This window comes from Phaeovibrio sulfidiphilus (genome assembly GCF_014861485.1).
Lineage (GTDB): Bacteria > Pseudomonadota > Alphaproteobacteria > Rhodospirillales > Rhodospirillaceae > Phaeovibrio > Phaeovibrio sulfidiphilus.
In genome coordinates this window covers 114,486-229,828 of sequence record NZ_JACZHT010000003.1, presented here as the reverse complement: position 1 = coordinate 229,828, position 115,343 = coordinate 114,486, and the positions used below count along the sequence as shown (strand labels likewise).

The following is a 115,343-nucleotide window of genomic DNA, read 5'->3' as shown; positions in this document are numbered from 1 at the left end:
GACTGAATTCTAAGCATAAAATTGACCGCCGTCTTGGCGTTAACCTCTGGGGCCGCCCCAAGAGCCCCATCAACACCCGTGAGTACGGACCGGGCCAGCACGGCCAGCGCCGCAAGAAGCCGTCCGACTACGGCACCCAGCTGATGGCCAAGCAGAAGCTCAAGGGCTACTACGGCAACATCAGCGAGAAGGCGTTCCGCAAGTACTACGAGGAGGCCGTCCGCCGCAAGGGTGACACCTCCGAGAACCTCATCTCCATTCTGGAAACCCGTCTGGACGCGGTGGTCTACCGCATGAAGTTCGTCCCGACGGTGTTTGCCGCCCGTCAGGTTGTCAGCCACGGCCACATCCTGGTGAACGGTCGCCGTGTCACGGTTGCCTCCTACCGTCTCCGCGAGGGTGACGTGGTCGAGGTCCGCGAGCGGTCCCGCCAGATCCCCCTGATCGCCGAGGCGATCAACTCGAACGAGCGCGATCTGCCGACCTACTACGAAATGGACTCCAGCGGCTTCAAGGGAACCGTGGTGCGCATTCCGAAGTTCGACGACGTGCCGTACCCCGTGCACATGGAACCGAACCTGGTCGTCGAGTTCTACTCGCGCTAAGGCGGGTTCTACTCGCGCTAAGTCGAGTTTCATTCGCGCCACGTTTGGCGCGGCCGGTCCTGTGACCCGATTCCGCCCTGCCTCGCACCCGCTGTGCGACCCGGCAGGGCTTGGAACCGGAGGTCCGGACCGGACAGCGGATGGACAGACAGACCCCCGCCGGGTATTCCGGGCGGGGGTTTTTCGTGTTCGGGCCAAAGGGGGTGTGGCGTTGCAGGTCGGCAGGTCCGGGGTCTCGCACCCCGGGGCACGGGTCCGGTTCACGCGCGGCCCGGGATTCGCGGTCCCTGCCGGGGGGGCGGCTGCGGGCCGGTGGCTTCGCGGTCCCTGCCGGGGAACAGCTGCGGGCCGGGCTTCGCGGTGGCGCAGGCGGGCGCCCCCGCCCCGTGTGGCCCCGCCCCGTGTGCCCCCGCCGGGCGGGCGTCTCAGGCGGCGGTCTTGTCGGGGTAGAGGCAGACCTCCCGGATCAGGCAGCGCGGGCAGTCCGGCTTGCGCGCCTTGCAGACATAGCGCCCGTGAAGGATCAGCCAGTGGTGGGCGTTGTGGAGCCGGTCCGCCGGTGTGACCTTCAGCAGGGCCTCCTCCACCGCCAGCGGGGTCTTGCCGGGAGCAAGGCCGGTCCGGTTGGCGACCCGGAAGACGTGGGTGTCAACGGCGATGGTCGGCTGCCCGAAGGCGATGGACAGCACGACGTTGGCGGTCTTGCGCCCCACGCCGGGCAGGGACTCGAGGGCCTCCCGGTCGGCGGGAACCTCGTTGCCGTATTCGCGAACCAGGATCTCGGACAGGGCAATGACGTTGCGGGCCTTGGTGTTGTGAAACCCCAGCGGGGCGATGGCGGCGCGCAGCCTGTCCTCCCCCAGATCCAGCATGTCCCGGGCCGAGCGCACCGTCTGGAACACCGGAGCGGTGGCCTTGTTCACCGCCTTGTCCGTACACTGGGCGGACAGGACCACCGCCACCAGAAGCGTGAAGGGGTTGGTCCAGTCCAGCTCTCCCTTCGGCTCGGGGTTGGCCTGCGCCAGGGTGTCGTAAAGGGTCCGGATCTGCGTCCCGGTCAGTCGTGAGGGTGACATGGGATTCTCCACTTACGGGTTATGGCAAAACACTTTACCATACGTGCTCCCCATTTCTCCTTTCTTCCCGCTTGATGGATGACCGACAGGCCGACATGACCGCTGGAACCCCGCTTCTTCTGCCCCTGGATCCGCCCGATGACTCGACCCCGCTGATGGCCCAGTACCTGGCCATCAAGGCCGAGCATCCGGACTCGCTTCTGTTCTTCCGGATGGGCGACTTCTACGAACTGTTCTTCGACGACGCCATCCGCGCCTCCGAGACGCTGGAGATCACCCTGACCAAGCGGGGCAAGCTGCGGGGCGAGGATATCCCCATGTGCGGTGTTCCCGTGCACACCTGGGAGAACTACGCCGCCCGGGCCATCCGGGCCGGCCACAAGGTGGCAATCTGCGAGCAGCTGGAGGATCCGGCGGAGGCGCGGCGCAAGCGCGGCTACAAGGCCGTGGTGGAGCGGGGCATCGTGCGGGTGATGACCCCCGGCACCCTGACCGAGGACTCGTTGCTGGAATCCCGCAGCGCCAACTACCTGTGTGCGCTCAGCCGGGTGCGCGACGGCTTCGGGCTGGCCTGGGTGGATGTGTCCACCGGGGAGCTGGCCTGCGAGGCCCTGGAGGAGGGCGGTATCCTTCCGGCGGTGGCGCGCCTGGCCCCCGGCGAGATCCTGCTGCCCGAGGCCCTGTTCCAGGACAGCGGCTTTCGGGAGCTGTCCCGGGACGGGGCGGCTCTCACGCCCCTTGCTGCCGCGTGCTTCGACAGCGAGAACGCCCGCAAGCGTCTGGAGGACTACTTCCAGGTCGCGTCCCTGGACGGGTTCGGGGCGTTCAGCCGGGCCGAGGTGTCCGCCCTCGGGGCCGTGCTCGACTACGTGCGCCTGACCCAGGCGGGCCGCATGCCCCGGCTTCTTGCGCCCCGGAGACTGGAGCCGGGCAGCATTCTGGAAATCGACCCGGCGACCCGGCGCAACCTGGAGCTGGCGGAAACCCTGTCGGGCTCGCGCAAGGGCAGCCTGCTTGCCTGCATTGACCGGACCATCACAGGGGCCGGCGCCCGGCTTCTGGCGTTGTGGCTGTCCGCGCCCCTGACGGACCCCGAGGGCATCAACCGGCGCCTGGATGCGGTCAGCCTTCTTTTTGACGCGCCCGACGTGCGCGCGGACCTGCGCGCGGAGCTGGCGGGCTGCCCCGATGTGATGCGGGCCCTGACCCGGATCTCCCTGTCGCGGGGCTCGCCCCGGGATCTGGCGACCATTGGCGACGTTCTGGCCCGCATTCCCCGGATCCGGGCCCTGATCGGCCGGACCCGCCTGCCCGGTGAGGCCGCTGCCGCGCTGGACGATATCGACCGGGATCTGGGCACCCATACCGAGCTCGTGTACGAGTTGTCCCGGGCTCTGGCCGACGAGCTGCCGCCGCTCGCGCGGGACGGGGGCTTCATCCGGGCGGGCTACAGTCCCGAGCTGGACGAGCTGCGCAGCCTGCGCGACGAGAGCAACCGCCAGATTGCCCTTCTCCAGGCCAAGTACATTGACGAAACCCGGATCCAGACCCTGAAAATCCGGCACAACAACGTGCTGGGCTACTTTGTGGAGGTTCCGGCGGCTCGGGCGGATGCTCTGATGACCTCGAACGTCCTGAAGCGCCCGGAAGGCGGCGAGGACGCGCTTCTCGACGGGGCCGGGGGCGAGGCGGGGGAGAAAACCCTGTTCACCCACCGCCAGACCCTGGCCAACCAGGTCCGGTTTGTGACGGTGGAGCTGTCGGGGCTGGAGGACCGGATCCGGGGGGCCGCGGACAAGGCTCTGGCCCTCGAGCTGTCCTTGTTTGCAACCCTGTGCGAGCAGGTTCTTGAGCGGGCCGACGCCCTGAGCCGGGCGGCGGAGGCCCTGGCTCGTCTGGATGTGTTCCAGGGCCTGGCCGAAATCGCGGGGACATGCGGCTGGACCCGTCCGGTTCTGGATACCTCCCTCGATTTCCATATTGAGGGAGGCCGCCATCCGGTGGTGGAGGACGCCCTGCGCGCCAGTGGCGAGAGCGCCTTTGTGGCCAACGACTGCGATCTGGGCCCCGGAAACCGGCTCTGGCTGCTGACCGGTCCCAACATGGCGGGAAAGTCCACCTTCCTGCGCCAGAATGCCCTGATTGTGCTTTTGGCCCAGACCGGCTCCTTTGTTCCGGCCGCGCAGGCCCGTTTCGGGATCGTGGACCGCCTGTTCTCCCGGGTGGGCGCCGCCGACGACCTGGCCCGCGGGCGCTCCACGTTCATGGTGGAGATGGTGGAAACCGCCGCCATCCTGAACCAGGCCACGGAGCGCTCCCTGGTGATCCTGGACGAAATCGGGCGGGGAACCTCCACCTTCGACGGGCTCTCCATCGCCTGGGCGACCGTGGAGTCCCTTCATGACGTGACCCGGTGCCGCTCCCTGTTTGCCACCCACTACCACGAGCTGACCGCCCTGAGCGCCCGGCTGGACCGTCTTTCCTGCCATACCCTGCGGGTCAAGGAGTGGAAGGGGCAGGTGGTCTTCCTGCACGAGGTGGGGGAGGGGACGGCCGACCGGTCCTACGGCATTCATGTGGCCCGTCTTGCGGGCGTGCCGGCCAGCGTCCTGGCCCGGGCGGAGGAGGTTCTGGCGCACCTGGAGCAGGGCGAGGGCAGCAGCGCCAGCGACCGTCTGGCCGAGGCCCTGCCCCTGTTCGATGCCAACGCGCCGTGCCCGCCCCAGGGGGGGGCGGCGGGCGGCACCGGGCGCGGGGCCACCGGTCCCGGCCCGGTGGAGAGGGCCCTGGCCGACCTGAACCCGGACAACATGAGCCCGCGGGAGGCTCTGGAGGCACTCTATCACCTGAAGGCGCTGGAGGCGGGGGAGGCCTGAGACGCTGGAGGCGGGGGAGGCCTGAGACGCTGGAGACGGTGCAGACGCCGGAAACCTCGGTTTTCGAGCCGTGAGAGCCCCCCAAAGGCCCCGGGGGCCGGGCGCTTGCGCAGACGTCCGCCGCCCGGGCGGGATCGTATCCCGGTTGTCCGGTGCGAGGGTCTGTCTGTCGGGCCGTCGGGCCGTCTGGCTGTCGGCCTGTCGGTCCATTGTTCGGGGCGGTCGTCAGGTTTTCTTCCGGGGGCGAGTTCCCAGACTCGCGCGGCCTGGCGGTGGCCCCGATTTTCCCCCGGTTTCTGCCGGTCCCCATGTCGGACCATCGCGGTGCGCGTGTTCTGTGACCGGGAGAGGTCGGAAAAGGCGAGAGACGCGAATGACACCGAAGTTATGTTGGAACCGCCATCAGGGCTCCTGCTTGCAAAAACAAGCGCTCCTCTGGTAATTTTATGTTGCGAAATCCATCAGGCACGAAACATTAATTCTTTTTAAAAAAAACGAATTGTGGGTGTTTTTCGGGGGCGCGAAAGGGGCTATATTAACTGTACACGTTGCGTCCGATTTTAGGTCGTCGCCTCTGGTGCTGCGTTCCGTGTTTGCAGAACCTGGTGCCCCGCTGACGTGCTCTTTGAAGGGCGGGGCCTGAGGTTCGTAGTGAGGGTATCATGAAAATTTCCATGTTTCGCGCCAGACCGGCGCTTGTTGCAGCGCTTGGAGCTCTTGCGCTGATTCTGACGTCGCTTGCCTCGCCCTCGTCTGCGTGGGCGGCGTACGTCAAGGACGTTGATCTGGGGAACATTTCCGTCAAGACGGATACCTGGAATCCGGAAGAGAACATCGTGCGGATCTCCGCGCACTTCAACTTTGATGGAGCCGGGGGCGTTAGAGGTAGTGTTCTGAACTCGTCTGGCCAGTCGAGGTGGAGCGACAGGACCCAGACCGGCAGCCAGTTCACCATGAACTATCGCTTTTCGCTCTATGACCAGGCCTCCATCGCGTTGTTTGGCGGAAACGTTATCAAGGGCGTAACGCACGAATACAACGTCACGCTTACGGGGCCTGAAGGGGATGTGGTCTATTCGGGTCTGAGCACCAAAATTCCCCTGCTGTCCGGACTGAAGGGCGGTGAATACGTTCTTACGTTCGACGGGAAGGTTCCCAGCCCCAAGGATATGATCTTCGAGTTCTCGATGAGCACCTTTGGCGGTACTCCGGGCGACGTTCCGCTCCCGGGCGCGCTTGTTCTGCTGGGCACGGCTGTGGCCGGAGCCGGGGTCGTGGCTCGCCGTCGGGCGGCCAGGGCCAAGCAGGCGGCCTGACGCGGTGACGTTAACCCTGTCGGCGTCCCTTTGTTAAGGTGGCGACCGGTCAGCGGGGTCTCTCGGGAGACACGGTCTGACACGACAGGATGAGGACAAAAAGAGCCCTGCGCTTTCCCAAGCGCGGGGCTTTTTTATGCTCGGGCCAACCGGTTCTCCCCACTTTTCCTGGGCCTCCCGGACGTCGGGCACGGCAGCGGCAGGTTTGTGCCGGACGCGGTAAACGCGCCTTTTGCGGGGCCGCGGAGCGTGGGGTTGGAGGGGCGGGTCTCGGGCGCCGATATCCGGATTTGAACGCAAGCCTGCGCCCACGCTCTGGCCCGTGGCCCGGCGGTTGGGCCACGGGGGCGGTCGCGTCATGTGCGGTCGGACCGCCCGGAGGTGTATGGATCCGGGGCCGGAGCCCCGGAACAGGGGAGGCTACCAACGCCAGTACAGGCGGGCGCGGCCTCCGTGGGAGAGGGTCTCGGAACCGTAAGCACCGTCGTACATCACCCCCAGCGACCAGTCGTCCGTGAGTGTGACCTCGGCCCCGACGCCCACCACCGCCACATGCCGGTCCGCCCGCACGCCCCAGACGGTGTAGGGATCGGATCCGGAGGCAAACGCAAGCCGGCTGGTGGGGTCAAGATCCCCGAAATTGTATTCCCAGCCTGCGTCAAACTTCAGGGCCACGTTTTCGTGGACCCGGGCGTCCAGACGGATGCCCGCGGTGGTGCTGCCCGCGCCCGAGGTCCAGGAGCGGCTGCTCAGGGCGGCGGCCCCGCGGCTTTCCCGGAAGCCCTCGCTGTGGGTCCGGTTCCAGGAGGCGCCGGCGAAGGGCTCCAGCATCAGGGCCTCGCTGACCCGCACGCGCCAGGCCACCTCGCCCAGCACCTGGACCGAGTCCGCGCCGTAGTCCGCCTTCAGCCGGTCGCCCAGGACGCGCCGGCGGCTGTCCACGTCGTGGCGGGTGTAGACCCCCGCCAGGGTGGTGCGCAGGGTGCCGGGCCCGGTGCTCCAGGTCTTGCCCCCGTAGACACCGCCCGAGACGCTGCTGATATCGGCCTTGAAGGCCCCGCGGTTGGCGACGGTAACCTCTTGCGACGCGTAGCGGACCAGGCCCCCGGCGAACCAGCCGTCGTCGAAGCCGAAGGAGGCTCCCACGGTGGCGTCGATGCCGCTGGAGGTGATTTTCGCCGCGTTGCCGTCGCTGTCGCGCTGGTCGCGGCCCCCGGACATCCGTGTCCAGACCCGGTTGTTCCGGGGCGAGGCTCCGGCGGGGGACAGGGTGACCGGGTCCGTTGCGGCCACCTGGATGCGCCCCTCGTTCAGCACGCCGTCCGAGTCCGGGGTGAGCTGGGACAGGGTGCTCAGGAGCGTCCGCGACAGGCGGGGCGCGCCCTGGCTCAGGACACCGGCCACGTTGGCGTGGGCGTCGCCGGAGAGCTCGTCCAGAAGCCCGAAGGCGCGGTCCCGCGGTGCGTTGATGAGGGCGTCCTGCACGGCGCCGGGGCCCATGCTGGCGATGGCGCGCCCGGTCGAGATCTGGTTGCGCGTGGCGCCGTCCCAGGGCGAGGGCGGAGTGGGTTTGGGATCCGGCTTGGGATCGGGTTTGGGATCCGGTTTGGGATCCGGCTTGGGGTCCGGATCGGGTGTCGGCCTGGGATCCGGATCGGGGGGCGGTGCCGGTTTAGGAGGCGCGTCCGGGCCGTTGAATTTTGCGAGGAGCGCAATGGCCTGAGCGTCCTCGCTGTCGGCGACCGGTTTTTCGTCCCCGTTCAGGCGGACCTGCTGGATAGAGACGAAAGGAAAGTCAAAATTGGCCTGGATATTTTTGAATTCCCCGTCGATTTTCCTGGTACGATCCTCTACCCGAAGGATCACATACGTCTTGTCCGTTGAGAGCGCTCCACCACCGTTGTAGACAGTGACTGTCGAGTCCGTGCCCAGAAACACATCCCCGGTTTTCACCCACAGGGTATCACTGCGCTCCGGTGTTACGCGGATGTAGAGGTAGAGTTGGTTGTTGCTCGTTTCCAGAGCCCGGAGGCGCATGTCGCCCACGCATGTCTTTGCGCCCGGCGCCAATGTAAGACCGTGTGTCCCCTTTACAGTCCCATCGTAGGAGAAGTCTCCGGCCAGTATTCCTCTCTCTACGATGAAGTCTCCGGTCGCGCTGTGCTTGCCCGACAAAAACAGCACACCCTGCCCGGTTTTCTGGAACGTTCCGTTTCCGGACAGGCTCTCGTCTTTGCCTCCGTAGGAAAGACTGCCCGCAAGCTGACCGCTACCGGTCGAAGTGTCATCGTCCACATAGAACTCAAAGGTTCCCGTGTTCCGGATGCTGCCCCGCAGGGATTCTCCGGCGAACACCATTGTGCTGCCGGTCTCCACGTCGTAGCCGTTCTCGAAATCCAGGCTGACGTTGAAGGTAGCCTTTGTCTTGTCTCCCCTGACGGCAAGCGCTCGGGTCAGTCCCTCTTCCGGCGTGGACAGTGTTGTTTCCTTTGGGCGGGCCGAAACAATGGTGGAGAAGTGATTGGACTGGTCGCGTGTAAAGGTCACGCTCTGGCCCCCGCTGACGGTCATGCCCGCGACAACAACTCCGCCTTTGTTCACGACCACCTTGCCCTCCGTGGCGAAGACAACGGCGTCGCCGGGCAGGAATGTTTGGCCGGTTTGTGCGTTCACGGTCCAGTTTGCGTCGATCGTGCCCCACTTCGCGCCGTCCGATCCGCTCCATGTGGCGACCGTGTTTTTCTGGTTGCTGACGGTGATTTTGCTTCCGTCCCCGGCGACCTTTTGGAGCGTGTCCCCCAGACGGGTTCCGCCCTTCACCGCTTCCCCGCGATACTGGAGGACCACATTTCTGTCTGAAACAGTGATCGCGTCATTCGCCTCCTCGAAACGGAAGAGCGCGTGGGTGGTGTCCGCTGTGACCGGGTCAAAATGAAGCAGGTTGACAGTGAAGGTGTTGGTGCCGGTGGGCAGATCAAACGTAGCGGCTTTCATCACCAGCATTGGGGTGTCGGGATTGGGGGCGTGCTGCGACAGGTCAAGGGCCAGGGTGGCTCCCGGTTTGATCACGATTACGCCTCCATCCTGTCCCCCGTTGTTTCCGACGGTGATGGTCTGGAGGCTGCCATTGATCTGCACGGTGGCTTTGTCGAAGATCGCGAATATGGATCCCGCGCCCGCAAGGGAAAGGTTGGCCGAAGTTCCGGGGGCGTTCCCATCGGCGTCGAGGCCGGGCGACACCAGAGCCAGAACGCCCGTTTGGGCCGTGAAATTGGTTCCGCTGTTCGGGTCGTTGTCCGCTGTAAACGCGCTGTTTCCGTTCAGAAGCCATGAGGGGCTTGGTGTCCTGTCGCTCCCGTCCATGGCCACAAGGACGGGTACCCCGTTTTCAGATCGTCCAGCCATCGGATCCTGGCTCATGTCAACAAGGCCATACCCGGCGATGCTGAGGTACGCCCGGCGGTCCTGCCCTCCCTCTTTTCTGCTGTCCAGGTAGACGCTGTTGGGAGCACCCCCGGCCGTGTTTCCCGAAAACGAGGTGATCTCACCCGGGCCGGGGTGCAGACAGACCGTGCCGCCCAGGCTGTAGATGGCGCCACCTTTGCCGGTTGCGGTGTTTCCAAGGAATGACACGCCCCGCTTCAGCTTTATCGTGGCATTTTTGGTGTATATGGCCCCGCCATCGCCGCCTGTAGCGTTGTTTCCATCAAATCGGACTGTATCAAGCGTGCCTTCATATGTTCCTGATAAGGGCTCGATAGTAATGTAGGCACTGCCGCCGTCCTTCGATATGTAGATTGCGCCGCCGGATTTCGCTTCATTGCGGGAGAACAGTATGGGAAAAGCCCCCATAAATGAAATTGTCCCTGTTCTCGTGTGGTGGATGGCGCCGCCCGCGGTGGTTGCCCGGTTTTGTGTGAAAATAGAGGAGGACTGAAACTTGAGGGTTCCGCCGTCATTGGCGATGGCGCCCCCGAAGCCTTTCGCTCCCGTCGCCTGGTTTCCGTCAAATGTTGCGCCGAACTGGAAGTCGAACTCGCCGACGGTGCTGTTATAGATCGCGCCGCCATAGGCCTCTCCGTTTTCGGCCGTGGCCTCGTTTCCCGAGCACGTGATATGTCGGACAACAAGCTGCGGCTCGGCGGAAAAATTGGCGATCGCACCGCCCCGGGCGACTGTTCCGATCGCGTTGCCTGTTGCGATGGCTCTGTTGCCATTGAAGACCACATCCCGGTTGAAGATCACTGCCCCGCTGTCAATCACCAGGGCTCCACCTGCCGCCTGTCCAGTCCCTTGTGCGGTGTTGTTTCGGAAAGAGACGGGGCCGGAAAAGGTGGTCGTCCCCGCCGTGTTGAAGACGGCGCCGCCCGACGCTTTCTCCCCCGTCACGGAGTTGTCGACAAACTCGTAGAGACCGGGCCCATCGAACGTGGCGCTTTCCGCGTTGTAGAGCGCTCCGCCGGAGACAGACGAGCGATTCCCCGAAACGCTCAGCGTTTTGTTTTCCGCGACCTTGAAGGTTGCCGTCTCCCCGGTGGCGACATGAAGTCTCTGGTCCGCCGTGCCCGGTGTGGCGGCGAGGGTGAGGCTTTCATTGAACGTGAGCGTCGCGCCCGCCCCTCCAAACGAGAGGCCTTTGAGTGTCGGTGTGGCTATCCCGGCGTTTGCGGCGGCCGCCTTGAGGGCCTCCCACGTCACCGTCTGACCGGCGGGGAGTGTGCAGGCGGCTTCCGAGCAGGTCGGCACCTGAGCCCGGGCGGCCCCTGTCACCACGAGAGCCAGGGCGAGCGCGGTACAGGAAAGGGGCGCCGTCGAGCGCCGCAGAAACAGGGAAAGCCGGGACGGGCGTCCCTGCACGCGAACAGGGAGGGCTCTCGGGAGTACAGTCATAAGTCGTATCTCCGTCGCAAAAATGCGTCCTGACGTTTCAGGGACCGGTTCACAGGGCGGATCCGGGACGCCGTGCCGGACCACCGGGAAAGACCGGGCAATCCTGGCGAGGAGAGGTCTTCCCTGTAAGGATTGGGCCTGAAACTCAGGCAGATCTGTGTACAATTATAAATGAAAATCACAGAGATTTCAAAATATTCAGTCCACGTTTTGAGGAGGCAAATATCCGAGATTTTCTTTGGGTCTTAAAAACACAAGGCGTCAGTTAATTGCTGGCTGTTCATTTGCAATTTTTGTTAAACATCGGGACCGTGTGAAATCTGGGGTATCCGGATGCCGTGGTTTGCGTGTCTTCGCTTCCGGGTGCTGCCGGGTTTCGGCGGCTTGCCCGGGAGGCGCTTGCGCCGAAGCCTTCGACGCCCGGGCGTGGCCGTGCGCTGCCCGGGCAGGTCGCTGTCGGAGCCCGGGAGGCACCTGTAACCATGAGGCCGAGGGCGAGTGCGGTTGCAGGTTGTGCCCCGGACCTGATGACGCGTCCTGGACCGTGAGAAGGGGGTGCGCTTTTTCGGTCTTCCCTTCGTGCAGGGTGCGCTCTCAATGGGCCCATTCCCCGAGTCGGAAGAACTGTGAGGTCCGGTAACATGACGGCGGTACCCCTCCTCTTGCGTCGGGGCTGGATTGCCGGGCGCCGTCGCTCCCGGCAATTTAATTGCATTTCCGGAACATCTATTGACATGTTCGTTATGTCATAAAAAATTAATCCACACTGTATTTTGCTCCGGAAAAGGCGCATCATTAACACATCAGTGGTGGTGTGTTTCCCTGCCAGTGGAATCGACGCCAAGTGAGATGTGTTAGGCCCTGCGCGCGAGACTGGCTGCCTTTTCCCGGCGCTGACATATCGGGGCTGAAGTGAGGGTATTATGAAAGTTCTGTCTTCTCACACAAGATCCATGCGAGCGGCAGCTCTGGGGGTTCTCGGCCTGTTTGCTGCCATGCTTGCGACCCCGGATTCGGCTGAGGCTGCCTATGTCAGGGACGTCGATCTGGGCAACATTTCCGTCAAGACGGATACATGGGATCCGTCCGTTGACAAGGCGTCCTCCGTTCTCAAGTTCCGCTACGGTGAGAATAAACGTGTTGAGGGATCGACCTGGACGGCCGCCGGCGAGACCGTGTGGACTGACCCCATTGCCCGGGGGGAGAATTTCACGATCAACTATCGTTTCTCCCTCTATGATCAGGCCAGCATAAAGTTCTACGGGGGGATCGTTGACGACGGACGCATGTGGTCCCGGGACATCACCCTTACGGGGCCTGACGGGACAGTTCTGTACTCCGGTCCGAGCTTGAAGCTTGATACGCTTTCCAATCTCGCAGGGGGAAACTATGTCCTCAGTCTCAGTGGAAGCCACTCGGCTTACACGACGGACTATTACTACTACTACCTCTCCCTTAACGCGTTCGGGGGAAATGCGCCCGAGCCCGGCGATGTGCCTCTGCCCGGTGCACTTCTTCTCTTTGGCTCAGCCCTTGCCGGAGCCGGGGTTGTGGCTCGCCGGAGGGCGGCTAAAGCCAAAATGGCGGCCTGATTCCCAGGAAGTGAGGGGGTTCCGGTCTGTTTTCAATGGAGACAGGCCGGACCCTGTTTTCGGGGTGGGCGTGTTGCGGAGGCTCCGCAGAGAGGCGTTGGGGCGGTCGTTTCGGTCGGTTCCCGGGGCCCTGAGGCCACAAGGAATGGGGGCCCTGCACGGATCAGAGTGCAGGGCCTTTTTTCATGGGGGACGCCGGATGTCGGGCGTTGCGTCCCGCGCGCCGGTGCTTCTGCAGATGGTGTCTGTCCCCTGACCGGACGCCCGGGCTCCCACCTTTATGCGCATCCCTAGCCGAACGAGGCGCGGGAGTTCACCTGCTGGCGGAGCATGTACTTCTGGATCTTGCCCGTTGCCGTGCGGGGCAGGGTCTCGAAGTAGATCTGCTTGGGCATCTTGTAGCCGGCCAGGTGCTGGCGGCAGTGCTCCAGGATTTCCTCCTCGGTCACCTCCATGCCGGGACGCAGCTCGATGAAGGCACACGGGGTCTCGCCCCATTTCTCGTCGGGCGCGGCAACCACAGCGGCAATGCTGACCGCCGGGTGAGTGTAGATGGCGTTCTCCACTTCGATGGACGAGATGTTCTCGCCGCCCGAGATGATGACGTCCTTGGAGCGGTCCCGGATGTGGATATAGCCGTCGGGCATGGTGACGGCCAGGTCGCCGGACCGGAACCAGCCTCCCTCGAAGGCGTCATCTGTGGCGGTGGGGTTCTTCAGGTACCCCTTCATGACCAGGTTGCCCCGGAACATGATCTCCCCCATGGTTTTTCCGTCCCAGGGAACGGGGTCCAGGGTCAGGGGGTCGCGCACGGAGATGGCGTCCAGCGCCTGTCCCCGGACGCCCTGGCGGGTGGCGAACTCGAGGCGCTCCTCGAAGTCGGCGGTGGCAAGGCGGGGGTGGCGCGCGCAGATGCCCACGGGGCCGTAGGTCTCGGTCAGGCCGTAGATCTGGGTGAGCTCGAAGCCGATCCGCTCCATGGCCACCAGCACGGACCGGGGCGGGGGAGCGCCCCCGAACAGGGCGCGGACCGTATGGCTGACGCCCTCGCGCATCTCGTCGGGAACCTCGGCGATGGTCTTGTGCACGATGGGGGCGGCGCAGTAGTGGGTGACCCGGTGGCGGCGGATCAGATCCCAGATGGTGGCCGCGTCCACCCGGCGCAGGCAGATGTTCACGCCCGCATGGGCGGCAATCGCCCAGGGGAAGGTCCAGCCGTTGCAGTGGAACATGGGCACGGTCCACAGGTACACGGGGTGGTGGGGCATGGCCCAGTTCACCAGCTGGGCCATGGCGCCCAGGTAGGCGCCCCGGTGATGGTAGACGACGCCCTTGGGGTTGCCCGTGGTTCCCGAGGTGTAGTTGAGCGCGATGGCATCCCACTCGTCATCGGGGGCCTCCAGGGGCTCCCGGGGATCGCCGGTGGCCAGAAGCTCCTCGTAGGTCATGCGCCCGATCCGTTTGCCCTCGCCGGTGTACTCGGGATCGTCCACATCGATCACCACCAGGTTCGGGTTGTGGAGGATCCTCACGGCCTGCTCTGCGGCGCTTGAGAACTCCCGGTCGGTGATGAGCACCCGGGCCTCGCCGTGCCCCAGGATGAAGGCGATGGTTTCCGGATCCAGACGGGTGTTGATGGTGTTGAGCACGGCCCCGCACCCCGGAACCCCGAAATGGCATTCGATCATCTCGGGCGTGTTGGACAGGAGCACCGAGACGGTCTGGTGCTTGCCCACCCCCAGTTTCCGCAGGGCGGAGGCAAGGCGCCGGGACCGCTCGTAGGTCTGCTCCCAGGTGAAGCTCCGCGAGCCATGGATAACGGCCGGGAGGTCGGGGAAGACCTCCGCCGTGCGCTCGATCATGCTCAGAGGCGTCATCGGGCTGTGGTTGGCGCGGTTTTTCTGCAATCCCGTCGTGTAGATGCTTTCGGTTTCAGCGTTCATTGTGATGCTCCCTGTTGGTCTGCTTTTTGGTTTTATGGGGTCGGGTGGGGTGCGGTGTGGTCCAGCCGGACAAGGAGGGCGTTGTTCTCCACCTGGTCGCCCGGGCGGGCCAGAATCTCGACAATTGTGCCGCCGGCCGGAGCGCTGACGGCGTGTTCCATCTTCATGGCCTCGACGACCAGCAGGGGATCGCCCTTGCGGACCCGGTCCCCCACCGACACGTGAATGAGGTTCACGCAGCCGGGCATGGGGGAGCGCACACTGTCGGTCTCGGTGTGGTCGTCCGGATCCGCGTCCAAGGCGGCGCACTCGATCCGGTGGATCCCGCCGCCGGTCTCCAGGGTGAACCCGTCGCTCACGGGGGCGGTCGTGAAGCTCAGGCGCAGGCCGTCGATCTCCGCCACCGTCGCATCTGTGGTGTCGGGCAGGACGATGCGCAGCGTGCGCTCTCCGATGGTGGCGGTCCAAAGCGCATCCCGTCCGCACAGGGTGACGGTGCACGACGTGCCGGCGATCCCGAAGCTCAGGGTGGTCTCGATCGGGCCGAAGGTCCGGAAGCCCCGCAAGGTGTCCCAGGGATCCGGGCCGGAGGGCGTCCGGAACACGCCCGCAAGGACCAGGGCGGCCAGGGCCTGCACCGCGTCCGAGGGGGCGGGCCGGGCGGTGAGCGTGTCCAGGGACCGCTCGATCAGGCCCGTGTCCGGGAAGCCGGCCTGCACCGCCGTGTCCTCCAGAAGGCGCAGGAGAAACTCCCGGTTCGTGTCCACGCCCGAGAGCTCTGTGCGCGCAAGGGCCGTGTGCAGGCGCGCAAGCGCGGTGCGCCGGTCCGGCCCGTGGGCCACCAGCTTGGCGATCATGGGATCGTAGTGGGGACTGACCGTGTCGCCCGCGGTGACGGCGGAATCCACCCGCACCAGGTCTGTGGGGAAGGCAAGCCGCTCCAGGGTTCCGGTGGCCGGAAGAAACCCGGCTTCGGGCTTTTCCGCGTACAGCCGGGCCTCCACCGCCCAGCCCGAGGGCGGGGGCAGCGGGTCGCCGAGGGGCAGGGGCTCCCCGGCGGCGATGCGCAGCTGGAGCTCCACCAGGTCCAGGCCCGTGATGGCCTCGGTGACCGGGTGCTCGACCTGGAGGCGGGTGTTCATCTCCAGGAACCAGAAGCCGTCCGCCCGCAGCGGGCCGGAGGCGTCCACGATGAACTCCACGGTGCCCGCACCCGTATAGCCGATCTCCCGGGCGGCGCGCACGGCGGCCTCGCCCATGGCGCTGCGCAGCTCCGGGGTCATGCCCGGCGCGGGGGCCTCCTCGATCACCTTCTGGTGACGGCGCTGGAGCGAGCAGTCCCGCTCGAACAGGGGGACGGTCCGGCCGTGGGTGTCCGCGAGGATCTGGATCTCGATATGCCGGGGGGTGGTGATGTACTTCTCGATCAGGCAGTGGCCGTCGCCGAACGCGGCCTGGGCCTCCCGCCGGGCGGCCTCCAGGGCGGCGGGAAAGTCCCGCGGGTCGTCCACCCGGCGCATGCCGCGCCCTCCGCCGCCGGAGCGGGCCTTGATCAGCACGGGGTAGCCGATGCGGGCGGCCTCGTCGGCCATGCGTTCGGGGGACGGGTCCTGGCCGTCATAGCCCGGAACCACCGGAACCCCGATGGCGGCCATGCGCTGCTTGGCGGTGTCCTTGCGTCCCATGGCCCGCACGGCGGCCGACGGGGGGCCGACGAACACCAGGCCTGCGGCCTCCACCGCCTCCACGAACCCGGCGTTTTCGGACAGGAACCCGTAGCCGGGGTGGATGGCCTGGGCGCCGGTCCTGCGGGCGGCCTCCAGGATCCGTTCGGTGACAAGGTAGCTCTCCGAGGGGGAGGCGCCGCCGATATGGACGGCCTCGTCCGCCTCACGGACCGCAAGGGAGCGGGCGTCCGCGTCCGAGTACACGGCGACGGTCCTGACACCCATGGCCCGGGCTGTGCGGATGATCCTGCGGGCGATCTCGCCCCGGTTGGCGATCAGAAGTTTCTCGAACATCGTGTCCTCACATGCGGAACAGGCCGAAGCGGGTTTCCGGGATCGGGGCGTTCCGTGTGGCCGCCAGGGACAGGGCCAGGACGCTGCGGGTGTCCCTCGGGTCGATGATGCCGTCGTCCCACAGCCGGGCCGAGGCGTAGAGCGGAGCGCTTTGCTGCTCGAACTGCTCGACGGTGGGGCGCTTGAAGGCGTCCTCCTCGTCCTGGGACCAGGTGCCGCCCTGGCGCTCGATCCCCTCGCGGCGGACGGTGGCGAGAACCCCGGCAGCCTGCTCGCCCCCCATGACCGCGATTCGGGCGTTGGGCCAGGTCCACAGGAACCGGGGGCTGAAGGCCCGGCCGCACATGCCGTAGTTCCCGGCCCCGTAGGAGCCGCCGACCACGAGCGTGATCCGGGGCACGGCGGTGGTGGACACGGCGGTCACCAGCTTGGCGCCGTGGCGGGCGATGCCGCCGGCCTCGTAGCTTCGCCCCACCATGAAGCCCGTGATGTTCTGGAGGAACAGCACCGGAATTTTCCGCTGGGAGCACAGCTCGATGAAGTGGGCCCCCTTGACCGCGCTTTCCGAGAACAGGACGCCGTTGTTGGCCAGGATGCCAACGGGCATGCCGTGGATCCGGGCAAAGCCGCAGACCAGGGTCGGGCCGAACAGGGCCTTGAACTCGTCGAATCGCGAGCCGTCCACCACCCGGGCAATCAGCTCGCGCACATCCCAGGGGGTTTTCGGATCCCGGGGCACGAGCCCCAGGATCTCGTCGGGATCGTGAACGGGGGCCTCGATCCGGTCATCGGGAAGGAGGCGTGCGTGGGTTGGGGCGGGCGTGTTGGCCACGCAGCGCCGCGCCAGCTCCAGGGCGTGGTCGTCGCTGGCGGCCAGGTGGTCCGCCACACCCGAGTGCCGGGCGTGGGTGTTGCCGCCCCCCAGCTCCTCGGCGCTGACGATCTCGCCGGTGGCCACCTTTACCAGGGGCGGGCCCGCAAGGAAGATGGTGCCCTGGTTGCGCACGATGATGGTCTCGTCGCTCATGGCCGGGATGTAGGCCCCGCCGGCGGTGCACGAGCCCATGACCACGGCAATCTGGGGAATGCCCTCGGCGGACATGCAGGCCTGGTTGTAGAAGATGCGCCCGAAGTGGTCCCGGTCGGGGAAAACCTCGTCCTGGCTGGGCAGGTGGGCGCCGCCCGAGTCCACCAGGTAGACGCAGGGCAGCCGGTTTTCCCGGGCGATTTCCTGGGCGCGCAGGTGCTTTTTCACCGTCAGGGGGTAGTAGGTGCCGCCCTTCACGGTGGCGTCATTGGCGACGACCATGACCTCGCGGCCCGCGACCCGCCCGATCCCGGTGATGAGCCCTGCGCCGGGTACCTCGTCCCCGTAGACCCCGTGGGCAGCGAAAAGGCCGACCTCCAGGAACGGGGAGCCCGGGTCCAGAAGCCGCAGAACCCGGTCCCGGGGCAGGCGCTTGTTGCGGGCCAGGTGGCGGGAGCGCGCACTGTCCCCGCCGCCTTCCAGGATGCGCGCCGCCGCCGCCGCTGCCTCCCCGAGACGCGCAAGCATGGCGTCCCGGTTCTCGCGGTAGCTGTCGGAGCGGGTGGAGACCTGTGATGACAGGCGGCTCATCACGCGGTCTCCCGGAACAGCTCGCGGCCGATCAGCATGCGGCGGATTTCCGAGGTGCCCGCGCCGATCTCGTAGAGCTTGGCGTCCCTGAGGAACCGCCCGGTGGGGGTCTCGTTGACGTAGCCCATGCCGCCCAGGGTCTGGATGGATTCCAGGGCCAGGTGGGTGGCCGCCTCGGCGGCATACAGGATGCATCCGGCCGCATCCTTGCGGGTGGTCTCGCCCCGGTCCGCGGCGGCGGCGGCGGCGTAGACATAGGCCCGCGCGGTGCTGGCGGTGACGTACATGTCGGCGAGCTTGGCCTGCATCAGCTGGAAGGTGCCGATGGGCTGGCCGAACTGCTCCCGGTCGTGGACATAGGGAACCACCACGTCCAGGCAGGCGGCCATGATGCCGAGCGGGCCTCCGGCCAGGACAATCCGCTCGTAGTCGAGGCCGCTCATGAGCACCCGCACGCCCTCGCCGGGCTCGCCCAGGAGGTTTTCCGCGGGGATCTCGCAGTCCCGGAAGATCAGCTCGCAGGTGTTGGATCCCCGCATGCCCAGCTTGTCGAGCTTCTGGGAGGTGCCGTACCCCGGCGTGCCCTTTTCCACGATGAAGGCCGAGATGCCCTTGGCGCCGCTGGTGCCCTCGGTGCGGGCGTAGACGACCAGGGTGTCCGCGTCGGGTCCGTTGGTGATCCACATTTTGGTGCCGTTGAGCACGTAGCGGTCGCCCTTTTTCTCGGCCCGGAGCTTGAGGGCGGTGACGTCGGATCCGGCCCCGGCCTCGGACATGGCCAGCGCGCCCACGTGCTCGCCGGAGCACAGCTTCGGCAGGTAGCGGGCCTTCTGCTCGGGGGTGCCGTGGCGGCGGATCTGGTTCACGCACAGGTTGGAGTGCGCGCCGTAGGACAGGCCCACCGAGGCCGAGGCGCGGGAGATTTCCTCCATGGCGACCACATGGGCCAGATAGCCCATGCCGGAGCCGCCGTACTCCTCCTCCACGGTGACGCCCAGGAGCCCCATCTCGCCGAACTCACGCCAGAGCCCGGACGGGAAATCGTTCTTCAGGTCTATGGACTCGGCGAGCGGCGCGATCCTCTCGCGGGCAAAGCGTCGCACAGTATCACGCAGCAGTTGTGTTTCCTGGGAAAGTCCGAAGGTCAGTCCGCCATTAAACATCGTCGTGTCTCCCTCTTCGTGTTCCGGAACGTTTGACCCTCTTTCGGGGCTGCTCCGGTTTTTTCGGTCCTGCCTTGTGCGCAGGATCCATGTTCCCGTTTTCGGGTGTTCTGTCAGCAGGCGTCCGGGCCCCGGGGCGCCCGCAGGCTCCCGGGTTCCAGCCCGACGGCGCGGGACGCCATGTCGAGGTAGATGTCCTCGATCTCGGCGATGCCCAGCCGTCCGTCCGGGCGGTACCAGGTGGTCACGCCCGTCAGCATGGCGATCAGGGCGCGGGAGGCCACCGCAACGTCCTGCACCCGGAACACATCGGCACCGGCGTGAAGGATGGCCTGGAGCACCTGCTCGTAGCTGCGGCGCAGAAGCTCCACCTCCCGGAAGTTGTCCGGCTCCAGGCTGCGCAGTTCCATGTAGGCGATGAACACGGCCTCGGGGCGTTCAAAATGGAACCGCACATGAAAGCGGACAAAGGCCTGGAAGCGCACCTGCGGGGGTGCGTCCAGCGGGTCCACCGCCCGCCAGGCGCCCAGAACGGTCTGCATGTGGGTGACCATCAGGTCATGCAGAAGGGCCTGCTTGGTGGGGTAGTGGTTGTAGAGACCGCCGACGCGAATGCCCACGGCGTCGGCGATGTCCCGCATGGGAACCGCCGCGTAGCCCTTTTGGGCAAACAGGCGCAGGGCATGCAGCCGGATGCTGGCGGCCCGGGCCGAGCGCCCGTAGGACAGGCGCAGCCCCTCCGTCGCGGGCGGAGGTGAGGCCGGGGATGCACTGGCCCCGGACGCGGCCGGAGCCACGTTGGCCCCGGGCGCCGCCGGAGGCGCGCTGCAGTAGGATGCGGCCGGAGGCGCGCTGCACTTGGACGCGGCGTGCGGTTCACGGGCCCCGGTCGCCCCCGACGGCGGGCCCGGCGACAAGAATGAACGATCATTCACATCGCGCCCAAAAAAAGGGGAGGCCGCCGGAGAGCTCCGGTTGCTGTCCGCATCGCCCACCGGCCCCGGCTCCGCAGGAACGGCGCCGACGGTGTCCGTCAGGGCGTAGACCTGTGTGCTGTAACGCGGGAGTCCCATCGGGGATGTTCCTTTCTTCCGTGTAGGGGCTGTGGGCCCGAGCTAGATATTTACCTTATATCCACCTTTTTAAAACCGCAAGCCCCATGCGATCAAGTTATAATGTTCCCGTCCCGGTGGGTGGAAGCAAGGTCGGAAGGCACGGGAATGCTCAGGTCCAGGAGCATCTGGGCCATACCTTTTCCCAGGGCGTCGTCCCGCAGGCTGGCCATGCCGCCGCCGCCCAGGGCCCGCTCGATCAGGAAGTTGAAGCCTCCGATTCCCGGAACCTCGAACCGTCGGACCGGTCCCTCCGCCAGGTGGGCGAAATAGGCCGCCACCCGGTCGGTGGTCAGTTCGCGGCGCAAGAGCTCGGTGTACTCCGGGCGGCGCGGGATCACGCCGATGTTGGAGCGGTCGCCCTTGTCCCCAGCCCGAACCCAGGCCAGCCGCACGAGGGGAAGCTCGCCCGTGCCGGGGTCGGCGGGGGCCGGGCTCCGTTGGGGCGACTCGAGCCCGCCGGCGAGGGGATCCGCGTCGAAGTGCGCGGTGCGGGGAAGGGGGACGCTCCAGCGTTCGTCGTCGATGGTGACGACCGGCTCCGGCAGCCGCTCCTTCGGGAGCTGGAACGAGAAGAGCCGCACCACGGGCGAGGGCCTGGGCCGGCCTCCGGCAAAGCCGGTGGTTCCGGGGGCGAAGCTGGTGACCGCCGAGGCGACCTCGTTGCCCAGGATCTTCAGGGCCTCCGGATCCTCGTGCTCCGCGGCCAGTTTCATGACGACCTCCCGGGCGGCACGGGCCCGGCTGTGGGGGCCGTAGATGGATTCGCTCCCCAGGATCTCCACCAGGGTGCGCCGGAAGTCCGCATAACCGCGCTCGCGCAGCAGCCTGCGGGCGCGCTCCAGGATGGCGTCCGCGGTCCTCTGGGCCTTTTTGGCCGCATCAATTCCGATGATCGAGAGGGTGCCGAAAAGCCGCGCCCCGTCCACAAAGGTGGTCGAGACCTTGTAGCACGACGGCGAGGGCCGTCCCCGGGCGGGGGAGACCCAAACCCGGTTCTCTCCCTCCTGCCGCAGGGTGACCCGGGAGAAGTCCGCGGTGACATCGGGCAGGATATAGGCCTCGGGATCGCCGATCTCGTAGAGCATCTGCTCGGCCACGGAGGACGTCGTCACAAGGCCCCCGGTGCCCTCGGGCTTGGTGAGGGTGAAGCTGCCGTCCGCGCGGCACCGGGCGATGGGGTAGCCGATGTTGGCCCAGTCCGGAACCTGCTCCCAGTCGGTGTAGTTGCCGCCGGTGGTCTGGGCGCCGCACTCCAGGATGTGCCCGACAAGGCTGCCGGAGGCCAGCCGGTCCCAGTCGTCGGCCTGCCAGCCGAACTCGTGGACCAGGATGCCCAGGGCAAGGGCGCTGTCCACCACCCGGCCCGTGACCACGATATCCGCGCCCCGGTCGAGGGCGGCGGCAATGGGCCGGGCGCCCAAATAGGCGTTGGCGCTCATGACCGTCTCGGGGAACGGCTCGCCGGAGAACATCTCGCGCCGGTTCTCGGCCCGCAGCGCATCAAGAAGGGGCGAGACGTCGTCCCCCTCCACCGCCGCGATTTTCAGGTCCAGACCGGCCTCCCGGGCAACGGCCGAGAGGGCGCGGGCGCACGCCCCGGGATTGACGCCCCCCGCGTTGGCCACAAGCTTCAGTTTGCGCTCCCGGAGCGAGGGCAGAAGGGCCCGGACCACGTCCACGAAGTCCGTTGCGTATCCGGCCTCCGGATCCCGGCTTCGGGCCTTGGCCAGAATGGACATGGTGACCTCGGCCAGGTAGTCGAACGTCAGGTAGTCGACGCTGCCGCACCCGGCCAGTTGAAGGGCCCCCTGGGAGCTGTCCCCCCAGAAGCCCGAGGCCCCGCCAATGGATACAATCTTGTTTTTCATGAGTTATGTCCCTGTCCAGTTGGGTTGACGCTTCTGCGTCGCCGCCTCAAAGCCCTCGGCCGCGTCCGGGGTGAGGGCCAGAACGCCGATCTGGGTCTCGGTGAAGGCGAGACACTGCTCGAACGTCATGCCCGCTAGCGCGGCGAGAGCATATTTCCCCCGGCGGATGGCCGAGGGCGACTTGTCCACAATGCGCGAGACCAGCCAGTCCGTGCGGGCATCCAGCTCGGGGCCCGGAACCACGTAGTTCACAAGCCGCATGGCGCAGGCGTCCTGTGCGCTCACCGGCTCGCCGGTCAGGCACATCTCCTGCAGGTCGGCGTGGGGCATCTTGTCGCGCAGCACGGCCAGCACCTGCATGGGAAAGACCCCGACCTTGACCTCGGGCAGCCCGAACAGGGCGTGGTCCGCGGCCACGGCCAGGTCGCACAGGCCCAGAAGGCCCATGCCCCCGGCCATGCAGGTGCCGTTGATGCGTCCGATGATGGGCAGGCGGCAGGCCCTCGCCGTGCGCAGAAGGTTGGCAAGGGGGCGTGTGGGCTCGACGAGGTCGGTCCCGAAGGTGCCCGGCCCCACGGACAGGTCCATGCCCGCACAGAAGGCCTTGTCTCCGGCTCCGGTCAGGACGATGGCCCGGACCGGGCGGCTCTCGGCCGTGCGGAAGGCGGTGTCCAGAAGCCCGATCATGGGCTCGGTCAGGGCGTTGCGCTTGTGGGGGCGATTGAGGGTGATCCAAAGGACGTTTCCGCGAACCTCCTCGGTCACCGGGGGTGCATCGGTCATGCGTGTCTCCCGACGTGTCTCACGGTTTCGTGGTCTCCCGGGACCGGTGTGCGCCGGAAGCCGGGAGCGCCTCCTCTGCGGGAGGCTTGGTGTGGCCAGAGGGGGTCTCCGGGGCCGGTGTCCCGGCCCCGGAGCCTGTGGCGCAAGGAGCCGCGCTATCACGCGGCCCTATATGTGAGGTGCTTTGGCGGTCTTGTGTCAAGACGATTTGCATAGCGCCCGGTGGCGTGGGCGCGCACGGGCGGACATCTGCGGAATGTCCGGATGGGGTCTTGCGGCCGGACCGGGGCGAAGTGGAGCGGGGTCCGGATCCGGCGGGACGCGGGGCTGCGATCCACCGGCACCCGGGGTATTGCGTGGGGGGGCATGGGTTTGGGGAGTGCAATGATGGGGTGTCCACCCTCCGCGAGGGGCGGGATGAGGCTGCTCCGCGCACGTCTGGGGGCATGTTCCGGGAGCCCCGGCGGGAGGTGCTGGCAGGCCCGGGTGCAATCACGGATCAGCGACGTGCTGTCGGGGCCCGGGCGCGTCCATGGGGCAGAAAGGCCCGCGTGGCGGTCATTGGGTCCGGCACCGGTTGGCGTGGCAGGGGGGGCGGAGGATCGTCCGGCGGCCCGGCCCGGGGGGGCTGTCGTCCCGGGGAGTGGGGCGGGCCGGGCGTGGAGCCTGCGCCCCTGGCCTGTTCGGGGGCCGGGCGCAGGCTCTCTTTTCGTTTCCCCCCCAAGAGGCCGCTTGCGTTCACGGTTCCGGGGGTATGTCCCGGGTGTGACTATTCCACGTCGAAGCCGGCGGACTGGACCGCGTCCTTGATGGCCGCCAGGTCTCCCGGGGGCGAGACCCGCACGACCCCGTTGTCCATATCGATGTGGACGCTTGCTCCGGGGGCGGCGGATTTCACCGCCCGTTCCACCGAGGCAAGGCATCCGCCGCACGTCATGCCGCGTACTGTGAAAAGCTGTTCGTCCATCAGGGGATCCTTTCCTTTCGGGTTTCGGTACCGTGTTGGGAGACAAGGGTTCCCGGAGCCTGGGCCGGCGTGCGGGCGAGGGCACTGACCGGCACAAGGCGGATCCCCTTGTGCTCGAGGGTGGGCAGCCAGGCCTGGAGAGCGATGATGGTGCCCTCCCTGGGGTGGCCGATGGCGATGGCGTGGCCGTGGCGCCGGGCGGCGCGCTCCAGTTCGTCCAGCTGTTTCAGGACGCTGGCGCTGTCCGCGTCGTTGTCCAGGAAAACGGTCCGGCTGGCCCAGGGGACGCCCATGGCAGCGGCCGTGACCGCGCCCTTGGTCCGGGCGGAGGTCACCGAGTCCACCCACATCAGTCCGCGCCGGGAGAGTTCCTCCATGACCAGCGTCATGGCCGCCGCGTCCGCGGTGAACCGGGAGCCCATGTGGTTGTTGATGCCCACGTAGCTCTCGCCGCGGTCCAGGTTCTCCCGCAAGGTGCGGGTGATGTGCTCGGGGGAGTCCGCAAGGCGAAGGGCGCCCGGTCCCGGGTCGGCCTTCGGGTTCAGGGGCTCCATGGGCATGTGCAGGAGAAGCTCGTGCCCGTTGCCCCGCGCCGCGCGCATCTGCTCGCGCAGGTTCCCGGCGTAGGTCAGGTACGACAGGGTGAGGGGCCCCTCGAGCGCGGCAATGCGCCGGGTCCGGGGCCGGTCCAGCCCCATGTCGTCGATGATGACGGCTACCGCCGGCCCGTGTCCTGCCGGGGCGGGGACGGCGTGACGCTTCCAGGGCGCCACGCTACCGGTGGCTGAAGCCGGGCCGGGGCCCAGGGCAGCTGTCCGGGTCTGATCCGTTCGCTCGGGCGTGTCCCGGTGCGAGAGGCCGGGCGCAGACGGAGCAGCCGGGTCGGCTCCATGTTCCGTCCCTGTGACACCGCCGCGCCAGGAGTCCGGAGCTCCGGCAAAGCGGGCGTCCGCGATTTCCGAGCCGCGCTCCGCCAGCCCGTCCGCACGCTCGTCCGGGTCCGCCGCCGGGGCCGCGGTCAGGGTCTGGAACAGGACGTCCAGAGGCCCGTCGGGATCCGCTGTCGGGGCAGCTGCCACCGTGGCCTGCGTGTGAGCCGGAGCCTGTGCGTAAGCCTGAGTCTGTGCCTGTGCCTGCGTTTCGGTCTCCGGGGCGCGAACGCCCGTGTCCGGCTGCGCAGGCGCGGCCCGGGAGGCGGCGTCCGGACCGGGGCCGGTGCTTTCGGTCGCCTGTGTCCGGTCCTGGAGGGCGGCGAGCAGTTCCGTGCTGCTGGAGGGTGGCAGGACAAGGGGGCGGGCGGGTGCGCCGGTGCTGGCCGGAGCCGGCCCGACAGCCAGGACCGAAGACGCCGTCGGGGCGAAGGCCGCGGATGTCGCCGGGTGTCCGGCAGATGCGCGCCCAAGGGAGGAGGGCACGTCACGGGTTGCAGCCGCGGGGGGCGCGTCCCGCATCACAGTTCCGGTCGTTGCGAACGGAGCTGCGGCGGGCGGAGCCGGATCTGTCAGGAAACCCGACAGGGATCCGGGTGCTCCGGTCTTCACGCCCGGTGCTGGGCCCCCGTCCAGTCCTGCAAGGGCAAGCAGGGTGGTGCGGGTGTCTGCCGAGAGGCTGGCGCCAACAAGCAGGCCCGTCACAAGCGTGGCGATTGCAACCCAGGGAAGCAGTCCGGGCCGGGAGCGCCGGTGGTTTCCGGTGCTCCGGGCGTGCTGCCTGCTCTGTGTTCCGCGCCGTGCGCTGGACATGCCCCAGTCCCTCCAAATGTATGAGATCGGGGAGCCCCTGGCCGGAGTGCTCCCCACAGAGGTGCAAGATATCGTAGTTCCCTGCCCAAGTCGACACTACAGAGGTGGTATCAGACGCCGATTCCGGCCCGTTTCCGGCGGAAAAGGCGCCATTTTCACTCTGGACGCCAGCGCCGCAGCAGGAGCGAGCTGCTGACCACCGAGACGCTGGAGGCGGCCATGGCGGCGCCCGCGATCATGGGGGAGAGGACGCCCAGCGCCGCAAGCGGAATCGCCACCACGTTGTAGGCAAAGGCCCAGAACAGGTTGATGCGGATGCGCCGCAAGGTGGCCCGCGACAGGCTGATGGCGTCGGGGACCAGCGCGGGGCTGGAGCGCATAAGGGTGATGGCGGCGGTTTCCATGGCGGCGTCCGAGCCCCCGCCCATGGCGATGCCCACATCCGCCTCGGCCAGGGCGGGCGCGTCGTTGATGCCGTCTCCGGCCATGGCCACCACGGCGCCTTGGGCCCGCAGATCCCGGATGGTCTCGGCCTTGCCCTCGGGCAGCACGCCTGCGCGCACATCCCCGATGGAGACCTGCTGTGCAATGGCCCTCGCCACGGGCAGGCTGTCACCGGTCAGCATGATGCTGCGGACCCCCAGCGTCTCCAGCGCGCGGACGGCACCGGCGGCGTTTGCCCGGGGCGGATCCGCCAGCATGAACAGGCCCAGAAGGACGGGCGCGGGGGCGGATGGCCCGGCGTCCGCCAGGCCGGTCCGGGGCGCGCCCCGGTCGCCGGATCCGTTCAGGGGGGCGGCGGCCATCCACACGGTGGTGCAGCCCCGGGCCTCCATGCCGGCCGCCAGGGTTTCCGCCTCCGGGGCCCCGCCGGCCCCGATGCGCCTCATGTAGGCCCGCGAGCCCAGCCAGAACCGGCGCCCGTCAAGGCAGGCGGTGATCCCGTAGCCCGGCTCCTGGTGAAAATCCTCCACCGGCAGGGGGGTAAGTCCATGCTCCTGTGCGGCGGTGCGCAGGGCCGCCGCCAGGGGGTGGGTCGCGCTCTGCTGGAGGCTGCCCGCGATTTCCAGAAGGTACTCCTTTTCGGTGTCGGCGTTCGGATCGGTGGCGCTGCGGTAGTCCACCAGCTCCGGGTGGCCGGTGGTCAGGGTGCCGGTCTTGTCGAAGACGACGGTATCGACGCCGCTCAGGCGCTCCAGGGCCTCGGCGTCCCGGATCAGGATCCCATGGCGGGCTCCCAGTCCGGTCCCCACCATGACGGCGGTGGGCGTGGCAAGGCCAAGGGCGCACGGGCAGGCAATCACCAGCACCGATACGGCGGCGGTGATCGCCGTTTCGTGGGATCCCAGGGCAAACCACCAGATGGCAAACGTGATTCCGGCAAGAAGGACCACAACGGGGACAAACACGGCGGCAATGCGGTCCACCAGGCGCTGGACCGGAGCCTTGGCGGCCTGGGCGCTCTCCACCAGCCGGATCATGCGGGCAAGGGTGGTTTCCTGGCCCGTGGCGGTCAGGCGCACCCTCAGGGCCCCGTCCACGGCCAGGGAGCCGCCGATCACCCGGGCGGTCTCCTCCCGCAGGACCGGGACGCTCTCGCCGGTCAGGAGGCTCTCATTGACCAGGGAGCGCCCCTCGATCACCACGCCGTCCGCCGGGACCAGAGCCCCCGGGCGGACCCGCACCACATCGCCGGTGCGCAGCTCCGAGGCGGGAACCTCCTCGGTCCGGGTGCCGTCGTCGCGCTCCCGCAGGGCCATGTCCGGGCGCAGCGACATCAGGGCCCGGATGGCGTTCCCGGCCCGGTCCCGGGCGCCCGCCTCCAGGAGCTTTCCGAGCAGGACCAGGGTGATCACTACCGCCGCGCTCTCGAAATAGAGCCCCTGGCCGGTCTCCCCCATGACCACCCGCCAGGCCGAGATGAGGAAGGCGGCGCTGGTGCCAAGGGCGACCAGCGTGTCCATGGTGCCGTAGCCGGAGCGAAGGGCCGTCCACGCCCCGCGGTAGAAGCGCAGGCCGGGGCCGAACTGGATCAGGGAGCCGATGGCCAGCTGCCACAGGGGGGCGATGGTTCCCGGAAGGCCGGCCATGTGGGCCACCATGTCCCACATCAGGGGCAGGGAGGCGGCAGCGGCCACCAGAAACATGACCCGCTCTGTTTCCCGGGCCCGGTTCCGCTCCCGGGCGCGCGTGCTGGCGTCGTCCGGGTCGTCCCGGTACAGCCGGGCCTCGAAGCCGGCCTTCCCGACGGCGTCGATCACGTCCTGGGCCCGGGCAGCGCCGCCCACCATCTCGAGGTGGGCCCGTCCGGTGGCCAGGTTGACCGAGACGCTGTCCACGCCGTCCAGCCGGGAGAGAACCTTCTCCAGCCGGGCGACGCAGGCGGCGCAGCTCATACCGGATATCTCGAAATCCACGGACGTCTCACGCATGGGGCTGCCCCTCCCCGGGCACGGCTTGATAACACACACACAAAATAATCCGGGCCCCCGGGCCCGCTGGCGGCAGGACGCCCTGCATAACCCGGGTCCGGCAGGACTCCCGCTGTCCCGGGAGATTGCCCCGACCGGCGGCCATGCCGGCCGGCGGGCGGCCCGTCGGGACCGTTTGCCCCGAGCCCCGCTCGGTTCCCGGTTCGGTCCGGCTGCAGGGCCGGCGGCGATGGACGGACGGCCCTGAACCCGGGATCCCCTCCGGGACGGCGGCGCGTGCACCGCAGCGCACCGGAGCGCACACCGGAACGCGAAAAGCGCCGGGAGTTCCGGCGGCTCTTGACGCACCCCTGTCAAGTCGGCACTGTAGCGGGCCCTTCAGGGGGACGCACTCAGGCCCAGCAAGTTGACCATGATTATCATTCCACTTCAAGCGTCCAGATTTCCGGTTTTCCTGCGTGCCAGCGCGTCTGCGCCGGGCAGGTGCCGGCGCCTTTCCGGAGTGCGCAGGCGCCCTGTCGGGCAGGGGGCGCGCAGGCGCCCGGTCTGGCAGGGGGCGCGCAGGGCCGCTGGCGGATCCGGAGCCGCGCCCGAGGGGGGACACCCGCACCGGATGGCGCCGCCGGGGCTCTCCCGGACAGGGGCTCCGGCCCCAATGTGGACACCCGCCCCCAGGGCCAGGGGTTTGAGCGCCCCCGGGGCGCCGGACACCGACAGACGATCATCCCGGAACAGGCAGCGGACAGAAAATTCATGACAGACGAAACCGAAGATCTCCAGGTCGAGGACATTGACTTCAAGCCGCTGATCGCCCTCGTGGCCTCGGGGCAGACCCTCACCGAGCGGGATGCGGAGCGGGCCTTTGACATCATCATGACCGGCAACGCCACCCCGGCGCAGATCGGAGCCTTTCTCATGGGGCTGCGGGTCCGGGGCGAGACGGTGGACGAGATCACGGCCGCCGCCCGGGTTTTGCGCTCGAAAGCCGTTTCGGTCCAGGCCCCCGAGGATGCCATCGACGTGGTCGGCACCGGCGGGGACGGTGTGGGAACCTATAACATCTCCACGGCGGCCTCGATTGTTGCCGCTGCCGCCGGAGCCCGGGTCGCCAAGCACGGCAACCGTGCGGCCTCGTCCCGGAGCGGCTCGGCCGACGTTCTGGGGGAGCTGGGGCTCAACCTGGACGCCCCGCCGGAGGTGTTCCTGCGCTGCATGGAGGAAACCGGCATCGGTTTCATGTTCGCCCAGCGCTATCACGGAGCCATGAAGCACGTGGGCCCCATGCGCTACGAGCTGGGCGTGCGGACCATTTTCAATCTTCTGGGGCCGCTTGCGAACCCGGTCGCCGCCACCTTTGAGCTTATGGGCATCTACAGCGAGCAGTGGCTCGAGCCCATCGCCGAGACCCTGGGACGCCTGGGGCTGAAGCGGGCCTGGGTGGTCCACGGCAGTGACGGCCTGGACGAGATCACCACCACCGGTCCCACCCACGTGGCCGAGTTCCATCAGGGAACCGTGCGCCGTTTCCAGATCGTGCCCGAGGACGCGGGCCTGCCCAGGGCCTCGCTCGAGGATCTGAAAGGGGATGACGCGGCTTTCAACGCGCGGGCCATCCGGGATCTGTTTGCCGGGGTGCGCTCGCCTTACCGCGACGTGGTGCTGCTGAACGCGGCGGCGGCCATCGTTATCACCGGCCTCGAGGACACCTTGCGCGACGGCGTGGGCCGGGCGGCTGCGGCCATTGACTCCGGCCGGGCGGGGCAGGTACTCGACCTGCTTGTGCGGCTCTCCAACGAGCCGCCGCCCGCCGGGGAGGCTCCCTGACCCTCCGCCAGACTTCTCCCCGACCCGGGCTCCGGCGCGGGGATCCCGTTTCCGGACGGGCGCCCGCCGGGTTGGCCGGGCCCCGGTCCGGACCTGACAAGGGCTGAACTGACCTGAACCGAGTTGAGCCTCACCCCTGTTCCGAAAGCACCGGAGTCCGGATATGACCCTGTCCATCCCCGACGTTCTGAAAGAAATCTGCGCCACCACCCGCGAGAGTGTGGAGGCCCGCAAGGCTGTGCGCTCCGAGGCCGACCTGCTGGCCGCCATTCAGGGGTCCGGTGACGCGCCCCGGGGCTTTGCCCGGGCTCTGGGCGCCATGGCGGAGCGGGGCCGCCCGGCCCTGATTGCCGAGATCAAGAAGGCGTCACCGTCGGCGGGTCTGATCCGTGCGGAGTTCTCGCCGCGGGATCTGGCCCTGGCCTACGAGCGGGGCGGGGCCGCCTGCCTGTCCGTCCTGACCGAGGAAACCCGCTTCCAGGGCTGTGAGGCCTATCTGGTGGAGGCCCGCTCGGCCGTGTCCCTGCCGGTTCTGCGCAAGGATTTCATGATCGATCCCTGGCAGGTTCTGGAGGCCCGGGCCATGGGTGCGGACGCGATCCTTCTGATCATGGCCTGTCTTGACGACGCGCTCGCCCGGGATATGGAGGCTCTGGCCGCGGCCCACGGCATGGACGTGCTGGCCGAGGTCCACGACGAGGCGGAGCTGGAGCGCGCCCTGACGCTTCTCAACACGCCCCTGATCGGCGTGAACAACCGCAATCTGCGGACCCTGGTGACCGACCTGGCGGTGACCGAGCGTCTGGCTCCGCTGGTGCCGGCGGACCGGGTGCTTGTCTGCGAGAGCGGCATCCGCACCCGCGAGGACATCGCCCGCATGCGGACCGTGGGCGCCCAGCGTTTCCTGATCGGCGAGACCTTCATGCGCCAGCCGGATATCGAGGCGGCGGTCACGGACCTGATCGGTCTCTGACGCTCCGGTGCCGGGCCCGCGGGCGGGTCGGGTTGGTCGCGGGCCCCGGGCTCCGCTTTGAGAGCTGTCCCGGTTCCGCCCTGCGGCGCGTGCCGGGGGATCTGTCGTTCCGGGTGGCCTCCGGTGCACCGGGTGGTGCCCAGCGGGATCCGGTGGCGGTCGCGCGGTCGGGTTGGCTGCGGGCAGCCGTCCTTTCGGTTGTTTTTGGTCAGGTATGTGTTGCCAGGGTGTGGTGGGCTGATTATGAAAGATCAGGGGCCGGTTCTCCGCGTGTGACTGAGGGCGAGGGGCCGGCGGCTAGCACGGGGTGTTTTTGCCATGAGCCTGCGCCGAACGATCCGCCGTAACCGCTTTTCCGTGATCCTGACTGTTCTTGTCCTGGTGTGCTCGACAGCCCTTGTGGCCGGGTGCGCCTCGAAGCGCCCGGGTGTTGTGGCGGGCGGAACGGTGGCGGGCTCCTCCAGCGGGGGCAAGGCGGCTGTGATTTTCGACTGGTAGCCGCCGTCCGGCCTGTTTGCGGGACGCTTTCCGTCCGAGGGCAGGGGCGGGCTGCGGGCCTGCGCCCAGGGCGCCCGGACGTCCACACCGCTGACCCATAGCACGGACCTATGACACGGACCCACGCCACTCGACCGGCCCGGGGGCGGGATGCCCGCCGCTCCGGAGAGGGGCGGGGGCGTGACCGTGTGAGCCTGGCCCTTTGGACCGGAACCATGGAGAACTGGCTTCGGGGAGCCCCGTCCCGGGAACTCCGGCCCCCGGTCCTGGCCGCCTGGCTGCGGACGTTTGGTTTTTCGGCCCCGGGTTTGGGAGGCTTTCCGCTTCTGCTGTCGTGAATCCTGCGCCTTCAAGGGCGGGGCAGGACGGGGCCTTGGGGTCAGCGCTCGGGGTCAGGGCCTGGGGTGGGGTGTGCCGGGCATGCCGGGCATTCGACCGGGAGCCGGCGGGGCGGGCTCGCCTCAGAACCAGCCCCGTGCGCGGCCGTGCTGGCGTACGAACCGGTGTTCCGGAGACACCCGTGCCAGGGTCAGGACATCAACCCGGGTGACCCCGGCGGCCACCAGGGTCCGGGTGCAGGCCTCCATGGTGGCCCCGGTTGTCATCACATCATCCACAAGCACCACGGCCCGTCCTTTCAGCCGCTCCGGGTGAACGGCCTCGAACGCGTTGCGCACGTTTTCCATGCGCTGGGCGCGGCGCTTGCGCCCCTGGGGGGCGGTTCTGCGGGTGCGCCTCAGGCCACGCAGGTCGGCCTCCAGCCCCGTTCCCGAGGCGATGGCCCGGGTGATCAGGCCGGCCTGGTTGTAGCGGCGCAGGAACAGGCGGCTCCAGTGCAGGGGCACGGGGATCAGGAGGCAGTCCGGCGTCAGGAGGCTGCGCCCCGCGTGGGTCATCCAGCGGGCGAACAGGTCGACCGACTCGGTCCGGTCCGCGTGCTTCAGCTGGAGCACAAGGGGAGCACTTTCCTCGTCATACAGAAGGGCCGCCCGGGCACACCGGTAGAGCGGGCGCCGGGTCAGGCACTCGGGGCACAGCCGCGGTGCGCGGTCGTCCCCCGGCTCCTGGGCCAGCGGAAGCCCGCAGCGCCAGCACACCGGGCCGTCAATAAAGGACAGGCGGGCAAAGCACGAGGCACAGAGCCCTTGATGCCCCGACACGATGTCTTTACATCGGGGACAGGTATGGGGAAGGATGGCGTCCACGAGCGTGCGCCCGAAAACCTCGACGCACTGCCGCAGCAGCCCCATTGTCCCGAGCGATTCATGACCCGACGCCATGGCGGCGCCTCCCGGCAAGAAAATCGTCCCTGTTCAACCCCTTATTCTAGCACAGAGCATGACCGATATCGCGACCCTTTTTGATGCAGCCGCCGTCCGGCGTAACCGGGAGCGGGCCGCCCGCGCGCCCGAAGGTGCGGACTTTCTTGTTGCCGAGGCCGCCGAGCGTCTGCTCGACCGGCTTGATGACATCCGCCGGTCCTTTCCGGTGGCCCTGGACCTGGGGTGCCGCTGGGGCCTGCTGGGCGAGCGCCGGGGCGCCCGGGGCGGGATCGGGCACCTTGTCCAGTGCGACACGTCCCCCGCGTTCTGTGCGCTGGCCGGGGCACGCAATCCCGGGTCTCCGGTGGTTTGCGCCTCCGAGGAGGCTCTTCCCTTCGCGGAACAGTCCTTCGATCTGGTGATCTCGAACCTGTCGCTTCATGCGGTGAATGATCTTCCGGGGGTTCTGGTGCAGATCCGCCGGGCGCTGAAGCCCGGGGGCGCGGCCCTGATCAGCGTCCTGGGGGGCGAGACCCTTGTGGAGCTGCGCCAGTGCTTTTATGACGCCGAGGTTTCCCTGGGCCGGACCCCGAGCCCGCATGTGGCTCCGGTGGTGGATGTGAAGGATCTGGGCGACCTTGCCGCCCGGGCGGGCTTCACCATGCCGACCGCGGACCGCGACGGGATCGAGGTGCGCTACGAGGAGCCCCTGAATCTGTTTCGGGATCTGCGTCAGATGGGCGAGGCGAACGCGCTGGTCCGCCGGTCCCGGGGGGGACTGCGCCGGGATGTCCTGGCCCGGACCCTGGAGCTGTACCGGGAGCAGTTCGCCGGCGAGGACGGCCGCGTCCCCGCCACCTTCCAGATCCTGACCCTGACGGCCTGGGCCCCGGAACGCAGGGTCCGGAGCCAGTGACCCTTCTGTCCGCCGACACGCTTCTTTTCCTGGTATCCCCCGCGTTGCTGGCGGTGTCCCTGTGCTACACTCCCGGCCCCAACAACACCCTGGCTCTGGCCACGGGGCTGGAGCGGGGTGTGGCGGCGGCAGCGCCTCTGGCGCTGGGCTCGGCCCTCGGGGCGAACCTGTCGCTTCTGGCGCTGGGCTACGGACTGGGGGAGGTGTTCCGCCTGTATCCGTTCGCCCTCGAGGGGCTGCGGGTCGCGGGAACCGTGTACCTTCTCTGGCTTGCGTGGCGGATTTCCGGCCTTCGTCTGCCGTCGCTCCGGGCTGTGCGCCCGGGCCGGTGGATCCGCCGCCCGGCGTTGGTTCCGGCACGGCCCGCAGACGGAAGCGATCCGGGGCCGGAGGCAATGGCAGATCCCCGGGGGCAGGCCCGGGTTCGCCTGCCCGGTTTTTTCGGCGGGTTCCTGCTCCAGCAGGTCAACATCAAGGCCTGGATCACCAACCTGATTATCGTCAGCACCTATGTGCAGACCGGCGAGGGGCGGGAGCTCCGGCTCTGGCTGATTGCGGCCCTGTTCACGGTGGCCGGGATCGGGGCGGTGTTTGTCTGGGCAGCCCTGGGGGCCCTGATGCGCCGCTTCCTGACAGCAGAAACGATCCGGCGCGCCAATTATGTCTTTGCGCTGTTTCTCGTCCTTTCCGTTCTTCTGCTTTACCTTGACCCTCTGTGACGGCGGCGGGGCCCGCGGAGGCAGGCGGTCCTGCAAGGGCGGGTCCGGGCGCCGGGGCTAGCGGAAGTCCCGGGTTGGAACACGAAACCCCGTTGCCTCTGTGGGGGTGGGCTCCGCCGGTCCGCCAAGCTGTCCCAGCAGGGCCGAGAGGTCGGTGATGCGCCGGGCCACCAGGTGCACCACCTCGCCCTCCCGCTGGATCGAGCCCCGCACCCCGATGAGGGGGGCCGTCAGCAACGTGCGCCGGAACTCCTCGTAGACGTTTTTCCAGACGACCACGTTGGTGATGCCGGTCTCGTCCTCCAGGGTGACAAACAGGACGCCCCGGGCGGTTCCCGGACGCTGGCGCACCAGGACCAGGCCCGCGATCTCCAGCCAGCGCCCGTCGTTGGCCGAGGTGGCCTCCTCGCAGGTGACGATGCGCCGCTCCGAAAGTGACCCGCGCAGGAACGAGACCGGGTGGGCCCGCAGGCTGAGGCCCACGGTGCCGTAGTCGTGGAGCACCTCGCTGGCTGCGGGCATGGGGACAAGGTCCATCTCCGGTTCCCGGACCTCGGCGATGCCGGTTTTCTCCCGGGCGCTGGCGGCGCGAAACAGGTCCAGGGGCGCGTTCTTCAGGGCCCGGACGGCCCACAGGGCCTCCCGGCGGGGCAGGCCGAAGGCGGGGCGGAAGGCATCCGCGTCCGCCAGCCGCTCCAGGGTGGAGGCCCGCGCCGTGCACCGGGTCCGCAGGTCGTCCAGGCTGTCGAAGGGGCGTTCGGTGCGGGCCAGGATCAGGGCGGCCATGTCGGTGTTGCTCAGGCCCCGGATCATGCGAAAGCCGAGACGCACCGCCAGTCGCCGGGTCTTTCCCGCCCCGGAGGGCTCGAGGGTGCAGTCCCAGCGCGAGGCGTTCACACACACGGGCCGGATCTCGACCCCGTGGGCGCGGGCGTCGCGCACGATCTGGGCCGGGGCGTAGAAGCCCATGGGCTGGGCGTTCAGAAGGGCGGTGCAGAACACCTCGGGGTGATGGCACTTCAGGTAGGACGAGGCATAGGCGATCAGGGCGAACGAGGCCGCGTGGCTTTCCGGGAACCCGTAGCTGCCGAAGCCCTGGATCTGCCGGAAGGTGGCCTCGGCAAACCCGCGCTCATAGCCGTTGGCCACCATGCCCTCCACCAGCCGGGTCTCGAAGGTGTCCACGCCGCCCCGGTTGCGGAAGGTGGCCATGGACTTGCGCAACTGGTCCGCCTCGCCCGGCGTGAAGCCCCCGGCCACAATGGCCACGCGCATGGCCTGCTCCTGGAACAGGGGCACGCCCAGGGTCTTGTCCAGCACGGTTCGCAGATCCTCGCTCGGGTAGGAGACACTCTCCAGCCCGTTGCGCCGCCGCAGGTAGGGGTGGACCATGTCGCCCTGGATGGGCCCGGGCCGGACAATGGCCACCTGGATGACCAGGTCATAGAAGGTCCGGGGCTTCAGGCGGGGCAGCATGGACATCTGGGCCCGGGATTCGATCTGGAAGACCCCCAGGGTGTCGGCCCGGGAGATCATCGTGTAGGTGGCCGGATCCTCGGGCGGGATGCGGGCCAGGTCGAGGGGGATCCCCTTGTGACGGGCCAGAAGGTCGAAGGCCCGTCGCAGGCACGAGAGCATGCCCAGGGCCAGGCAGTCCACCTTCATGAATTTCAGGGCGTCGATGTCGTCCTTGTCCCACTCGATGACCTGGCGGCCCTCCATGGCGGCGGGCTCGACGGGGACCAGGCTGTCCAGGGGCTCGCGGGTGAGGACGAAGCCCCCCGGGTGCTGGCTGAGGTGGCGCGGGGCGCCCGCAAGCTGCTCCGACAGCTCCAGGGCCAGGCGGATGCGCCAGTCCTGCAGGTTCAGGGTGCAGCCCTCCAGATCCTCCGGGCGCAGGCCTGTGTCGGACCAGCGGGAGGTCAGCTCCAGAAGGCGGTTCAGGGTGTCGCTGTCCAGTCCCAGGGCCCGGCCCACATCCCGCAGGGCGCCCCGGGTCCGGTAGCGGATGACGGTGGCGCACAGGGCGGCGTGGTTTCGGCCGTAGGTCTCGAAAATCCACTGGAGCACGATTTCCCGGCGGTCGTGCTCGAAGTCCACGTCGATGTCCGGCGGCTCGGCACGCTCCTCCGACAGGAAGCGCTCGAAGAGCAGGTCGCTGGAGGCCGGGTCCACCGAGGTGATCCCCAGCACGTAGCACACCGCCGAGTTGGCCGCCGAGCCCCGCCCCTGGCACAGGATGCCCCGGGAGCGGGCAAAGCGGACAATGGCATGAACCGTCAGGAAATAGGGCGCGTAGTCCAGCTTCCGGATCAGGGCCAGCTCGTGGTCCAGGGTGCGGCCGACCTTTTCGGGAACCCCGTCCGGGTAGCGCCTGCGGGCACCCTCCCGGGTCAGATCCTCCAGGTTTTCCTGGGGCGAGCGGCTCGGGTCCGCCCGCTCCTCGGGATACTGGTAGACCAGCTCATCGAGCGAGAAGCGGCAGAGATCCGCAATCATCCGGCTGCGCTCCAGGGCCTCGGGGTGGCGGGCAAGAAGGCGCTGCATCTCGGCTGGCGCCCTCAGGTGTCGGTCCGCATGGCGCTCGCGCCGGAAGCCGAGGGCGTCAATGGTGGTTTTCAGGCGGATGCAGGTCAGCACATCCTGGAGCCTGCGGCGCTCGGGGCTGTGGAACAGGACATCGCCGGTGACCACCGGGCGTACGCCGGCCTCCTGTCCCAGGCGCTCGATCCGGTGCAGGCGTACGGCGTCGTCCGGCCGGCGTCGCGGCGTCAGGGCCACAAAGCCGTCCTGTCCGAAAATCCGGGCCGTGTGCCCGAGGGCGGAGCGCAGGGCGTCGTCCGGCTCCCCGCTCACCAGGATGGCGATCAGGCCGCGGGCGTGGGTGTGGACGTCCTCCCAGCCCAGGTCGCAGCGGCCCTTGCCCGCCCGCGCCTTGCCCAGCGAGAGCAGGCGGCACAGGCCCGAGTAGGCATCCTTGTCCCGGGGGTAGACCAGAAGGGACGCGCCGTCCCGGAGATCCAGGCGGGCGCCGACAATCAGCCGCACCCCGGTGGCCCGCGCGGCCTCGCGGGCGCGCACCACGCCCGCAAGGGAGTTCCGGTCCGTGATGGCAAGGGCCCTCATGCCCAGGCGCCGGGCGGTCTCGAACAGCTCGTCGCAGGAGGAGGCGCCCCGCAGGAAGCTGTAGTGGGACGTGACCTGAAGCTCCACCCAGGGCGGGGGGGTGCCGGATCCACCCGGGCTGCGGGGGCCTTGCGGACTGTCGGGCCCGGTGTGCCAGGACGCGCTTCGGGGGGGCGTGTCGGGCGGCCGCACGGGCAGGCGGGTGACGGTCGGGCTCATGCGAAAAACCCCTGCAGAAACCAGCGGCCCGAGCCCGTGTCCGGGTTCTCCCCGTCCCCCAGGCGGTAGACCCAGTAGCGCTCCCCGGTGTCGGTTTCCAGGCGGAAGTAGTCCCGCACCGCGTCCTGCTCGGCCGGGCGCTTCCACCACTCCCCGAAGATGCGTTCGGGGCCGTCGGCGCACACGACCCGGTAGCGGGTGCCCCGCCAGGTGAAGGCCCTGGGGGGCCTGTCCGGAAGAAGGGCCAGCGCGTCGATGGATTCCGGTGGCGTGAGAAGGCGCACGGGCCGGGGCCAGGGAGGGGCCGTCCCTGTGCCCGCTCCGGAGCCCGGCGGCGGATCCCGGTCGGACCGGGACAGAACCGGGATGCGCACCACCGAGCGCTCGGGCACGTCGCTCTCCACGCTCCGCAGGGTGTAGACCCGCTGGCCGCCCAGGCGGTTGACCAGGATGTCCACAAGCGGGGACAGGTCGCGCACGGAGGCCGGGCTGCCCTCATCCCCGTCGTCGGTGGTGGTCTGCCGGGCGGGCGCAAGGGGGAGGGTGGCCGTGGCCCGGAGGATCATGGTCTCGATGCCGAAGCCGGGATCAAGCGTGTCGATGCGCTCGCGAAACAGGCGCGCAAGCCGTGCCGGGTCGTGAAGGGCGGTGGAGGTCCGGATGCGCAGGCTCACCACCCGGTGGTCCACCCGGTGGCAGAACAGGTCGAACACCCGTCCGCCCAGCCCCCGGTTTTGCAGGGTGTGGCAGAGGCTCCGGGCCAGGAGGTTCGCCGCCGCCGCGATGGACTCCCCCGTGCCGACGGGCTCGGCAAAGGCCATGCGGGCCTGGGGCGTCTCCCGGGCGCGAAGGGGCCGGAACGGTTCGTCCACGTCCCCCAGGGCCTGGTCCAGCCGCAGGCTGATCACGGGGCCGAAGCGCCGGGCCAGGGGCGCGCGGGGGCGCTTCAGAAGGTCGCCGATCCGCTCGAAGCCCAGGGTGAGAAGGCCGTCCCGTATGGTCTCGGGCAGCCGGAGGGCCTCCAGGGGCAGGGGAGCCAGGTGGGTCCGCGTGGTGCCCGCAGGGGCAATGGTGCAGGTGCGGGCGCCGTGGCGGGCCAGAGCCCGGGCCGCGGCCGGGGTGTCGGCCAGGGCCAGGCGCGGCGTCAGCCCCAGGTCGCGGAGATAACGCTCCAGGGCCTCCATGAGGGCGGTCTCTCCCCCGAACAGATGGTCCACGCCTGTGGTCTCGAGAAGAAGGCCGTCCGGAGGGTCCACGCCGATATGGGGGGAGAAGGTCTCCAGAAGCCGCAGGCCCAGGGCCTCAAGCCTGCGGGCGTCGTCCGCAGGTGTGGCCGGGATGACCGTCAGGGGCTCGACCAGGGCCCGGGCCCGGGTGAGGCTCATGCCCGGGCGGATGCCCAGAGCCAGGGCCTCCGGGCAGGCAGCGTGGACCCGGTCCCGGTTCCCGCTTCGGGCGCTCAGGACCAGGGGGGCGGGCTGGGCCGTGCGGTGTTCGTGCAGGGGGGCGGTCGCACAGGGGGCTCGCGGTCCCTCGGGCGGGGTTCCGTATGCGGTGCGGGAGTGGTGTGCGGCAGCACGCACGGTGCGTCGTTCGACCGGGACAGGGGGGGAAACCCGGGTGCCCGAGGGGGGCGGGGGGCGGAACACAGAGTGTAAGCCGGACTGCGCGGTCGAGGGGGGCTCGGGGTGGAGCATGGGGTGTAAGGCGGACTGCATGGCCGAGCCGGCGCCAGGGTGGGACACGGAGGGGCCGGCGGAGTGCACCGCGGAAGGGGCGGTCGCGTGAGTGGCCCAAACAGTGGCGTGGCCGACCGAGGGGGGCGCAGCGGGGGGAGCCGGATGAGCGACGGAGGTGTGTGTGGCGGAGAGGTTGGCGGTGAGCCGTGGGGCGGAGGGAGTGGGCGAGCAGGTGGCTGAACGGGTGGAGGAGGGAGTGGCAGAGCGGGCTGCAGACCGGGTGGAAGCTGAGTCGATGATGTGGGCACCCGAGGGGGTGACCACGTGGTTTCGCGACGCGGCGGGGTGAACGCTCGAGGGGGGCGTGGGGTGGAGCACGGGGTGTGGGTGTGACGCGGCCTGTATGGCCGAGCCGACACCAGGCTGGGGTACAAGGGGGGATGCGGACTGCGCGGCCACGGGGGCGGCCGTATGGGTGCCTGATGTGGCCAGAGTGCTTCCATGCTGCGGGCGTGCGGCATGGGCACCGGCATGGTCCTGGGTATGGGTGCCGGTATCAGGACGGGAGCTCTCATCGGTGGTGGTGGCCGTGAAGGTGCCGGCATCAGCACCGGGACGGGTTCCGATGTTGGTGCTGGTGCCTGTGGTGCCCTTGGCACGATTTCTGGTGTCGATGCCTGTTCCGGCGCAGGTGGTAGCCGCGGGGCGGGTATTGGGGCTTGTATGGGATTGGACATGGGCCGCAGCATGGGCCGCAGCATGGGCCGCGGCGTCAACCGATGTGACAGGGGGGGCTGCCGTGTCGAACGGTGCCCGGATGGCAGGCTGTGCCGGCTTGCACTGCATTCCGGGTGCGGGGCAGCAAGCGTGCCCAGTCTGTCGAAAGGTTGGGGAGGAAGGCGCGGGGGCACCGCTTGCCTTGCGGGCGGAGTGGCTTGCGCACCCTGGCTGTGAAGCGGGCGCATCCGCGACTGCGGAGCGGTATGCGTGCCCAGCCTGGCAAGAGGTTGGAGCGGAGGGTGCGGGGGCACCATCCGCCGCGCGGGCGGAGTGGCTCGCGCATCCTGGCTGCGAAGCGGGCGTATCCGGGGGTGCGGGCCGGCATGCCCGCCCTGTTCGTGATGGGTCGGGATGTGCGGGTGCGCAGGTGCTATCCGGCTCGGCGCCGGTATGGGGCCACGACGGCATGTTCGTCGGCGCCATCCGGTGTTCCGGCTGTCGATGGCCCTCGATGGCCCAGAAGGGAAACCAGACCGAGGCTACCCGTTTCATCACATTCTTCCACCTCGAATTCACCGGGCCGTCCGCCCCGGCAGCGTACCAGTTCCAGATGCCAGCGCCCCCGCCCGACCCCGGGCATGCCCAGCGGTTCTGTGGGGCGGGACGAGACCGTCCACCGGGTGGCCGCCGCGCCGGGCTGGAGAAAGGGATGGGCGCTCCGACGGGAGCGGGGCGGGCGCCGGATGGCAATTCCCATGCTCTTTCCCTGTTCGGCCGCCAACTGGAGCCGCCGGGAGGCCGTCAGGGACAGGGCCGTGACCTCGCCAATGACCACGGCCGGACCGCCGTGCCGCAGCCCCTCCTCGAAGCAGGAGAGAAGGGCGGTGTTGTCCGGAGCCTCCGCATAGACAATCCGTTCCTCCGTCAGGCCCGCGCGGGCCAGGGCCGGGGGGAACAGGTCGGGCTGTCCCAGGCACCACAGAACCGGTCCGTCCAGCCGTGAGGCAATGCCCGCAGCGAAAAGTGTTGCTGCGGCTGCGTGAGCGGGGCCCGGTTCCCCTCCGGCAACCTCGTGCAGGGCATGGAGGGCCAGCCCCCCTCCCGGCAGGCACCCGTCAAGGGCCGCAAGGCCAAAGGGAAGGACCGTGTCGGAGAGGTGCTTGCGTCCCTCGATGCGCTCGATCCCGGCACGCAGGGCCGCAAGGGCGGGGCAGGGGGTGGGCATGGTCTGGTGCTCCTGAACAGCCGGTTCGGGGTCTGCGCTCCTGTTCCCGCAGCCCCCCGTGGGTGCGGGCCGGGGATGAGGGTGGCCTGGGGCGTTTTCCACCGGGGGCGCTGCCATCGCAGTGGGGCCTGCTCCCGGGGTGTTGGTCCCCTGGCCGGGCGTCCGTGCGCCCCGGGCGGGGGCCTGGTCAGAGGGTTACAGAGGCGTGGTCAGGCACAGGCAGAGGTATGGGCTCGGGCAGGTATGGGCTCGGGCCGGATGGAGAGGCTGCTTCCCGGCAGAACAGGGCGCGGATCCGCACACGTTTTGTTGGGAGACCGGTCGCCCTGATGGCCAGCAGGCTTTTGCCGGGAGACCGGTCGTCCTGCGCCCGGCAGGCTTCGGGGCGAGCGGATGCCTCGGGTTTCCGAAGGTGTGGCCGGAGGGCTCCTTTCGTTCTTGGCCGGGCGCCTCCTCCCGCCCCCGCGGGGCGGGCCCTGCCATCCCTGCCGGAGCCGGGGAGCCTTCCGCCCCAGAGAGTATCCGTGTTTTGCGTTCTTTCCTGTCCTCCTGCCGGACCCCGGTTCCATCCCGGCAGCCCGGTCTTTGGGCGGTTTCCTCCCGCCCGCACTTCGGGGCAGACGGAGACGCTCCTGTACTCCGGGGCGGTGCCCCGGGTGCGAAGGGTGGAGGGTGCCCGGATGGTGACGCCCGGGGCAGGGTCCGGGTCCGCACAGGGGATTTCTCCGGGAGAGAGGGGCGGTATGCCTCCAGCCCGGCGTCCGGTGCTGGTTTCCCGGCCCGTGTGACAGCGGGAGCCTGCCTGTGTGTGCGGAAGTCGTGCCCGGCCTGCCCGCATCGCCTGTGGCGTGGCGGGAGACCCCATTTCATTCGATTTTTGTTCTTTTCGAGTTTTTGGGGCCACGGGCATGGGAGGTTTCCCCTGCAGAATAAACACGACACAGGAAGCGGTTCGGAAGGGCGGGGCAATGGCCCCATGCCCTTACGGTATTCCTGCTACGTTCTCATGTCAACCACAAATGTTCTCTTTTGTGTTCTGTGTTCTCCTGGGCCGGAGGCGTGCTGCCCCGTGCCGCCCTTTGCCGCCCGCCGCAAGTCTGTCGCCGGAAGCAGGTCCGCTGCCCGTCGGGCACCGCCCGTCGCCGTTTCCGGTGGTCCGCACCCCTTCGCCGCCCGTTGTGCTCGGACGTCCGCAGTTCGCATCAGCACTCTGTCGTCTGCTGCCTCCCGCCCGGCGGCCGGAAGCCATGCCGGCACGCTCAGAACCGGGCCGAGGCCGAGAGCGCTAGCAGGGCGTCCAGGTCGAGGGTGCTTTCCAGGTGATCCGCGAGGGCGTCCAGGGTGGCCTCGATCCGGGCCTCGAAGCCCTCCAGTGCCCCGGCGTGGCCGGTCACGCTTTTCAGCCAGGAGGCCCGAAAGCCGTCCGAGGCCAGCAGGCCGTGAAGGTCGCTTCCGCCCACCCGTCCGCAGGCGGACACAGCGCCTTCCCGGTGTACGGTGCCGTCCGGCAGGGCCAGGGTCAGGAAGGGGCGCGACAGGTCCGCCCCGCTGACAACGGCCCGGTCCGTCCGGTAGCCCGAGACCGGTACGCCGAAGCGGGTGTCCCGCCCCTCCAGGGTGGTTGCCGTCGTCCCCCCGACCAGGCAGGTGTCCATGTCCAGAAGTCCGAGCCCCGGCGTGTCCCCCGGCGGGCCCTCCAGCCCCTCCGGATCCCGGATCACATGCCCCAGCATGCGAAAGCCCGCGCCGAGTCCCAGCACATGGCCCCCGTGGCGCACGTGGGCGTGCAGGTCGTGATGCCAGCCGCGGGCGTGCAGGAACTCCAGATCCGCGCGGGAGGAGCCCGAGCCGGGCAGGATCACCACCCGGGAGTCTTGCGGGATGGGCTCGCTCCCCCGGACCCAGTGCACGTTCAGGGCCGGATCCAGGGCCAGGGGGTCCAGATCGTCGAAATTGGCCACATTGGGAAAGCGGAGAACCGAAACCGGCACGGTGCCGTCGTCGGATCCGGTCGCCGGGCGCTCCAGGCTCAGGCTGTCCTCGGCGGGAAGGGCGCGGGCCCGGTCAAACCAGCCCGCAAGGCCCGCACACGGCCACCCCGTGCGCTCGGTGATGGTCCGGCAGGCGGGCTCGAACAGGGAGAAGTCCCCGCGCATCTTGTTGACCAGGTAGCCCCTGACCCGCTCGCGCTCGTGAGGCTCCAGAAGGGCGTGGGTGCCCACAAGGGCGGCAATGGCGCCGCCCGGGTCCACATCCCCCACCATCAGGACCGGCAGGTCCGCGGCGGTGGCCAGAGCCATGTTCACAATGTCCGAGTCCTTGAGATAGGTCTCCACCGGGCTTCCGGCGCCCTCGACGACCACCAGGTCCGCGTCGCACCCGAGGGTCTCCAGGCTGTCCAGAACCAGGGGCATGAGCCGCGGGCGCAAGGCGCCGTAGTCCCGCGCCCGGTACCAGCCCAGGGGCTGCCCGCGGGCCACCACCAGCGAGCCCGCCCCCGCCCGGGGCCGCAGCACAACCGGGTTCATGTGAACCGAGGGGGAAACACGGCACGCCCGGGCCTGAAGCGCCTGGGCCCGGCCGATTTCCCCCGTCTGCCCGGGCACATCGGACTCCGGCGTCACCGCCACATTGCCGGTGATGTTCTGGGCCTTGAACGGGCGCACCCGAAGGCCCCTGCGGGTCCAGGCCCGGCACAGGCCGGTGACAAGAAGGCTTTTTCCCACGTCCGAGGCCGTGCCCTGGAGCATCAGAAAGCGGGTTGTTCCGGTGGTGCTCATGATTCGGCGAAGATCTCCGGGTTTTCCGACAGGGCGCGGATCGCCTCCCACGCCGGGCGCAGGGTCTGGGCCTTGCCCCCCCTCGGGTGCCCGGGAGCGGACTTGGGCTGCCAGGCGAACAGGTCCACGTGGGCCCAGGGCACCAGGGGATCAACGAACTCCTTCAGGAACAGGGCGGCGGCAATGGCACCGGCGAAGCCGCTGTCCGGAGAGTTGGTCAGGTCCGCAACCGGGCTGTCCAGCATGGACCGGTAGCCGGGCCACAGGGGCAGGCGCCACAGGGGATCGTGGGTGTCCCGGCCGGCACGCACCAGGATGTCCGCAAGGGCGTCGCCGTTGGAGAACAGGGCCGGAAGGTCGGGCCCCAGGGCAACCCGGGCCGCGCCGGTCAGGGTGGCAAAATCCAGAAGCAGGCGGGGGGGCTCCTCGCAGGCGGCGCACAGCAGGTCCGCAAGGACAAGGCGCCCCTCGGCGTCCGTGTTGCCGATCTCCACAAAGGGGCCCTTGCGCGAGCGGATCACGTCACCCGGGCGCAGGGCGTTCCCGGAAATGGCGTTGTCGGCGGCCCCAATCAGGACGCGCAGCCGGACCGGCAGCCTCATGCGCATGATGAGGCTCGCAAGGCCGAGAGCGTGGGCCGCGCCGCCCATGTCCTTTTTCATCAGAAGCATGTTGGAGGACGGCTTGATGTCGAGCCCGCCGGTATCAAAGCACACCCCCTTGCCCACAAGGGTGACGGCCGGATGGTCCGGCTCGCCCCAGCGCAGGTCGATCAGGCGCGGCGCGCGGGAGCTGGCCCGGCCGACGGCGTGGATAAGCGGATAGTTCTGCTCGAGGAGGGCGTCGCCCTCCACCACGGTCACGCTGGCGTCGAAAAGGCGGGCCAGGCCGAGCGCGGTGTCCGCCAGCTCGGCGGGGCCCATGTCCTCGGCCGGGGTGTTGACCAGATCCCGCACCAGGCGGATGGCGTCACACAGGGCAAGGCAGAAGGACGTGTCCACGCCCTCCGGAATCACAAGACGGGGCGGCTGCCAGGGAAGGGAGCGCCTGTCCGGCACCTTGTAGCGATCGAAGCGGTAGCACTCCATGGCCCAGAAGAGCACAGCGCTTTCCAGGAACTCCGGCGAGAAGCCCTGGGTGTCCAGCTGGTAGAGGCCGGAGCGCAGGCTTCGGGCCGCGTGAGCCATGACCGAGGGATCCCCGCCGTCCCGTCCCTGGCCCACGACGACCTCCCGGAGGGTTCCGTCCTCCGAGGGCATTTTGGCCACCTCACCATGATGGGCCCGGAACCCGTAGGTATCGAACCAGTTGGTGGCAAAGGGCCCGGCCATCGTGAGCGAGCGCAGGAACGTGACGTTGTCGAGAAGGCGGATCGTCACGGGTGGGGGCGACCCGGGCTCCGGGGCCAGAACAAGACTCTCTTTCACGGACGGTTCTCCTGTAGGGCGTTCCGGATGGACTCCCGTGGGTGGGCGCACGCGGGTGGCGCATGCGGAAACGACGGCGGAAGACCCTATCATAACGGGGAACCCCCTCGAGGTGAACATAAGGGGGGGACGCCTGGCGCCGCAACACGGGCGGCGGGGCAACACCGGCGGCGGCGGGGCCCCCTGTGCGCCCTCCTGCTTCCCTCGCACTGCGCGCGCGGACCGAGGCCGGGCCGTTGCCCCCGTCTGTGGTCATGCGCCCTCTGACGCGGGCTCCCGGAGTGAGAAACAGCAGCGGGCAGGGCTGTCCGGCGCGGCTCACGGTCTCAAGCTGTGTCGCAGGGTGTCCCGCTGTGCCGGGGTGTCCCGCCTTGTCGCGGTGTCCCGCCGTGTCCCCGCCTCCCGTCGTGCCCGCCCTTTCGCCGGCGGGCGTTTTTTCCGGATTCGAGACCGGAAAATTCCCGGGCCAGTCTGCCCTGGCGAATAATTTGCTCTCGTTTCGCCGCATGGTTGATTTTTTTCACGCATTTTTTGTGCGAGTCGCTTCGGGATCCTGGAAAAAATCCCTTCTTTTTCGCCCTTGTGCGCGGCAGGGTCGTCCGGATCCGCGCAGGAGCCGGGGCGCGATGCCAACAGAATCAACTGTCTGATTTGTAATGGAAAAGCGGTAACAGAAGGCCGGTTTATGTTTGAGGGCGATTCTCACCCGCAGCGCTGCCCCCATGATTTGGGGGTGACTGTCCTCATTTTTTCTACCATGAGGTGCTTTGCTGCCCTATTTTAAGCCGTTGTCATAAGTTTTTTTTTGGTCTAGAGGTCAGGCGTTCTAGTTTGTAACATCCTGAAACAACTCCCCCCCGGCTGGTGACGGTCTTTTTTCTCGTGTTCGTCTGCCGGTTCCGGGACAAGAAATGCCGGAGGATATGGTCAATGGGAAAGCGGACAAAAAAGCTCGCGCTTGTTGCCGGGGGCGTTGCCGTCGCCAGTCTGTTCGGGGCCGTCCCCGACGCGAGGGCCGAGGGTTTCGCGCTTTATGAATACGGTGCAAGGGGTCTGGCGCTGGGTGGCGGCATGATGGCGCGCAAGCCCGATGCCTCGGCCATTGCCTACAACCCCTCCCAGATCACCCGTCTTCCCGGGACACAGATCATGACGGGAGCGGCGGTGGTGAACCCGGGCGGCAAGATGCGAACCATCGATTCCAAGGGGAACCGCCAGAACACCAGCCTCAAGGACTCCTACTGGCTTATGCCGCATGGTTATATCTCGCAGCAGATCAACGAGGACTGGTATTTCGGTTTCGGGATGTTCTCCCGCTTTGGTCTGGGCTTCGAGTATCCCCAGGACTGGCCCGGCCGCTACAACATCACCAGCGTTGTTCTCCAGTCCGCCTCGGTGAACCCGAATATTGCGTGGAAGGCGACGGACAAGCTCTCCCTTGCCGCCGGCGTGGAGGCCCTGTGGGTGAACCTTGATATCCGGCGCCGCGTTCCGGTGTCCGCGTTCGGGGGCAAGTACAGGACCGACCTTGACTCCAAGATCACCGATGCGAATGACATCGGCTGGGGCTTCAACGTGGCCGGCCACTACCAGTTCAATGACGAGTGGGCCTTCGGGGCCCAGTACCGCTCCCAGGTGCGGGTCAACGCCTTTGGCACCATCCGGATGTCGGACAAGGGCGCGGGGAAGCTGCCGGATCACCACGGCTCTGCCCACTCCTCGGTGAAGCTGCCGGACTCGGTTGCGTTCGGTCTGGCCTGGACCCCGCGCAGTGATCTGTCCTTCGAGACCGGCGCCGTCTGGACCCGCTGGAGCAAGTTCAACGCCCTTGATATCAGCATTCCGGGCAGCCCGTATGTTCCGGGCGGTCTGGCGCCGTCCCGCAAGGACTGGAAGGACGTCTGGCGGTTCAACGTCAGCGCCGAATACGATGTGTGCGACTGGATGAGCCTGCGGGCCAGCTACATCTACGACCAGTCCCCCATGCCGAACTCGACCCAGGACTACCTGATCCCGTCGGACGGACGGAACATCTGGGGCATCGGCGCCGGTTTCCGCTACGAGAACTGGACCGCGGACCTGTCCTACTCCTACGTCGATCCGTTCTCCCGGTCTTACCGGGCGGACCCGTCCACGGGTGTTATGAACTCCAAGACCCTTGACGGCTACACCCACATCGTGGGGCTGTCCCTCAGCTACCGCTTCTGATCTCTCCGGGGCCGTCCTGCGGTCCGGGAGCCTCAACGGGAACAGCCGCCGGACCCTCCGGCGGCTGTTTTCGTGTGTGAGGGCCGGCCGGGGGCTTGGGGGAAAGTCTTGCAGAGGTGTCGGGGAGGTGGTGTGGGGCGCGGAGAAGTGTCGGGGGTATGGCCGTGGGGCGCGTGTGCGGGCTCCGCGTGGGCCCGGGGGCACGTCCGTGGGTCGCACTGTGCGGGCGGAGGCTCTGCGCTGCCTCCCGGCGTTTTGCAGCCCTGTTTGTCTCCCTGTTCCGTCCCCACAGTGGTCCCCGGGCCCGGCCCCTGTCTGCCCCCTCCCGACAGCAAAGGGGGGCGCCCTTTCGGACACCCCCCCCAACAGTTCAATCCCCTTGTTCAGTCGCTCTGTTCAGTGGATCTGTTCAGACCCCCTGTTCAGGCATCCGGCCTAGTAGCCCTCGACCAGGCTCTTTCGCACCTGCTTGATCGTGACCGGAGAGGCCTGGTTCCCCCAGGACTGCCGCAGGAAGGTCAGGATGCCGGCAAGCTGCTCGTCCGACATCTCGGAGCGATAGGCAGGCATTGTGAGGGGAACCCGCGCCTCTGTGGCCGGAGACTTGCCCCCGTAGGCCACGATCTTGATGGTGGTGGCCGGATCCTCGGCGACCACCAGGCGGTTTCCGGCAAGCGCCGGGACCACGAAGGGGATGCCCTTGCCCTGCGGCCCGTGACACATGGCGCAGTACTCGGCGTAGTCCCGGGCGCCCCGGGCGACGGTCGTCTCGGCCGGTGCCGGTGTCTGGAGGGACATCAGGTAGGTGACGATCGAGTCCATGTCCTTTTCGGTCAGGTGCTGGGTGCTGTTCGTGACCACCAGGGACATGGGGCCGCTGATGGCGTTGTGGGCGCTCAAACCCTGCCGCAGGTCCGCCTTCAGTTGCTCGGGGGTGAAGCCGGTCGGCCCGGTGAGGGGGACTGAGTACCAGCCCTCGAAGACCGCACCGCCGAGGAAGTCCTTGCTCTTCTCGTCCAGCCCCTTTTCCGCGAAGACCAGTCCGCGGGGGGTGTGGCAGGTGCCGCAGTGTCCAAGGCTCTGGACCAGGTAGGCGCCCCGGTTCCACTCCTCGCTTTTGGTGGCGTCGGGTGTGTACCGGCCCGGGTCATTGAACACCGTGTTCCAGATGCCCAGGGGCCAGCGCATGCTGATCAGCCAGGGGATCTCGTTCTTCTTGTTCTCCACGGCGAGGGGCGCCACGTCGTTCATGAAGTACTCGTAGAGCCCGCGGATGTCGTCGTCACTGATCTTGGTGTACGAGGGGTACGGCATGGCCGGATACAGGCGCCCGCCGTCCTTGCGGACGCCGTCGCGAACGGCCCGGGTGAACTCCTCCAGGGTGTAGGTGCCGATGCCGTAGGTCGGATCCGGCGTGATGTTGGTGGCGTACATGATGCCGATGGGGGTGTGGAAGCTCGTGCCCCCGGCGAACGGCTTGTTCGGATCCGAGGTGTGGCAGGCGACACAGTCCCCGAGACGCGCGAGGTATTCCCGCTCGGCCTTCGTGTGGGTCAGCCCGGCTTCCCGGTCTTTGGCACCGGCGTCGCTGTTCTGGGCTCCGGCGGCCAGCGGCGCGACGCACAGGGCGGCTACGGCAAGCGTAAGGATTTTCGCTTTCATTCGTCTGACCCTCCCGTCGAACCGGTAATGATTTCCTCCACGGCGCGCCAGCCCTCGTCGATTGCGGAGTGGGCGTAGGGGCTCCAGGCCGCGTCGGAGTTGGCGATGTGGATGTTGCCGTGGGGTTGGCGCGCAAGGGCGATGGTGCTCTCGCTGAGCGCGCTGTCGTCCCACAGGGAGCTCTCGGCGTAGGCGTAGCCGTGGGGCCAGCGGTTGACCGTGATGGCCAGGATGTCGCGCTCGTGGTCGAACCCGGCGGGGCCGAACATGTCGTGAAGCTGGGAGCGCACCATCTCCTCGTATTCCGAGAACGGCTTGGCCAGCAGGATGCCCCGGCCCATCCGGGCCTGCTCCCGGGGCGACAGGCCGCTTCCGGGCATGGTGGGCACGTGGATCATGTGCAGGCCAATGGCGTGGTCGGGCGAGGCCGAGTGCTTGTAGCCGCCCATGTTGACCGGGTAGTCCAGCTTGACCACGCAGAACGGCGCGGCCGGACAGTAGAAGTAGTGGGCGCCGACCTTCATGAAGGCCTGCCAGTTCCGGATGGCCACCTTGGTGTAGACAAGGGGGGCCTTCACGTTGCGCAGAAGGGCCTCGCGCTGCTTCTCGGGCAGGGAGGGGACGATGGACGGGATCATCATGTTGTAGCCCGCCATGATGACCTTGGCGGCCTTCACCTTCCGCATGGTGGTGTTCTTGTGGATGTAGATCACCTCGGCGTTGCCGTCCGCGGTGTTGTCCACGTGCAGGCCGATGGCGTTCAGGCGCAGGCGGACGGGGGCGTTCTCCCGGTCCAGGGTGCTGTAGTCGAACTTGGCCAGGACCACGTCATCCATGCCCGAGCCCGGGGCGACCTCCGGAATGAGCTTGCGCACCAGAAGCCGGGCCAGGCTCGCGTTGCCGTCCGGGAAGTGGTGGATGTAGGGCTCCTCCAGCTCGGCCTGGTCCTCGGCGCTCAGGGGGATGCCCAGGCCCTGGAAGCCGGGCAGGGCGCACAGGCGGGCGTCCTCGCAGGACAGGGCGTCGATGCCCACGGCCTGGAAGTCGTTGCTCCGCTGCTGGAAGTACTTGGCCGCGAGGGGCGACAGGCCGGCCTTGTCCCGCAGGAACTGCAGGTAGGAGTGGGAGGCCAGATATTCGGTCTTCTCCTCGATGCTCATGCCCTCGAGGTAGTCCACGTTGCCCGTGTGCAGGGTGATCAGGGCCTTGCGGTCCTCCTCGGGCATGGGGAAGTCGGAGATGAACTCGGCGTAGGTCCGGCCGTTCAGCTTGTCCTTGGTCAGGTCGTCGTCAACGATGGAGCTGGGGTCGCCGGTCACGATGCGGTTTTCCCCGAAGTTCTCCCGGTCGAAGAAGACGCCGCGGCTCAGGCCCAGCCCGTGGTAGAAATTGGTGTCGAAGGCGTCACCCAGCCGGTCCACCGACACACCCAGGTCGTCCAGGAGTCGAAGGGCAACCTTGCTCCAGGCCGTATTCGGGGACTGGAGCGACTCACTTCCGCCGTAGCCAAGGATCATGCCGTCGGGGGTGGTGAACTCGTTGCGCTTGGCGTGTCCGCCGAAGTCATCGTGGTTGTCCAGAAGCAGGACGCGTTTGTCCGCTCCCGCGTGCTGGCGGTAGAACCAGGCGGCGGCGAGCCCACTGATACCCGCCCCCACGATCACAAGGTCGTAGGTCTCCTCGACGGGCAGTGAGGCCGCGTTGAATTCCTTGCCGGCCCGGGCAAGGGCGTGGGCGCTTTCAAAGGATCCGGGGTGGCTGCCCCGAAGTCCTGTGAGGGCCGGGGGGTAGTAAACCGGGCCTGCCGCCGTTTCCGCTCGGGCGCGCAGGAGTGTGACAGGCGCTGCGCCGGCGACGATGGCCAGTGCAACGCCGTTCAGAAAATCTCTACGGGTGATATCCATGCCGATTGTCCTTGGGTGTAAGGCTGGGGTGTACAATCTCAAGTCGCATCAGGTTACAACTATTAAAAAATTTAACGGATTGGTCAAGTATTTGCGCGGGGAACGGGGGCTCGGGAAGCACATTTTTTTTGGTGTGTCGGAGGGGCTGCGGCGCCAGGCGCCCGCGCGCTGACCCGATTTACGGCCCCGGACTGTGCCTTGCCGCCATTTCCGGCCGGGGCCGGGTCGGCAGGGGGGATCCGGAGGCTTCGCACCCCGCGTCCCGTCGCTCCGAACCCAAGGCAGGCTCTGGCCTCCGCCGGGGTTGTCGGCCCGGTCACGGGGCAGAGGGAGCGTGTGTGACGCTCCTGGCCGAGTCGCGCCGAACTGCCCGCCAGGGGTGTTCCGGGGCGGTTTCCTGTGCGGGTTTTGATCGTTTTTGGCCCGTTATGATTGCACTGGGGCGGTTGTGACCGGGGTCGGGACGGACGGGCGGACGGCGCCCGGGACCGTGGTCCACCCTGTGCCTCCGGCCGTCATGACGGGGGTCCGGATCGCTACCTTTGGGCGAGTTGCGGCGGGCGGGAGGAGTTCGGTGGGGAAGGGGGGTGACGCGGGGAAGGGGGATGGCGCGGGGAAGGGGGCTGGTGGAGCAGCCACACCGCCAGGCTCAGCGCGGCTTCCCGGGTGCGTCCCGCGTGGCCCCGGGTGCATTCCGCCCGGCCCCGGGTGCATTCCGCCCGGCCCCGGGTGCCGCCGTTCCCGGCCCGGACAGGAGCGTGAGCAGTTCCCCGGTGGTCAGGAAGTAGGGCAGGACCGGCTCCGTCAGTCTCAGGGCCTCGTCCAGGAGCCTGTGGTAGGAGGCCCGGGGGATCTCCCGCGCGCCCATGGAGATCAGGTGTTCCGTGGTGAACTGGGTGTCCAGAAGGATGAAGCCGCCCTTGATCATGCGCGCAATCAGGTGGCACAGGGCCACCTTCGAGGCATCGGTGACGCGCGAGAACATGCTTTCCCCGAAGAAGGCGCCGCCCATGGCCAGGCCGTAGAGGCCGCCCACCAGCCGGTCGCCCTGGAAGCACTCCACCGAGTGGGCGAACCCCAGCCGGTGAAGCTCCACAAACACATCGCGGATTCCCGGGTTGATCCAGGTCTCGTTGCGGGTGGGGTTGTCCGGCGTCAGCTCGGCGCAGGCGTCGATCACCGCCTCGAAGGCGCTGTCAACGGTAACCCGGAACACGTCCTTCCGAAGGGTCCGGCGCAGGGACCGGGAGGGGGAGAAGCGGTTCAGGGGGATGATGCCCCGCTCGATCGGATCCACCCAGACCACCTCGGCGTCGGTTTTCGAGCGCGCCATGGGGAAGACGCCCCTGCTGTAGGCGTAGAGGATCAGTTCCGGGGTCAGTTCTAGGGGCTGGCGGGTCATCATGGGGGGCCTCAGGACAGGGGGGGCTGGTCCTGCCCGGCCGTGCGCCCGGCGGCGCGCTCAGCGGGGTGCGGCTCTCCCGCGTGCCGTTCTCCGGCACGCCCGGCGGGACGCTCGCCGGGACGCTCCCCGGGTCGGGGCACGAGGCCGTAGGGCTCGGCCTGTTTCCAGACGTGGGCCGGCACCATGGACTTGACCCGGGCGGGCTGGAAGCGGCGCAGGTTGACGATGGCCTCCAGGGCTTTCATCTCCACCCGGGTGCGGGCGAACTCCAGGCCGCGGGGGCCGGTCTTCGGCATCAGCCAGGCCACGATGGGGCGCAGGAACGAGGGCATGCGCCGCAGGGGAAGCCCGCCGGCCGCGCGCTCCACGTTGTCCAGGAAGCCCTTCACGGCCGTTGCCCGCTTGCCCTTGTCGCCGGGGCGGCTCAGGCGGACCTCATCCCCCAGCAGGTCCAGAAGCTCCTGGCCCCTCGCGTTGCGCACCACGAGCCACTGCTCGCCCTCTCCGCCCATGTAGCCCACGGTGATGTCCGCAAGGGTGTTGGGGTAGTCCACGCAGGCCCGGCAGGTGAGGGGGAAGAAGTCCGTCGGCAGGGTGGACAGGGGCAGCATCAGGAAGGGGATGCGTTTCTTCTTTCCGCCCTGGAAGCGCATTTCCACGTGGTAGTCCGGGTAGAACTCCAGGTAGGTGACGGTTTCGGGCCGGTCGGTCAGAAGGCCAAGGAAGGTGTGGAAGTTCTCCGTGGTGGTGTTGTCCGAGCACGGAATGCCGATCACGTACAGCTTCTCGAACCCGAAATGGTCCTCGAGGGCGCGCACCGGATGGACCTGGCAGGGCACGCCGATGAAGGCCACCCGCTTCAGGCCGCGGGCTTTGGCCTCGGCAAGCTGCTCCACGAGGGGCGCATAGCCCATGCGCATGCCCCGGCAGGCGGCCATGTCGGCGGCGGCGGTGACCAGGGCGGCTCTTGGCTTCCAGATGTCGTCCGCATCCGGGGCGATGGCAACCACCGCCTCGACGGTTCCGGTCTCCAGAAGGCGCTCGGCAATGCGGGTGGTGATGCCCGTCCACTGGGCGCCCGGCCGCGGCGATGTCAGCGCAGCCCGGTGCATGGCCTGGAAAACGCCGAAGAACAGCTCGTCCGGGTTTGCGTCCGGGTTCCGGGTGCGTCCGTGCACCGAGCGCTCCAGGGCCTCGTAGTCGGGCCGGATGAACTGGCAGGCTACGCCGCAGGCCCGGCTGTCCGGCAGGCGGGACACGCCGCAGTCGGTGCACAAGGTGCGCTGGGGTGCGGCGGTAGCGGCAGCGGCGGGGGACGCGCAGGGCGCGGTCGGAGAGGTCGCGGTGGAGGCGGTCGCAGGGGTGGCGCCGGGGACAGTCATGGTGAAACTCTCTTTCCAGCAGGAGCGTTCAGGACACAGGCCCGGTCGGGGACGGAGCGGGCAAGGCCGGTCGGGGATGGGCGGGCCCGCATCGGGCTTGGGGACAGACAGGCGGCCAGATGCAGAGATGGGCGGGCGGTCAGGCGGATTGGGGCAGGCAAACTCAAGGGGGCCGGATGCAGGAGTGGGCAGACACAGAGATGGGCGGACTCACGAAGGCATAGGCGGGGCCGTGCAGGCTGGCGGACGAAGGACGCGGGCAGGTGGGGACGGGCAGGCGGGGACGGGCACGCGGGCGCAGGCGGCGTGTCTCGAGCGACGGACAGGCGCAGGGCCACCCGCCCGGGGCCGGGCCACGTGGACGGAGCGGGAAGGCGCTCAGCGGTCCACCCAGTGGTCCGGCAGCAGGTCGCACAGGGTCTTGATCTCGGTTTCGGACACAAGGATCCGGGTGTTGGCGACGTTCTGCACGTCCACCTGGGCGAGCAACTCGCGGCAGCGTCCGCAGGGCGGCAGCACCGTTCCGCGGTCCGAGACCGCAACAATCAGGTCCACCCGGGTTTCCCGGGTCTTCAGCATGGAGGCGATGGCCGAGTGCTCCGCGCAGAAGCCGATGCCGCAGGCCAGAACCAGGTCCACCCCGGTGTGAAGCGCGCCGCTGTCGGTGACAAGGGCGCAGCCCACATTGGCGGCCACGTTGTGCTTGAAGCCGCTGAGAGGAAAGGCTCCGGCCAGGGCGCGGGCCTCGGCGATCAGGGCCTCCGGTGTCATGACCCGGTCCGGCGTTCCGGGCCGGCCTGATCTGCCGCCGCCAGACGCAGGAAGTCCGCGGCTGCGGCCACATCGGCCTCCAGGGCCTTGCGGCGCTCCAGGGCCTCGTGGTCCGCGCCCCATTTTTCCTCCTGGTACAGCTCGTCGATCTGGCTGGCCAGGAAGGCTTCGGCCGGATCCAGCCGGCCCCGGTGGAGGGCCAGGGCAATCACAAGCGAGCCCAGGGTTGCGGTCAGGGCCTGGACCGCGGTCAGGTCCAGAAGGCTGAGGCGCTCCAGAACCGTGCGCAGCCCGGCAAGGGCCTCGGCGGGCTGGTCCACGGGCAGGATGCCGGTGGTGGTTTTCAGGGCCACGCCCTCCTGCCCGGCCAGGTCGTCCAGAAGGGGCTGCCAGGCCCGGTGCTGGCGCAAGACCAGATCCTCCGGCGCCTCCGCCCGGTAGCAGACCAGGTCCGAGTTGCCGTACTCGAGAAGGGCCGAGATCACCGCGTCCCGGGCCGGGGCAATCCGGTCGATGGCGGTGTTCAGAAGGGTGGTCAGGGGCATGGTCTCGGGGGCGATGTGCTCGCCCTGGGCGTCCCACTCCCGGGCCACGGCCGCCGCAAGGGCGGGGCCGGGGGCGCTCAGGCGCTCGCGACCCGGTGTGCGCACGGTCCGCCCGTCCAGGAGGATGTCATGGCCTCCGGCGGGGTTCGGGTTCGTGCCCACGGTCTTGTAGAAGCGCTTGCGGGTCAGGCTCGAGAGCGGCTTGTCCACCTTCGAGGACGTGGGAACGGGGATGGGGGTGCTGAGTTCCTTTCTCATTTCGCCACGTACCGTCCTTCCCAGGGGCACATGTCCAGAAGGGACTCCAGGCCCGCCGCATTGCCCGCCACGACATAGGCGCCGGCGCTCTTCAGGGCCTCGGGGGGCTGGTTGCCCCAGCTGACCCCGATGCCGACCACCCCGGCGCTGACGGCCATCTGCATGTCGTAGACCGCATCGCCGATCATGACGCTGCGGGCGGGATCGGCGCCGACCACGTCCAGGGCCTCGCGGATCATCCAGGGGTTGGGCTTGCCGGGGCCGTCGTCCGGCGTGCAGACCGAGACGAACCGCCCCTCAAGGTCGAAGCGCTTGAGGAACGCCTCCACCCCCCGGCGGGATTTGCCGGTGGCGATGGCCATGGGGATTTCCCGCTTCTCCAGGTCGTCCAGGATCTTGGCCATGCCGGCAAAGAGGTCTTCCTGGAAGTCCGGGCGCGCCCGGGTGGTGAAGTAGATATCCCGGTAGACATCGGTCACCTCCCGGGCCCGGGCCTTCTGGGGCTCGGGGAGGAGGTGTTCGATACCCTCGGTCAGGGACAGGCCGATGATCGCGCTGATGCGGTCGATGGAGGGAACCTCCAGCTCGCAGCGGCGGAACGACTCCGTCATGGTGTCGAGAATGAACTGACGGGAATCCACAAGGGTTCCGTCCACGTCCCAGACGACGAGTTCAAGCGCCATAGTCTTTGTCCTATGCCTTGTCGGGAGCGGCTGCGGCCGCGCCGTCGCCGGAGCCCTTGCGCGAGCCCCCCTCGGCGGCCCGGGGCGGAAGCTGGACCCGGATGTGAAGTTCCCGGAGCTGCTTTTCGGTGACCGGGCTGGGGGCCTGCATCAGAAGGTCCTGGGCCTGGCCGTTCATGGGGAACAAGATGACCTCGCGGATGTTGGGCTCGCCCGCCAGCAGCATGACGATGCGGTCGATGCCCGGGGCCGAGCCACCGTGCGGAGGCGCACCGAAGCGGAACGCGCGCAGCATGCCGCCGAAGCGGGCCTCGACCTCCTCGGCCGGGTAGCCGGCGATCTCGAAGGCCTTGAGCATGATGTCCGGGCGGTGGTTCCGGATGGCGCCGGAGGACAGCTCCACGCCGTTGCACACGATGTCGTACTGGTAGGCCTTGATGTCCAGCGGGTCCATGGTCTCCAGCGCCTCCATCTCGCCCTGGGGCATGGAGAACGGGTTGTGGGAGAACTCGATCTGGCCCGTGTCCTCGTTGCGCTCGTACATGGGGAAGTCCACGGTCCAGCAGAAGCGGAACACGTCCTTTTCCCGCAGGCCCAGGTCGTCACAGATGCGCTCGCGCACGAGACCGGCGAACTTGGCCGCCTTCAGGGGCTTGTCACAGGCAAAGAACACCGAGTCGCCGGCCTTCAGGCCCATCTGGACCCGCAGGGCCTCGACGCGGTCCTCTTCCAGGTTCTTGGCGATGGGGCCCTTGGGGCCGTCCTCGGCGAAGATGATGTAGCCCAGACCGCCGGCCCCGTTCTCGCGGGCCCAGTCGTTGAGCTTGTCGTACCAGCCCCTGGGCTGTCCGGCGGCGCCCGGCGCCGGGATGGCGCGCACCACCGAGCCGCCCGCGATGCCCCGGGCGAACAGGCCGAAGCCGCCGTTCTCGAAGTGGGTGCTCACGTCCGCGATCAGAAGCGGGTTGCGCAGGTCCGGCTTGTCCGAGCCGTACTTCAGCATGGCCTCGTCGAAGGGGATGCGCGGGAACGGCGCCGGAGTGACGGCGCGGCCGTCGGCGAACTCCTCGAAGATCCCCTGGAGCACGGGCTCGATGGCCGCGAAGACGTCCTCCTGGGTGACGAAGCTCATCTCGAAGTCGAGCTGGTAGAACTCGCCCGGCGAGCGGTCGGCGCGGGAGTCCTCGTCGCGGAAGCACGGGGCAATCTGGAAGTACCGGTCAAAGCCCGAGACCATCAGAAGCTGCTTGAACTGCTGCGGCGCCTGGGGCAGGGCGTAGAACTGGCCCGGGTGCAGGCGCGACGGCACGAGGAAGTCGCGCGCGCCCTCGGGGGAGGAGGCGGTCAGGATCGGGGTCTGGTACTCGAGGAAGCCCTGGTCCGTCATGCGCCGGCGCAGGGACGAGATCACCCGCGAGCGCAGGACCATGTTGGCGTGCAGCTTCTCGCGGCGCAGGTCCAGGAAGCGGTAGGTCAGGCGCAGATCCTCTGGGAATTCCTGGTCTCCGGCGACCTGAATGGGCAGCACCTCGGCCGCCGAGAGCACCTCGGCCTCCCGGGCGCGGATCTCGACCTGGCCGGTGGGGATGTCCGGGTTTACGGTCTCGGCGGTGCGGTTGACCACCTGGCCCGTGACGCACACCACGCTTTCAACGCGCACCCGCTCCAGCGTCGGGAACACCGGGTCCGACTGGTCGCACACGATCTGGGTCAGGCCGTAGTGGTCGCGCAGGTCGATGAACAGGAGGCTTCCGTGGTCACGCTTCCTGTGGACCCAGCCGGACAGGCGCACGGTCTGACCCGCCAGAGCGGGATTGGCCTCGGCGCAGGTGTGGGTACGGTAACGGTGCATGGGCTGGAATCCTCTTGGTCATTCGGTTGGAGCGGCGCCGGCGCCGGAATGCGCCGCGACGAAAATAGGGGAGCCCTGTATATACGCAATGTGCAGCACAAGCAAAAGCCCTCTGAACACACGCCCCGGGATTCCGTTTTTTTTCGGCGCGGGCCCCTTGCTCCGCCGTGATCAAACCGTTACGTTACGCACCATGCTCATATCAACGACACAAGATCTCAAAGCCTTCTGTGACCGGCTTGCGGCGGAAACGTTCGTGACCGTTGACACAGAATTCATGCGCGAGAAAACCTACTGGCCGAAGCTCTGCCTGATCCAGCTCGGAGGCGAGTCGGAGGCCCGATGCATCGACCCGCTGGCGGAGGGCATTGACCTCTCCCCGGTGTTCGAGCTGATGGCCAACGAGAAGGTTCTGAAGGTTTTTCACGCCGCGCGGCAGGACCTGGAAATTTTCCTCCACGAGTCGGGCCAGATGCCCACCCCGGTGTTCGACACCCAGGTGGCCGCCATGGTGTGCGGCTTCGGCGACAGCGTGGGCTACGAAACCCTGGTCAGTTCCATCGCGAACCGCCGGATCGACAAGACCCTGCGGTTCACCGACTGGGCGCGCCGTCCCCTGTCCCAGAAACAGCTGGCCTATGCCCTTGGGGACGTGACCCACCTGCGCACGGTCTACCTGTCCTTGCGCGACACTCTGGGCCAGTCCGGCCGGGAGTGCTGGCTGGACCAGGAAATGGCCTACCTTCTGGATCCGGCCCATTACCGGGTCGTCCCCGAGGAGGCCTGGAAGCGCCTGAAGGCCCGGTCCCGCTCGCCCCGGTTCCTGGGGCTTTTGCGGGAGCTTGCCGCCTGGCGCGAGCGCACGGCCCAGGAGCGGGACATTCCCCGCAACCGTCTTCTGCGGGATGAGGGTCTTCTGGAAATTGCGGCCAGCGCGCCGACCACGGTCGAGGCCCTGTCGGAGCTGCGCAGCGTGTCGCGCGGTCTGGCCGAGGGCGCCATGGGCGAGGGCATTCTGGCGGCGGTCCGCCGGGCCCAGAAGCTGACGGACCGGGATCTGCCGCTGCTGCCCGAGCGTGAGGAGCTGCCCCACGGTCTGGGCGCGGTGATCGACCTTCTGCGGGTTCTGCTGAAAATGCGCTGTGACGAGACGGGTGTGGCCCAGAAGCTGGTGGCCACCTCCCACGACCTGGAGCGTATCGCGGCCGACGACAACGCGGATGTGCCCGCCCTGGACGGCTGGCGCCGCACCGTGTTCGGCGAGGATGCTTTGAAGCTGAAGCACGGCAAGCTGGCTCTTGCGCTGGCGCCGGACGGACGCTCGCTGCGCACCTTGCCGGTCGAGGACTGAGGGGCCCCACGGGCTCCGGTCCGGTCTTGCACCGGTCCTGGCCCGGCCTTGCACCTGTCCTGGTCTGGTCCTGTCCTGTCTTGGCCGGCCTCGGTCCTGTCCTGTCGTTTCTGTTCCGCGTTCGCCGGCGGTTCCCTGTTCCGCGTTCGCCGGCGGTTCCCTGTTCCACGTTCTCCTGTTGCCGGTTCCCGGCGCCTTTCGAGCCCTGCACCCCCGGTGTGGGGCTTTTTGGTCTGCGGATCCGGCCCCCAATATCCGGCCCCCAATATCCTGCTGCCGGTATCGGTTGCCCGGTATCCGTCCTCTGCGGATGGGCTGTTCCCGGAACCCCCCGTCGGCCACGTGCGGCGGTCCTCCGGCTGCCTGTCCGGGGGCGCCCGTCGGGTTTGGGCCGCGCCCGCTCTCCGGCGCCGTGCGGCCTGTCAGCGTCCCGGGGTGAGGAGCCAGCGCACCAGGCGGGTCACCGGGTCCGGTTTCACGGAATCGTACGGGCTCGCATCCGGGGTGCGCTCCGGTTCCACGGGGCGGGCGTCCGTGCCTCCGCCCGGTTCCGGGGGGTCGGACAGGGGTGTGGCCGGACGGACGGCGTCCGGTTCCGGAGGCTCCCCGGCGGACTGCACTCCGATCAATTGCACCCCGTTTGTCCGTACCCCGCCCGGGGGCAGGGAGCCGACCACCGGGTGCGCGGTCCCCGGCGCCGGCGGCGGCAGGGTGCGGAACATCTCCCGGTCCATCCGGTAGAGCACGTGGCGGCGCAGGCGGTGTCCGGCCGCGATCTCCGGGTGGTCGAAGGCGCCCGCGTCGTCCCGGCGCATGCCGATGCGCTCCATAACCCGCCAGGAGGGTTCGTTGACCTCCGCCGTGAACGAGACGATCTCCCCCAGCCCCAGATCCTCGAAGCCGTGGCGCAGGGCCTCCCGGGCCGCCTCCGACGCCAAACCCCGGCCCCAGAATTCCGGGCTCAGGCGGTAGCCCAGCTCGACGGCGGGGGCAAACGGGGCATCAATCTGGAAGTTCAGCAGCCCGCACAGACCGACAAATGCGCCGCTTTCCCGGTCCTCCAGCGCCCAGAGGGTGAAGCCGAACCGGTTGCGGTGATCGAAAATCCGCTGGAGAAAATTGTCGCTGTCCAGGTCTCCCATGACCGAGGGAAAGTGGCGCATGACCCGGGGATCCGCGTTCAGCCGGCGCAAGGTGTCCCGGTCCGCGTCGGTGACGTGGCGGAAAATGAGGCGTTCTGTGGGGCGGGGCAGGGCTGCGCTGACCATGGGGGCTCTTCTCTTGTCTTGACCGCGGCGGGGAAAATAGTCTAACCCGCAGGATGGTTTTTTACGCGCCTTTTAAGTCTCCTGTCATGAAAGACCCCGATGCGATGAACAGAATCTTCTCGGGCATCCAGCCCACCGGAAACCTGCACCTTGGCAACTATCTGGGGGCGATCCGGAACTGGGTCGCGCTCCAGGACGAGTTCGAGTGCGTGTTCTGCGTCGTGGACCAGCACGCCATCACGGTCTGGCAGGATCCGAAGGATCTCCTTCGCCACACCCGCGAGATGGCCGCCGCGCTCATGGCCGCCGGTCTGGATGTGGAGAAGCACATCCTGTTCAACCAGTCCATGGTTCCGGGGCACTCCCAGCTGGCCTGGATCTTCGAGTGCGTCGCCCGCATGGGCTGGATGAGCCGCATGACCCAGTTCAAGGAAAAGGCCGGAAAGGACCGGGAGCGTGTGTCCCTGGGGCTTTTTGCCTATCCGGCGCTGATGGCGGCGGACATTCTCCTGTACCAGGCCACCCACGTTCCCGTGGGCGAGGACCAGAAGCAGCACCTGGAGCTGACCCGGGACGTGGCCCAGAAGTTCAACAATGACTTCGGCGTGGAGTACTTCCCCATCACCGAGCCCCTGATCCTGGGCGAGGCCACCCGGGTCATGAGCCTGCGCGACGGCTCGAAGAAAATGAGCAAATCCGACGCCTCTGATTTTTCCCGTATCAATCTGACCGACGATGCGGATACCATTGCCCAGAAGTTCCGCAAGGCGAAGACCGACCCCGAGCCCCTTCCCGCCACGGTGGAGGAGCTGGAGGGCCGTCCCGAGGCCTCGAACCTTGTGGGCATTTACGCAGCGCTTGCCGACATGACGAAAGCCGGTGTCCTGGACCAGGTCGGGGGCCGGGCCTTCTCGGAATTCAAGGGCGAACTCACGGATCTGGCGGTTTCGGTTCTGGAACCCATCAACACCCGCATGAAAGTCTACCTCGAGGACACGGACCGTATCGACGCCGTGTTGCGCGACGGGGCCGAGCGGGCCAATGCCATTGCCGAATCCGTGATCCGCGATGTCTACGACATCGTGGGCTTCCTGCGGGTCTGACCGGCCGCTCTCCGGTATCACACGCGTGCGGGGCTTCCGTGTCCGGGAGCCCCCGCCGCCTTTCAGAGGTTCGGTTCCCATGGACCATTTCTGCTATCACAACGGCGTGCTCCACGTGGAGGACGTCTCCGTCGAGGCCATCGCCGCCGAGGTGGGCACCCCGTTCTATGTCTACTCGCGGGCCACGCTGCTGAGGCACTACGAGGTCATGCGCGACGCCCTCTCGGGGACGGACTCCCTGGTCTGCTTTGCCATGAAGGCCAACTCCAACAAGGCGGTGCTGTCGGTTCTGGCTGCAGCGGGCGCGGGGGTGGACGTGGTGTCCGCGGGCGAGATGCACATGGCGCTCGCGGCCGGGTTCCCGGCGAACCGCATCGTCTTTTCCGGCGTGGGCAAGACCCGCGCCGAGCTGGAGGCCGCTGTCCGGGCGGGCATCCACCAGATCAACGTGGAGTCGGAAAACGAGCTCTATACCCTGGCCGAGGTGGCGCGGGGTCTGGGCAAGCGGGCCGCCATTGCCTTCCGCGTCAATCCGGACGTGGGGGTGGACACGCACGAGAAGATCGCCACGGGCCGCAAGGAAAACAAGTTCGGGATCGACTGGGAGCGCATCGTTCCCCTGTACCAGCTGGCCTCGGGCATGCCGGGCATTGATGTGAAGGGGATCGGGGTCCACATCGGATCCCAGATTCTCGACCTGGTGCCGTTCCGCCGCGCATTCGAGCGGGTGCGCGATCTGGTGGCCACCTTGCGGGCCTCGGGGCTGAAGGTGGAGCGGGTGGATCTGGGCGGAGGCATGGGGATCCCCTACCGCCGCAACATCAACGACCAGGTGGGGCCGGAGCCGAGGGACTACGGCGCCCTTGCGCTGGAGCACTTCCGGGGCATGGGGCTCCAGGTCATCTGCGAGCCCGGGCGCCTGATCGCCGGCAACGCGGGCATGCTGGTCTCGCGCGTCGTCTACATCAAGAAGGGCGAGACCCGCACCTTTCTGGTTCTGGACGCGGGGCAGAACGACCTGATCCGCCCCACGCTCTATGATGCCTATCACGAGATCATTCCGGTCCACCAGGCCGATGCGGGGGCGCCCCTGCTTCCGTTCGACGTGGTCGGACCCGTGTGCGAGACCGGGGACACGTTCGCCCGGCAGCGGCGCCTGCCTCCGCTCGAGGAGGGGGATCTGGTGGCCTTTGCCACGGCGGGGGCCTATGGCGCGGTCATGTCCTCGACCTACAACGGCCGCCCGCTGGTCCCCGAGGTTCTGGTGAGCGGGGACCGTATGGCGGTTGTCCGCCGCCGTCCCACCCTGGAGGAGATGACCGCTCTCGAGAGCGTTCCCGACTGGCTCTAGCGGGGGCGGCCCGGTGGCCCGCCGATGACCGTAATCACGCGCCCCTGTGCCCCCCGCACGGGGGCGTTTTTCTTGCGCGGGTCCGCGCGGCGGGCAGGTGCGTTGCCGTCAGCGGCGCGGGCTCGGGCGGGTTCTAGAGAGCCGCGAACTCGGCGCACTGGGTCAAGTCCTTCTCAAGCTCCTGGCGGGTCACGTCGAACCCGTAGACCAGGACGGCGGGCGCTCCGGTGGACCGGTCCCGGGTTCGCAGGGCTCCGATCTGGTACCAGGCGATGTCGTCAATGGTGTTGAGGGCCAGCAGCCGGATGGCGGTCTCGCCGTGGCTCCAGGCAGCGTCGATCAGGGTCTCGATTTCCCGGCGCTCGGTGAAGCGCTCGAAGAAGGGGACTTCGTCCAGGGATCCGAAGGTGGTGTCCGCGGCCATGTTCTGGAAAACGGCGGTGCCGTCCACCAGCAGGAGGGTGCACACCACCGGCATGTCCTGGAGCATCCCGAGGGAGCGGGTGTGGCGTTCGCCCTCCTCGGAATCCCGGACGTTTTCCGGGTAGGCCTCGAACAGGATGGCGTTCTCGCCCTCCCACCCGATGCCCGAGCAGCGGCAGAACACCGTGGTGGGCTCGTCGCGGGGGTAGAAGGTCCAGCGCTCCCAGATGTCCTCACCCGACTGGAACAGCTTCATGTAGTGCTGGAAGCGCCGCTGGATCGCGGGGGAGACCGGCGTCATGTTCCGGCGCCGCAGCCCGCTGACCGACTCTGCCTTCCAGAACGCGAGAGCCGAGGGGTTGGCCCACAGCACCCGCCCCTGGTCGTGGGAGAAGATCCACACCGGCGTTGCGAGTCGTTCCAGGATCGGGGGAAATTGGGCAGGAGTCATATCCGACATCGGGTGTCTCTCTTTTTTGCTTTTCCGGTGCCGGGCGGCGGCAGGACAACAGTGATGTGGTGTTCAATCAGGACGGTGTACCGGGAAAACAGGGGGGACTTTCACCGGGCGCGGGATAATATTATCACCAAAACAGTTTAATGGAACGGGCTACTGTGCATTTCGTGCGCCCGCTCCGTGTTTGCCGGGTCCGTGTCACGAAAGGCCCCCGGCGCGTCGGCGCGGCGGGGTGTTCCGCGCTTGCCTGGAGGGCCTGACTCGGGTACAACCGCCCATGCGCCTGCGGAACCGTGCGCGGCGGCACGCGTGACCGGGATCCGGTCCGCCAACCGGACGACACGGCCCGGAGGGTGCTCAGGGCCGTCCGGCCTCCGCCGGCCGTTTTCGGCCCGGCTCCGGTGTCGGCTGTGTGGCCGGAGATCGCACCGGATACCCCTCGGGACAGGTCAGCATGCGGACGTTTCCAACCCTAACGGTCTACATTGCGCGCAACTACCTCGGAGCCCTGGCCTGGGTTCTCCTGGTGGTCGGGGGGCTTTTGTTCCTCTTCGACAGCATCGAGCTGATCCGGCGCGCGGGCTCCCGCGAGGTGAGGATGGAGACCATCCTTGCCATGGCCCTGTTCCACCTGCCCACGCTGTTGCAGTCCACCCTGTCCTTTGTGTTCATGGCGGCGGGACTTCTGTGTTTCTGGCGGTTTTCCCGCTCCAGTGAGCTGGTCGTCTTTCGGGGCATTGGCCTGTCCGCCTGGCGGTTCCTGGCTCCCGTGATCGGGACCGTGGCCGTGCTCAGTGTGCTGAACGTGACCGTGTTCAATCCCGTGACCGCGGCGCTCTACAAGCGCTATGAGCGGCTCGAGCCCGTGCTTGAGGGCGGGCGGGTGGCGCCCATGGCCGTGTCCAGCGGCGGGTTCTGGCTGCGGGAGGTGACGCCCGACGGTACCGTTGTGACCCACGCCCGGGGCGCGCGGCAGGAGGGCCGGGTTCTGTCCCTCAACGATGTGACGGTGTTCCGCTTTGATCCGGCTGGCAAGTTTCTCGAGCGCACGGACGCGCAGACCGCCGTTCTGGGCCATGATGAACTGCTGCTGTCCAACGTGATCGAGACCCGGCCGGGCTTCGCGCCGGAACGCTATGAAAACCGGTCCCTGCCCACGGACCTGACCCTGCCCAAGATCCGGGAGAGTTTTTCCTCGCCCGAGACCATTTCCTTCTGGGGCCTTTTGTCGGTCATCCGCTTTTTCGAGGCGGCCGGTTTTTCCGCCAACGATCACCGTCTGTACTTCCATTCCCTTCTGGCCTCTCCGGTCCTTACGCTGGCCATGGTGCTTCTCGGGGCGGTGTTTTCCATTGGCGCGGCCCAGCGGTCCGCGAACTGGCTTTTGCGCCTGTCGGGGGCGACCGCGGTCGGCTTCGGGGTCTACGTGCTGGAGCGGGTCACCCTGGCCCTGGGCCGGTCCGAGACCCTGCCGATCGCTCTGGCGGTCTGGGCCCCGGCCTTCATCGCCCTGTTTATCGCGCTTTTCTTTATCTTCCACATTGAGGACGGTTAGGGGTGACAGTCTCCGCCACACGTGACTCCCTGATGGTCCGGCTCCTTTTCTCGGGGCCGGGCTTTCTTTCTGTTCTGGGGCTTCTGGGCGCTGGCCGCTGGCTTCTGGCCCGGGCCAGTGCCTTCCCCCTTTCGGGGAACGAGGCCCTGCTCCAGGAGCGCGGGCTGGGCCTTTTGTCGTTCCCGGGGCTGCTGTCCGGCCTGTCCGACGGCCCGCCTCTTGTGCCGCTGGGGTTCGCCGCTGTGGGCGAGGGCGGGGCCGGGGGGCTTTTGTGGTTCACCTGGGCGGGGCTGGCCGGGGGACTTCTGGCGGCCGGTCTGGTGTGGCTTCTGGCCCGGGAACTGGTGGACTCTCGCCGCGCGTTCTGGGCGGCCCTTCTGTTTGCCACCCTCCCGGTTCTGGGGGCGGAGGCCCTGGTGTTTGATCCCGCTCTGGCGGGGGCGGTGTTCTGGGGGCTGGCTCTTGTGCTTCTGGCCCACGCCCTGAGGACAGACCGGGCCCTGTTCTGGGCGGCCTTCGGGATCGTGGCCGGTGTCGGGATCCTGGCCCACTGGGCGGTGGCCCTTGTGTTTCCGTGCCTGGCGGTCTTTACCGCGGTCGCCCCCGAGATGCGCTCGCTGTGGCGCCGGCCCGGGGTGTGGATTGCCCTGTGCCTCGCGGCGCTTCTGGCGGCGCCCCTTGCTCTTTCCCTTCCGGATGCCCTGGATCCCGAGACCCTGCATCTGGCCTGGGCGGCGGCGGGCCGTGTTCTGTGGGGACAGCTGGCGCTGTTCGGTCCGCTGCTTGTGGCGCTGGTTCTGTGGCTTGCCCTTGATCCTCGCGGGCGTCCGCGCCTCCCCGAGGACAGTCCGCCCGCCGATCAGCGGCGCATGACGGCCCGCTCCCGGTTTTTCCTGTCCTTCTGCCTGCCGGTTCCGGTTCTTCTGGCCGCCTGTGCCCTGGCGGGGCTTGAGGTTCCCCTTCAGGCCGGTCTGTGTGCCGGGGCGGGCGCCTGTCTTCTGGTGGCGGACCGCCTTGCGGGCGCCCGGGTGTGGCGTGCGGCGCTGCCGGTCCTGGTTCTGGCCCATGCGGCCCTTTCCCTGGGCTTCCTGTTTCCGGAGGAGGGGCGTTTTCGCTCCGCGTTCTGGAGCCTGGCCGCAGACCACGCCCCTCTGCCCGACGACCGCAGCGCCCGGGAGGTGGCCGCATGGCTTGAGGCCCTGTGCCAGCGCCCGGATCCGCTTCCGGTTCGCATCGGGGATCCGGCGGCGCGTGCGGTGCTGGGGTACGCCCTCGCCCTGGGCGACAGGGGGCGCGACGCCTGCGAGCTGGCCCCGGTGTCGCCCGGGCAGGACTCTTTTGATCGGGTCATCGAGGTGGAGCTGGCCCGGACCTTCGGCCCGTCTCTTCCCTTCCCCCAGGGGGCGGAGCCGGTGGGGTATCTGGCCCTGGAGACCGAGCCCCCGAGGGGCGCGACGACCCCGGCGGACCGATGGATTGTGGCCCGGGCCTTTCTCCTGGACGGCGCCCCTGGGGCGGGTGCGTCCGGGATGCCCGGCCCGGCTGTGATGCTGCCCGCGGATGGGGGCGAGGGTGAGCCCGAGGGCTCCGACCTTTCCGGCGGTGTGCCGGGGGCGCCCTCCCGTCCGGTGGTTCCCGGCTCTTCGGACTGATCCGACACCCGGGCCGCGTTTCGAGCCCTCTGCATGAGCGGGGGCTTTATCCCCGCTCTCCCCATTATCCACAGTCGTGGTGCCGCTCTGTGGAGACCGGTGCGCAGGCGGCGCTCCGGCCGGGCGGGGCTTATCCCCGCTCTCCCCGTTATCCACAGTCGTGATGCCTGTCTGTGGAGACCGGTGGGCTGGCCGCGCTTTGCCCGGGCGGGGCTTTTCCCCGCTCTCCCCGTTATCCACAGTCGTGGTGCCGGTCTGTGGAGACCGGTGGGCTGGCCGCGCTCAGCCCGGTCGGGGCTTTATCCCCGCTCTCCCCGTTATCCACAGTCGTGATGCCGGTCTGTGGAGACCGGTGCACCGGCGGCGCTTTGCCCGGGCGGGGGGTTTCCCCGCTCTCCCCGTTATCCACAGTGGTGATGCCGGTCTGTGGAGACCGGTGGGCTGGCCGCGCTTTGCCCGGGCGGGGGTTTTCCCCGCTCTCCCCGTTATCCACAGTCGTGATGCCGCCCTGTGAAGACCGGTGCGCGGGATGCGCTTTGCCCGGGCGGGGGCTTTTCCCCGCTCTCCCCGTTATCCACAGGGGCGGGCGCTTGCGCCTACCACACCCCCGTATTGGGCATGGAGGCCCAGGGCTCCCGGGGGGGCTGCGGGTCGCCCGCCTGCAGGAACTCGATGGAGATCCCCTCGGGGGAGCGGACAAAGGCCATGTAGCCGTCCCGGGGCGGGCGGTTGATGGTGACGCCGCGGTCCATCAGGCGCTGGCACACGGCGTAGATGTCGTCCACCCGGTAGGCCAGATGGCCGAAGTTCCGGCCGCCGGTGTAGGCCTCCGGGTCGTGGTTCCAGGTCAGCTCCAGCAGGGGGGCCTGGTCACGCTGGGCGCGTTCCACGTCGTCGGGGGCGGCCAGATAGACCAGGGTGTACCGGCCGGCCGGATTCTCGGTGCGCCGGACCTCCACGAGCCCAAGGCCGTCCCGGTAGAAGGCAAGGGCCGCGTCCAGGTCGGCGACCCGGACCATGGTGTGCAGATACCGCATGGGCGGTGTCTCCTCGTATAGTGTTTTGTGACGGGTTTTGTGTGTGCCCGGCGCAAGGGGGCCGGAGGGCGGGGCCCGGCGTCTGCCGGATGCCCCTCCCGGTCCGGTCCCGTCAGGGAGCCGGATGGTGTGCGGTGTCGGCGCCCCGGGAGCTCAGGGCGCAGGGGTCGGTGGCGTCGGGCTGGGCGAGGACGCTGCATCCCTCTCCCGTGTCCCGCACCTTGGCGATCCGCAGCGTGTTGGTGGAGCCCGCGTATCCGAAGGGAACGCCCGCGGTCACCACGATGGGCTCGCCCGCTGTTCCGAACTTCTCGCGCAGGACCACGCAGTTGGCCACGTCGATCATTTCCGAGAAGCTCTGGATGTCCCGGCCGACGATGACCGGGTGGATGCCCCACACCAGTTTCATGCGCCGGGCCACGGCCTGGTGCACGGTCAGGCACAGGATCGGCACCACCGGCCTCTGGCGCGAGACCCGGATGGCGGTGGAGCCCGAGGTGGTGTAGGCCACGATCAGGCTGGCCTTCAGGGTTTCGGCGACCTGGCTTGCGGCGGCGGCGATGGCATCCGCGTCGGTGTCCTCGGGGATCTCGCGGCGGTTGGCACGCAGGTGGCGGTAGTACTCGTCGGTCTCCACCTGCTTGATGATGCGGTCCATGATGGCGACGGCCTCCACCGGGAACTTGCCCACGGCGGTCTCGGCGGAGAGCATCACCGCATCCGCGCCGTCGTAGATGGCGGTTGCCACGTCCGAGGCCTCGGCCCGGGTGGGCGTGGGGGCGTTCACCATGCTTTCCAGCATCTGGGTGGCCACCACCACCGGGCGCCCGGCCTGGTGGCAGGCCTGGAGAACCTGCTTTTGCAGGATGGGAACCCGCTCGGGGGGGACTTCCACGCCCAGGTCACCGCGGGCAATCATGATGGCGTCCGACAGGTCGATAATGTCCTCCAGCTGGTCGAAGGCCGCGGGTTTCTCGAGTTTCGAGATGATGGAGGCCCGGCCGTCGATCAGCTCGCGCAGCTCGGCGACGTCGTCCGGCCGCTGGACGAAGGACAGGGCGACCCAGTCCACCCCCAGATCCAGCCCGAACACCAGGTCCGCCCGGTCCTTTGCGGTCATGGCCGAGATGGGCAGGGTGGTGTTGGGCACGTTCAGGCCCTTGCGGTCCGACAGGACGCCGCCCACGATCACCCGGGTGACGATGCTCTTTGCCGTGACCTCCTCGACTCTCAGGTGCAGCTTTCCGTCGTCCAGCAGCAGGTCCGAGCCCTCGGTCAGGGCCCGGAAGATCTCGGGGTGGGGAAGCTCCACCCGCTGGTCCGTGCCCAGGTCCGGGTCCATGTCGAGATGGAAGGTGGCGCCGGTCTCCAGAAGGATCCGGCCCTTCTCGAAGGCGCCGACCCGCAGTTTCGGACCCTGGAGGTCCATGAGGATTCCGATGGGCGTTCCCAGCTTCCTCTCGAGGCTCCGCACGACATCGTAGTTGGCGCGGTGGTCATCGTAGGAGCCGTGGGAGAAGTTCATCCGGACCACGTCGGCTCCGGCCAGAACGAGACGCTCGAGCATCTCGGGGGAGCTTGTGGCCGGACCAAGTGTGGCCAGTATTTTCGCAGACCTGTTGCGTTTCATCAGTTGAGAGTCCAGTTTTTCAAGGGGATCGCCGGGAACGCAGGTAGGGATCCTCGGGTTCAAACAGGGAACGGAAGGGCGTGCGGCGCAGTTCGTCGTCCAGGCGCTGGATGAACTTTTCCGCATAGTCGGAGGGGTCGGCAACCCGGAGAACGCTGGAGAGGACCATGCCGTCCTCCGGGGCAAAGGCGGTATCAAGGCGGGAGCGCAGGTCCGAGGAAAAGGACCGGAAGGCCTCGTCCAGCGGTTCCCCCTCCACGGCCCGTCCCAGGACCACAAGGGACGCTCCCCCCATGGCCCCGGAAAAATGCATGGGGTTGTCCTCAAAGCGGGGCAGTCTCCTGGCCACGGATTCAAGGGCCCGGGTTGCCCGGAGGATGCCGCCCAGACGGCGCAGCGTGACGTAGCTCTCCAGATAGATAAGGGCGCCGAAAACCGCACCCCCCTCGGTCCGGGAGAGGGCAAGAAAATCGTCGAGGCGACGCATCAGGGTGCTGCGGTTCAGCATCCCGGGGATTTCGTCCTGCTCCATCCGGGTGAGCAGGTCCATCTCGCGCTGCTCGGCGGCGGCCAGTTTCTCCCGCAGCGTGTCCAGGAGCTCCACAAGGGAGGTGACCGCGGTTTGGACCTCGCCGGTGAACAGACGCGGAGGCAGGCCGAAGGCGTTGACGTTGACCCGGTCCTCCGGGGTGTCGGCGGCCGGGGGGCGGGCCGGGCGCGCGCCCTGGGCCTGGGTTTGGGCCTGGGTTTGGGCCTGGGACTGACCCGGGGTCCGTGCGGGCGCGGCCGGATCCGCCCCGGCGGTCTTGCGCAGGGCGCGTCCCGTGTCCAGGGCGGTCCTTTGGGCCGCGTCGGCGGCCTCGGGCGAGGGCGGCGGGGCCGGGCGCCAGTGCTCAGGAGCAAGGGCGCTGGAGGGCGGCACCGTGCCGAAGGTGTCCTCGAAGTTTCCGAGCTGGCGCCCCGCGTCGGCCGAGAGCTCGATGCGGTCGCCGTCCGTATCCTCCCCGTAGTCCGCCCGGAAGGGACTGCGGCTGCGCCGCCTGCGGTCGCGCTGGCGCGGATCCGATTGCCCCTCCCCGGGCTGGGGGATGCGTTGGGTGGGTAAAATGGAATCGGCCATTCCCGTATCCTCGTTCGGCGTTCTCCCGGAAAACCGGCCTGGAAGCAGTAAAAACAAATATACACCATTCCTGTCCGCAAGAAAAACCGGCGAAGCGGTCGGGGATGAAATTTCAGCCCGGGTGCCCGTGAAGGCCCCGTCAGGGAGGCACCGGCGCGGGCTATCGCGCTTTACGGGTTTCCCTCGGGCCCGGGATGCACTATTTTGGGCCGCCCCGGTCGTGCTCACGGCCCGGGCCAAAGCCGGGCATGGCCCGTTTTCGGGGCCAGGACGGTCCTTCTTTGTCAGGTGTTCCCTTTATTCCGGCCCCCGGGCAGTGGCGTCGCCCTGTGTGCGGGTGGGCCCGGCGTTTTCCGGCCCCGCGGTGTCCGGGCCTCCAACAGGTAACGGCGAATGCAGTCATCATTTCAGCGTATGGGGGCAGCCCCTTTGCGTGCCGCCCCCGACGAGGGGCGAAGCTCGGGACGTTTTGTCCCCCCGGGAGGCGGTCGCCCCGATCCCCAGGCGCGGGATTACTTTGGCCCGTCCGGCCCCTATCCCGAGGTGCCTTTTCAGGCCGCCTACGCCGCCGGGCCCGAGGCCGAGGGCCCCTCTGTCCTGCGCACGACGCCGTTCCAGTCGGTCGGGCGCACGCTGCGGGACTCCATGCGCTACCTGTTCGAGACCCATGCCCGGTATCTGACCCTGGCGCTGCTCCTGTTCATGGGGGTTGCGGGGGCGCTGCTGGTTCTGGGCTGGGCGAGGGGCTTTCCCATCACCTCGTCCGAGGCCTGGTCGATTCTGATTCTGGGCTACGGCGCCGTGGGCTTCCTGCTCGCGTTCCTGATCAGTCTTGTGGTGCTGCACTGGCTGACGGTGTGGCTGTCGAAGACCCTGACCGGCGCCCGGCTTTTCCGTCCGACCCCTCGAAAACCGCTGGGGGAGCGCCTGTTTTTCCTGGTGACCTTCATTGCCTCGGTCTGGGGCGGGTACACCAGCTATTACGGCTTCCAGATCGTGTTTTTCTCCCCGGAGGAGGGAATCCGCTACTGGCTGGTGCCCCTTCTGGCCGGGCTGATCGCGTGCAGCTTTGTCTTTACCTTCTGGGTGACCCTGTTCGAGCGCATGGAGATGTCCAGCCTCTGGCAGAAGCTGGTGCTGCTGCTGATCATTGCTCCCGCCGGGGCCGCCATCATTTTCGGCATGTCCACCGCCACGGGGGTGCTGGGCATCGGCGGCGATGCGGCCATCACCTATCATATGCGTCTGTCGGTGGACGCGATGCAGGACACCCTGAACGACATCCGGCAGGAGCGTGACCGGGAGTATGACCGCCTGATCCCCATCATGACCCAGACGGCCCAGCGGTTCGAGCGCCTGGCCGACGAGGAGGAGCGCCGGGGCACCCTGACCCAGGCGGCCGGAGCGGGAGCGGTCTCGAATTACCTGCGGGATTTGGGCCGCCAGGCGGAGGCCACCGCCCGGGATCTGGAGGAGCAGCGCCGGGTCGAGACCCTGAACATGATCGAGCTCAACGACAACATGCGCAAGCTGCGCGAGGCCTTCGGCAACCGGGGCCGCAAGTTCCGGGCCCAGCTGGAGACCCTGGTGCGGGACATGAACGCGGTCCAAAGCGAGATCGGCAAGGTGATCGGGGCCTCTCCCCTTGATCTTGTGCGCTTCCAGGTGGCCTCCATGCGGGGGATCCGGCCCCTGACGCCCAGCTCGGTGAACCGGGCCTTCGCCGACAGCCAGAAGGAGGTCATGGCCAACCTGGAGGGGGAGAAGAACAGCACCCTGTCCGAGATCGAGCGCAGCCTCCAGCAGCTCCAGAAGGAGGCCTCCCGGAAGCCTCCCGGCTTCATGGTCATGCACGACCTGGAGGCCATCGTGGTCTACTGGCGTCAGGTCTGGCTTTCGTGGGCCATCTCCATCGCGGTCGACATGGGCCCGTTTCTGTGGATTCTGGTGGCCGCCGTGATGCCCATGGGCAACTATCTCCAGAGCCAGAAGGCCGAGGAGGCCTGGATCGAGAACAACTACCCCGAGGCCCAGGCCTGAGGCCCGTGTCCCGGGGCTCTTGTGTCCGCCGCTCTGGCGCCTGTGTTTTCCGGAGTGTTCGCCCCCGTTCGGGGCGCCTCTCCGCTGTGATCTCCCCTGCCGGATGTCGGGCGGGCGTTCCGCGTCCTGGGGGCGAGTCCTTTTCCCACGGTTCCCGGGGGTCATTTTTGCAGGAAAATTTCGTAACCCGGCGTTTCGGGGAACGATAGTTTCCTGCCAATTCCGACAAAAAAATGAGGTTTCTGAAAAAAAAGATTTAAACCCCCCGGAAGCTGTGGCAAAACGGGGTTCCTTTTTTCCCGATAGGGGCCGGCTTCTTTCAACCGGCTGAAGAGATCGCGCTTGTGTTTCCGAGGGAAAAACGGGAGAAGGGTCCGTCTCTCTCGCTCGGGTTCGGACAGGGCCCGGGCAGGACGGCTCCTTTTTTCCGGGTGTTTCCCGACTTTCACCCTCTCCGGGTCCGCGCCGCGTGACCAGGAGGGCGGTCGTTTGCCGGGTTCGACCCAGGGCGTCGCGCACAGACCGCCTGCGGGGGCCAACAAATAACAAGGGTAGGAAGCGTATGCATATTGTCGTTTGTATCAAACAGGTGCCCGATAGCGCACAGATCCGTGTCCATCCGGTCACGAACACGATCATGCGCCAGGGAGTGCCGACGATCATCAATCCCTACGACCTGTTCGCGCTGGAGGAAGCTCTGCGCGTCCGGGACCGGTTCGGGGGCAAGGTTACGGTTCTGACCATGGGCCCGCCCATGGCCGAGGACAGCCTGCGCAAGGCTCTGGGCTATGGCGTTGACGCCGCGGTTCTGCTGACGGACCGTGCGTTCGCGGGCTCCGACACGCTGGCCACGTCCTTCGCGCTGGCGACCGCGATCGAGAAGCTCCACCAGGAGGATCCGGTCCACATCGTCTTCACCGGCAAGCAGACCATCGACGGTGACACGGCGCAGGTCGGTCCGGGGATCGCGCAGCGTCTCAAGCTGCAGCAGCTGACGTACGTTTCCGCAATCCGCGACGTGGACTCTGCCGGCAAGAGCATCACCGTGGAGCGTCGGGCCGAGGGTGGCACCCAGGTCCTGAAGACCACGCTGCCGTGCCTGATCACCATGCTGGAGGGCACCAACACCCTTCGCCGCGGCTCCATGGATGACGTGTTCCGGGCGGTTCGCTCGGAGGTCCGCACCTGGAGCGCCCGGGACGCCGGTGTCGAGGACATCACCAAGTGCGGTCTTCGCGGCTCTCCCACCGTCGTGAAGAAGGTGTTCGCTCCGCAGCCGCGCATGGAGAAGGCGCAGCAGATCGACGCCCTGGGCAAGAGCCCGGCGGAAATCGCGGACGAGACCATCAATATGCTGTTCACGGCCAGCAACCAGCTCGGGGACGATATCCTCAAGCTGACCGAAGCCATCTAGGGAGCAAAACATGACGGAGAAAAAAGCGGCGCCTGCAGCTCCGACCCGGGCGTCGGCCAAGAAAGAGCTGCCGGAACACTTCAAGGACTACAAGCACGTCTGGGTGTTCATCGAGCTTGAACGGGATGAGGTTCACAGTGTGTCCTGGGAGCTCCTGGGCGAGGGCCGCAAGCTGGCCGACACGCTGAAGGTGGATCTGTGTGCTGTTGTTATGGGCCCTCCGGGCGAGGGCCTCGAAAAGGCGGTCCGGGAGTCCTGGGGCTACGGCGCTGACGTGACCTATGTGGTGGCGGATCCGATTCTCGCGGACTACCGCACCCAGTCCTACACCGAGGGTCTGGAGACTCTTATCAATACCCACAAGCCGGAAATCATCCTGCTGGGCGCCACGACCCTTGGCCGTGACCTCGCCGGATCGCTGGCCACGACCCTGAAGACGGGTCTGACGGCGGACTGCACCGGGCTCGAGATCGACGACGGCTCCCTTGCGGCCACCCGTCCGACGTTCGGCGGCACCCTGCTGTGCACCATTTACACGCTGAACTTCCGCCCGCAGATGGCCACCGTGCGTCCGCGCGTGATGGCCATGCCCGACTTCACCGAGGGCCGGAGCGGCAAGCGCATCGATTTCCCGCTGAACATCAAGGAAAACGATATCATCACCAAGGTTCTGGAATTCATTCCGGATACCACGTCCGACAAGGTCAACCTTGCCTACGCCGACATCGTTGTCGCCGGCGGCATGGGTCTTGGCTCGGCGGCCAACTTCCAGCATGTGATGGATCTGGCCCGGGTGCTGGGCGCCGACTACGGCGGCTCGCGTCCGACGGTCCAGAAGGGCTGGATCCCGGCCGAGCGCCAGATTGGCCAGACGGGCAAGACGATTCGTCCGAAGCTCTACATCGCGGCCGGCATCTCGGGGGCGATCCAGCATCGGGTCGGTGTCGAGGGTGCGGACATGATCCTCGCCATCAACTCGGATCCCAATGCTCCGATCTTCGAATTCGCGCACTACGGCATCGTTGGTGACGCGACCCAGATCCTCCCTGCGCTGACGAAAGCGTTCGAGCAGCGCCTTTCGAAGATGCGCAAGGCGGGCTAAGCCCGGCCAAGCCCTAAAGAGCCGAAAAAGGACCAGGAAATTATGGCCGAGAAATTTGATGTTATTGTCGTCGGCGCGGGGATGGCGGGCAATGCCGCCGCCTATACGCTGGCGAAAGCGGGAGTGAATGTGCTCCAGATCGAGCGCGGTGAGTACGCGGGCTCCAAGAACGTTCAGGGCGGAATTCTCTACGCCCAGGCGGTCGAGGCGCTGATCCCCGAGTTCCGGGAATCGGCTCCGCTGGAGCGCCACATCATCGAGCAGCGCATCTGGGTGCTGAACGACAAGTCCTACATCGGGACCCACTTCCGCTCGGACAACTTCAACGAGGAGCGCCCCAACCGCTACACCCTTGTTCGCGCCCAGTTCGACAAGTGGCTGAACGGCGAGGTGAAGAAGGCCGGTGCGACCGTGATCACCGAGACCACCGTTCTCGAGCTCCTGAAGGACGAGACGGGCAAGGTCAACGGTGTGCGCTGCGACCGCGAGAACGGCGAAGTCCGCGCCGACTGCGTTATCCTGTGTGACGGGGTGAACGCGCTTGTGGGCTCGCGCTCGGGTGTGCGCAAGGAGATCAACTCGAAGGAGGTCGCTCTCGCGGTCAAGGAAATGCACTTCCTGCCGCGCGACGTCATCAACGAGCGCTTCAACATCCAGGAAAGCGAGGGTGTCGTGATCGAGATCCTCGGCACCGTGACCGAGGGCATGCTCGGGACCGGCTTCATCTACACCAACGGTGAGAGCCTCTCGGTGGGGATCGGCGTGATCGTCTCGGATCTGATGAAGAACCGGATCAACCCCTCGACCCTCCTCGAGAAGATGAAGTCCCACCCGTCGGTGGCCCCGCTGCTGAAGGGCTCCGAGGTCAAGGAATACTCGGCGCACCTGCTGCCCGAGGGCGGTTATGATTCCGTGCCCGAGCTGTCCGGCAACGGCTGGATGGTCTGCGGTGACTCCGCTCACCTGCTGAACGCGATCCACCGCGAGGGCTCGAACATGGCCCTGACGTCGGGGCGTCTGGCGGCGGAAACCTATCTCGAGCTCCGGGACAAGGGTCAGCCGATCAACGCCGAGAACCTGAAGAAGTACAACCAGAAGCTCGAGAACAGCTTCGTTCTGAAGGATCTCAAGAAGTACCGCCGCATGCCGCACATCATGCTCGAGAACAAGCAGTTCGTCACGATGTACCCGGACCTGCTGGCCGGGGCCGCCGAGACCCTGCTGCGGGTGGACGGTGTGGACAAGAAGACCAAGGAAAAGAAGATCACCAAGGACTTCCGCAGCGCGCGGGGGATTTTCGGACTGGTCGGGGACGCATTCAAACTGGTGAGGGCATGGCGATGACACAGACTCAGTCGCAGAAAATCGAGGAAAAGCTCTATCAGAACCGCTATCGGGTCGAAGAGGGCAAGCCGCACATCACCATCGTTCCGGAAAAGGCAACCGCCCAGGAACTGAAGATGATGGCCGCGATTTGCCCGGCGGCCTGCTACGAGGAAACCGAGAACGGCAAGGTCGAGATCATTCCCGACGGCTGTCTCGAGTGCGGCACCTGCCGTGTGGTCTGCCAGGGCACCGGGTCGCTGACCTGGAACTACCCGTCGGGCGGATACGGCATCCTCTTCAAGTTCGGCTGAGCCCGGCGCGTCCGGGGCCGTCATCGCGCGGCTCCGGTCGGACGTCCGCCTGCCTCGCGGGACCGGGCATGTTCCGGAGCCCTGCGGATCCGGTGCGGATGTCCGGGGTCTGCCTACTCTTGAAACCAGATCTCCGCCGGGTGACCGGCGGAGATTTTTCGTACCCGCTCTGTTAGCCGCGCTCCTTGAGGCCAGCCCTGGCCGGCGGTGGTGTCGTTCGTGACGGACGCCCGCCCGGGTGTGCCGGGTGTGCCGCCCCCTCGCCGTGCCGGGTGCGCTGTCCGTGCGGGGCGTTCGCCCGCGCGGTCCCGTTTCCCCTGCGCGTTCGGGCCCCGGGTGTCCGGTTGCCGTCTTGCGCGCCCATACCCTTCTCGGGCATACTCGCCTCGTGTTTATTCTTGTTGAATTCGGAGATTACCGATGACCGACTCCCCTCAGACGACCGCCTCGCAGGCGGAGCTTGCCAAGTTTCAGGCCATGGCGGACGCCTGGTGGGATCCGAAAGGGAAGTTCCGGCCGCTGCACGACTTCAACCCGGTGCGCCTCGACTTCCTGCGCGAGAAGCTGCTCCAGCACTTTGGCCGCGACCGCAGTGTTGACCGTCCGTTCGAGGGCCTGACCCTTCTGGACATCGGCTGTGGTGGCGGGCTTCTGGCCGAGCCTCTGGCGGAGATGGGCTTCACCGTGACCGGCATTGATGCGGTTGCGAAGAACATTGGCACGGCCAGGGCGCACGCGGACAAGAGCGGCGTTCCCGTGGAGTACCGTGTGGCGCGCCCCGAGGAGCTGGTGAGCGAGGGCGTGACCTTTGACGTGGTCCTGGCCATGGAGGTTCTGGAGCACGTGGCGGACGTGGACCTGTTCTTGCAGACCCTGTCCGACCTGATGCGTCCCGGCGGGGCCCTGGCCATGGCGACCATCAACCGCACGGTTCGCGCGGCGGTGTTCGCCAAGTTCGCCGCCGAGTACATCCTGCGCTGGATGCCGCCGGGCACCCACGACTGGAACAAGTTCATCAAGCCGAGCGAGCTGGCGGCGGACCTGCGCCGTTACGGTCTCGAGGCCCGGAGTGTGGAGGGTGTCTCCTTCAATCCGCTCGGGGCCACCTGGCGCCGCTCGTCGGATGTGTCTATGAACTATCTGATGTTCGCGGTGAAGGGCTGACGGCGCGTCCGGCCGGTCCTGACGATACGGTTTTGCGCGGGGCAGGGGGATGGATCCCTCTGCCCCGTTTTGCGTTGGGGGCGGCGTGCATCGCGGGGCGTCCTGTCCGGGGACGCGTCCGGACCCCGGTCATGGGATCGGAACGCGGCCCGATTCATGGATCCGCCGTCTGTAGTTCAGGTCTAGAACTCGATTATGGAAACCGCGCGCGCCGGGAGAGACCGGGGCACCCCGTCTGTATGCAGCGCCGCGTCGCTTAGAGCTCCACCGTCTCCCGGGCACCGGGCCGCTTCCCTCCGCGCTGCGCCCGCTTAGAGCTCCACCGTCTCCGGGGCGTCCGGGGGCGTCCTGTGCAGCTCCAGAACGGCGCCCTTCACGTGGCGCGTCTTGCGGAGCATGACCTCCATGAACTGGGCCAGCGCCTCCAGGTCCGCGACGGTGTGGGTATAGAAGCGCAGGGTGCGGGCGCTCTCGGCGGTGTCGGTTTCTCCCGCCTCGAAGAATCCCATCCCGCGTTCGAACACCATGTCCAGGATGGCCTCCTCCGCATCAAGGGTATCCTCAAGGGTGCCGGGGGTGCAGGTGTAGCGGACCACAAGGGTGGGCCGGGAGGGCGGCTCCGACGGCAGGCCCGGGGCGTCTGTCGAACCGGGGGATGCCGCGGGGCCGCCGTTCCTCGCGCCGGCGACGTCCACCTGGATCAGGCCGCGGCTGCCGTTGTCCGGGTCGTCGCCGATCTCGATATCCGGACTGACCGCCAGAAGGAAGGCGGCGATGGTGATCATCTCCGCGTCCGACTTGCCCCGGGGCGACAGGCGCAGGGCCCGGGGTACGATGTCCCGGGAGTTCAGGTCATCCCGGGTGGCGGCCCAACTGGCCAGCAGGTTCCCGGACAGGCTGGCAACGGTCCTCTCCCGGGAGCGCAGCCGCGCCCAGACCGGCGCGGGGGGCCAGGCCGTCCCCTCGGCCCAGGCTTTGATCTCCGGGACCGGGGTCTCGAGAAGGGCGGACGCCTCCTCGTGGGACAGGCCGACCCGGGACAGGGCAGCGGCGAAAAACGAAGGAAAGCGGCTCGGTACGGCTTTCACGGTCCGGCTCCTTTGCAGGAGAACAACAGGGGCATGGTCCCCGGGGAAGCGACCGGGCGCGAGCCCGGGTGGGCCCGGCTGGCCGCGATCGGTTCGGGGCGTGGGTCGCCGGGGGCGGAGGGGCGGGTTTTCGGGCCGGGGCCACGAGGTGGAACCCTGGCCGGCGCGGCGCCGGGCTGCCGGCGGGCGCCGGGCAGTGCGCGCGCCCACCCGCCCGGTGCCGGGATCCGCTGGGCCTACCGGTCCGAGAAGCTGGGCTGGCGCTTCTCGATGAACGCGTTCATGCCCTCCTTCTGGTCCGCGGTGGCGAAGGCTGCGTGGAACAGCCGGCGCTCGAAGCGCACGCCCTCGGCCAGGGTGGTCTCGAAGGCCACGTTGACCGCCTCCTTGACCATCATGGTGGTGATCCGGCTCTTTGCGGCGATGGAGTTGGCGATTTTCAGAACCTCCTCGCGCAGGTTGTCCAGCGGCACGACCCGGGACACCAGACCGCACTGGACGGCCTCCTGAGCGTCCATCATGCGGCCCGTGAGGCACATGTCCATGGCCTTGGACTTGCCCACAAACCGGGCCAGACGCTGGGAACCGCCGATGCCCGGCAGAACCCCCAGATTGATCTCCGGCTGGCCGAAGCGGGCGTTGTCGGCGGCAATGATGAAGTCACACATCATGGCGATCTCGCAGCCGCCGCCAAGGGCGAACCCGGCCACTGCCGCGATGATGGGCTTGCGCAGGGTGGAAATGCGCTCCCAGCCCCGGGTGATGAAGTCCTCGCCGTAGGCCGAGACAAAGGTCTTTGCGGCCATTTCCTTGATGTCGGCTCCGGCGGCAAAGGCCTTCTCATTGCCGGTGAGGACAATGACGCGCACCGTTTCGCTGGCCTCCATCTCGTCCAGAGCCTGGTTGAGCTCGGCGATGAGGGTGCTGGACAGGGCGTTCAAGGCCGCCGGGCGGTTCAGGGTGATGATGCCGACGGGGCCAGAGGTTTCGACAAGAATGTTCTCAAAGGCCATGTGAAGGGTCTCCGGGTGGGATAGACAGGAAGAGAGACAGGGGGGACGGTCGAAAGACAGCCCGGGGCGGGGCAGATGTGCGGGCCGCGTGCCGGACAGGAAAGGAAAGGGGAGGGGGCTCAGTTGCGGGGCGACAGGGAAAACCGGACAATCAGTCCCCGGGGGCCTGCGGTAAAATGGATCTCCAGCTGCTCCGAGTCGCGTACAAAAGCCTGATTTCCGCTCGGCGACCAGCCAAGCTGGGGCAGGGTCTGGCGGTAGAAGTCCAGAACCTCGCCCGCGTTGCGGCCGGTGCGGGCATAGGACTCCACCAGCCTGCCACGGGCGGTGGCGAAGGAGAGCCCCTTTCCCGGAAGCGGTTCAAGCCCTCCCATAAGGGGCACATCGTCCATGCCAGTGACGAAATCCGCGCCGAACGCGGGGATTCCGAAGCACACGATCCATCCGAAAACAGCGAGAGCCGCGAAAGACCGGGCTTTCAACATGGTCTGCCCCTGATGAAAAGGATTTCAAAACAAGTGACCATACCGTAATCCGGGGCCCGCAGGGAGAGAAATTCGCTCCCCGGCCACCTGGGTCTTGATCTTCCGGCCCGTTTGGCCGAAAAATCGTGCTCCGGTCCTGAATGAAAGCAAAAAAGATACCGCCATGACACAGAATTCGAACGACGAGATGACCCATTTCGGCTTCCAGTCCGTGAGGGCGTCGGAGAAAGCCGCGCGCGTGCGCGAGATTTTCGATTCCGTAGCCTCGCGCTACGACGTGATGAACGACCTGATGAGCGGCGGTGTCCACCGGATCTGGAAAGACGCCTTCGTCAGCTGGCTGGACCCGCGACCCGGGCGCCAGTACCTGGACGTGGCCGGTGGCACCGGGGACATTGCGTTCCGGATCCTGCGCTCGGCGGCCCGCCAGCCCACCGGCGGCCAGCCCCCGGCGACGGTCACCGTGTGCGACATCAACGAGGAAATGCTGAGGGTCGGGCGTGACCGGGCCATGGACCACGCCCTGTCCGACGGCCTGTCCTGGGTCGTGGGCGATGCCCAGGCGCTGCCCCTGCCGGACCGCTCGGTGGACGCGTACACCATTGCCTTCGGGCTTCGCAACGTGACCCGCATCGAGGACGCGATCGCGGACGCCCGCAGGGTGCTGCGCCCCGGCGGAAAGATGATGATCCTGGAGTTCTCGAAGGTGGTCATCCCCGTGTTTGACCGCCTCTATGACCTGTACTCCTTCAAGGCGCTGCCCCTGATGGGCCGCTTCGTGGCCGGGGACGAGGATGCCTACCGCTACCTTGTGGAGAGCATCCGCCGCTTCCCGCCCCAGGATGAGCTGGCCCGGAAAATGGAGGAGGCGGGTTTCCGTCAGGTCCAGTACCGGAACCTCACCGGCGGCATTGCGGCCATGCACGTGGGCTGGCGTCTCTAGGTCCAGCCTTGTGCCCGGGCGTTGTCCCGGGCACGCATATGGAACGGGCTCCCGATGGGGCTGCCGATGTTTGCGGGACACGGTCCCGCGGGCGTTTCGATCCAAAGGGTGACGGCCCGGGGACGCCCCGGACGGTGTCACAAGGGCGCCCCGGCGTGGGCTGCCCGCCGTGGGTGGCGACATATCGGAAAGCGCGGATTTCGGTCCGCGCTTTTTCTTTTGGGCCGGCCTGTGCGCGCGGTCCCGGCCCTGTGCAGGGCTGGTGCGGCGGCGCTAGCGGGGCGACGGGTCTGCAGGCTGGGAGGCATCCGGAAAATGTGCGGCCTTTCGGCTGGCAGTGATCCGGTTTCGACCGCTCTCGCCCATGGAGTACAGATCCATCTCCCCTGTAATGGTCATGAGCTTCAGTGCGACCGTATAGACGTCCCCGGGGTTGAGTGTGTGCGCCGTATCCGACGTCCGGATCCAGGAAAAGGGGCTGGGTCCGCTGTAGGAGGCCGTGACGGTTGCGCTTCCCATGCGTGCACCGGACTTGAGTTCCGGATTGCTGTCCCCGGGCTGGAGGGCATTGTACGTCACGGTCAGGGTATGCTCGCCGGGCAGGACGTCCACAAGGTAGACCGAGGTGTTGGATCCCGGCGCTACACGGAGTTTGGGATTGAATGCTCCATCCCGGTCCCTGACGGGCACACCGTCAACGCTCACCCCATAGGAGGCTGGGACCACGAGCGTGGCAACCCGGGCCTGGTCCCGGATCACCTCGGGTCCGGAGTAGGCCAGAACCAGGGGGGCACCTTCGAGGCTTGGAGTCACCATGCCGGTCATTATGGTGGCGCAGCCGCACAGCAGGAGCGCGGTCGCACTCATCAGGATCAAGACAGCTCTCATGGGTTTCCTTCCTTTTGCGGGGAGTCCGGTGGTCCGGAACAGGCGACTGAAACGGAAAAAGGATCTGAAAGCGCACGTCAGGGCCGGATCGGGTTCCGTGGAAAAACGCGATCTCCTTGAGGCCCGGGCGCAATGCGGGGAGCGTGTCGGGCCCCGCCTCAAGGGAGCCACCTGCGGGAACGCCCGGAACGGGACACATGGGCAGCACGTCCGCGCTGTCCGCTGAAGACGGATAACCGCGCGACCCGAGTGCCGGAGCGTCGGGGGGGGCAGGCCCGCTGTCTGCGCAGCGGTCAGGACATGTCCCGGTGATACAGGGGAAAAGGTACGCGGAAAGGGGCGCGGCGATGGGGAACGGTATTGGGGAACGGTATTGGGGTAATATGATACTGGACGCTTCGGGCCATTGGTGCAACGGCGGAAGGGGGCCAGGATCAAAAAATGACGGATTCCTGTCGGCGGGGACGGGGATCGGTTTGACCGGGCTGGCGGCGGGGCCCCCGGTTCAGGAGCCCTTGCGGATCTCCGTAACGCTTCGCCCGCCGATACCCCAGTTGTCCATGTCGACCTCGTCGATCACCACAACGGTCGTGGCGGGGTTCTTGTTCAGAACCCGGCCCAGAAGCTCGGTCACGCCCCGGATGAGCTCGGCCTTTTGCTCCGCGGTGGGGGCCTCCCGGCCTCCGGTGACCTTGATGTTGACGTAGGGCATGGGGCAAGACCTCCAGGTGTTGTCGTGAAACGGCGGAGCGGTTCAGCGTCGGCCCTGTGCGCCCCGGCCGTCGACCGGTGTGGCGCGGCGTCCTTGCGCGCCACGGCACCCGGCGTCTCGAGGACGGGCGCAAGGGCTCCGGTATGGACGTGGGCGCCAGCCGCCCCGTCCGCCTAGTTCAGGGACGACAGCCCCTCTTTCACGAGCTTCTCGCGGTATGTGGACAGGTACGAGCCGAAGCGGTCCGCCTGCTGGACCTTCTGGTTCAGGGTGACCACGTTGGTGCGTCCGTAGTCTCCTGGGCTGGTGATCAGGTCGAACGCCTCGAAGACCGGCGTGTTCTCCAGCGCCGGGCGGTAGCGTTTGCGCAGCAGGCCCAGTTGGGGTTCGTCTCCGGCCAGATAGAGGGCCGTGGCCCAGTCCAGCACATCAAGGGCTGCGTCGTCGGACAGGGTCTCCCCCCGGGCGGGCACCGGAACCAGGCGCGCGATGTTGCGGGCCACCTCTTTCCAGTTGCGGGCCTTCCAGTTGATCTGGGTCCGAAGGGTGATGGCCTCGCGGGAGTTGTCGCCCTCCAGCAGGGCGATGGCCCGGTCCGGCTGGCCCAGGTCCGCGAGGGCGCGCGCGGCAATGCGGTTGCGCTGCTCGTGCAGGGCCAGGGGCATGGCGGGATAGGCGGAGCTCTCGATGGTGGCGAGCGCCTGGCGGGCCAGTCGGGCGCGGCGCTCCGGCTCGAACTCGGACTGGGCCCCCAGCAGGCGCAGCAGGGCAAGGCGGGCGCCGATCTTTGCGCGCTCCTCCCCCGGGGTGGTGAGGCGGGTGTTGAGCTGGTGGTCCAGCAGCAGGGCGGCCTGGTCCAGAAGATCGACGCGGGCGAGCATGTCGGCGAGGTTGCTGATCATCTGGTCCCCGCGCTCGTCCATGGGGGTCAGGATGCGGAACTCGTCGTAAAGCGCGATGGCCGTGGCGGGCGCGAGGGCGTTGGCGCCGCCGTTCAGGTACAGATCCTCGAAGACGGTTTTCATCTCGTCGCGGTATTCCGCGGCTTTGGGACTGTTCGGGAAGTACTCGGTCGCAACCCTCATGACCCGGAGCGCCCCGCCCGGGTCGCCGTTCTGGAGGTAGAGATCCTTGAGCTGCCCCAGCACCCCGAGCTCCAGCTCGTCGCCGCGCCAGGAGTAGCGGATGTGCTCGAGCCCGCGGATCAGATCCTCCACCGGGATCAGGCCCAGGTCGTACTCCAGGGTCAGGCGGGAGCGCAGCGCCTGGAGGTACCACTTCTCGGAGGGCATCCGCTCCACGCTGCGGTAGGTGTCCCGCGCGGTCTCGTAGTCCGCAAGAAGCTCCTGCTGGCGGCCCTCGAGGTAGGTCAGGTGGGCGGTGTCAAAGGTGGTGTTGTCCTTGGGCGCAGTGGCCAGGTCCAGCAGGATGCTCGCACCCCGGCTGTCCTCGATATCGATGGCGGCGGTGGCCGCCACCAGGGCCAGGGGCGTGCGGACACCCGGCGGATAGTCCCGGATGAGCGCGCTGTTTTCCGCCAGGAACTGCTTGACCTCTTTTGTCGCGTCGTCCTGGTTGCGCCGTGCAATGGCGGCCGAGCGCCAGAACCGGACGTCGTCGTCCACGTCCAGCTCCGGGTCCGAGAGGGACTTGATGGCCTCGTCGTCCCGCCCCATGAGGAACAGGGCCGCGCCCTTCAGGGCGGCGGCCTCCGCGCCGTCCACAAAGCCGCGGGTGACGGCGGAGTCCAGGAGGTGGGTCGCGCCCAGGGCCTCGGCTCCGAGACCGTTCGCCAGGTAGAAGTGCGCCATGTCCATGTTCGCCTTCGAGCGTTCGGCGGGGGAGCTCAAAAGATCCTGCACCAGCGCGCTCAGGAACGTGTTCTGGCGGGAGGGGAAGGGCTCGTCGCGTTTCTCGCCGAACCAGCGCGGGAAGTCGTAGACCTTGCGGTAGTCCCGGCCCATGACGGTTCCGGGCAGGGCCTGGGCTCCGGCTGTGGTGGTCTCCGACAGCACAAGGCCCTCGTCGGCGGTGATGACGATGCCCTCCCGGGTGGAGGCGACCGTCAGCTTTTCACGGATCGGGGAGACCACAATGCCCTGGGCCGTGCGATCCAGGGTCAGGTCCGTATAGCGCTCGGTGCGGCCGATGCCGTTGCCCACGGGCGAGATGCAGACTACGTGGAAGGGGGTGCCGTCCTCCGGGTCGAAGATCTCGAAGACGGAGCCACCCCCGGGAACCGGGATGTACAGGCGTGCGGTATCCGGGGTCTGGCCTTCCTGGGCGATCACGTCCAGCGGCGAGACCGGGGCCAGGGGCTGGGCTGTCAGCTCCAGGATCCAGGTCAGGCCGTCGCGCCGGAAGCTGGGGTTGATCCCGTCTTCCAGGATCATGCGCAGGGCCGTGACATCCGAGCGCAGCTTGACCTGCTGGACGAACTCCACCGCATCGCCAAAGGCGCCCTTGAACGCTTCGACATCGACGCTGGAGGCCTTGTCAAAGACCACCCAGACGTAGCTGTCCCGGCGGAAGGCGGCGGCGGACGAGGGCTCGTCCCAGTGGAACGCCCAGGTGGACGGGCCGAACTGGTCGTGGGGCACGGCGCCGGCGGCGACGGCCTCGGTGACCGGGGTCGAGGGGGCGGCCTCGGGCATGGGGGGCTCAACGTCCGGTCCGGAGCCCGGCGCGGGAGCCTGGAGGATGCCGCCTGTGGTCGCCATGCGCGGTGCCGGGGGCTGGGCCGTCGCGCCCACGGGTGAGGGCGCTCCCGGAGTGGCACCGGGTGCCGGGGCGGGTGCGATCGCTTCGGGAGTGGCGGGGGCCGTGGCCGCCGTGGCGTCCGTGGCGTTTGCCGGTCCGGTGGCGGTGGCGGCGGGCGCCTTGGCTCCGGCAGCGGCTGCGGGGGCCGGGGCCGGGGGAATGACGGCGGGCGGACGTCCCGTGACGGGATCGGGGCCGGTCACGGCCGGGGTGGCGTCCGCCGGTGCCGTCCCCGGGGCTCCGGTCTGCGGTGCCGGTGTGGCCGGAGCGCTCCCGGATGCGTTTGCCGTGGCCGTGGCCGGGGACGCGGGTCCGCTCGGGCCCCCTGCGGCGGCCTCCGACGCGTTGGATGCGTTTTCGGTGTTCGGGGTGTTTTCGGCGGGGGCCGAGCCCGGGGCCATCAGGTCCAGGGCGACCGAGTTCCCGGAGCGGAAGTGGCGCACCGGGTTCCCCGCGGGCAGCGGGAAGGTCAGGGTCAGCGCCCCGTCTCCCTGGCGGGCGCTCACGCCTTTCAGGCCCTCGGGCAGACGGGCGTTCAGCTGGGTGAGGTCGACCCGCCCCGGGCTCTCGAACCGGGCAACAAGGGCGCCGTCCCGCGTCTCCACGGTGTAGGGCACGGTGCGGGGCCAGTCCAGGACAACGCGGAAGAAGTCCTTGTGGGCTCCGGTCCGCACCGGGATCAGCCGGGGGTTGGTGGTCTGGGCCGCCGCCGGTGCGCTGTCCGCCGCTGCCGGTGAGCCGGAGGCGGGCGACAGGTCAATGACCGCGGCACGGGCGATCTCGCGGGTGGTGGCCCGGAACTCCCCCTTGAGGGGAAAGGTCACGGTCTGGCGGTCCGGACTGATTTTGGCCGGGCCGATGTAGTCCTTCAGGCGCGAGGGCAGGGCGTCCAGGGAGGCGGTGACCGGGCGGTCAAACTGGATCACCAGGGTTCCGGAGACCACGTCGGCCTTGAAGGTCACGGGGGTCTTCCAGTCGAACACCAGGCGGCCATACCCGGGGTGGGCACCGGCGCGCACCTCCTGGGCCAGGACCGGGCGGTCCGGACAGGCAACGGCGACCGAGGTCAGAGCTGTAATAACGAGACCGGAAGCAAGGTGCTTCGTTACGGGCTCTTTCCGTTTCATGGTTCCTCGCCCTCTGCCAGAATATACAGGTAGACACCCTCTCCGGACGTGGATGCCGCCAGCTGCGATTGTATGTCAACAGGCGCCAGAAAGCCTGCTTTTTTCAAATTGTTTGCGGTTTTTGCCGCATCGTCCAGACCCCGGGACCAGGCGAGCGCGCTTTCGGGGTCGGGGGCGCGGCAGCCGCTGACAACCACCTTCTTTCCCAGCCGGTCCAGGAAGCGGGCAAGCGGGGACAGGGGCTCCGGATCGCCGGGGTTTGCGGGGCGTGCGTCCCAGACCCCCGGAGGGAGTTTCAGGGTGATCACGTCGGGATAGATCCGGATCACGATCCCGTCAAGGCCGGGCGCGTCCTTCAGCATGTCCTCGAGAAGGGCGCCGAAATAGGCGGTCTCGAACGCTGCCGGGGGCAGGACCGCCTCGATGTTCCGCTCCTGGCGCGCGGGCGTCCGCTCGATTCCCAAAGGCGCATCCACCCGGGTGGACAGGACGTCGCTGGCCGCTGGCACGGCCGAGGCCTCCGGGCTCAGGGGAACCTCGGTGGTCATCATGGCAAACAGAAGCACGAAGAAGGCGAACAGCAGCAAGATCAGATCCGTGATGGTGATCATCCAGATGCTGTCGGCCAGCCGGGGCCGGGGCTGGTCCGGACCGTTTCGGGGTGCGGAGGTGAGGGGGTCGGGGAGCAGCGTCATGGCGGGGCCGAGCGCTCCAGCGGGTTCTCAAAGTCGATCCGGAACGTGAAGACGATGTAGCCCAGAGGCCCGGGGGACAGGCCGATTTCCACGGTCCGGGGCGAGGCGCCGCGCCGGAAGGCCAACTCGCCCAGGGCCACGGCCCGGCGGTGCTCCAGGGAGGCATCCCCCGCATAGGGGCTGTCGCTGGCGTCGCCGGTCAGCACGGTCATGGTCATGCGCCGGGGAATGCCCGCGTCCTCGCCGTAGGCCAGGGCGGCAATGAGCCCGTCAAACAGGCGGGTGCGCAAGGCGCGCGGCGTGTCATCGTTCTTCTGGAAAAACTCGGAGGCGGGCAAGGTGACCTCGAGCACCCGACCGGGGGTGGGCTCCTCCACCCGGGCGGCCGGGATCTCGGACTGGAACAGGGCCCCCAGGTCCGCAAAGACCTGCCGGGCCACCGCCAGCACCTGGCCTGACTGGGAGATGTCCTCGACGGCGGAGCCGGGAAAAATGGACGAGGCCGAAAACGCCCCGAGAACGCTGCCGACCGCCTGGCGCGTGCGGTCCAGGTTCAGGGTGGACACGCCGACAAGGGCAATGAAAAAGGTCAGAAGGATGATGTAAAGGGACAGGTACAGCGACGAGCCGCTGTCAAATCCCCCTGCGCCGTGCGTGTTCGCCCTCTTGTCCTCCATGAACGACCGTGCCCGAAGGTGCTGGGCCGACGGGAGAGCCGCTCACGCAGGCCTGAGCCCGCGGAGCGATCCGGCGGCGGAATGGAAATCGTGGGGAACACCACTCGGGTGAGGATGTCCCGTGCGCGCAACCTCGCAGGGTAAGGTAGCGGGAACCCTGGACGGTTTCCAGAAAAAACTCAGGAGGCCAGTTCGTTGGAGCGATCGGCGGCCGCTTTCATGGCTTTGGCCAGGAGGGGGCCAAGGCCGGTCCCGGTATCCATGAGAACCTCGAGGGCGGCGGCGGTGGTGCCTCCGGGACTGGTTACATTGGCCCGCAAGGTGGCGGCACTGTCCGGGGAGGCGTCCATCAGGGCGCCGGCTCCCACGACAGTTTCCCGGGCCAGGACCATGGAGAGCTCCTCGGGAAGGCCCAGGATCACACCCGCCCGGGCCATGGCCTCGACCAGGTTGAACACGTAGGCCGGTCCGCTTCCCGACAGGGCCGTGACGGCGTCCATCTGGCTTTCATCGTCCAGCCAGACCACGGTGCCGACCGCCTCCATCAGGGAGCCGGTGACGGTCTTCAGGGCCTCGGACACCCGGGGGTTGGCCAGCAGGGCGATCACGCCCTTTCCAACCGAGACCGGCGTGTTGGGCATGCACCGGATCACCGAGGCCGGGCCGCCAAGGAGCGTCTCGAGGGTCTCGAAGGACTTGCCCGTGACGATGGAGAAGAACGCGGTCCCGCGCCGGGCGAGCGGCATGTAGGCGGGCAGGATGTCGTCGATGACCTGCGGCTTGACCGCCACAACGCAGAGGTCCACGTCCAGGGCCACCGAGTCCGCGGGGCTCACAAGCCGCACGCCGTCGGGCAGGGTGCTGCCATCGATCATGGGATCGACAACGGTGACCGTGGAGGGGTCCAGCCCGCGGTTGAGCCAGCCGTCCAGCATGGCCCGTCCCATGCGGCCGCAGCCAAGGAGAAGAATGCGCTCTGCGCTCAGGGTCATGTCTCAGGCCTCCCCTTTGGTGTCCAGCAAGGCGGAATCCAGCGCGTCCCGGGCGCAGTTGCCGCCCCACAGCGCGAACTGGAACGCGGGGTAGAAGCGCTCGCACTCGGCCAGCGCGATGTCCACGATCTCGTCCAGGTCTCCCGCGCAGACCCGGGATCCGGACAGCAGCAGGGTGTGGCGGAACCGCGGCATGGAGGTCTCGTTCCACAGGCTGAAGTGGCCGACCCACAGGCGCTCGTTCAGGAGGGCCAGAAGCTCGTACAGGACGGCGCGCCGGCTGTCCGGCACCCGGATGTCGATGGCGCAGGAGAACTGGAGGGCGTCCAGGTTCTCCGACCAGAAAAAGACCAGCACGCAATCACACCAGTACCCCGGCACCTGCGCGTAGACACTGCGGTCATCGCGCCGTTCGATGGTCCATCCCTTTCCACTCAGGAAGGTCTCGACCTGGTCCACGGGGTTGGAGCAGGACGGCTCTATGGACAGCGACGTAAGCGGCATGCGAAAGCTCCAGGGTGTCGGGGGAGAGACAGTCCGGACGACGGGGACCGTGGTCCGGGCACTATGAAGAACGGGGGACAGTGATGCAACCGGACTCACGCCCCCGGATCAAGCAGGGAAAGCCCCTCGCGCAGGCGATCGGCGGGAATCTGGCCCGGAGCCGAGGCCCGGGTGCCCGATCCGAACGTCAGCACCGAGCCGCAAAGCCCTGCACCGACCCGCGAAATCAGCCCCAGGGGGCCCATGGAGATGGAAACCGGGGGAATCGGCGATGCCGAGTCGGCATAGGTGCGTGACGCATCCATCAGGGTGATCACGTCCGCCGGGGTCTTGGGCATGACCGCAATCTTTGCGAGCGCAAAGCCGGCGGGATGGTCCGCCATCGCGTGGAAGAGGTCCAGAAGCTCCTCTTTCCCCGGGGTGCGGTGGAAGTTGTGGTGGCTGGCCATCAGCACCGTCGGCTCGGCGGTGAAGCCCCCCTCGAGGAAGGTGACAACCCGGCGTGTCTCCTCCGGGAAAAGGTTCGCCTGGGCCAGCTCCACATCGATCACATCCACCGCGTCACTGATGGCCGCATGGTAGAGCAGGTGCCCCCAGGCGGGATCATCGGCCGGGAACTGTCCGCCCTCCCGGGTGGTTCGCAGGGTGAAGACAAGCGGAATGTCGCCGACCACCGCGCGGAGCTCCATCAGGGCCGAAATGATCCGAAGTCCATGAAGGACATGCTCAAAATGGTCCGCGCGCCACTCCAGGAGGTCGGGTTTCATGGCCAGGCAGGCCCTGGCCTCGTCCAGAAGACCCGGAAGGGTCGGAGCGGTCAGCGGGAGGCAGATTTTCGGTCGCCCCTCGCCCAGGACAACGGAGCGGAGGCGGACGGTGGGAGCACGGGTGGGCATGGTGTACCGGCAGGTTTGAGGGTGTTTCCGGCCTTCGAGGATAGGGGGTCAGGGGCGCGAAATCGAATCAAACCGGGAAAAAGGCAACGCCCGGAGCAGGGCCCCGGGCGTTCCAGACGGTTTTGTGCGGATTTGCGCGTGCCGGGGGTGCCCCGGGGCGCCGCATCAGGCGATGCGGGCCAGCGCGTCCTCCAGTTTCTGGCGGGTCGATTCGTAGTCGGCCCGCTTCTCGCGCTGCTCCTCGATCACCTCGGCGGGCGCCTTGGCGACAAATCCCGGGTTGCCCAGCTTCTTGTCAATGCGGGCGACCTCGTCGGTCATCCGGCGGATTTCCTTCTCCAGGCGGGCCCGTTCCTGGTCCAGGTCGATCACGCCCTCCAGGGGCAGGACCAGCGTGGCCTCACCCAGAACCGCCTGGGCGGATCCCCTGGCCGGCGGGGCCTCGGTGATCGCGATGGAGGACAGGCGGCCAAGGCGCTTCAGGAGAATGTCCCAGGTGGCCAGACGCTCCCGGGTGAGGGCGTCTGCATCCCGGACCAGAAGCGGAATCTGCGCACCCGGGGGCACGTTCATCTCGGCGCGGATCGAGCGCACCGAGGTGATCAGGGACACGACCCAGTCCATGGTGTCCTCGGCGTCGGCATCGGCCTGGCTGCCGGAGCCGCCCGCGGGCCAGGGCTCGCTGATGAGAAGGCGCTCGCGCGGTGCGATCTCGTTCCACAGCTCCTCGGTCACGAAGGGGACCATGGGGTGCAGGATGTGGAGGATCTGGTCCAGAGCCCACGCGGTCACCGCACGGGTTTCGCTGCGGTCGGCCGGGTCGATCCCGTCCGCGTTCTGGAGCAGGGGCTTGGCCATCTCCAGGTACCAGTCGCAGAACGTGTTCCAGACAAACGAGTAGGCAATCTGGGCCGCGTCATTGAACCGGTAGGCGTGGAAGGCCTCGCCCACCTGGGTGGCGCACTGGCGTGTCTTGGCCACGATCCAGCGGCTGAAGGTCAGGCGCACGCTGTCGGGATCGAAGCCCGCGACCGGCACGCACTCGTTCATCTGGCAGAAGCGCGCCGCGTTCCAGAGCTTGGTCACGAAGTTCCGGTATCCGGCAACCCGGCTCTCGCTCATCTTGATGTCACGGCCCGGAGCCGCCATGGCCGCCAGGGTGAAGCGAAGGGCGTCGGTGCCGTAGGTGCCGGTCAGCTCCAGGGGGTCGATCACGTTCCCCTTGGACTTGGACATCTTCTGGCCCTTCTCGTCGCGGACCAGGGCGTGGATGTACACGTCGCGGAACGGCACGTCGCCCATGATGTAGTGGCCCATCATCATCATGCGGGCGACCCAGAAGAAGATGATGTCAAAGCCCGTCACAAGGACGTCGCCCGGGTAGTAGCGGGCGAGTTCCGGGGTGCTCTCGGGCCAGCCGAGGGTCGAGAACGGCCACAGGGCGGACGAGAACCAGGTGTCGAGCACGTCCGTGTCCCGGGTCAGGGAGACGTCGCTGCCGTAGTGGGCCCGGGCGGCGGCGATGGCCTCCTCCTCGGTTTCCTCCACGAAGATGTGCCCGTCCGGTCCGTACCAGGCCGGAATCTGGTGACCCCACCAGATCTGGCGCGACACGCACCACGGCTGGATGTTTCGCATCCACTCGAAGAAGGTCTTTTCCCACTGCTTGGGGACAAAGCGGGTGCGGCCCTCCTCGACGGCCCGGACCGGCGCCTCGCAGAGGGTTTTCGCGTCCACAAACCACTGGTCCGTGAGCCAGGGCTCGATGATCACGCCCGAGCGGTCGCCGTAGGGCTGGACCATGGGGTTTTCCTCGATCCGCTCGACCAGGTCCAGCGCCTCCAAGTCCTGGAGGATCCGCTCGCGGGCCACGAAGCGGTCGAGCCCGCGGTAGGCCTCGGGGACGGCGTCGTTCAGCCGGGCATCCGCATCCAGGATGTTGAGAAGCTCGAGGTTGTGGCGCTTGCCCACCTCGAAGTCGTTGAAGTCGTGGGCCGGAGTGATCTTCACCGCGCCCGAGCCCTTCTCGGGGTCGGCGTACTCGTCGGCGATGATGGGGATGGGGCGCCCGGCCAGGGGCAGCATCACCTGCTTTCCGATCAGGTCGCGGTAGCGCTCGTCCTCGGGGTTCACGGCGACGGCCATGTCACCGAGCATGGTTTCCGGGCGGGTGGTGGCGACCACCAGGAAGCGTCCCTCCTCGCCGAGGACGGGGTAGCGCAGGTGCCACATCTTCCCGACGGTCTCGCGGTTCTCCACCTCCAGGTCCGAGATGGCGGTGTGCAGGATCGGATCCCAGTTGACCAGGCGCTTGTCGCGGTACATCAGGCCGTCGCGGTGGAGCTTCACGAACACCTTGCGCACCGCGTCCGAGAGGCCCTCGTCCATGGTGAAGCGCTCGCGGCCCCAGTCGGGCGAGCAGCCCAGGGAGCGGAGCTGGCGGGTGATGGTGCCTCCGGACTCGGCCTTCCACTCCCAGACCCGGTCGATGAAGCTGTCCCGGCCCAGGTCATGGCGGGAGATGCCGCTCTCGCCCAGCTGGCGCTCGACCACCATCTGGGTTGCGATGCCCGCGTGGTCCGTGCCCGGCTGCCAGAGGGTGTCGCGGCCGTTCATGCGGTAGTAGCGGATGAGAATGTCCTGGAGGGTGAACGTGAGCGCGTGCCCCATGTGCAGGGAGCCGGTCACGTTCGGGGGCGGCATCATGATGGTGTACGGCCGCGCGTCGGATCCGGGATTGCAGGCAAACGCGTTGGTGCTTTCCCAGCGGCGGTAGAGCCGCTCCTCCACATCGGCGGCGTTGTAGTTCTTTTCCAGCATGACAGGTCGCGCCCCTCGCAAGACAACAAATATCCCGCGCCTCCGGGTCCGGCCCGAAGACGCTCCAAAAGGGCGTTACTCTAGAAGAGTGGGGCAGGGAATCAAGAGTTTTCCGCGCGTTCCACGAGCCGCTCGATTTCCTTCTTGACCAGACGCTCGGTCATGGCGGGCAGGTTCTGGTCGAGCCAGTCCCTGAGAAGCTCCCTGAGGATATCGCGCACCAGGGCCTCGAGGGTCAGGGATCCGTCCCCCAGCGTCAGGTGCCGTTCCCGGGCGATCTGGGAGGCCAGGTCCGCGATCATCCCGCCCGCCAGGGCCTCCGTGTCACTGGAGATCAGGCGCTCGTCAGGTCCGGTCCCCTCGGGGTGTGCATGGGATTGGGTCACAGCCATCTCTTCCGTCAGTTCAAAAACATCGTCATCCGCGGGCAGGCCGAACTGGGTCTCGGGCTGCGCCTCGGGGATCGGTTGGTGCAGGGGCACGGGTTCGGGGAACGGTTCCGGCCCCGACAGGGCATCGGGCCGGGGCTCGGGCTCCACGACGGGGGCAAGCTCCTGAACGGGGAAGGGCGCCGGTTCCGGAGGCTCGGCAACAGGGGGCGCGGCCGGCAGGTCGGCCACGTCAAACCGGGTCTGGGGGGCCGCAGGCGCCGGCTCCAGGTCGAAGACCGGCGGGCCCTCCCTCACGGGTTCGGGCTCGGGGGCACGGCGCGTGTCCGCTGCGTTCTCCGGGCGTTCCGGATGGGCCTCGTCCTCGCTCTCGGACAGGATCTTCCGGATGGACGTCAGGATGTCTTCCAGCGACGGCTCTGCTGTTTGAGTGTGTTCTTCGCTCATTGCCGGTTCCACTGCCCCTGGAGCGCCGCGGACGATGTGCAGGCACCCATTACTATCTCCTCCGGTCGCGCGCCGGGTCGTCCGGGCGTTTCCTTCCGTGGCGGGCGAGAGAGATGCACAGTCTGCCGCCTGCCGGTTGCAACTATACTATTTTTCACAATATCTGGGCGCGGTGCAACAAAATGAAGTGTCTTTCGGGCGATCTTTGCCGAAATACCCCTGGGGACAGGGTTTTTCTGCCATGTTCCTCTGCGGTTGACGGTGATTTCCACCCGGTCCGTTCGCGCCGCGGCGACGGGGGCACGTCCCGGGAGTGCGGGGTGGGGGGAGATTCGCCCCGGTACCGCCCTCCGGCCAGTGCGCCCACGGGCTTTCCGCGGGGGTCGGGAGCACGCCGGCGTGGACCATCGGCTGTGCCGGGTCTGTCATCCGGTGTGTCATCCGGTGTGTCCGGTGGTGGGGTCTGCGTGCCCTGAGCCTGTGCGGTTGATGGGGCGGCGGTTCCACCGGATGGCGTGCTGGCGGTGGCCCGGGCGGGCCGGTTCCTCCGGCCGGTGTGCCAATCCGCGGCTCCCGGGGTGCCGCGCTGCGCGGTCACCGGTGGTTCCTGCCGCTTTTGGTCCCGGGCCATCCGTTCCCCCGGCTCACCCTGGCACGCCCACGCTCTCGCGGCCCTCCCTGTCCCACGGGGCGGGAGGCGCGCGCCCGTGGCGGCGAACCACGCGGCCTATCGCTCCCGGATCCCCCCGCATGCCCGGTGGGCACATAACCCAGCACGCCGGCAGCGCATGAAACCGGCTCCCGCGGGCATAAACGCCGCACGCCCGCAGGGCACAAAAAAGGGGGAGCTGTGGGCTCCCCCTCCTGTACTCGTGTCCCGAAAGCGTGGGAGCCGCCAGCGGCCCCCGGGTCACGCCTTACGCCTTGGGCGCCGCGGTCGCGTTCTCGGGAAGCTGCTCCTTGCCGCCACCGCAGGCCATGATCTTCTGCGGCTCCGCACCGGCCTCGGGCATCTGCTCGTCCGTGCCGCCGCAGGCCTTCATGGCCGCCGCCGCGTTCTGGAACGCTGCCTTCTTGTGCTGGGGCGCGCTCTTCCAGCCGTCCTCGCTGGACAGGGCGCGGGTCCGGCTTTCGTCGAAGTTGAACTTCGTCTTCTTCTTCGTGTGCGGGCCCCAGTAGCCGAACTTGCCAAGGTCATAGAACTTGCGCTGGAAGGCCGAGATCAGGAACGCCTTCAGGCAGCCGATCAGGTACTTCCGGCGGGTCGGTTCCTTTTCCCAGATGTAGCCGAACAGCATCTTGTTCATATAGAAGCGGCGGTAGTTCTTCATGGTCAGGTCAAGAAGCGTCGCACGGTCCATGGCGGCGGGCTTCATGATGGGGGTGACGAAGTTGTACTTCTCGAAGTCGAAGACCTCGACCTTGTCACCCATTTCCTGGAAGAGATCCGAGAACGGCCAGGGCGTGAACATGGACCAGTTGGCCATGTCCGGGTTCCACTCGCGGCAGAGCTGGTAGGTCTCCTCGAGGGTCTCCGGGGTCTCGTTGTCGAGACCGACGATGAACTGGGCCTCGGTGACAATGCCGTTCGCGCGCAGAAGGTCGATGGCCTTCTTGTTCTCGGCGACGGTGGTCTCCTTGTTGAACAGGTCCAGCTTCAGCTGGGCGGCCGCCTCGGTGCCGAGCGAGATGTGGATCAGGCCGGCCTTGCGGTAGAACGGCAGCAGCTCCTCGTCGCGCAGGATGTCGGTCACGCGGGTGTTGATGCCCCACAGGACATCAAGCTTGCGGTCGATCAGCTCCTGACAGAACTCGATGAACTTCTGCTTGTTGATGGTGGGTTCCTCGTCCGCAAGGATGAAGAAGCCGACACCGTGTTCCTTGACCAGCACCTCGATCTCGTCGACGACCTTCTTCGGGTCGCGGACGCGGTAGTCGCGCCAGAACTTCCACTGGGAGCAGAACGAGCACGTGAAGGGGCAGCCACGGGCCATGTTGGGAGTCGCCACAGGGACGCCCCAGGGAATGTAGATGTACTTTTTCCAGTCGAGAACCGACCAGTCGGCCACGATGGAGTCCACGTCGCGGATCGACGGCTCCGCCGGAGTGGCCACGATCTTGTCGCCGTCGACGTAGGCAATGCCACGGATGGAGTCGCGCTCCTTCGGCCAGCGGCCCTCATCCACAGCCTTGACGATGTTGAGCGTGACCGCCTCACCCTCGCCGCGCACGATGGCGTCGATCCAGGGGGCCTCGGTCAGGATCTGCTGGAACATGAAGGTCGCGTGAATGCCGCCCAGAATGATAACGGCGTTCGGGCATTCCTCGCGGGCAATCTGCAGCATCCGCTGCGCTTTATAAATGGCCGGCGTCACGGCAGTGGTGCCGATGATGTCCGGCTTCTCCTCACGGAAGACGCGACGGAGATCGTCCTCGTCCAGGTCGTCGGTCATGGCGTCGACGAAGCGCAGGTTGGAGTAGCCCCCCGCCTTCAGGTAGCCGGCAAGGTAGGCAACCCAGGCCGGAGACCATTTTCCCGCGACCTCGGCGCCGCCGGAGTGATAGTTGGGGTGGAGCATCAGAATACGCATGAAGGAACCCCTTGCGTTTTATGGTAGGGCCCGCCGCCCCGGCGGGTTGGGAAACAAAGTGCGGTTCGCGCGGAATTTGGGCGCACTCTGGACGTCGTGTCAAGCGCTGTTGGCGGGAATGGCCGGGTTCGGGGGACAAACCGGCAAAAAGGCTCCCTTTGTCGCCCTTCAGGGCTACATCCGGAGGTGTGTGCCCTAAACCCGACTGAACGAAAGTGTTATTTTTGTGTCCAGGAAGAAAATTTCCGTCGGAACTGTGCGCCGGGACAAAAAGAAACCCAAATGGGATTGGGGGGGAAACTTCCGAACGGAGGGGCGAAAAAAGCTGGTTTCGGGCGCTTGACTTTTGAGTGACCCCAAGGCTAATCATCTTCCTCCCACGCCGCCGGTGCCCGAACATCCGGAAACCCGGCAGTGCGAGCCTGACAAGTGCCGAGTACAGCGAGAAGGGAATAAGCCGCTCATGAGCGCTGTCATCGTTGAGTATCTGCCGATCCTCGTTTTTGCCGTGATCGCATTTTTTGTGGCGGGTGCAATGCTGGCGTCCTCCTATATCATTGTGCCCCAGTCGCCGAATCCCGAAAAGAAAGCTCCCTACGAGTGCGGGTTTCCGCCGTTCGACGACGCCCGTTCCCGGTTTCAGGTCCGGTTCTATCTGGTGGCTATCCTTTTTATCATCTTTGATCTGGAAATCGCCTTCCTGTTCCCCTGGGCCGTCGGTCTGAAGGGGCTGGGAGCGGCGGCGTTCTGGTCGATGATGGTGTTCCTCGCCATCCTGACCGTCGGGTATGTCTACGAATGGAAGAAGGGAGCCCTGGAATGGGAATGAACCCCCCGGCCCACGGACCGGGTCCGGCCGACGAGATCGCCCTCCAGGCGGCGTCCGGCGCCCTGCGTGACAAGGGATTTGTGCTGGCCAATGTGGACAAGGTGGTCAACTGGGCCCGCTCGGGGTCCATGTGGCCCCTGACCTTCGGTCTGGCCTGCTGCGCCATGGAGATGATGCACTCGGCTGTGTCCCGGTACGACCTGGACCGGTTCGGCATCGTCTTCTTTCCGAGTCCCCGCTCCGCCGACGTGATGATCGTCGCCGGCACGCTCACGAACAAGATGGCTCCTGCCCTGCGCAGGGTCTATGACCAGATGCCCGAGCCGAAGTGGGTCATCTCGATGGGGAGCTGTGCCAACGGTGGCGGCTACTATCACTACTCGTATTCGGTGGTGCGCGGCTGTGACCGGGTGGTTCCCGTGGACGTGTACGTCCCCGGATGTCCGCCGACCCCGGAGGCTCTCATTTACGGCATTCTGCAGCTTCAGAAAAAGATTCGCCGGACAGGAACGCTGTACCGCTAAGGAACGAAAGTACCCGATGTCATGACTGGAACTGTTACCGAGCGACTCGATAGTCTCAGGGATATCGCCGCGCGTCTGGAGAGCGAGCTCGAGGATGAGGTCATCCGCGTGTCCTTCGAGAAGGACGAGCTTGTGGTTCTTGCGGTGCGCTCGACGGTCCCGCAGGTTCTGTCCTTCCTCAAGGAGGACGCGGCCTGCCTCTTCGAGCAGCTTGTGGATGTCTGCGGCGTTGACTACCCCGAGCGCGAGGAGCGTTTCGAGGTCGTCTACAACCTCCTTTCCATGCGCTACAACCTGCGCATCCGGGTCAAGGTCCACGCGTCCGAGGACACGCCCGTGCCGTCGGTCGTGTCCGTGTTCCCCTCGGCCAACTGGTTCGAGCGCGAGACCTTTGACATGTACGGCGTGATCTTCTCGGATCACCCGGACCTGCGGCGCATCCTCACCGACTACGGGTTCGAGGGGCACCCCCAGAGAAAGGACTTCCCCCTGTCGGGCTTCAAGGAAATCCGCTACGACGAGGAGCTGGGCCGGGTCGTCTACCAGCCCGTGCGTCTGGTCCAGGACTTCCGCGACTTCGATTTCGCAAGCCCCTGGGAGAGCATGGACGACCAGGTGGCCCGGGCCCGCGGCTGCGCTGCGCAGCTGCCCGGTGACGAGAAAGCGACCGAAGGGAAGGGGGCCTAGGACATGGCGCAGGTCGAGATCAAATCCTACGAGCTGAACTTCGGTCCCCAGCACCCGGCGGCCCACGGCGTTCTGCGTCTGGTGATGGAGCTTTCGGGCGAAATCATCGAGCGCGTCGATCCCCACATCGGGCTTCTGCACCGCGGCACCGAAAAGCTGATCGAGACGAAGACCTATCTTCAGGCGATCCCGTACTTTGACCGTCTGGACTACGCGTGCCCCCTGAACCAGGAGCACGCCTTTGTCCTTGCGGTGGAAAAGCTGCTGGGCATCGAGGTGCCTCCGCGGGCGAAGTATCTGCGCACGCTGCTGAACGAGATCACCCGGATCGTCTCCCACATCATGAACACCACCGCCACGGCGATGGACGTGGGGGCGCTCACGCCCATGCTCTACGGCTACGAGCCCCGCGAGCACCTGCTGGGCTTCACCGAGCGGGTCTCGGGTGCGCGCATGCACGCGGCCTGGTTCCGCCCGGGCGGTGTGGCCCGCGACGCCACCCCCGACCTGTTCGAGGACATCCTGGCGTTCTGCGACAGCTTCCCCAAGTACCTCGACGACTTCGAGACCCTTGTGGACGAGAACCGCATCTTCAAGCAGCGCATGGTGGATATCGGCAGGTGCACCCGCGAGGAGGCTCTGGACTGGGGCTTCACCGGTCCCGTGCTGCGGGCCACCGGGGTTCCCTGGGATCTGCGCAAGTCCCAGCCCTATGACGCCTACGACGAGATGGACTTCGAGGTTCCGACGGGCAGCCACGGCGACTGCTACGACCGGTATCTGGTCCGCATGGCGGAGCAGAGGGAATCCATCAAGATCATGCGCCAGTGCATTGAAAACATGCCCGAAGGCCCGGTCCGGACCCAGGACTTCAAGGTGACGCCGCCCCGGCGCAAGGACATGAAGTCCTCGATGGAGTCCCTGATCCACCATTTCAAGCTGCACTCGGAGGGTTTCCGGGTGCCGGCTGGCGAGACCTACACGGCAGTGGAGGCCGCGACCGGCGAGTTCGCCGTCTACCTGGTGTCGGACGGAACGAACAAGCCCTATCGCTGTCACATCCGCTCGCCGGGCTTTGTCCACCTTCAGGGGCTGGACCTGATCAGCAGGGGCCACATGCTGGCCGACATCGTGGCCAATATCGGGACGATCGATGTGGTGTTTGGAGAGGTTGACCGATGATTGAGACGAACACCGCGGCGGCCGGGACTGCGCCGTTTGCGTTCACGCCCGAGAACCAGGCCGAGGCCCGGAGCATTCTCGCGCGCTACCCCAAGGGCCGGGAGCACTCGGCGGCGCTTCCGCTTCTGGACCTGGCCCAGCGCCAGCAGGGCTACGTGGACCGCTCCGCCATGGAGGCGGTGGCCGGCCTGACCGGTCTCGCCCCCATCCGCATTCTGGAGGTGGCCACATTTTACACCATGTTCCGCCACGCCCCCGTGGGCGAGCACCACTTCGAGGTCTGCACCAACATCTCGTGCTGGCTGCGGGGCTCGGACGAGGTGCTGCGCGCCCTTCGTGACGAGCTGGGGCTCGACCCGGGCGGCAAGAGCGACGACGGCAAGTTTTCCGTGCAGGAATGCGAGTGCCTGGGGGCGTGCGTGAACGCTCCCGCCGTGCGCGTCGGTGACCACTACTTCGAGGATCTCACCTACGACAACACGGTGGCCCTCATTCGCAAGCTCCGGGCGGGCGAGAAGGTGGTCCTGGGCTCCCAGACCGGCCGGGTCGGCTCCGCCAACGCGGCCGGCGCAACCGCTCTTGCGGGGAGGGCCTCCTGATGCTTCAGGACAAGGATCGGGTTTTCACCAACCTCTACGGGTTCGAGGACTGGCATCTGGCCGGGGCGCGGGCGCGCGGGGACTGGGACAACACGAAAGCCCTGCTGGACAAGGGCCGCGAGTGGATCATCGAGGAGATGAAAGCCTCCGGCCTTCGCGGGCGCGGCGGTGCGGGCTTCTCGGCGGGCCTGAAGTGGTCGTTCATGCCCAAGACCGTGGGCGAGCGTCCGCACTACCTTCTGATCAACGCGGACGAGGGCGAGCCCGGCACCTGCAAGGACCGGGACATCATGCGCTTCGATCCGCACAAGCTGATCGAGGGCTGCCTGGTGGCCGGGTACGCCATCAACGCCCATGTGGCCTACATCTACATCCGCGGCGAGTTCGTGCAGGAGGCCATCCACCTCCAGACCGCGATTGACGAGGCCTACGAGGCCGGCCTTCTGGGTGACAACGCCTGTGGCACCGGCTGGAAGATGGACGTCTACGTGCACCGCGGTGCGGGCGCCTACGTCTGCGGCGAGGAAACCGCCCTGATCCAGTCGCTCGAGGGCAAGAAGGGCCAGCCGCGCCTGAAGCCGCCGTTCCCGGCGGGTGCGGGCCTGTACGGCTGCCCCTCCACGGTCAACAACGTGGAGACCATCGCCAACGCCCCCACGATCTTGCGTCGCGGGGCGTCCTGGTACACGTCCCTGGGCCGGGAGAACAACCACGGCACCAAGATTTTCTGTATCTCGGGTCACGTGAACCAGCCCTGCAACGTCGAGGAGGAGATGGGAATCCCCCTTCGCGAGCTGATCGAGAAGCACGCGGGCGGCGTCCGCGGCGGCTGGGACAACCTGCTTGCGGTGATCCCGGGCGGTGCCTCGGTCCCGCTTCTGCCGGCGGCCCTGTGTGCGGATGCCCGCATGGACTACGACGGCCTGCGCGAGCTGCGCTCGGGTCTGGGGTCGGGCGCGGTCATCGTGATGGACCGCTCCACCGATCTGGTGGCGGCCATTGCCCGGCTGTCCCGGTTCTTCGCCCACGAGAGCTGCGGCCAGTGTACGCCGTGCCGCGAGGGCACCCCGTGGATTTCAAAAATGATGGCGCGCATGGTGACCGGTGATGCGGAGCCGGGCGAGATCGATGTTCTGGAGGATGTGACAAGGCGCATGGAAGGCCGGACAATTTGTGCTCTGGCGGACGCGGCGGCGTGGCCCGTGCAGGGTCTGATCCGTCACTTCCGCCCGGAACTTGAGCGGCGCATTGCAGCCCGGAAGGATGCCCCGTCGTCCTCCGCGGCGGCGCAGTAGGGGAGGGAGTCATGCCAAAACTGACGATTGACGGCATTCCCGTTGAGGCCCCGGAGGGCGCCACCGTTCTCCAGGCGGCCGAGCTTGCGGGGATTGAAATTCCCCGCTTCTGCTATCACGAGCGCCTGTCCATTGCGGGCAACTGCCGCATGTGCCTCGTGGAGGTCAAACCCGGACCGCCCAAGCCCGCAGCCTCCTGCGCGCTGCCGGTCTGCGAGGGCATGGAGGTCTTCACGAACTCCGAGATGGCCCGGGCGGCCCGCAAGGGGACCATCGAGTTCATGCTGGTGAACCACCCGCTGGACTGCCCCATCTGCGACCAGGGCGGCGAGTGCGATCTTCAGGACGAGACCGTCCTGTACGGTGAGGCCGCGTCCCGCTTCCGCGAGGACAAGCACGCCTTCGCCGACAAGGATCTGGGTCCGCTGATCAACACGCGCTTCACCCGGTGCATCCACTGCACCCGCTGTGTGCGCTTCTGCGACGAGATTGCGGGCGTTCCCGCCCTCGGGATGATCGGCCGCGGCTCGAGCTGCGAGATCATGCCGTGGGAGGAGGGCGTCCTTCAGACCGAGCTGGCCGGAAACCTGGTGGACGTGTGCCCCGTGGGCTCCCTCACCAACCGGCCCTTCGCGTTCCGCGCCCGGTCCTGGGAACTGACCAAGACCGACAGCATCGACATCATGGACGCCATGGGCTCCTCGGTGCGCATTGACAGCCGCTCGAACGAGGTGCTGCGGATCCTGCCGCGCCTGAACGACGCGGTGAACGAGGAGTGGATCGGCGACCGGTCCCGTCACTTCATCGACGGCCTGCTGGAGCGCCGCCTGGACACTCCCTGGGCCCGTGTGACCCGGGGCGCGGCCCTGCGCTCCGTCAGCTGGGAAAAGGCCCTCGAGATCCTGCGCGAGCGGGTCGAGGCCCTGGGGGATGCGCCGAAGGTCGGCGTCATCGCCGGAGACCAGACGGATCTGGAAACCCTGACCGCGGCGAAGGATCTGTGCGCGGCCCTGGGCTCCCCGAACATGGACTGCCGCCAGGACGGTGCGCGTCTGGATGCCTCGGTGCGTGCGGGCTACCTGTTCAACGCCACCATCGAGGGGCTGGACCAGGCGGATGCGATCTTGCTGATCGGCTCCGACCCGCGCAAGGAGGCCCCGGTGCTGAACGCCCGGATCTTCCGTCGCGTCCGAAACGGCCAGGCGGCCGTGGCCCGGATTGGCGTCCCCACGGACCTGACCTACCCGGTCACCGAGTTGGGCAACACCCCGGGCGAGGCCCTTGCGGCCCTGCGCGCGGGCACCCACCCGTTTGCCGAGGTTCTGCGCTCGGCGAAGCACCCGGTGATCATCGTCGGGCAGGGCGCCCTGCGCCGCGAGGACGGCGCGGCTGTCCTGAACGCGGCCCGGGACCTGGCGGACGCCCTGGGCGTCGTCCGGGAGGGCTGGAACGGCTTCAGCGTTCTGCACACGGCGGCCGGCCGGGTCGGCGGTCTGGATCTGGGCTTCGTGCCGGGCAAGGATGGCCTGGATGCGGGTGCCATGGTTCAGGCCCTGGGGTCCGGATCCCTGGATGTGCTGATCCTTCTGGGCGCGGACGAGTTCGACACCTCTGCCCTTGCAAACCGGTCCACCCGGGATGCGCTGGTGGTCTACATCGGCTCCCACGGGGACGCGGGCGCCGCGGTTGCGGACATCGTGCTGCCGGGCTCGGCCTGGACCGAGAAGACCGCGACCTGGGTGAGCATGGAAGGCCGGGTCCAGCGGACCTTGCGCGCGGTCAGTGCGCCGGGCGCCGCCGTCGAGGACTGGGTGGCCGTGGCCCGTGTGGCCCGCGCCCTCGGGCATGCGCTGCCGTTCTCCTCGGTGGAGGACGTGCGCGCCCGCATGGCGGCGATCAACCCGCTTCTGGGCACCTTGTGGACACTCACTCCCGCCCCCTGGGGCGCTCCGTTCGGAACGGAGGGTGCGGTGTCGGCCGAGCCCTTCACGCCGGCGGTGCCGAACTACTACATGACCTGCCCGATCTCGCGCGCGTCCCGGACGATGGCCGCGTGTGTGGAGGCGCTTTCTGGAACCGAAGACGAGCGGACGGGAACCGATGGCTGAGGCAATGCAGGAACTCTTTGGCCCCGCCGGGGTCTGGATCACGTGGATCCTTCAGTGCGTCGCGATCGTCGCGCCCCTGATCGTGTCCGTCGCCTATCTGACCTACGTGGAGCGCAAGGTCATCGGCGCCATGCAGATGCGCAAGGGCCCCAACGTTGTGGGCCCCCTTGGGCTTTTGCAGCCGTTCGCCGACGCCTTCAAGCTTCTGTTCAAGGAAACCATCGTGCCTACGGGCGCGGACCGGTTTGTGTTCTTCATGGCGCCCATGCTGACGCTGCTGCTGGCCCTGGTGGCCTGGGCGGTGATCCCCTTCCAGGAAGGCTGGGTCGTCTCGAACATCAACGTGGGAATGCTCTACATTCTCGCGGTGTCGGGTCTGGCCATCTACGGTGTCATGATGGCGGGCTGGGCCTCGAACTCGCGCTATGCGTTCCTGGGCTCCCTGCGGTCGGCCGCCCAGATGATCTCCTACGAGGTCTCCATGGGCCTGATCATCATCTCGGTGATCCTGACGGCGGGCTCCATGAACCTGACGGACATCGTGCTGGCCCAGAAGGGCGTCTGGTTCGGTGTGATCCACTTCCCCATGTTCGTGCTCTTTGTGATCTCGATCATGGCCGAGACCAACCGTGTGCCGTTCGACCTTCCCCAGTCGGATGCGGAAATCGTGGCGGGCTTCCACGTGGAATACTCGGCCATGGGCTTCGCGCTCTTCTACCTGGGTGAGTACGCCAACATGATCCTCATGAGCGGTGTGTGCGTCGTCCTGTTCCTGGGCGGCTGGCTGCCCCCGCTGGACATGGCACCGTTCACCTGGATCCCGGGCATTGTCTGGTTCTTCCTGAAAATGGCGGTGATCCTCTTTGTGTATATCCAGGCGCGTGCCACGCTGCCGCGATACCGGTACGACCAGCTCATGCGGCTGGGCTGGAAAGTGTTCCTTCCGCTGTCGCTTCTGTGGCTGGTTCTGACCGCGTCGGTTCTTTTCTTCACGGGTCTCTGGCCTGAGTATGGGGCGTAAGGGATGTTCAAGAGACTGATCAAAACCTGGCTTCTGACGGATATCGTCTCCGGCTTCTGGCTGACCTTCCGGTACATGACCGTCCGGCCCAAGGTGACCCTGAACTATCCGTACGAGAAGGCGCCGCTGTCGCACCGCTTCCGGGGCGAGCACTGTCTGCGCCGCTACGAGAACGGCGAGGAGCGCTGCATTTCGTGCAAGCTCTGCGAGGCGGTGTGTCCCGCCCAGGCCATCACCATCGAGGCCAGTCCGCGGGCCGACGGCTCCCGTCGCACGACCCGCTACGACCTGGACATGACGAAGTGCATCTTCTGCGGTCTGTGCGAGGAGGCCTGCCCGGTGGACGCCATCGTCATGGGGCCCAACTACGAGTATTCAACGGAAACGCGCGAGGAGCTGATGTACAGCAAGCAGAAGCTTCTTGCGAACGGGGATCGCTGGGAGCCGGTCCTTGTCATGCGTCTTGAGAAGGATGAACCGTACCGATGAGACAGGACCATCTGAACCGGGGGGCTCTCTGATGACGCTCGCTGTTGACGCTGTTTTCTATCTGTTTTCCATTGTGTGCGTGGTGTCCGCGCTCATGGTGGTGGTGTCCCGCAATCCCGTTCATTCGGTTCTCTGGATGATCACGGTGTTCATCAACGGGGCCGGCCTGTTCGTTCTGCTGAACGCCGAGTTCCTCGCCATGGTGCTGGTGATCGTCTATGCGGGCGCCGTGGCCATCTTGTTCACCTTTGTGGTCATGATGCTGGATCTCGACTTCACGGGCCCGGCGCTGCGCTCGAAGCAGACGCTTCTGGTGGGCCTGGCCGTGGGCGCGGTCCTGCTGGGAGACCTGTTCGTGATGCTGAGCGAGTGGTCCGTCTCGCCGAAGGCCGAGGCCCTGAGGGCCAGCCCGACGCCGGATCTCTCGACGGTGAGCAACACCGTGGCCCTGTCGCGCATCCTGTATACGGACTATATCTTCCTGTTCCAGACGGCGGGCCTGATCCTTCTGGTCGCCATGGTCGGTGCGGTTCTGCTGACCTTCCGCCGCCAGCGCCACCAGCGCCAGGATGTGTCGGTGCAGCTTGCCCGCAGCAAGTCCGAGACCCTCAAGATGAACCGGGTTGAGAACGGCAAGGGAATTTCGTGATGACTGTCTCTCTTGTTCACTATCTGACGGTGTCGGGCATCCTGTTCACCATCGGTGTGGTTGGCATCTTCGCACGGCGCAGGAACCTGGTTCTGATCCTGATGTGCATCGAGCTGATCCTGTTTGCCGCCAACCTGAACCTGGTCGCCTTCTCGGCGTATCTCCAGGATCTGGGCGGGCAGATCTTCACCATGTTTGTTCTCACGGTTGCGGCCGCCGAGGCCGCCGTCGGCCTTGCGATCGTTGTGGCGTTCTTCCGGGCACGCGGGACCATCGCGGTCGAGAACATCAACGAGCTGAAAGGGTAGGAACCGATGCTTGCCGTTACCACCGTCTTCCTGCCCCTGCTCACGGCCGCGCTGGTGGGCCTGCTGTCCCGGTCCTTCTCGGATCGGGTGGCATCGGTCGTGACCTGCTCGGGGCTGGGACTGTCCGCCCTGTGCTCGTGGCTTCTGTTCTTCCAGATCGTTCCGGCCGGGGAGGGCTTTGTCCTCCCCCTGATGACGTGGGCCTCGTCCGGCGCTCTTGCCTTCGACTGGGCGCTGCGCATTGACACCCTCTCGGTGGTGATGCTGACCACGGTGACCACGATCTCGTTCCTCGTGCACGTGTACTCGGTCGGGTACATGGCCAAGGACAGGAGCGTGCCGCGCTTCATGGCCTACCTGTCCCTGTTCACCTTCTTCATGCTGATGCTGGTGACCGCGGACAACCTGATCCAGCTGTTCTTCGGCTGGGAGGGTGTGGGCCTGTCGTCCTACCTGCTGATCGGGTTCTGGTTCGAGCGTCCGAGCGCGAACGCCGCCGCGGTCAAGGCCTTCCTGGTCAACCGGGTTGGCGACCTGTTCTTCCTGATGGGCATCTTCTGCATCTTCTGGCACTTCGGCTCGGTCCAGTTCGCGACCATTTTCGAGGTTGCCCCGTCCATTGCCCACCACACCGTCCACTTCCTGTGGACCGACTGGAACGTGATGACGCTGGCGTGCGTCCTGCTGTTCCTGGGCGCCATGGGCAAGTCGGCCCAGATCGGCCTGCACACCTGGCTGCCGGACGCCATGGAGGGCCCGACGCCTGTGTCCGCCCTGATCCACGCCGCCACCATGGTGACCGCCGGTGTGTTTCTTGTGGCGCGGATGTCGCCCCTGTTCACCCTGTCCGACACCGCCATGACGATGGTGACCGTGGTCGGCGCCGCGACGGCCTTCTTTGCCGCGACCGTGGCCTGCACCCAGACGGACATCAAGCGGGTGATCGCGTACTCCACGTGCTCGCAGCTGGGCTACATGTTCTTTGCTCTGGGTGTGGGCGCGTTCGGGGCCGGTATCTTCCACCTGATGACCCACGCCTTCTTCAAGGCCCTGCTGTTCCTTGGCGCCGGTTCGGTCATTCACGCCATGAGTGACGAGCAGGACATGCGCAAGATGGGCGGCATCTGGAAGCTGATCCCGCTGACCTATGCCATGATGTGGATCGGCTCGCTGGCCCTGATGGGGATCTGGCCCTTTGCCGGTTACTTCTCCAAGGACACCATTATCGAGGCGGCCTATGCGGCTTCGGGGTGGCACTCGGATGTGGCGTTCTATGCGGCCATTGTGGTGGCGACGCTGACGGCCTTCTACTCCACCCGCCTGATCGCGCTGACCTTCCACGGTGCGCCGAGGGCGGACGAGCGGGTCATGGACCACGTCCACGAGAGCCCGCGCGTCATGACCCTGCCGCTGGTGCTTCTTGCGGTGGGCGCCGTTCTGGCCGGTGTTCTCGGCTACAACTCCTTCGTTGGCGACGGGCGCTTTGCCTTCTGGGCCGGCTCCATCGTGGGCACCCCCGGAGACGTGACCGACCTGGCCCACCACGTGCCGCTTCTTGTGAAGCTGGCGCCGCTGGTGTGCTCGCTGTTCGGTGTGCTGGCCGGCGTTGTGTTCTACGTCTGGAAGCCCTGTCTTCCGGGTCGCGTGGCCGGAGCCTTCCCGCTGGCCTACCGTTTCCTTCTCAACAAGTGGTACTTCGACGAGGTGTACAACGCTGTGTTCATTCGTCCGGCCTTCGCCATCGGCCGCCTGTTCTGGAAGACCGGAGACCGTGCTGTCATTGACGGGCTTGGCCCGGACGGCCTCTCCCGGATCACGTCGGGAGCCGCCAGCGTGTTTTCCCGGATCCAGAACGGCCTGGTGTCCCGCTATGCCTTCGTGATGATTTTCGGTCTGACCGGCGTCGTCACCTGGCTTCTGATGACCGCTTTCCGATAGGACGAGGGTTCGATGAGCGCTTTTCCGCTACTTTCGATCATTACCTTTCTGCCGCTTGTCGGGGTGCTGGGCATCCTCCTTGTGCGCGGAGATCAGGAACACCTGAGCCGGAATGTCCGGAACGTGGCCCTTCTGACCACCACGTTCACATTTCTCCTGTCCCTTGCGCTGTGGTTCGGGTTTGACCCGGCGCACCAGGGCTTCCAGTTCGAGGAACGGGTCCAGTGGCTGCCGGCCTACAACATCGGCTACCACATGGGCGTGGACGGCATTTCCGTGCTGTTCGTTCTGCTCTCGACGCTGCTGTCGGTGATCTGCATCGTTGCCTCGTGGAACACGGTCAAGGAGCGCGCCAAGGAGTACATGATCGCGTTCCTGGTCCTGGAAACCATGATGGTGGGCATGTTCTGTGCCCTGGACTTCGTGCTCTTCTACATCTTCTTTGAGGGTGTGCTGATCCCGATGTTCCTGATCATCGGCGTCTGGGGTGGTCCGCGGCGCGTGTATGCGGCGTTCAAGTTCTTCCTGTTCACGCTTGCGGGCTCGCTGCTGATGCTTCTGGCCCTGCTTGCGATGTACCTGAGCGCGGGGACCATGGACATTCCCACGCTCATGACCCACCACTTCCCGGCGGCGATGCAGACCTGGCTCTGGCTGGCCCTGTTCGCGAGCTTCGCGGTCAAGGTTCCCATGTGGCCCCTGCACACCTGGTTGCCGGACGCCCACGTGGAGGCCCCGACGGCGGGCTCGGTCATCCTGGCCGGTGTGCTGCTGAAGATGGGCGCCTACGGGTTCCTGCGCTTCTCGCTCCCCATGCTGCCGCTTGCGAGCGCGGACTTTGCGCCGCTCGTGTTCGGCCTGTCGGTGGTGGCGGTGATCTACGCCTCCCTTGTGGCCCTGGCCCAGGAGGACATGAAGAAGCTGATTGCCTACTCGTCCGTGGCCCACATGGGCTTTGTGACGGCGGGTATCTTCTCGGGCACCATTCAGGGCATTGAGGGCGCTCTGGTGCAGTCCCTGTCCCACGGTATCGTGTCCGGCGCCCTGTTCCTCGGGGTGGGCGTGGTCTATGACCGCCTGCACACCCGCGAGATCGCCCGCTACGGCGGCCTCTCCACCACCATGCCCCGCTACGCGCTGGTGTTCATGGTGTTCCTGCTGGGGTCGGTCGGGCTTCCGGGCACCTCGGGCTTCGTGGGCGAGTTCCTGATCATGTCCGGCGTGTTCCGGGTCAACACCTGGGTCGCGCTGCTGCTGGGTACCGGCATCATTCTGGGGGCGGCCTACATGCTGTACCTGTACTGGCGGGTGTTCATGGGCAAGGCGGTGCGCGAGGACGCGCGCCTGATGCCGGACCTGTCGGCCCGCGAGATCGGCATGTTTGTGCCTCTGGTGGCCATCGTCCTGTGGATGGGTGTGGCTCCGGACAGCTTCCTTGATTTCATGCGGGTTTCGGTGCACGACCTTGTTACAAACTATCAAGCCGCGCTGGCCGCGCGTTAACCCGAAGGGCAAGACGGATGGACATTAATCTTGTGCCCGCCACGCCGGAGATCGTTCTCGCGGTTTTCGGCCTGGCGCTTCTGGTGATCGGAGCCTTTGTCCGCAAGGATGCGGGGGCCCTGGTCTCGCGGCTCGCGTTTGCCGGTTTCGGGGTGACCCTGGCCCTGGTCTGCCTGATGGCCGGGTGGACCACGGTTCAGGAGGGCCTGAACGGCCTTTTCATTGACGACGCCTTTGCCCGCTTTGCGAAGATCCTTGTGCTGGCCTCGGCCATGATTGTCCTCGCCATGAGCGAGAGCTGGTTCCGCCGGGACGACGCCCTTCAGGCCGAGTTCCCGGTTCTGGTGGTGTTCGCCGTCGTCGGTATGATGGTGATGGTGTCCGCCAACGATCTGATGGCGGTCTACATGGGCGTCGAGCTCCAGTCGTTCGCCCTCTACATTCTGGCGGCCTACCAGCGCACCAGTGCCAAATCCACCGAGGCCGGTGTGAAGTACTTCATCCTGGGCGCGCTTGCGTCCGCGGTGATGCTCTACGGCATGTCGCTCGTGTACGGCTTTGCGGGCACGACCCACTTTGCCGGTATCGCCCATGTGGCGGCGGACGGCGCGCGGCCCGTTGGCATCGTGGTCGGTCTCGTGTTCGTTGCGGCGGGCTTTGCCTTCAAGGTGTCGGCGGTTCCGTTCCACATGTGGGCCCCCGACGTCTACGAGGGCGCTCCCACCCCCATCACCGCCTTCTTCGCGGTGGCGCCGAAGATCGCAGCCCTGGCCCTGTTCGCCCGGGTCATGGTCGATCCCTTCGGCCCCTGGATCAAGGACTGGCAGCAGGTTCTTCTGGTTCTGTCGATCCTGTCCATGTCCCTGGGGGCGGTTGCGGCCATTGCCCAGACCAACATCAAGCGTCTGATGGCTTACAGCTCCATCGGCCACGTGGGCTACGCGCTGATCGGTATCACCGCCGGAACGCACGACGGGATCCGGGGCATGCTGGTGTACCTGGCGATCTATCTGGTGATGAACGTGGCCACCTTTGCCCTGATCTTGTCCATGCGGCAGGGCGGGCAGCCGGTGGAACGCCTGTCCGATCTGGCGGGCCTGTCGCGCACGGCTCCCTGGGCGGCGGCGGCGGTGACCGTGCTCATGTTCTCCATGGCCGGTATTCCTCCGCTGGCGGGCTTCTTCGGCAAGTTCTATGTGTTCATGGCGGCCATTGACGCCAAGCTCTACACGCTGGCCATTATCGGTGTGGTCACCTCGGTGATTGGTGCGTTCTACTACCTGCGCATCGTGAAGATCATGTACTTCGACGAGGTGGGCACGCCCCTGGACGAGTTCACCTCCCGGGTCAACTCCAGCGTCCTGTTCGGGGGCTCGGCCCTTGTGCTTCTGGGCTTCCTGGGGATGGACTGGCTTGTGACGTCGGCCCAGTTTGCCGGTGATGCGCTTCTGAAGCACGCTGCGGCGGCGCTGTTCTGAGCCGGACCGGCGATTTGCAGGGCGAAACGCCGGTCCTGCCCGCGGGCTGGTCGCTCTCCTGTTTCGAGGAACTGGAGAGCACCAGCCGGACCGCCCGCGAGCGGGTGGAGCGGGGCGAGGCCTCGGACGGCCAGATCATCTGGGCCCTGTCCCAGACGGGCGGCCGCGGACGTATGGGCCGCGGCTGGTCCAGCCCCAGGGGCAATCTCTACCAGAGCTGTCTTGTGCGCGCTCCCGCCGATCCGGCGCGGGCGGCCGAGGCGTCTTTCGTTGCGGCTGTGGCCACGGCCAGGGCTCTGGAGATCCTGTGTCCGGCCTCCCAGCCCCGCTGCAAGTGGCCCAACGACATCTTCTGTCAGGGGGCCAAGGTCTCGGGCATCTTGCTGGAGCTGGCCCGCGGGCCGGGCGAGGGCGGTGAGCCGTCTCCCTGGCTGATTGTGGGGATCGGGATCAATCTGGCTCTGGCCCCGGACACGCCCTCCCTGTATCCTGCCGCGGCGCTTGCGGATTTCGGCGTCGAGGTCTCGCCGGCGGCGGCGCTGGAGGTTCTTGCGGACTGCCTGTGCGGCTGGCTGTCCGTGTGGCGGACCCAGGGCTTTGGTCCGGTGCGCGAGGCCTGGCTGTCCCGCGCCATGGGGCTGGGCGAGCCGGTGGAGGTGCGTCTGGGGGCAGGGCAGGTTCTTCGCGGCCACTTCGGCGGACTGGACACGACGGGGCGCCTTGCGCTGACAGGCGATGACGGCGTGACGATCGAGCACTATATTTCAGCCGGTGACGTCTTTTTCCAGGGGATGTGAGACATCGGACGAGGGACAGGGACGCAACGTGCATTCTGTTTTGGCAGGACGCCGCGCAAGGTGGTACACACTTTGCGGGGTCAGGCCTTTGTTTTCCGGGGACACTCATGCTTCTTGTGATTGATGTTGGGAACACCAACAGCGTTTTTGCCGTGTACGAGGGCGAGACGCGGCGCGGCCAGTGGCGCGCTGCCACGAACGTCAACTCGACCGCCGACGAGCTGGGCATCTGGCTCTATCAGCTGTTCCGGCTGAACGGCCTGCGCCCCGAGGACGTGCAGGCGTGCATTATTGCCTCGGTGGTTCCGGCCTGTGTGTTTGCGCTGCGGCTTCTCTCGCACATCTATTTCCGCTGCACGCCCATCGTGGTGGGCGAGCCCGGCGTCGAGCTGGGCATGAAGGTTCTCACCGATCACCCCGAGGAGGTCGGCTCCGACCGCCTGGTGAACGCGGTGGCGGGGTATGCCCGCTACGGCGGCCCCCTGGTGATCGTGGACTTCGGCACCGCCACCACCTTCGACGTGGTGGACGAGGAGGGCAACTATCACGGCGGCGCCATTGCCCCGGGCGTGAACCTGTCCCTCGAGGCGCTGCACGGGGCCTCGGCCCAGCTGCCGCGGGTTGCCATTGGCCGTCCCCGCAGGGTGATCGGCAAGACGACAGTTCAGGCCATGCGGTCCGGGATCTATCTCGGTCACGTGGGCCTGGTGGAGGGCGTTGTGCGCCGTATCATGGGAGAGTTTGGACGGCCGATGAAAGCCATTGCCACCGGAGGACTTGCAAACCTGTTCGCCGACGCCACCGATGTTCTGGACGGCGTGGACCCGGACCTGACCCTGCGCGGTCTTGTCATCATCCACCAGCGCACGCTGGCCGCCCGCGCGGAGTCCGGGGAATGAGCCGGGGCGAGACACAGACGGAAATCCGCGTCCCCCGGTTCGAGAAGGACGGCCTCTACTGCGTTCCCCTGGGCGGGGCCGGCGAGATCGGCATGAACGCCACGCTGTACGGCACGGCCGGGCGGTGGCTTCTGGTGGACCTGGGGCTGATGTTCGGCAACGAGCGGACCTCGCCCGGCGTGGACCTGATCCTTCCGGACACCACGTTCATCGAGGAGCGCCGGGAGGCCCTCGAGGGGATCGTGATCACCCACGTGCACGAGGACCATATCGGCGCAGTTCCCTACCTGATCGCCGACCTGGAGTGTCCGGTCTACGCGTCTCCGTTCACCGCCGCGTTCCTGCGCCGCAAGCTCCAGGACGAGGGCGTGATGGACGAGGTCACCATTATCGAGGTGCCCCAGAACGAGGCGTTCCGGGTGGGGCCCTTCGAGCTGGAGCTGGTGTCCACCACCCACTCGACGCCGGAGGCCAGCCACCTTGTGGTCCGCACCTCCCGGGGCACCGTGTTCCATACGGCGGACTGGAAGAACGATCCGGAGCCCCTGGTGGGCCCCCCGGTGGACGAGGACCGTCTGCGGGAAATCGGTGACGAGGGCGTTCTGGCCCTGGTGGGGGATTCCACCAACATCTTCAACAAGGAGCCCACCGGCTCCGAGGGCGAGGTGCGCCGCTCCCTGATCGAGCTGTTCGGACGTCTGGACAAGCGCATCCTTGTGGGCTGCTTTGCCTCGAACATCGCCCGCGTGGAGAGCATCGCCATCGCGGCCCGGGAAAACGGCCGGGAGGTGGCTCTGGTGGGCCGCTCCCTGTGGCGCATGGTGGAGACGGCCCGCTCGGTCGGCTACCTGAAGGACGCGCCCCGGTTCCTGACGGACGAGGAGAGCGCCCAGTTGCCCCGCAACCGGGTGGTTCACATCTGCACCGGCTCCCAGGGCGAGCCGAGAGCCGCCCTGCGGCGCATCGCCATGGACGCCCACCCTTGGGTCCGGCTGGACTCGGGCGACACGGTCCTGTTCTCGTCGCGGGTCATTCCCGGGAACGAGCGTGCGGTCCTGGACGTCCAAAACGAGCTGGCGCGCAAGGGCGTCTCCCTCATCACGGCGCAGGATGCCCTGATCCACGTGTCCGGGCATCCGGGCGCGCGGGAGGTGCGGGCACTGTACGAGGCGCTCCGGCCCCAGATCGTGCTGCCGGTCCACGGGGAGCCCATGCACCTGAACGAGCACGCGGCCGAGGCCCATGCCCTGGGCGCCCGCCACGTCCTTGAGGCCTTTGACGGCGATGTGGCCCGTCTGGATGTGTCGCCCCCGTCGGTTGTGGGGCGGGTCTTCTCCGGGCGCCTGGCTCTGGACGGCGAGCGGCTGATCCCGCTTGAGAGCGAGCTTTTGCGCGATCGGCGCAAGATGGCGTTCTCCGGATCCCTGGTGGTGTCCCTGCTGCTGGACCGCAAGGGGCACCTGCGGGGCGAGCCGGCGGTGTCCGCCCGCGGTCTTCTGGATCCCCGGGACGACGACGAGGATATGGACGACCTGTATCAGGAAATCGCCCGGATCGTGGCCCACGCCAAGCCCGCCGAGCGGCAGGACGACCGCCTGATGGCGGAGACCGTCCGCATCGGTGTGCGCCGGTTCTTCAGGATTCTCCAGAACCGCAAGCCC

The 115,343-nt window shown here is 67.4% G+C and carries 84 protein-coding genes (2 of these 84 cut by a window edge); 39 read left to right on the top strand and 45 right to left on the bottom strand.

From position 1 onward, the window contains the following. Positions 1-605 carry the 3' portion of a 30S ribosomal protein S4 gene (gene rpsD, locus IHV25_RS05775; protein WP_192534157.1) on the top strand. It extends 10 nt beyond the left edge of the window, so 605 of the gene's 615 nt are visible here — the last part of the coding sequence; its start codon lies off the left edge, out of view; its stop codon occupies positions 603-605. A 425-nt stretch (positions 606-1,030) separates the two neighbouring features. Here the strand turns inward: rpsD and nth are convergent, their stop codons facing one another. After that, positions 1,031-1,681, bottom strand: a complete 651-nt coding sequence (gene nth, locus IHV25_RS05770; RefSeq protein WP_192534156.1) for an endonuclease III — start codon at positions 1,679-1,681, stop codon at positions 1,031-1,033. Between the two features lie 95 nt (positions 1,682-1,776). On the opposite strand from nth, the gene mutS reads away from it, so the two are divergent. Then, positions 1,777-4,557, top strand: a complete 2,781-nt coding sequence (gene mutS, locus IHV25_RS05765; RefSeq protein WP_192534155.1) for a DNA mismatch repair protein MutS — start codon at positions 1,777-1,779, stop codon at positions 4,555-4,557. Positions 4,558-5,231: 674 nt separating this feature from the next. Beyond that, positions 5,232-5,873, top strand: coding sequence for a hypothetical protein (locus tag IHV25_RS05760; RefSeq protein ID WP_192534154.1), 642 nt, complete (start codon positions 5,232-5,234; stop codon positions 5,871-5,873). Positions 5,874-6,293: 420 nt separating this feature from the next. Here IHV25_RS05760 and IHV25_RS05755 read toward each other — a convergent pair whose 3' ends face one another. Then, complete coding sequence (locus tag IHV25_RS05755) at positions 6,294-10,763, bottom strand: autotransporter outer membrane beta-barrel domain-containing protein (RefSeq protein WP_192534153.1); 4,470 nt, start codon at positions 10,761-10,763, stop codon at positions 6,294-6,296. Positions 10,764-11,716: 953 nt separating this feature from the next. Between IHV25_RS05755 and IHV25_RS05750 the strand changes: the two genes are divergently transcribed. After that, entirely contained in the window at positions 11,717-12,355 is a 639-nt protein-coding gene (locus IHV25_RS05750; protein ID WP_192534152.1) for a hypothetical protein, read from the top strand. A 290-nt stretch (positions 12,356-12,645) separates the two neighbouring features. Here IHV25_RS05750 and IHV25_RS05745 read toward each other — a convergent pair whose 3' ends face one another. The 10 genes from IHV25_RS05745 to IHV25_RS05700 form a co-directional block, all read right to left on the bottom strand. After that, positions 12,646-14,298, bottom strand: coding sequence for an acyl-CoA synthetase (locus IHV25_RS05745; RefSeq protein WP_192534151.1), 1,653 nt, complete (start codon positions 14,296-14,298; stop codon positions 12,646-12,648). 32 nt (positions 14,299-14,330) lie between these two features. Next, a complete protein-coding gene (locus IHV25_RS05740) occupies positions 14,331-16,319 on the bottom strand; it encodes an acetyl/propionyl/methylcrotonyl-CoA carboxylase subunit alpha (RefSeq protein WP_192534150.1) in 1,989 nt (662 codons plus the stop codon). 7 nt (positions 16,320-16,326) lie between these two features. After that, a complete protein-coding gene (locus IHV25_RS05735; RefSeq protein ID WP_192534149.1) occupies positions 16,327-17,937 on the bottom strand; it encodes a carboxyl transferase domain-containing protein in 1,611 nt (536 codons plus the stop codon). Then, positions 17,937-19,100: an isovaleryl-CoA dehydrogenase gene (locus IHV25_RS05730; protein WP_192534148.1), complete on the bottom strand. Its 1,164-nt coding sequence runs from the start codon at positions 19,098-19,100 to the stop codon at positions 17,937-17,939. The genes IHV25_RS05735 and IHV25_RS05730 overlap by 1 nt, the downstream gene beginning before the upstream one ends. A 113-nt stretch (positions 19,101-19,213) precedes the next feature. After that, positions 19,214-20,173, bottom strand: a complete 960-nt coding sequence (locus IHV25_RS05725; RefSeq protein ID WP_192534147.1) for a TetR/AcrR family transcriptional regulator — start codon at positions 20,171-20,173, stop codon at positions 19,214-19,216. A 92-nt stretch (positions 20,174-20,265) separates the two neighbouring features. Continuing rightward, a complete protein-coding gene (locus tag IHV25_RS05720; RefSeq protein WP_192534146.1) occupies positions 20,266-22,083 on the bottom strand; it encodes an acyclic terpene utilization AtuA family protein in 1,818 nt (605 codons plus the stop codon). A 3-nt stretch (positions 22,084-22,086) separates the two neighbouring features. After that, positions 22,087-22,866 (bottom strand): enoyl-CoA hydratase-related protein, encoded by a 780-nt coding sequence (locus tag IHV25_RS05715; RefSeq protein ID WP_192534145.1) that lies wholly within the window; start codon positions 22,864-22,866, stop codon positions 22,087-22,089. 769 nt (positions 22,867-23,635) lie between these two features. After that, positions 23,636-23,833 (bottom strand): heavy-metal-associated domain-containing protein, encoded by a 198-nt coding sequence (locus IHV25_RS05710; RefSeq protein WP_192534144.1) that lies wholly within the window; start codon positions 23,831-23,833, stop codon positions 23,636-23,638. Then, positions 23,833-25,575: a divergent polysaccharide deacetylase family protein gene (locus IHV25_RS05705; RefSeq protein ID WP_192534143.1), complete on the bottom strand. Its 1,743-nt coding sequence runs from the start codon at positions 25,573-25,575 to the stop codon at positions 23,833-23,835. The genes IHV25_RS05710 and IHV25_RS05705 overlap by 1 nt, the downstream gene beginning before the upstream one ends. 155 nt (positions 25,576-25,730) lie before the next feature. After that, positions 25,731-28,007: a heavy metal translocating P-type ATPase gene (locus tag IHV25_RS05700; RefSeq protein ID WP_192534142.1), complete on the bottom strand. Its 2,277-nt coding sequence runs from the start codon at positions 28,005-28,007 to the stop codon at positions 25,731-25,733. A 753-nt stretch (positions 28,008-28,760) separates the two neighbouring features. Between IHV25_RS05700 and trpD the strand changes: the two genes are divergently transcribed. The 3 genes from trpD (at position 28,761) to IHV25_RS05685 (ending at position 31,302) form a co-directional block, all read left to right on the top strand. After that, the gene (gene trpD, locus IHV25_RS05695) at positions 28,761-29,831 is read left to right on the top strand and encodes an anthranilate phosphoribosyltransferase (protein ID WP_192534141.1); all 1,071 of its coding nucleotides are present in this window, start codon (positions 28,761-28,763) and stop codon (positions 29,829-29,831) included. A gap of 175 nt (positions 29,832-30,006) precedes the next feature. Next, the gene (gene trpC / locus IHV25_RS05690; protein ID WP_192534215.1) at positions 30,007-30,804 is read left to right on the top strand and encodes an indole-3-glycerol phosphate synthase TrpC; all 798 of its coding nucleotides are present in this window, start codon (positions 30,007-30,009) and stop codon (positions 30,802-30,804) included. Positions 30,805-31,122: 318 nt separating this feature from the next. Further along, positions 31,123-31,302, top strand: a complete 180-nt coding sequence (locus IHV25_RS05685; protein WP_192534140.1) for a hypothetical protein — start codon at positions 31,123-31,125, stop codon at positions 31,300-31,302. 461 nt (positions 31,303-31,763) lie between these two features. Here IHV25_RS05685 and IHV25_RS05680 read toward each other — a convergent pair whose 3' ends face one another. Further along, entirely contained in the window at positions 31,764-32,582 is an 819-nt protein-coding gene (locus tag IHV25_RS05680; protein ID WP_192534139.1) for a ComF family protein, read from the bottom strand. Positions 32,583-32,640: 58 nt separating this feature from the next. Between IHV25_RS05680 and IHV25_RS05675 the strand changes: the two genes are divergently transcribed. Both IHV25_RS05675 and IHV25_RS05670 read left to right on the top strand, forming a co-directional pair. Beyond that, on the top strand, positions 32,641-33,480 hold the full coding sequence (locus IHV25_RS05675) for a methyltransferase domain-containing protein (RefSeq protein WP_192534138.1): 840 nt from the start codon (positions 32,641-32,643) through the stop codon (positions 33,478-33,480). Next, a complete protein-coding gene (locus IHV25_RS05670) occupies positions 33,477-34,199 on the top strand; it encodes a LysE family transporter (RefSeq protein ID WP_192534137.1) in 723 nt (240 codons plus the stop codon). Before IHV25_RS05675 ends, IHV25_RS05670 begins: the two co-directional genes overlap by 4 nt. A gap of 57 nt (positions 34,200-34,256) precedes the next feature. Here the strand turns inward: IHV25_RS05670 and IHV25_RS05665 are convergent, their stop codons facing one another. The 5 genes from IHV25_RS05665 to IHV25_RS05645 all read right to left on the bottom strand — a co-directional run bounded on the left by IHV25_RS05665 (position 34,257) and on the right by IHV25_RS05645 (position 45,375). After that, on the bottom strand, positions 34,257-37,544 hold the full coding sequence (locus IHV25_RS05665; protein ID WP_192534136.1) for an error-prone DNA polymerase: 3,288 nt from the start codon (positions 37,542-37,544) through the stop codon (positions 34,257-34,259). Next, positions 37,541-39,127, bottom strand: coding sequence for a DUF6504 family protein (locus IHV25_RS05660; RefSeq protein WP_197974962.1), 1,587 nt, complete (start codon positions 39,125-39,127; stop codon positions 37,541-37,543). The genes IHV25_RS05665 and IHV25_RS05660 overlap by 4 nt, the downstream gene beginning before the upstream one ends. Before the next feature lie 1,246 nt (positions 39,128-40,373). Then, complete coding sequence (locus tag IHV25_RS05655; RefSeq protein WP_192534135.1) at positions 40,374-41,168, bottom strand: ImuA family protein; 795 nt, start codon at positions 41,166-41,168, stop codon at positions 40,374-40,376. Between the two features lie 1,259 nt (positions 41,169-42,427). Beyond that, on the bottom strand, positions 42,428-43,948 hold the full coding sequence (locus IHV25_RS05650; protein WP_192534134.1) for a cobyric acid synthase: 1,521 nt from the start codon (positions 43,946-43,948) through the stop codon (positions 42,428-42,430). Further along, positions 43,945-45,375: a leucyl aminopeptidase family protein gene (locus tag IHV25_RS05645; protein WP_338048590.1), complete on the bottom strand. Its 1,431-nt coding sequence runs from the start codon at positions 45,373-45,375 to the stop codon at positions 43,945-43,947. The genes IHV25_RS05650 and IHV25_RS05645 overlap by 4 nt, the downstream gene beginning before the upstream one ends. A 930-nt stretch (positions 45,376-46,305) precedes the next feature. Here IHV25_RS05645 and IHV25_RS05640 point away from each other — a divergent pair. Continuing rightward, the gene (locus tag IHV25_RS05640; protein ID WP_192534132.1) at positions 46,306-47,583 is read left to right on the top strand and encodes an OmpP1/FadL family transporter; all 1,278 of its coding nucleotides are present in this window, start codon (positions 46,306-46,308) and stop codon (positions 47,581-47,583) included. A gap of 435 nt (positions 47,584-48,018) precedes the next feature. Here the strand turns inward: IHV25_RS05640 and IHV25_RS05635 are convergent, their stop codons facing one another. The 8 genes from IHV25_RS05635 to aspS all read right to left on the bottom strand — a co-directional run bounded on the left by IHV25_RS05635 (position 48,019) and on the right by aspS (position 58,045). Beyond that, positions 48,019-49,245, bottom strand: coding sequence for a c-type cytochrome (locus IHV25_RS05635; RefSeq protein ID WP_192534131.1), 1,227 nt, complete (start codon positions 49,243-49,245; stop codon positions 48,019-48,021). Further along, positions 49,242-51,149 carry an NAD(P)-binding protein gene (locus IHV25_RS05630; protein WP_192534130.1) on the bottom strand — a complete coding sequence of 636 codons (1,908 nt, stop codon included), beginning with the start codon at positions 51,147-51,149 and terminating at the stop codon, positions 49,242-49,244. Before IHV25_RS05630 ends, IHV25_RS05635 begins: the two co-directional genes overlap by 4 nt. Positions 51,150-51,798: 649 nt before the next feature. After that, the gene (gene aat / locus IHV25_RS05625; RefSeq protein WP_338048589.1) at positions 51,799-52,554 is read right to left on the bottom strand and encodes a leucyl/phenylalanyl-tRNA--protein transferase; all 756 of its coding nucleotides are present in this window, start codon (positions 52,552-52,554) and stop codon (positions 51,799-51,801) included. An 8-nt stretch (positions 52,555-52,562) separates the two neighbouring features. After that, positions 52,563-53,936, bottom strand: a complete 1,374-nt coding sequence (locus IHV25_RS05620) for a Coenzyme F420 hydrogenase/dehydrogenase, beta subunit C-terminal domain (RefSeq protein WP_192534129.1) — start codon at positions 53,934-53,936, stop codon at positions 52,563-52,565. A 378-nt stretch (positions 53,937-54,314) separates the two neighbouring features. Next, positions 54,315-54,707 (bottom strand): cytidine deaminase family protein, encoded by a 393-nt coding sequence (locus IHV25_RS05615; protein ID WP_192534128.1) that lies wholly within the window; start codon positions 54,705-54,707, stop codon positions 54,315-54,317. Then, positions 54,704-55,510, bottom strand: coding sequence for an ATP12 family chaperone protein (locus IHV25_RS05610; protein WP_192534127.1), 807 nt, complete (start codon positions 55,508-55,510; stop codon positions 54,704-54,706). Before IHV25_RS05610 ends, IHV25_RS05615 begins: the two co-directional genes overlap by 4 nt. After that, positions 55,507-56,193, bottom strand: a complete 687-nt coding sequence (locus IHV25_RS05605; RefSeq protein ID WP_192534126.1) for an HAD-IA family hydrolase — start codon at positions 56,191-56,193, stop codon at positions 55,507-55,509. The genes IHV25_RS05610 and IHV25_RS05605 overlap by 4 nt, the downstream gene beginning before the upstream one ends. Positions 56,194-56,203: 10 nt before the next feature. Then, positions 56,204-58,045, bottom strand: coding sequence for an aspartate--tRNA ligase (gene aspS, locus IHV25_RS05600; protein WP_192534125.1), 1,842 nt, complete (start codon positions 58,043-58,045; stop codon positions 56,204-56,206). A gap of 193 nt (positions 58,046-58,238) precedes the next feature. On the opposite strand from aspS, the gene rnd reads away from it, so the two are divergent. Then, complete coding sequence (rnd, locus tag IHV25_RS05595) at positions 58,239-59,396, top strand: ribonuclease D (RefSeq protein ID WP_192534124.1); 1,158 nt, start codon at positions 58,239-58,241, stop codon at positions 59,394-59,396. Between the two features lie 422 nt (positions 59,397-59,818). Here the strand turns inward: rnd and IHV25_RS05590 are convergent, their stop codons facing one another. Beyond that, complete coding sequence (locus IHV25_RS05590; protein ID WP_192534123.1) at positions 59,819-60,664, bottom strand: GNAT family N-acetyltransferase; 846 nt, start codon at positions 60,662-60,664, stop codon at positions 59,819-59,821. Between the two features lie 104 nt (positions 60,665-60,768). Between IHV25_RS05590 and trpS the strand changes: the two genes are divergently transcribed. After that, positions 60,769-61,767: a tryptophan--tRNA ligase gene (gene trpS, locus IHV25_RS05585; protein WP_192534122.1), complete on the top strand. Its 999-nt coding sequence runs from the start codon at positions 60,769-60,771 to the stop codon at positions 61,765-61,767. A gap of 79 nt (positions 61,768-61,846) precedes the next feature. Further along, a complete protein-coding gene (gene lysA, locus IHV25_RS05580) occupies positions 61,847-63,118 on the top strand; it encodes a diaminopimelate decarboxylase (protein ID WP_192534121.1) in 1,272 nt (423 codons plus the stop codon). Between the two features lie 133 nt (positions 63,119-63,251). Here lysA and IHV25_RS05575 read toward each other — a convergent pair whose 3' ends face one another. Further along, positions 63,252-64,001 (bottom strand): nitrogen regulation protein NR(II), encoded by a 750-nt coding sequence (locus tag IHV25_RS05575; protein WP_192534120.1) that lies wholly within the window; start codon positions 63,999-64,001, stop codon positions 63,252-63,254. A gap of 451 nt (positions 64,002-64,452) precedes the next feature. On the opposite strand from IHV25_RS05575, the gene lptG reads away from it, so the two are divergent. Both lptG and IHV25_RS05565 read left to right on the top strand, forming a co-directional pair. Continuing rightward, positions 64,453-65,553 (top strand): LPS export ABC transporter permease LptG, encoded by a 1,101-nt coding sequence (lptG, locus tag IHV25_RS05570; RefSeq protein WP_192534119.1) that lies wholly within the window; start codon positions 64,453-64,455, stop codon positions 65,551-65,553. A gap of 2 nt (positions 65,554-65,555) precedes the next feature. Continuing rightward, on the top strand, positions 65,556-67,205 hold the full coding sequence (locus tag IHV25_RS05565) for a glycosyltransferase family 39 protein (protein ID WP_192534118.1): 1,650 nt from the start codon (positions 65,556-65,558) through the stop codon (positions 67,203-67,205). A gap of 596 nt (positions 67,206-67,801) precedes the next feature. Here the strand turns inward: IHV25_RS05565 and IHV25_RS05560 are convergent. The 3 genes from IHV25_RS05560 to IHV25_RS05550 all read right to left on the bottom strand — a co-directional run bounded on the left by IHV25_RS05560 (position 67,802) and on the right by IHV25_RS05550 (position 70,992). Then, a complete protein-coding gene (locus IHV25_RS05560) occupies positions 67,802-68,242 on the bottom strand; it encodes a VOC family protein (protein WP_192534117.1) in 441 nt (146 codons plus the stop codon). Between the two features lie 112 nt (positions 68,243-68,354). Beyond that, positions 68,355-69,872, bottom strand: a complete 1,518-nt coding sequence (pyk, locus tag IHV25_RS05555; RefSeq protein ID WP_192534116.1) for a pyruvate kinase — start codon at positions 69,870-69,872, stop codon at positions 68,355-68,357. Positions 69,873-69,891: 19 nt separating this feature from the next. Then, positions 69,892-70,992, bottom strand: a complete 1,101-nt coding sequence (locus IHV25_RS05550) for a hypothetical protein (protein WP_192534115.1) — start codon at positions 70,990-70,992, stop codon at positions 69,892-69,894. A gap of 393 nt (positions 70,993-71,385) precedes the next feature. On the opposite strand from IHV25_RS05550, the gene IHV25_RS05545 reads away from it, so the two are divergent. From IHV25_RS05545 to ubiG, 6 genes are all read left to right on the top strand, one after another. Further along, on the top strand, positions 71,386-73,032 hold the full coding sequence (locus IHV25_RS05545) for a hypothetical protein (RefSeq protein ID WP_192534114.1): 1,647 nt from the start codon (positions 71,386-71,388) through the stop codon (positions 73,030-73,032). A gap of 562 nt (positions 73,033-73,594) precedes the next feature. After that, entirely contained in the window at positions 73,595-74,446 is an 852-nt protein-coding gene (locus IHV25_RS05540; protein ID WP_192534113.1) for an electron transfer flavoprotein subunit beta/FixA family protein, read from the top strand. Between the two features lie 10 nt (positions 74,447-74,456). Beyond that, positions 74,457-75,548, top strand: a complete 1,092-nt coding sequence (locus tag IHV25_RS05535) for an electron transfer flavoprotein subunit alpha/FixB family protein (RefSeq protein WP_192534112.1) — start codon at positions 74,457-74,459, stop codon at positions 75,546-75,548. A gap of 42 nt (positions 75,549-75,590) precedes the next feature. Further along, positions 75,591-76,892 carry an FAD-dependent oxidoreductase gene (locus tag IHV25_RS05530; protein WP_192534111.1) on the top strand — a complete coding sequence of 434 codons (1,302 nt, stop codon included), beginning with the start codon at positions 75,591-75,593 and terminating at the stop codon, positions 76,890-76,892. Further along, positions 76,889-77,185, top strand: coding sequence for a ferredoxin family protein (locus IHV25_RS05525; RefSeq protein ID WP_192534110.1), 297 nt, complete (start codon positions 76,889-76,891; stop codon positions 77,183-77,185). The genes IHV25_RS05530 and IHV25_RS05525 overlap by 4 nt, the downstream gene beginning before the upstream one ends. Before the next feature lie 420 nt (positions 77,186-77,605). Beyond that, a complete protein-coding gene (gene ubiG, locus IHV25_RS05520; RefSeq protein WP_192534109.1) occupies positions 77,606-78,349 on the top strand; it encodes a bifunctional 2-polyprenyl-6-hydroxyphenol methylase/3-demethylubiquinol 3-O-methyltransferase UbiG in 744 nt (247 codons plus the stop codon). 311 nt (positions 78,350-78,660) lie between these two features. On the opposite strand, the gene IHV25_RS05515 is transcribed toward ubiG, so the two are convergent. From IHV25_RS05515 to IHV25_RS05505, 3 genes are all read right to left on the bottom strand, one after another. After that, positions 78,661-79,437: a hypothetical protein gene (locus IHV25_RS05515; protein ID WP_192534108.1), complete on the bottom strand. Its 777-nt coding sequence runs from the start codon at positions 79,435-79,437 to the stop codon at positions 78,661-78,663. A gap of 236 nt (positions 79,438-79,673) precedes the next feature. Continuing rightward, entirely contained in the window at positions 79,674-80,450 is a 777-nt protein-coding gene (locus tag IHV25_RS05510; RefSeq protein ID WP_192534107.1) for an enoyl-CoA hydratase, read from the bottom strand. Between the two features lie 119 nt (positions 80,451-80,569). Next, the gene (locus IHV25_RS05505; protein ID WP_192534106.1) at positions 80,570-80,935 is read right to left on the bottom strand and encodes a hypothetical protein; all 366 of its coding nucleotides are present in this window, start codon (positions 80,933-80,935) and stop codon (positions 80,570-80,572) included. 163 nt (positions 80,936-81,098) lie between these two features. Here IHV25_RS05505 and ubiE point away from each other — a divergent pair, with 163 nt between their 5' ends. After that, positions 81,099-81,878, top strand: a complete 780-nt coding sequence (gene ubiE / locus IHV25_RS05500) for a bifunctional demethylmenaquinone methyltransferase/2-methoxy-6-polyprenyl-1,4-benzoquinol methylase UbiE (RefSeq protein ID WP_192534105.1) — start codon at positions 81,099-81,101, stop codon at positions 81,876-81,878. Between the two features lie 273 nt (positions 81,879-82,151). Here the strand turns inward: ubiE and IHV25_RS05495 are convergent, their stop codons facing one another. From IHV25_RS05495 to bchE, 11 genes are all read right to left on the bottom strand, one after another. Further along, the gene (locus IHV25_RS05495) at positions 82,152-82,766 is read right to left on the bottom strand and encodes a hypothetical protein (RefSeq protein WP_192534104.1); all 615 of its coding nucleotides are present in this window, start codon (positions 82,764-82,766) and stop codon (positions 82,152-82,154) included. Between the two features lie 505 nt (positions 82,767-83,271). After that, positions 83,272-83,478, bottom strand: coding sequence for a tautomerase family protein (locus tag IHV25_RS05490; protein WP_192534103.1), 207 nt, complete (start codon positions 83,476-83,478; stop codon positions 83,272-83,274). A gap of 173 nt (positions 83,479-83,651) precedes the next feature. Next, positions 83,652-87,365, bottom strand: coding sequence for a tetratricopeptide repeat protein (locus IHV25_RS05485; RefSeq protein ID WP_192534102.1), 3,714 nt, complete (start codon positions 87,363-87,365; stop codon positions 83,652-83,654). Continuing rightward, the gene (locus IHV25_RS05480; protein WP_192534101.1) at positions 87,362-88,060 is read right to left on the bottom strand and encodes a flagellar motor protein MotB; all 699 of its coding nucleotides are present in this window, start codon (positions 88,058-88,060) and stop codon (positions 87,362-87,364) included. Before IHV25_RS05480 ends, IHV25_RS05485 begins: the two co-directional genes overlap by 4 nt. Further along, positions 88,057-88,737, bottom strand: a complete 681-nt coding sequence (locus IHV25_RS05475; RefSeq protein ID WP_192534100.1) for a hypothetical protein — start codon at positions 88,735-88,737, stop codon at positions 88,057-88,059. The genes IHV25_RS05480 and IHV25_RS05475 overlap by 4 nt, the downstream gene beginning before the upstream one ends. Positions 88,738-88,916: 179 nt before the next feature. Continuing rightward, positions 88,917-89,729, bottom strand: a complete 813-nt coding sequence (proC, locus tag IHV25_RS05470; protein WP_192534099.1) for a pyrroline-5-carboxylate reductase — start codon at positions 89,727-89,729, stop codon at positions 88,917-88,919. Positions 89,730-89,732: 3 nt separating this feature from the next. Continuing rightward, positions 89,733-90,233, bottom strand: a complete 501-nt coding sequence (locus IHV25_RS05465; protein WP_192534098.1) for a type III secretion system chaperone family protein — start codon at positions 90,231-90,233, stop codon at positions 89,733-89,735. 95 nt (positions 90,234-90,328) lie between these two features. Next, a complete protein-coding gene (gene aroD, locus IHV25_RS05460; protein ID WP_192534097.1) occupies positions 90,329-91,129 on the bottom strand; it encodes a type I 3-dehydroquinate dehydratase in 801 nt (266 codons plus the stop codon). Positions 91,130-91,294: 165 nt separating this feature from the next. Then, positions 91,295-93,949 carry a valine--tRNA ligase gene (locus IHV25_RS05455; RefSeq protein WP_192534096.1) on the bottom strand — a complete coding sequence of 885 codons (2,655 nt, stop codon included), beginning with the start codon at positions 93,947-93,949 and terminating at the stop codon, positions 91,295-91,297. Between the two features lie 101 nt (positions 93,950-94,050). Continuing rightward, entirely contained in the window at positions 94,051-94,785 is a 735-nt protein-coding gene (locus IHV25_RS05450; RefSeq protein WP_242018824.1) for a DUF2497 domain-containing protein, read from the bottom strand. 917 nt (positions 94,786-95,702) lie between these two features. Further along, positions 95,703-97,376 (bottom strand): magnesium-protoporphyrin IX monomethyl ester anaerobic oxidative cyclase, encoded by a 1,674-nt coding sequence (gene bchE, locus IHV25_RS05445; RefSeq protein WP_192534095.1) that lies wholly within the window; start codon positions 97,374-97,376, stop codon positions 95,703-95,705. 463 nt (positions 97,377-97,839) lie between these two features. Here bchE and IHV25_RS05440 point away from each other — a divergent pair, with 463 nt between their 5' ends. The 17 genes from IHV25_RS05440 to IHV25_RS05360 form a co-directional block, all read left to right on the top strand. Then, positions 97,840-98,205 carry an NADH-quinone oxidoreductase subunit A gene (locus tag IHV25_RS05440; RefSeq protein ID WP_192534094.1) on the top strand — a complete coding sequence of 122 codons (366 nt, stop codon included), beginning with the start codon at positions 97,840-97,842 and terminating at the stop codon, positions 98,203-98,205. Beyond that, positions 98,175-98,729, top strand: coding sequence for a NuoB/complex I 20 kDa subunit family protein (locus IHV25_RS05435; RefSeq protein ID WP_192534093.1), 555 nt, complete (start codon positions 98,175-98,177; stop codon positions 98,727-98,729). The genes IHV25_RS05440 and IHV25_RS05435 overlap by 31 nt, the downstream gene beginning before the upstream one ends. A gap of 21 nt (positions 98,730-98,750) precedes the next feature. Next, a complete protein-coding gene (locus tag IHV25_RS05430; protein ID WP_192534092.1) occupies positions 98,751-99,416 on the top strand; it encodes an NADH-quinone oxidoreductase subunit C in 666 nt (221 codons plus the stop codon). Positions 99,417-99,419: 3 nt separating this feature from the next. Next, a complete protein-coding gene (locus IHV25_RS05425) occupies positions 99,420-100,598 on the top strand; it encodes an NADH-quinone oxidoreductase subunit D (protein ID WP_192534091.1) in 1,179 nt (392 codons plus the stop codon). Beyond that, a complete protein-coding gene (locus IHV25_RS05420) occupies positions 100,595-101,197 on the top strand; it encodes an NADH-quinone oxidoreductase subunit NuoE family protein (RefSeq protein ID WP_192534090.1) in 603 nt (200 codons plus the stop codon). The genes IHV25_RS05425 and IHV25_RS05420 overlap by 4 nt, the downstream gene beginning before the upstream one ends. Then, the gene (nuoF, locus tag IHV25_RS05415) at positions 101,197-102,492 is read left to right on the top strand and encodes an NADH-quinone oxidoreductase subunit NuoF (RefSeq protein ID WP_192534089.1); all 1,296 of its coding nucleotides are present in this window, start codon (positions 101,197-101,199) and stop codon (positions 102,490-102,492) included. The genes IHV25_RS05420 and nuoF overlap by 1 nt, the downstream gene beginning before the upstream one ends. Before the next feature lie 11 nt (positions 102,493-102,503). After that, positions 102,504-104,600, top strand: coding sequence for an NADH-quinone oxidoreductase subunit NuoG (gene nuoG, locus IHV25_RS05410; protein WP_192534088.1), 2,097 nt, complete (start codon positions 102,504-102,506; stop codon positions 104,598-104,600). Positions 104,601-104,604: 4 nt separating this feature from the next. Next, on the top strand, positions 104,605-105,621 hold the full coding sequence (gene nuoH / locus IHV25_RS05405) for an NADH-quinone oxidoreductase subunit NuoH (RefSeq protein ID WP_192534211.1): 1,017 nt from the start codon (positions 104,605-104,607) through the stop codon (positions 105,619-105,621). Positions 105,622-105,624: 3 nt separating this feature from the next. Further along, a complete protein-coding gene (gene nuoI / locus IHV25_RS05400) occupies positions 105,625-106,110 on the top strand; it encodes an NADH-quinone oxidoreductase subunit NuoI (protein WP_192534087.1) in 486 nt (161 codons plus the stop codon). Positions 106,111-106,141: 31 nt separating this feature from the next. Continuing rightward, positions 106,142-106,759, top strand: a complete 618-nt coding sequence (locus tag IHV25_RS05395; RefSeq protein WP_192534086.1) for an NADH-quinone oxidoreductase subunit J — start codon at positions 106,142-106,144, stop codon at positions 106,757-106,759. Beyond that, on the top strand, positions 106,759-107,067 hold the full coding sequence (gene nuoK, locus IHV25_RS05390) for an NADH-quinone oxidoreductase subunit NuoK (RefSeq protein WP_192534085.1): 309 nt from the start codon (positions 106,759-106,761) through the stop codon (positions 107,065-107,067). Before IHV25_RS05395 ends, nuoK begins: the two co-directional genes overlap by 1 nt. 6 nt (positions 107,068-107,073) lie before the next feature. Continuing rightward, complete coding sequence (nuoL, locus tag IHV25_RS05385; RefSeq protein WP_192534084.1) at positions 107,074-109,005, top strand: NADH-quinone oxidoreductase subunit L; 1,932 nt, start codon at positions 107,074-107,076, stop codon at positions 109,003-109,005. Between the two features lie 12 nt (positions 109,006-109,017). Next, a complete protein-coding gene (locus IHV25_RS05380; protein ID WP_192534083.1) occupies positions 109,018-110,508 on the top strand; it encodes an NADH-quinone oxidoreductase subunit M in 1,491 nt (496 codons plus the stop codon). Between the two features lie 17 nt (positions 110,509-110,525). Beyond that, positions 110,526-111,986 (top strand): NADH-quinone oxidoreductase subunit NuoN, encoded by a 1,461-nt coding sequence (gene nuoN / locus IHV25_RS05375; protein WP_192534082.1) that lies wholly within the window; start codon positions 110,526-110,528, stop codon positions 111,984-111,986. Between the two features lie 14 nt (positions 111,987-112,000). Then, positions 112,001-112,783 (top strand): biotin--[acetyl-CoA-carboxylase] ligase, encoded by a 783-nt coding sequence (locus IHV25_RS05370; RefSeq protein WP_242018823.1) that lies wholly within the window; start codon positions 112,001-112,003, stop codon positions 112,781-112,783. 107 nt (positions 112,784-112,890) lie between these two features. Continuing rightward, complete coding sequence (locus IHV25_RS05365; RefSeq protein ID WP_192534081.1) at positions 112,891-113,682, top strand: type III pantothenate kinase; 792 nt, start codon at positions 112,891-112,893, stop codon at positions 113,680-113,682. Beyond that, positions 113,679-115,343: the 5' portion of a ribonuclease J gene (locus IHV25_RS05360; RefSeq protein WP_192534080.1), read on the top strand. It continues 30 nt past the right edge of the window; only the first 1,665 of its 1,695 coding nucleotides appear in the window; it begins with the start codon at positions 113,679-113,681; its stop codon lies beyond the right edge, outside the window. The genes IHV25_RS05365 and IHV25_RS05360 overlap by 4 nt, the downstream gene beginning before the upstream one ends.

What these genes read in the sequence shown, in the direction of transcription:
- IHV25_RS05710 (WP_192534144.1), bottom strand. Translation starts at nt 23,833, where the DNA reads ATGGACGAACAGCTTTTCACAGTACGCGGCATGACGTGCGGCGGATGC.
- IHV25_RS05440 (WP_192534094.1), top strand. Translation starts at nt 97,840, where the DNA reads ATGAGCGCTGTCATCGTTGAGTATCTGCCGATCCTCGTTTTTGCCGTG.
- IHV25_RS05665 (WP_192534136.1), bottom strand. Translation starts at nt 37,544, where the DNA reads ATGAGCCCGACCGTCACCCGCCTGCCCGTGCGGCCGCCCGACACGCCC.
- IHV25_RS05495 (WP_192534104.1), bottom strand. Translation starts at nt 82,766, where the DNA reads ATGAGAGCTGTCTTGATCCTGATGAGTGCGACCGCGCTCCTGCTGTGC.
- bchE (WP_192534095.1), bottom strand. Translation starts at nt 97,376, where the DNA reads ATGCGTATTCTGATGCTCCACCCCAACTATCACTCCGGCGGCGCCGAG.
- IHV25_RS05705 (WP_192534143.1), bottom strand. Translation starts at nt 25,575, where the DNA reads ATGTCCAGCGCACGGCGCGGAACACAGAGCAGGCAGCACGCCCGGAGC.
- IHV25_RS05735 (WP_192534149.1), bottom strand. Translation starts at nt 17,937, where the DNA reads ATGAGCCGCCTGTCATCACAGGTCTCCACCCGCTCCGACAGCTACCGC.
- proC (WP_192534099.1), bottom strand. Translation starts at nt 89,729, where the DNA reads ATGACCCTGAGCGCAGAGCGCATTCTTCTCCTTGGCTGCGGCCGCATG.
- trpS (WP_192534122.1), top strand. Translation starts at nt 60,769, where the DNA reads ATGAACAGAATCTTCTCGGGCATCCAGCCCACCGGAAACCTGCACCTT.
- trpD (WP_192534141.1), top strand. Translation starts at nt 28,761, where the DNA reads ATGACAGACGAAACCGAAGATCTCCAGGTCGAGGACATTGACTTCAAG.
- IHV25_RS05680 (WP_192534139.1), bottom strand. Translation starts at nt 32,582, where the DNA reads ATGGCGTCGGGTCATGAATCGCTCGGGACAATGGGGCTGCTGCGGCAG.
- IHV25_RS05685 (WP_192534140.1), top strand. Translation starts at nt 31,123, where the DNA reads ATGAGCCTGCGCCGAACGATCCGCCGTAACCGCTTTTCCGTGATCCTG.
- nuoK (WP_192534085.1), top strand. Translation starts at nt 106,759, where the DNA reads ATGACTGTCTCTCTTGTTCACTATCTGACGGTGTCGGGCATCCTGTTC.
- nuoF (WP_192534089.1), top strand. Translation starts at nt 101,197, where the DNA reads ATGCTTCAGGACAAGGATCGGGTTTTCACCAACCTCTACGGGTTCGAG.
- IHV25_RS05725 (WP_192534147.1), bottom strand. Translation starts at nt 20,173, where the DNA reads ATGGGACTCCCGCGTTACAGCACACAGGTCTACGCCCTGACGGACACC.
- IHV25_RS05540 (WP_192534113.1), top strand. Translation starts at nt 73,595, where the DNA reads ATGCATATTGTCGTTTGTATCAAACAGGTGCCCGATAGCGCACAGATC.
- pyk (WP_192534116.1), bottom strand. Translation starts at nt 69,872, where the DNA reads ATGAAACGCAACAGGTCTGCGAAAATACTGGCCACACTTGGTCCGGCC.
- IHV25_RS05745 (WP_192534151.1), bottom strand. Translation starts at nt 14,298, where the DNA reads ATGAACGCTGAAACCGAAAGCATCTACACGACGGGATTGCAGAAAAAC.
- IHV25_RS05505 (WP_192534106.1), bottom strand. Translation starts at nt 80,935, where the DNA reads ATGTTGAAAGCCCGGTCTTTCGCGGCTCTCGCTGTTTTCGGATGGATC.
- IHV25_RS05485 (WP_192534102.1), bottom strand. Translation starts at nt 87,365, where the DNA reads ATGAAACGGAAAGAGCCCGTAACGAAGCACCTTGCTTCCGGTCTCGTT.
- IHV25_RS05655 (WP_192534135.1), bottom strand. Translation starts at nt 41,168, where the DNA reads ATGCCCACCCCCTGCCCCGCCCTTGCGGCCCTGCGTGCCGGGATCGAG.
- IHV25_RS05720 (WP_192534146.1), bottom strand. Translation starts at nt 22,083, where the DNA reads ATGAAAAACAAGATTGTATCCATTGGCGGGGCCTCGGGCTTCTGGGGG.
- IHV25_RS05525 (WP_192534110.1), top strand. Translation starts at nt 76,889, where the DNA reads ATGACACAGACTCAGTCGCAGAAAATCGAGGAAAAGCTCTATCAGAAC.
- IHV25_RS05620 (WP_192534129.1), bottom strand. Translation starts at nt 53,936, where the DNA reads ATGACTGTCCCCGGCGCCACCCCTGCGACCGCCTCCACCGCGACCTCT.
- IHV25_RS05475 (WP_192534100.1), bottom strand. Translation starts at nt 88,737, where the DNA reads ATGGAGGACAAGAGGGCGAACACGCACGGCGCAGGGGGATTTGACAGC.
- IHV25_RS05465 (WP_192534098.1), bottom strand. Translation starts at nt 90,233, where the DNA reads ATGCCGCTTACGTCGCTGTCCATAGAGCCGTCCTGCTCCAACCCCGTG.
- ubiG (WP_192534109.1), top strand. Translation starts at nt 77,606, where the DNA reads ATGACCGACTCCCCTCAGACGACCGCCTCGCAGGCGGAGCTTGCCAAG.
- IHV25_RS05430 (WP_192534092.1), top strand. Translation starts at nt 98,751, where the DNA reads ATGACTGGAACTGTTACCGAGCGACTCGATAGTCTCAGGGATATCGCC.
- IHV25_RS05455 (WP_192534096.1), bottom strand. Translation starts at nt 93,949, where the DNA reads ATGCTGGAAAAGAACTACAACGCCGCCGATGTGGAGGAGCGGCTCTAC.
- IHV25_RS05755 (WP_192534153.1), bottom strand. Translation starts at nt 10,763, where the DNA reads ATGACTGTACTCCCGAGAGCCCTCCCTGTTCGCGTGCAGGGACGCCCG.
- IHV25_RS05395 (WP_192534086.1), top strand. Translation starts at nt 106,142, where the DNA reads ATGACGCTCGCTGTTGACGCTGTTTTCTATCTGTTTTCCATTGTGTGC.
- nuoH (WP_192534211.1), top strand. Translation starts at nt 104,605, where the DNA reads ATGCAGGAACTCTTTGGCCCCGCCGGGGTCTGGATCACGTGGATCCTT.
- IHV25_RS05575 (WP_192534120.1), bottom strand. Translation starts at nt 64,001, where the DNA reads ATGTCGGATATGACTCCTGCCCAATTTCCCCCGATCCTGGAACGACTC.
- IHV25_RS05380 (WP_192534083.1), top strand. Translation starts at nt 109,018, where the DNA reads ATGAGCGCTTTTCCGCTACTTTCGATCATTACCTTTCTGCCGCTTGTC.
- IHV25_RS05615 (WP_192534128.1), bottom strand. Translation starts at nt 54,707, where the DNA reads ATGACACCGGAGGCCCTGATCGCCGAGGCCCGCGCCCTGGCCGGAGCC.
- IHV25_RS05675 (WP_192534138.1), top strand. Translation starts at nt 32,641, where the DNA reads ATGACCGATATCGCGACCCTTTTTGATGCAGCCGCCGTCCGGCGTAAC.
- IHV25_RS05510 (WP_192534107.1), bottom strand. Translation starts at nt 80,450, where the DNA reads ATGGCCTTTGAGAACATTCTTGTCGAAACCTCTGGCCCCGTCGGCATC.
- IHV25_RS05480 (WP_192534101.1), bottom strand. Translation starts at nt 88,060, where the DNA reads ATGACGCTGCTCCCCGACCCCCTCACCTCCGCACCCCGAAACGGTCCG.
- IHV25_RS05730 (WP_192534148.1), bottom strand. Translation starts at nt 19,100, where the DNA reads ATGTTTAATGGCGGACTGACCTTCGGACTTTCCCAGGAAACACAACTG.
- IHV25_RS05490 (WP_192534103.1), bottom strand. Translation starts at nt 83,478, where the DNA reads ATGCCCTACGTCAACATCAAGGTCACCGGAGGCCGGGAGGCCCCCACC.
- aspS (WP_192534125.1), bottom strand. Translation starts at nt 58,045, where the DNA reads ATGCACCGTTACCGTACCCACACCTGCGCCGAGGCCAATCCCGCTCTG.
- IHV25_RS05550 (WP_192534115.1), bottom strand. Translation starts at nt 70,992, where the DNA reads ATGGCCGATTCCATTTTACCCACCCAACGCATCCCCCAGCCCGGGGAG.
- aroD (WP_192534097.1), bottom strand. Translation starts at nt 91,129, where the DNA reads ATGCCCACCCGTGCTCCCACCGTCCGCCTCCGCTCCGTTGTCCTGGGC.
- nuoL (WP_192534084.1), top strand. Translation starts at nt 107,074, where the DNA reads ATGCTTGCCGTTACCACCGTCTTCCTGCCCCTGCTCACGGCCGCGCTG.
- IHV25_RS05420 (WP_192534090.1), top strand. Translation starts at nt 100,595, where the DNA reads ATGATTGAGACGAACACCGCGGCGGCCGGGACTGCGCCGTTTGCGTTC.
- IHV25_RS05700 (WP_192534142.1), bottom strand. Translation starts at nt 28,007, where the DNA reads ATGCGTGAGACGTCCGTGGATTTCGAGATATCCGGTATGAGCTGCGCC.
- rnd (WP_192534124.1), top strand. Translation starts at nt 58,239, where the DNA reads ATGCTCATATCAACGACACAAGATCTCAAAGCCTTCTGTGACCGGCTT.
- IHV25_RS05590 (WP_192534123.1), bottom strand. Translation starts at nt 60,664, where the DNA reads ATGGTCAGCGCAGCCCTGCCCCGCCCCACAGAACGCCTCATTTTCCGC.
- IHV25_RS05545 (WP_192534114.1), top strand. Translation starts at nt 71,386, where the DNA reads ATGCAGTCATCATTTCAGCGTATGGGGGCAGCCCCTTTGCGTGCCGCC.
- IHV25_RS05715 (WP_192534145.1), bottom strand. Translation starts at nt 22,866, where the DNA reads ATGACCGATGCACCCCCGGTGACCGAGGAGGTTCGCGGAAACGTCCTT.
- nth (WP_192534156.1), bottom strand. Translation starts at nt 1,681, where the DNA reads ATGTCACCCTCACGACTGACCGGGACGCAGATCCGGACCCTTTACGAC.
- IHV25_RS05750 (WP_192534152.1), top strand. Translation starts at nt 11,717, where the DNA reads ATGCGAGCGGCAGCTCTGGGGGTTCTCGGCCTGTTTGCTGCCATGCTT.
- ubiE (WP_192534105.1), top strand. Translation starts at nt 81,099, where the DNA reads ATGACACAGAATTCGAACGACGAGATGACCCATTTCGGCTTCCAGTCC.
- nuoG (WP_192534088.1), top strand. Translation starts at nt 102,504, where the DNA reads ATGCCAAAACTGACGATTGACGGCATTCCCGTTGAGGCCCCGGAGGGC.
- IHV25_RS05450 (WP_242018824.1), bottom strand. Translation starts at nt 94,785, where the DNA reads ATGAGCGAAGAACACACTCAAACAGCAGAGCCGTCGCTGGAAGACATC.
- lptG (WP_192534119.1), top strand. Translation starts at nt 64,453, where the DNA reads ATGCGGACGTTTCCAACCCTAACGGTCTACATTGCGCGCAACTACCTC.
- mutS (WP_192534155.1), top strand. Translation starts at nt 1,777, where the DNA reads ATGACCGCTGGAACCCCGCTTCTTCTGCCCCTGGATCCGCCCGATGAC.
- IHV25_RS05630 (WP_192534130.1), bottom strand. Translation starts at nt 51,149, where the DNA reads ATGGATATCACCCGTAGAGATTTTCTGAACGGCGTTGCACTGGCCATC.
- IHV25_RS05740 (WP_192534150.1), bottom strand. Translation starts at nt 16,319, where the DNA reads ATGTTCGAGAAACTTCTGATCGCCAACCGGGGCGAGATCGCCCGCAGG.
- IHV25_RS05560 (WP_192534117.1), bottom strand. Translation starts at nt 68,242, where the DNA reads ATGCGGTATCTGCACACCATGGTCCGGGTCGCCGACCTGGACGCGGCC.
- IHV25_RS05650 (WP_192534134.1), bottom strand. Translation starts at nt 43,948, where the DNA reads ATGAGCACCACCGGAACAACCCGCTTTCTGATGCTCCAGGGCACGGCC.
- aat (WP_338048589.1), bottom strand. Translation starts at nt 52,554, where the DNA reads ATGATGACCCGCCAGCCCCTAGAACTGACCCCGGAACTGATCCTCTAC.
- IHV25_RS05635 (WP_192534131.1), bottom strand. Translation starts at nt 49,245, where the DNA reads ATGAAAGCGAAAATCCTTACGCTTGCCGTAGCCGCCCTGTGCGTCGCG.
- lysA (WP_192534121.1), top strand. Translation starts at nt 61,847, where the DNA reads ATGGACCATTTCTGCTATCACAACGGCGTGCTCCACGTGGAGGACGTC.
- IHV25_RS05435 (WP_192534093.1), top strand. Translation starts at nt 98,175, where the DNA reads ATGGAAGAAGGGAGCCCTGGAATGGGAATGAACCCCCCGGCCCACGGA.
- nuoN (WP_192534082.1), top strand. Translation starts at nt 110,526, where the DNA reads ATGGACATTAATCTTGTGCCCGCCACGCCGGAGATCGTTCTCGCGGTT.
- IHV25_RS05640 (WP_192534132.1), top strand. Translation starts at nt 46,306, where the DNA reads ATGGGAAAGCGGACAAAAAAGCTCGCGCTTGTTGCCGGGGGCGTTGCC.
- IHV25_RS05365 (WP_192534081.1), top strand. Translation starts at nt 112,891, where the DNA reads ATGCTTCTTGTGATTGATGTTGGGAACACCAACAGCGTTTTTGCCGTG.
- nuoI (WP_192534087.1), top strand. Translation starts at nt 105,625, where the DNA reads ATGTTCAAGAGACTGATCAAAACCTGGCTTCTGACGGATATCGTCTCC.
- IHV25_RS05605 (WP_192534126.1), bottom strand. Translation starts at nt 56,193, where the DNA reads ATGGCGCTTGAACTCGTCGTCTGGGACGTGGACGGAACCCTTGTGGAT.
- IHV25_RS05760 (WP_192534154.1), top strand. Translation starts at nt 5,232, where the DNA reads ATGTTTCGCGCCAGACCGGCGCTTGTTGCAGCGCTTGGAGCTCTTGCG.
- IHV25_RS05425 (WP_192534091.1), top strand. Translation starts at nt 99,420, where the DNA reads ATGGCGCAGGTCGAGATCAAATCCTACGAGCTGAACTTCGGTCCCCAG.
- IHV25_RS05535 (WP_192534112.1), top strand. Translation starts at nt 74,457, where the DNA reads ATGACGGAGAAAAAAGCGGCGCCTGCAGCTCCGACCCGGGCGTCGGCC.
- IHV25_RS05610 (WP_192534127.1), bottom strand. Translation starts at nt 55,510, where the DNA reads ATGAGAAAGGAACTCAGCACCCCCATCCCCGTTCCCACGTCCTCGAAG.
- IHV25_RS05530 (WP_192534111.1), top strand. Translation starts at nt 75,591, where the DNA reads ATGGCCGAGAAATTTGATGTTATTGTCGTCGGCGCGGGGATGGCGGGC.